Source organism: Clostridium nitrophenolicum, from assembly GCF_055391695.1.
The window spans coordinates 57,672-173,014 of sequence record NZ_AP042469.1; the positions used below are offsets into that span (position 1 = coordinate 57,672).

At 31.8% G+C, this 115,343-nt stretch carries 105 protein-coding genes, 7 tRNA genes, 1 pseudogene, 5 riboswitches and 2 other annotated features (2 of these 120 cut by a window edge); of the genes and pseudogenes, 90 read left to right on the plus strand and 23 right to left on the minus strand.

All coding sequences use genetic code 11. The annotated features are described in order from the left end of the window. From ACZ5N4_RS00310 to mreB, 14 genes are all read left to right on the plus strand, one after another. Positions 1 to 511, plus strand: partial view of a F0F1 ATP synthase subunit A gene (locus ACZ5N4_RS00310; protein ID WP_464206120.1) — the 3' portion only. It extends 170 nt beyond the left edge of the window; the window shows 511 of its 681 coding nt (coding positions 171–681); its start codon lies off the left edge, out of view; the stop codon is at positions 509 to 511. Between the two features lie 71 nt (positions 512 to 582). After that, a complete protein-coding gene (gene atpE, locus ACZ5N4_RS00315) occupies positions 583 to 822 on the plus strand; it encodes an ATP synthase F0 subunit C (protein WP_374119124.1) in 240 nt (79 codons plus the stop codon). A 61-nt stretch (positions 823 to 883) separates the two neighbouring features. Continuing rightward, the gene (locus ACZ5N4_RS00320) at positions 884 to 1,363 is read left to right on the plus strand and encodes a F0F1 ATP synthase subunit B (protein WP_464206122.1); all 480 of its coding nucleotides are present in this window, start codon (positions 884 to 886) and stop codon (positions 1,361 to 1,363) included. A gap of 2 nt (positions 1,364 to 1,365) precedes the next feature. Beyond that, entirely contained in the window at positions 1,366 to 1,905 is a 540-nt protein-coding gene (locus ACZ5N4_RS00325; RefSeq protein ID WP_464206124.1) for a F0F1 ATP synthase subunit delta, read from the plus strand. Between the two features lie 10 nt (positions 1,906 to 1,915). Further along, a complete protein-coding gene (gene atpA / locus ACZ5N4_RS00330) occupies positions 1,916 to 3,430 on the plus strand; it encodes a F0F1 ATP synthase subunit alpha (RefSeq protein ID WP_464206126.1) in 1,515 nt (504 codons plus the stop codon). Between the two features lie 24 nt (positions 3,431 to 3,454). Continuing rightward, a complete protein-coding gene (gene atpG, locus ACZ5N4_RS00335) occupies positions 3,455 to 4,306 on the plus strand; it encodes an ATP synthase F1 subunit gamma (RefSeq protein ID WP_464206128.1) in 852 nt (283 codons plus the stop codon). A gap of 15 nt (positions 4,307 to 4,321) precedes the next feature. Continuing rightward, positions 4,322 to 5,716: a F0F1 ATP synthase subunit beta gene (gene atpD / locus ACZ5N4_RS00340; protein WP_464206130.1), complete on the plus strand. Its 1,395-nt coding sequence runs from the start codon at positions 4,322 to 4,324 to the stop codon at positions 5,714 to 5,716. A gap of 181 nt (positions 5,717 to 5,897) precedes the next feature. Beyond that, positions 5,898 to 6,299, plus strand: a complete 402-nt coding sequence (locus ACZ5N4_RS00345; RefSeq protein WP_464211081.1) for a F0F1 ATP synthase subunit epsilon — start codon at positions 5,898 to 5,900, stop codon at positions 6,297 to 6,299. A 386-nt stretch (positions 6,300 to 6,685) separates the two neighbouring features. After that, entirely contained in the window at positions 6,686 to 7,381 is a 696-nt protein-coding gene (locus ACZ5N4_RS00350) for a YwmB family TATA-box binding protein (RefSeq protein ID WP_464206132.1), read from the plus strand. Positions 7,382 to 7,404: 23 nt separating this feature from the next. Further along, entirely contained in the window at positions 7,405 to 8,664 is a 1,260-nt protein-coding gene (murA, locus tag ACZ5N4_RS00355) for a UDP-N-acetylglucosamine 1-carboxyvinyltransferase (RefSeq protein ID WP_464206134.1), read from the plus strand. Between the two features lie 160 nt (positions 8,665 to 8,824). After that, positions 8,825 to 9,880: a stage II sporulation protein D gene (gene spoIID / locus ACZ5N4_RS00360; RefSeq protein ID WP_464206136.1), complete on the plus strand. Its 1,056-nt coding sequence runs from the start codon at positions 8,825 to 8,827 to the stop codon at positions 9,878 to 9,880. A 177-nt stretch (positions 9,881 to 10,057) separates the two neighbouring features. Beyond that, positions 10,058 to 10,780, plus strand: coding sequence for a peptidoglycan DD-metalloendopeptidase family protein (locus ACZ5N4_RS00365; protein WP_464206138.1), 723 nt, complete (start codon positions 10,058 to 10,060; stop codon positions 10,778 to 10,780). A 108-nt stretch (positions 10,781 to 10,888) separates the two neighbouring features. Then, positions 10,889 to 11,143, plus strand: a complete 255-nt coding sequence (spoIIID, locus tag ACZ5N4_RS00370) for a sporulation transcriptional regulator SpoIIID (protein WP_211143431.1) — start codon at positions 10,889 to 10,891, stop codon at positions 11,141 to 11,143. 98 nt (positions 11,144 to 11,241) lie between these two features. Further along, the gene (gene mreB / locus ACZ5N4_RS00375) at positions 11,242 to 12,273 is read left to right on the plus strand and encodes a rod shape-determining protein (protein WP_211143430.1); all 1,032 of its coding nucleotides are present in this window, start codon (positions 11,242 to 11,244) and stop codon (positions 12,271 to 12,273) included. A 78-nt stretch (positions 12,274 to 12,351) separates the two neighbouring features. Here the strand turns inward: mreB and yyaC are convergent, their stop codons facing one another. After that, on the minus strand, positions 12,352 to 12,888 hold the full coding sequence (gene yyaC / locus ACZ5N4_RS00380) for a spore protease YyaC (protein ID WP_464206142.1): 537 nt from the start codon (positions 12,886 to 12,888) through the stop codon (positions 12,352 to 12,354). A gap of 114 nt (positions 12,889 to 13,002) precedes the next feature. Here yyaC and ACZ5N4_RS00385 point away from each other — a divergent pair, with 114 nt between their 5' ends. The 13 genes from ACZ5N4_RS00385 to prfB all read left to right on the plus strand — a co-directional run bounded on the left by ACZ5N4_RS00385 (position 13,003) and on the right by prfB (position 24,988). Then, complete coding sequence (locus ACZ5N4_RS00385; RefSeq protein WP_464206144.1) at positions 13,003 to 13,701, plus strand: hypothetical protein; 699 nt, start codon at positions 13,003 to 13,005, stop codon at positions 13,699 to 13,701. Between the two features lie 212 nt (positions 13,702 to 13,913). Beyond that, positions 13,914 to 13,989 (plus strand) — tRNA-Thr (locus ACZ5N4_RS00390). A gap of 5 nt (positions 13,990 to 13,994) precedes the next feature. After that, positions 13,995 to 14,079: transfer RNA gene (locus ACZ5N4_RS00395), tRNA-Tyr, on the plus strand. Positions 14,080 to 14,085: 6 nt separating this feature from the next. Next, positions 14,086 to 14,161, plus strand: a tRNA-Val gene (locus ACZ5N4_RS00400). A gap of 15 nt (positions 14,162 to 14,176) precedes the next feature. After that, positions 14,177 to 14,252 (plus strand) — tRNA-Thr (locus ACZ5N4_RS00405). A gap of 5 nt (positions 14,253 to 14,257) precedes the next feature. Next, positions 14,258 to 14,342 (plus strand) — tRNA-Tyr (locus ACZ5N4_RS00410). A 217-nt stretch (positions 14,343 to 14,559) separates the two neighbouring features. Then, positions 14,560 to 14,659, plus strand: a riboswitch (SAM riboswitch). Between the two features lie 70 nt (positions 14,660 to 14,729). Continuing rightward, positions 14,730 to 15,905: a methionine adenosyltransferase gene (gene metK / locus ACZ5N4_RS00415; protein WP_464206146.1), complete on the plus strand. Its 1,176-nt coding sequence runs from the start codon at positions 14,730 to 14,732 to the stop codon at positions 15,903 to 15,905. Positions 15,906 to 16,018: 113 nt separating this feature from the next. Further along, positions 16,019 to 18,271, plus strand: coding sequence for an SF1B family DNA helicase RecD2 (gene recD2, locus ACZ5N4_RS00420; RefSeq protein ID WP_464206148.1), 2,253 nt, complete (start codon positions 16,019 to 16,021; stop codon positions 18,269 to 18,271). Then, positions 18,240 to 19,265: a hypothetical protein gene (locus ACZ5N4_RS00425; RefSeq protein WP_464206150.1), complete on the plus strand. Its 1,026-nt coding sequence runs from the start codon at positions 18,240 to 18,242 to the stop codon at positions 19,263 to 19,265. Before recD2 ends, ACZ5N4_RS00425 begins: the two co-directional genes overlap by 32 nt. Beyond that, the gene (locus tag ACZ5N4_RS00430) at positions 19,238 to 19,918 is read left to right on the plus strand and encodes a ComF family protein (protein ID WP_464206152.1); all 681 of its coding nucleotides are present in this window, start codon (positions 19,238 to 19,240) and stop codon (positions 19,916 to 19,918) included. The genes ACZ5N4_RS00425 and ACZ5N4_RS00430 overlap by 28 nt, the downstream gene beginning before the upstream one ends. 494 nt (positions 19,919 to 20,412) lie before the next feature. After that, entirely contained in the window at positions 20,413 to 20,943 is a 531-nt protein-coding gene (gene hpf, locus ACZ5N4_RS00435) for a ribosome hibernation-promoting factor, HPF/YfiA family (RefSeq protein ID WP_464206154.1), read from the plus strand. Positions 20,944 to 21,218: 275 nt separating this feature from the next. Continuing rightward, positions 21,219 to 23,729 (plus strand): preprotein translocase subunit SecA, encoded by a 2,511-nt coding sequence (gene secA / locus ACZ5N4_RS00440; protein ID WP_464206156.1) that lies wholly within the window; start codon positions 21,219 to 21,221, stop codon positions 23,727 to 23,729. Positions 23,730 to 23,880: 151 nt separating this feature from the next. Further along, positions 23,881 to 24,988, plus strand: a protein-coding gene (gene prfB / locus ACZ5N4_RS00445; RefSeq protein ID WP_464206158.1) for a peptide chain release factor 2 whose coding sequence is annotated in 2 segments (ribosomal slippage) — positions 23,881 to 23,958 and positions 23,960 to 24,988 — 1,107 coding nt in all. Because the reading frame shifts where the segments join, the coding sequence is not laid out codon by codon here. Between the two features lie 68 nt (positions 24,989 to 25,056). On the opposite strand, the gene ACZ5N4_RS00450 is transcribed toward prfB, so the two are convergent. Next, positions 25,057 to 26,406, minus strand: coding sequence for a M28 family metallopeptidase (locus ACZ5N4_RS00450; protein WP_464206160.1), 1,350 nt, complete (start codon positions 26,404 to 26,406; stop codon positions 25,057 to 25,059). Between the two features lie 132 nt (positions 26,407 to 26,538). Here ACZ5N4_RS00450 and ACZ5N4_RS00455 point away from each other — a divergent pair, with 132 nt between their 5' ends. From ACZ5N4_RS00455 to ACZ5N4_RS00485, 7 genes are all read left to right on the plus strand, one after another. Further along, positions 26,539 to 28,695 (plus strand): Tex family protein, encoded by a 2,157-nt coding sequence (locus tag ACZ5N4_RS00455; RefSeq protein WP_464206162.1) that lies wholly within the window; start codon positions 26,539 to 26,541, stop codon positions 28,693 to 28,695. Between the two features lie 70 nt (positions 28,696 to 28,765). Then, positions 28,766 to 28,882: riboswitch (FMN riboswitch) on the plus strand. Positions 28,883 to 28,998: 116 nt separating this feature from the next. Continuing rightward, positions 28,999 to 29,622, plus strand: coding sequence for an ECF transporter S component (locus ACZ5N4_RS00460; protein WP_464206164.1), 624 nt, complete (start codon positions 28,999 to 29,001; stop codon positions 29,620 to 29,622). A 135-nt stretch (positions 29,623 to 29,757) separates the two neighbouring features. Next, positions 29,758 to 31,374, plus strand: a complete 1,617-nt coding sequence (locus tag ACZ5N4_RS00465; RefSeq protein ID WP_464206166.1) for a hypothetical protein — start codon at positions 29,758 to 29,760, stop codon at positions 31,372 to 31,374. 98 nt (positions 31,375 to 31,472) lie between these two features. After that, on the plus strand, positions 31,473 to 31,736 hold the full coding sequence (locus ACZ5N4_RS00470; RefSeq protein ID WP_178909471.1) for an EscU/YscU/HrcU family type III secretion system export apparatus switch protein: 264 nt from the start codon (positions 31,473 to 31,475) through the stop codon (positions 31,734 to 31,736). 11 nt (positions 31,737 to 31,747) lie between these two features. Further along, positions 31,748 to 32,434 carry a metallophosphoesterase gene (locus ACZ5N4_RS00475; protein WP_464206168.1) on the plus strand — a complete coding sequence of 229 codons (687 nt, stop codon included), beginning with the start codon at positions 31,748 to 31,750 and terminating at the stop codon, positions 32,432 to 32,434. Positions 32,435 to 32,567: 133 nt separating this feature from the next. Next, entirely contained in the window at positions 32,568 to 32,858 is a 291-nt protein-coding gene (locus tag ACZ5N4_RS00480) for an ArsR/SmtB family transcription factor (protein ID WP_464206170.1), read from the plus strand. Positions 32,859 to 32,897: 39 nt separating this feature from the next. Then, positions 32,898 to 35,420 carry a DsrE/DsrF/DrsH-like family protein gene (locus ACZ5N4_RS00485; protein WP_464206172.1) on the plus strand — a complete coding sequence of 841 codons (2,523 nt, stop codon included), beginning with the start codon at positions 32,898 to 32,900 and terminating at the stop codon, positions 35,418 to 35,420. A 28-nt stretch (positions 35,421 to 35,448) separates the two neighbouring features. Here the strand turns inward: ACZ5N4_RS00485 and ACZ5N4_RS00490 are convergent, their stop codons facing one another. Continuing rightward, entirely contained in the window at positions 35,449 to 36,255 is an 807-nt protein-coding gene (locus ACZ5N4_RS00490) for a DUF2225 domain-containing protein (protein WP_464210777.1), read from the minus strand. A 243-nt stretch (positions 36,256 to 36,498) separates the two neighbouring features. Here ACZ5N4_RS00490 and yjbM point away from each other — a divergent pair, with 243 nt between their 5' ends. Further along, positions 36,499 to 37,287, plus strand: a complete 789-nt coding sequence (gene yjbM, locus ACZ5N4_RS00495; RefSeq protein ID WP_464206174.1) for a GTP diphosphokinase — start codon at positions 36,499 to 36,501, stop codon at positions 37,285 to 37,287. Between the two features lie 21 nt (positions 37,288 to 37,308). Here the strand turns inward: yjbM and leuS are convergent, their stop codons facing one another. The 6 genes from leuS to ACZ5N4_RS00525 all read right to left on the minus strand — a co-directional run bounded on the left by leuS (position 37,309) and on the right by ACZ5N4_RS00525 (position 42,974). Further along, the gene (gene leuS / locus ACZ5N4_RS00500) at positions 37,309 to 39,747 is read right to left on the minus strand and encodes a leucine--tRNA ligase (protein ID WP_464206176.1); all 2,439 of its coding nucleotides are present in this window, start codon (positions 39,745 to 39,747) and stop codon (positions 37,309 to 37,311) included. Between the two features lie 134 nt (positions 39,748 to 39,881). Further along, positions 39,882 to 40,091: a binding site (T-box leader), on the minus strand. Between the two features lie 102 nt (positions 40,092 to 40,193). Further along, positions 40,194 to 40,268, minus strand: a tRNA-Gln gene (locus tag ACZ5N4_RS00505). A 113-nt stretch (positions 40,269 to 40,381) separates the two neighbouring features. Then, positions 40,382 to 40,900, minus strand: a complete 519-nt coding sequence (locus ACZ5N4_RS00510; RefSeq protein ID WP_464206178.1) for a hypothetical protein — start codon at positions 40,898 to 40,900, stop codon at positions 40,382 to 40,384. A gap of 18 nt (positions 40,901 to 40,918) precedes the next feature. Then, the gene (locus ACZ5N4_RS00515; protein ID WP_464206180.1) at positions 40,919 to 41,518 is read right to left on the minus strand and encodes a J domain-containing protein; all 600 of its coding nucleotides are present in this window, start codon (positions 41,516 to 41,518) and stop codon (positions 40,919 to 40,921) included. Further along, positions 41,502 to 42,380, minus strand: a complete 879-nt coding sequence (locus tag ACZ5N4_RS00520; RefSeq protein ID WP_464206182.1) for a DUF5685 family protein — start codon at positions 42,378 to 42,380, stop codon at positions 41,502 to 41,504. Before ACZ5N4_RS00520 ends, ACZ5N4_RS00515 begins: the two co-directional genes overlap by 17 nt. A gap of 33 nt (positions 42,381 to 42,413) precedes the next feature. Further along, entirely contained in the window at positions 42,414 to 42,974 is a 561-nt protein-coding gene (locus tag ACZ5N4_RS00525) for a class IV adenylate cyclase (protein WP_464206184.1), read from the minus strand. A gap of 228 nt (positions 42,975 to 43,202) precedes the next feature. On the opposite strand from ACZ5N4_RS00525, the gene ACZ5N4_RS00530 reads away from it, so the two are divergent. Together ACZ5N4_RS00530 and ACZ5N4_RS00535 are read left to right on the plus strand one after the other, a co-directional pair. After that, positions 43,203 to 43,940 carry a LytR/AlgR family response regulator transcription factor gene (locus ACZ5N4_RS00530; protein ID WP_464206186.1) on the plus strand — a complete coding sequence of 246 codons (738 nt, stop codon included), beginning with the start codon at positions 43,203 to 43,205 and terminating at the stop codon, positions 43,938 to 43,940. 49 nt (positions 43,941 to 43,989) lie between these two features. Further along, positions 43,990 to 45,246, plus strand: coding sequence for a sensor histidine kinase (locus ACZ5N4_RS00535; protein ID WP_464206188.1), 1,257 nt, complete (start codon positions 43,990 to 43,992; stop codon positions 45,244 to 45,246). Here the strand turns inward: ACZ5N4_RS00535 and ACZ5N4_RS00540 are convergent. Together ACZ5N4_RS00540 and ACZ5N4_RS00545 are read right to left on the minus strand one after the other, a co-directional pair. After that, positions 45,238 to 45,378, minus strand: coding sequence for an AgrD family cyclic lactone autoinducer peptide (locus ACZ5N4_RS00540; RefSeq protein ID WP_464206190.1), 141 nt, complete (start codon positions 45,376 to 45,378; stop codon positions 45,238 to 45,240). The genes ACZ5N4_RS00535 and ACZ5N4_RS00540 overlap by 9 nt on opposite strands. Continuing rightward, positions 45,375 to 45,947, minus strand: coding sequence for an accessory gene regulator ArgB-like protein (locus ACZ5N4_RS00545; protein ID WP_464206192.1), 573 nt, complete (start codon positions 45,945 to 45,947; stop codon positions 45,375 to 45,377). The genes ACZ5N4_RS00540 and ACZ5N4_RS00545 overlap by 4 nt, the downstream gene beginning before the upstream one ends. Positions 45,948 to 46,194: 247 nt before the next feature. On the opposite strand from ACZ5N4_RS00545, the gene ACZ5N4_RS00550 reads away from it, so the two are divergent. From ACZ5N4_RS00550 to ACZ5N4_RS00595, 10 genes are all read left to right on the plus strand, one after another. Next, positions 46,195 to 46,566: a hypothetical protein gene (locus ACZ5N4_RS00550; RefSeq protein ID WP_464206193.1), complete on the plus strand. Its 372-nt coding sequence runs from the start codon at positions 46,195 to 46,197 to the stop codon at positions 46,564 to 46,566. A gap of 56 nt (positions 46,567 to 46,622) precedes the next feature. Then, on the plus strand, positions 46,623 to 47,678 hold the full coding sequence (locus ACZ5N4_RS00555) for an FtsX-like permease family protein (protein ID WP_464206195.1): 1,056 nt from the start codon (positions 46,623 to 46,625) through the stop codon (positions 47,676 to 47,678). Between the two features lie 4 nt (positions 47,679 to 47,682). Then, on the plus strand, positions 47,683 to 48,987 hold the full coding sequence (locus ACZ5N4_RS00560; protein WP_464206197.1) for an FtsX-like permease family protein: 1,305 nt from the start codon (positions 47,683 to 47,685) through the stop codon (positions 48,985 to 48,987). A gap of 6 nt (positions 48,988 to 48,993) precedes the next feature. Beyond that, the gene (locus ACZ5N4_RS00565; protein WP_464206199.1) at positions 48,994 to 49,662 is read left to right on the plus strand and encodes an ABC transporter ATP-binding protein; all 669 of its coding nucleotides are present in this window, start codon (positions 48,994 to 48,996) and stop codon (positions 49,660 to 49,662) included. Positions 49,663 to 49,761: 99 nt separating this feature from the next. Beyond that, complete coding sequence (locus ACZ5N4_RS00570; protein WP_464206201.1) at positions 49,762 to 49,992, plus strand: hypothetical protein; 231 nt, start codon at positions 49,762 to 49,764, stop codon at positions 49,990 to 49,992. 261 nt (positions 49,993 to 50,253) lie between these two features. Next, entirely contained in the window at positions 50,254 to 50,640 is a 387-nt protein-coding gene (locus ACZ5N4_RS00575) for a hypothetical protein (protein ID WP_464206203.1), read from the plus strand. A gap of 170 nt (positions 50,641 to 50,810) precedes the next feature. Continuing rightward, the gene (locus ACZ5N4_RS00580) at positions 50,811 to 51,635 is read left to right on the plus strand and encodes a hypothetical protein (protein WP_464206205.1); all 825 of its coding nucleotides are present in this window, start codon (positions 50,811 to 50,813) and stop codon (positions 51,633 to 51,635) included. Beyond that, on the plus strand, positions 51,625 to 52,494 hold the full coding sequence (locus tag ACZ5N4_RS00585) for a hypothetical protein (RefSeq protein WP_464206207.1): 870 nt from the start codon (positions 51,625 to 51,627) through the stop codon (positions 52,492 to 52,494). The genes ACZ5N4_RS00580 and ACZ5N4_RS00585 overlap by 11 nt, the downstream gene beginning before the upstream one ends. Beyond that, positions 52,487 to 53,317: a hypothetical protein gene (locus ACZ5N4_RS00590; protein WP_464206209.1), complete on the plus strand. Its 831-nt coding sequence runs from the start codon at positions 52,487 to 52,489 to the stop codon at positions 53,315 to 53,317. Before ACZ5N4_RS00585 ends, ACZ5N4_RS00590 begins: the two co-directional genes overlap by 8 nt. An 18-nt stretch (positions 53,318 to 53,335) precedes the next feature. Next, positions 53,336 to 53,989: an ABC transporter ATP-binding protein gene (locus ACZ5N4_RS00595; RefSeq protein WP_464206211.1), complete on the plus strand. Its 654-nt coding sequence runs from the start codon at positions 53,336 to 53,338 to the stop codon at positions 53,987 to 53,989. Here the strand turns inward: ACZ5N4_RS00595 and ACZ5N4_RS00600 are convergent. Next, a complete protein-coding gene (locus ACZ5N4_RS00600) occupies positions 53,986 to 54,219 on the minus strand; it encodes a hypothetical protein (protein ID WP_464206213.1) in 234 nt (77 codons plus the stop codon). The two genes, ACZ5N4_RS00595 and ACZ5N4_RS00600, sit on opposite strands and share 4 nt — an antisense overlap. Before the next feature lie 666 nt (positions 54,220 to 54,885). Between ACZ5N4_RS00600 and ACZ5N4_RS00605 the strand changes: the two genes are divergently transcribed. Beyond that, positions 54,886 to 55,923: a nucleoid-associated protein gene (locus ACZ5N4_RS00605; protein WP_464206215.1), complete on the plus strand. Its 1,038-nt coding sequence runs from the start codon at positions 54,886 to 54,888 to the stop codon at positions 55,921 to 55,923. A gap of 29 nt (positions 55,924 to 55,952) precedes the next feature. Here ACZ5N4_RS00605 and fba read toward each other — a convergent pair whose 3' ends face one another. The 3 genes from fba to ACZ5N4_RS00620 form a co-directional block, all read right to left on the minus strand. After that, entirely contained in the window at positions 55,953 to 56,885 is a 933-nt protein-coding gene (fba, locus tag ACZ5N4_RS00610) for a class II fructose-1,6-bisphosphate aldolase (protein ID WP_464206216.1), read from the minus strand. Positions 56,886 to 57,073: 188 nt separating this feature from the next. Further along, positions 57,074 to 57,454, minus strand: a complete 381-nt coding sequence (locus ACZ5N4_RS00615) for a DUF4363 family protein (RefSeq protein WP_464206218.1) — start codon at positions 57,452 to 57,454, stop codon at positions 57,074 to 57,076. 15 nt (positions 57,455 to 57,469) lie between these two features. Further along, positions 57,470 to 58,156, minus strand: coding sequence for a DUF421 domain-containing protein (locus tag ACZ5N4_RS00620; protein WP_464206220.1), 687 nt, complete (start codon positions 58,154 to 58,156; stop codon positions 57,470 to 57,472). A gap of 142 nt (positions 58,157 to 58,298) precedes the next feature. Here ACZ5N4_RS00620 and ACZ5N4_RS00625 point away from each other — a divergent pair, with 142 nt between their 5' ends. The 7 genes from ACZ5N4_RS00625 (at position 58,299) to ACZ5N4_RS00655 (ending at position 64,904) form a co-directional block, all read left to right on the plus strand. Next, positions 58,299 to 59,954 carry a nucleoside kinase gene (locus ACZ5N4_RS00625; RefSeq protein ID WP_464206222.1) on the plus strand — a complete coding sequence of 552 codons (1,656 nt, stop codon included), beginning with the start codon at positions 58,299 to 58,301 and terminating at the stop codon, positions 59,952 to 59,954. 545 nt (positions 59,955 to 60,499) lie between these two features. Then, complete coding sequence (sdaAB, locus tag ACZ5N4_RS00630; protein WP_464206224.1) at positions 60,500 to 61,183, plus strand: L-serine ammonia-lyase, iron-sulfur-dependent subunit beta; 684 nt, start codon at positions 60,500 to 60,502, stop codon at positions 61,181 to 61,183. 3 nt (positions 61,184 to 61,186) lie between these two features. Beyond that, the gene (sdaAA, locus tag ACZ5N4_RS00635) at positions 61,187 to 62,059 is read left to right on the plus strand and encodes an L-serine ammonia-lyase, iron-sulfur-dependent, subunit alpha (RefSeq protein WP_464206226.1); all 873 of its coding nucleotides are present in this window, start codon (positions 61,187 to 61,189) and stop codon (positions 62,057 to 62,059) included. A 619-nt stretch (positions 62,060 to 62,678) separates the two neighbouring features. Further along, on the plus strand, positions 62,679 to 63,218 hold the full coding sequence (gene rbr / locus ACZ5N4_RS00640; RefSeq protein WP_464206228.1) for a rubrerythrin: 540 nt from the start codon (positions 62,679 to 62,681) through the stop codon (positions 63,216 to 63,218). A 12-nt stretch (positions 63,219 to 63,230) separates the two neighbouring features. After that, positions 63,231 to 63,419 carry a hypothetical protein gene (locus ACZ5N4_RS00645; protein WP_464206230.1) on the plus strand — a complete coding sequence of 63 codons (189 nt, stop codon included), beginning with the start codon at positions 63,231 to 63,233 and terminating at the stop codon, positions 63,417 to 63,419. 37 nt (positions 63,420 to 63,456) lie between these two features. Then, complete coding sequence (gene cax / locus ACZ5N4_RS00650) at positions 63,457 to 64,506, plus strand: calcium/proton exchanger (protein WP_464206232.1); 1,050 nt, start codon at positions 63,457 to 63,459, stop codon at positions 64,504 to 64,506. A 56-nt stretch (positions 64,507 to 64,562) separates the two neighbouring features. Continuing rightward, positions 64,563 to 64,904: a hypothetical protein gene (locus ACZ5N4_RS00655; RefSeq protein WP_464206234.1), complete on the plus strand. Its 342-nt coding sequence runs from the start codon at positions 64,563 to 64,565 to the stop codon at positions 64,902 to 64,904. Between the two features lie 23 nt (positions 64,905 to 64,927). On the opposite strand, the gene pssA is transcribed toward ACZ5N4_RS00655, so the two are convergent. Beyond that, positions 64,928 to 65,449, minus strand: coding sequence for a CDP-diacylglycerol--serine O-phosphatidyltransferase (pssA, locus tag ACZ5N4_RS00660; protein ID WP_464206236.1), 522 nt, complete (start codon positions 65,447 to 65,449; stop codon positions 64,928 to 64,930). 199 nt (positions 65,450 to 65,648) lie between these two features. Between pssA and ACZ5N4_RS00665 the strand changes: the two genes are divergently transcribed. From ACZ5N4_RS00665 to ACZ5N4_RS00680, 4 genes are all read left to right on the plus strand, one after another. Then, entirely contained in the window at positions 65,649 to 66,311 is a 663-nt protein-coding gene (locus ACZ5N4_RS00665; protein ID WP_464206238.1) for a TVP38/TMEM64 family protein, read from the plus strand. 68 nt (positions 66,312 to 66,379) lie between these two features. After that, complete coding sequence (locus tag ACZ5N4_RS00670) at positions 66,380 to 66,808, plus strand: CBS domain-containing protein (protein ID WP_464206240.1); 429 nt, start codon at positions 66,380 to 66,382, stop codon at positions 66,806 to 66,808. Positions 66,809 to 66,938: 130 nt separating this feature from the next. Then, positions 66,939 to 67,829 (plus strand): YegS/Rv2252/BmrU family lipid kinase, encoded by an 891-nt coding sequence (locus ACZ5N4_RS00675; RefSeq protein WP_464206242.1) that lies wholly within the window; start codon positions 66,939 to 66,941, stop codon positions 67,827 to 67,829. Between the two features lie 101 nt (positions 67,830 to 67,930). Next, positions 67,931 to 68,593: a hypothetical protein gene (locus ACZ5N4_RS00680; RefSeq protein ID WP_464206244.1), complete on the plus strand. Its 663-nt coding sequence runs from the start codon at positions 67,931 to 67,933 to the stop codon at positions 68,591 to 68,593. Positions 68,594 to 68,646: 53 nt separating this feature from the next. Here the strand turns inward: ACZ5N4_RS00680 and ACZ5N4_RS00685 are convergent, their stop codons facing one another. Continuing rightward, complete coding sequence (locus tag ACZ5N4_RS00685) at positions 68,647 to 70,527, minus strand: YgiQ family radical SAM protein (RefSeq protein WP_464210779.1); 1,881 nt, start codon at positions 70,525 to 70,527, stop codon at positions 68,647 to 68,649. 358 nt (positions 70,528 to 70,885) lie between these two features. Further along, positions 70,886 to 71,053: riboswitch (M-box (ykoK) riboswitch) on the plus strand. 237 nt (positions 71,054 to 71,290) lie between these two features. Here ACZ5N4_RS00685 and ACZ5N4_RS00690 point away from each other — a divergent pair. The 8 genes from ACZ5N4_RS00690 (at position 71,291) to nth (ending at position 79,283) form a co-directional block, all read left to right on the plus strand. Beyond that, a complete protein-coding gene (locus ACZ5N4_RS00690; RefSeq protein ID WP_464206246.1) occupies positions 71,291 to 72,553 on the plus strand; it encodes a magnesium transporter in 1,263 nt (420 codons plus the stop codon). A gap of 16 nt (positions 72,554 to 72,569) precedes the next feature. Next, positions 72,570 to 73,793, plus strand: a complete 1,224-nt coding sequence (locus ACZ5N4_RS00695) for an NRAMP family divalent metal transporter (protein WP_464206248.1) — start codon at positions 72,570 to 72,572, stop codon at positions 73,791 to 73,793. Positions 73,794 to 73,990: 197 nt separating this feature from the next. After that, the gene (gene sleB, locus ACZ5N4_RS00700) at positions 73,991 to 74,710 is read left to right on the plus strand and encodes a spore cortex-lytic enzyme (RefSeq protein ID WP_464206250.1); all 720 of its coding nucleotides are present in this window, start codon (positions 73,991 to 73,993) and stop codon (positions 74,708 to 74,710) included. Between the two features lie 162 nt (positions 74,711 to 74,872). Then, positions 74,873 to 75,114 (plus strand) — a binding site (T-box leader). A 108-nt stretch (positions 75,115 to 75,222) separates the two neighbouring features. Continuing rightward, positions 75,223 to 76,134, plus strand: coding sequence for a cysteine synthase A (gene cysK, locus ACZ5N4_RS00705; protein ID WP_464206252.1), 912 nt, complete (start codon positions 75,223 to 75,225; stop codon positions 76,132 to 76,134). A 24-nt stretch (positions 76,135 to 76,158) separates the two neighbouring features. Next, positions 76,159 to 76,764, plus strand: a complete 606-nt coding sequence (gene epsC, locus ACZ5N4_RS00710) for a serine O-acetyltransferase EpsC (RefSeq protein WP_464206254.1) — start codon at positions 76,159 to 76,161, stop codon at positions 76,762 to 76,764. Positions 76,765 to 76,790: 26 nt separating this feature from the next. Continuing rightward, complete coding sequence (queG, locus tag ACZ5N4_RS00715) at positions 76,791 to 77,762, plus strand: tRNA epoxyqueuosine(34) reductase QueG (protein ID WP_464206256.1); 972 nt, start codon at positions 76,791 to 76,793, stop codon at positions 77,760 to 77,762. 96 nt (positions 77,763 to 77,858) lie between these two features. Then, a complete protein-coding gene (locus ACZ5N4_RS00720) occupies positions 77,859 to 78,557 on the plus strand; it encodes a lysophospholipid acyltransferase family protein (protein WP_464206258.1) in 699 nt (232 codons plus the stop codon). Between the two features lie 81 nt (positions 78,558 to 78,638). Beyond that, entirely contained in the window at positions 78,639 to 79,283 is a 645-nt protein-coding gene (gene nth / locus ACZ5N4_RS00725; protein WP_464206260.1) for an endonuclease III, read from the plus strand. On the opposite strand, the gene ACZ5N4_RS00730 is transcribed toward nth, so the two are convergent. Both ACZ5N4_RS00730 and ACZ5N4_RS00735 read right to left on the minus strand, forming a co-directional pair. Beyond that, entirely contained in the window at positions 79,280 to 80,524 is a 1,245-nt protein-coding gene (locus ACZ5N4_RS00730) for a competence/damage-inducible protein A (RefSeq protein ID WP_464206262.1), read from the minus strand. The two genes, nth and ACZ5N4_RS00730, sit on opposite strands and share 4 nt — an antisense overlap. 28 nt (positions 80,525 to 80,552) lie before the next feature. Further along, the gene (locus tag ACZ5N4_RS00735) at positions 80,553 to 81,587 is read right to left on the minus strand and encodes a M42 family metallopeptidase (protein WP_464206264.1); all 1,035 of its coding nucleotides are present in this window, start codon (positions 81,585 to 81,587) and stop codon (positions 80,553 to 80,555) included. A 169-nt stretch (positions 81,588 to 81,756) separates the two neighbouring features. Here ACZ5N4_RS00735 and ACZ5N4_RS00740 point away from each other — a divergent pair, with 169 nt between their 5' ends. From ACZ5N4_RS00740 to gpmI, 20 genes are all read left to right on the plus strand, one after another. Continuing rightward, positions 81,757 to 83,262 carry a VanW family protein gene (locus ACZ5N4_RS00740; protein ID WP_464206266.1) on the plus strand — a complete coding sequence of 502 codons (1,506 nt, stop codon included), beginning with the start codon at positions 81,757 to 81,759 and terminating at the stop codon, positions 83,260 to 83,262. 152 nt (positions 83,263 to 83,414) lie between these two features. Continuing rightward, positions 83,415 to 83,498 (plus strand) — tRNA-Leu (locus ACZ5N4_RS00745). Positions 83,499 to 83,895: 397 nt separating this feature from the next. Then, entirely contained in the window at positions 83,896 to 84,567 is a 672-nt protein-coding gene (locus tag ACZ5N4_RS00750; protein WP_464206268.1) for an N-acetylmuramoyl-L-alanine amidase family protein, read from the plus strand. 683 nt (positions 84,568 to 85,250) lie between these two features. Next, positions 85,251 to 85,718: a tRNA (cytidine(34)-2'-O)-methyltransferase gene (locus ACZ5N4_RS00755; protein ID WP_464206270.1), complete on the plus strand. Its 468-nt coding sequence runs from the start codon at positions 85,251 to 85,253 to the stop codon at positions 85,716 to 85,718. A 15-nt stretch (positions 85,719 to 85,733) separates the two neighbouring features. Further along, positions 85,734 to 86,573: a DegV family protein gene (locus tag ACZ5N4_RS00760; RefSeq protein WP_464206272.1), complete on the plus strand. Its 840-nt coding sequence runs from the start codon at positions 85,734 to 85,736 to the stop codon at positions 86,571 to 86,573. A 345-nt stretch (positions 86,574 to 86,918) separates the two neighbouring features. Then, a riboswitch (glycine riboswitch) is annotated at positions 86,919 to 87,098 on the plus strand. Then, positions 87,099 to 87,163: riboswitch (glycine riboswitch) on the plus strand. A gap of 143 nt (positions 87,164 to 87,306) precedes the next feature. After that, complete coding sequence (locus ACZ5N4_RS00765; protein WP_464206274.1) at positions 87,307 to 87,684, plus strand: GrdX family protein; 378 nt, start codon at positions 87,307 to 87,309, stop codon at positions 87,682 to 87,684. A 271-nt stretch (positions 87,685 to 87,955) separates the two neighbouring features. After that, positions 87,956 to 88,876, plus strand: a complete 921-nt coding sequence (trxB, locus tag ACZ5N4_RS00770) for a thioredoxin-disulfide reductase (protein ID WP_464206276.1) — start codon at positions 87,956 to 87,958, stop codon at positions 88,874 to 88,876. Positions 88,877 to 88,891: 15 nt separating this feature from the next. Beyond that, a complete protein-coding gene (trxA, locus tag ACZ5N4_RS00775) occupies positions 88,892 to 89,224 on the plus strand; it encodes a thioredoxin TrxA (protein WP_464206277.1) in 333 nt (110 codons plus the stop codon). 146 nt (positions 89,225 to 89,370) lie between these two features. Next, the gene (locus ACZ5N4_RS00780; RefSeq protein WP_464206279.1) at positions 89,371 to 90,657 is read left to right on the plus strand and encodes a glycine/sarcosine/betaine reductase component B subunit; all 1,287 of its coding nucleotides are present in this window, start codon (positions 89,371 to 89,373) and stop codon (positions 90,655 to 90,657) included. Positions 90,658 to 90,775: 118 nt separating this feature from the next. Then, a complete protein-coding gene (gene grdA / locus ACZ5N4_RS00785; RefSeq protein ID WP_464206281.1) occupies positions 90,776 to 91,240 on the plus strand; it encodes a glycine/sarcosine/betaine reductase complex selenoprotein A in 465 nt (154 codons plus the stop codon). Positions 91,241 to 91,284: 44 nt separating this feature from the next. Further along, the gene (grdB, locus tag ACZ5N4_RS00790; protein WP_464206283.1) at positions 91,285 to 92,592 is read left to right on the plus strand and encodes a glycine reductase complex selenoprotein B; all 1,308 of its coding nucleotides are present in this window, start codon (positions 91,285 to 91,287) and stop codon (positions 92,590 to 92,592) included. Positions 92,593 to 92,766: 174 nt separating this feature from the next. Next, positions 92,767 to 94,299, plus strand: coding sequence for a glycine/sarcosine/betaine reductase complex component C subunit beta (grdC, locus tag ACZ5N4_RS00795; protein WP_464206285.1), 1,533 nt, complete (start codon positions 92,767 to 92,769; stop codon positions 94,297 to 94,299). 17 nt (positions 94,300 to 94,316) lie between these two features. After that, a complete protein-coding gene (grdD, locus tag ACZ5N4_RS00800; RefSeq protein ID WP_464206287.1) occupies positions 94,317 to 95,468 on the plus strand; it encodes a glycine/sarcosine/betaine reductase complex component C subunit alpha in 1,152 nt (383 codons plus the stop codon). Positions 95,469 to 95,824: 356 nt separating this feature from the next. Further along, the gene (locus ACZ5N4_RS00805; RefSeq protein WP_464206289.1) at positions 95,825 to 96,931 is read left to right on the plus strand and encodes a BMP family lipoprotein; all 1,107 of its coding nucleotides are present in this window, start codon (positions 95,825 to 95,827) and stop codon (positions 96,929 to 96,931) included. A 174-nt stretch (positions 96,932 to 97,105) separates the two neighbouring features. Further along, positions 97,106 to 98,467, plus strand: a complete 1,362-nt coding sequence (rpoN, locus tag ACZ5N4_RS00810; protein ID WP_464210781.1) for an RNA polymerase factor sigma-54 — start codon at positions 97,106 to 97,108, stop codon at positions 98,465 to 98,467. A 137-nt stretch (positions 98,468 to 98,604) separates the two neighbouring features. Next, positions 98,605 to 99,630, plus strand: coding sequence for a sugar-binding transcriptional regulator (locus ACZ5N4_RS00815; protein ID WP_464206291.1), 1,026 nt, complete (start codon positions 98,605 to 98,607; stop codon positions 99,628 to 99,630). Between the two features lie 51 nt (positions 99,631 to 99,681). Further along, complete coding sequence (gene gap / locus ACZ5N4_RS00820) at positions 99,682 to 100,680, plus strand: type I glyceraldehyde-3-phosphate dehydrogenase (RefSeq protein WP_464206292.1); 999 nt, start codon at positions 99,682 to 99,684, stop codon at positions 100,678 to 100,680. A 273-nt stretch (positions 100,681 to 100,953) separates the two neighbouring features. Then, positions 100,954 to 102,147, plus strand: coding sequence for a phosphoglycerate kinase (locus ACZ5N4_RS00825; RefSeq protein WP_464206293.1), 1,194 nt, complete (start codon positions 100,954 to 100,956; stop codon positions 102,145 to 102,147). A gap of 371 nt (positions 102,148 to 102,518) precedes the next feature. After that, entirely contained in the window at positions 102,519 to 103,265 is a 747-nt protein-coding gene (gene tpiA / locus ACZ5N4_RS00830) for a triose-phosphate isomerase (protein WP_464206295.1), read from the plus strand. Positions 103,266 to 103,581: 316 nt separating this feature from the next. Next, positions 103,582 to 105,111 carry a 2,3-bisphosphoglycerate-independent phosphoglycerate mutase gene (gene gpmI, locus ACZ5N4_RS00835; protein ID WP_464206297.1) on the plus strand — a complete coding sequence of 510 codons (1,530 nt, stop codon included), beginning with the start codon at positions 103,582 to 103,584 and terminating at the stop codon, positions 105,109 to 105,111. 539 nt (positions 105,112 to 105,650) lie between these two features. Here the strand turns inward: gpmI and ACZ5N4_RS00840 are convergent. The 4 genes from ACZ5N4_RS00840 to ACZ5N4_RS00855 all read right to left on the minus strand — a co-directional run bounded on the left by ACZ5N4_RS00840 (position 105,651) and on the right by ACZ5N4_RS00855 (position 112,873). Further along, positions 105,651 to 109,259, minus strand: a complete 3,609-nt coding sequence (locus ACZ5N4_RS00840) for an FAD-dependent oxidoreductase (RefSeq protein ID WP_464206299.1) — start codon at positions 109,257 to 109,259, stop codon at positions 105,651 to 105,653. Positions 109,260 to 109,276: 17 nt separating this feature from the next. Next, positions 109,277 to 111,031: an NADH-ubiquinone oxidoreductase-F iron-sulfur binding region domain-containing protein gene (locus ACZ5N4_RS00845; RefSeq protein WP_464206301.1), complete on the minus strand. Its 1,755-nt coding sequence runs from the start codon at positions 111,029 to 111,031 to the stop codon at positions 109,277 to 109,279. Next, entirely contained in the window at positions 111,032 to 111,559 is a 528-nt protein-coding gene (gene nuoE, locus ACZ5N4_RS00850) for an NADH-quinone oxidoreductase subunit NuoE (RefSeq protein WP_464206303.1), read from the minus strand. A gap of 465 nt (positions 111,560 to 112,024) precedes the next feature. Then, the gene (locus tag ACZ5N4_RS00855; protein WP_464206304.1) at positions 112,025 to 112,873 is read right to left on the minus strand and encodes a sulfide/dihydroorotate dehydrogenase-like FAD/NAD-binding protein; all 849 of its coding nucleotides are present in this window, start codon (positions 112,871 to 112,873) and stop codon (positions 112,025 to 112,027) included. A gap of 369 nt (positions 112,874 to 113,242) precedes the next feature. Between ACZ5N4_RS00855 and eno the strand changes: the two genes are divergently transcribed. The 3 genes and pseudogenes from eno to rnr all read left to right on the plus strand — a co-directional run. After that, positions 113,243 to 114,538 (plus strand): phosphopyruvate hydratase, encoded by a 1,296-nt coding sequence (eno, locus tag ACZ5N4_RS00860; RefSeq protein ID WP_464206306.1) that lies wholly within the window; start codon positions 113,243 to 113,245, stop codon positions 114,536 to 114,538. Positions 114,539 to 114,717: 179 nt separating this feature from the next. Next, positions 114,718 to 114,951, plus strand: coding sequence for a preprotein translocase subunit SecG (gene secG, locus ACZ5N4_RS00865; RefSeq protein ID WP_464206308.1), 234 nt, complete (start codon positions 114,718 to 114,720; stop codon positions 114,949 to 114,951). 245 nt (positions 114,952 to 115,196) lie between these two features. Next, positions 115,197 to 115,343 (plus strand): annotated as a pseudogene (rnr, locus tag ACZ5N4_RS00870) (ribonuclease R) (its annotated part continues 1,995 nt past the right edge of the window); the annotation flags it as partial.

The following is a 115,343-nucleotide window of genomic DNA, read 5'->3' on the forward strand; positions in this document are numbered from 1 at the left end:
TGTCGTAGAAACATTTAATTCACTTGTCAGGGAAAACATGGGTGAAGGTTATTCAGCTTTTGTTCCATATATAGGAACCCTAGCGATTTTTCTTTTATCTATGAATTTATTAGGCTTATTCGGTCTTAAGCCGCCTACACTAGATTTTAGTGTAGTTGCAGGACTCGCACTAATATCATTTGTGGTTGTACAAGTGAATGCTATTAAAAAAATAGGTGTGGGACATTACTTTGGAGGGTATTTCAAACCATTCGCAGCATTGCTTCCATTAAACCTTGTAGAAAGATTTATGCTTCCTATATCACTTACACTGAGACTTTTTGGTAACATGACAGCAGCTTTTGTTGTTATGGAGATGGTTTATGGAGCATTAGGACATCTAGGATGGATAGCACAAATTGGTATACCAGTACCTCTTCATGCATATTTTGATGTGTTTGATGGTACAATTCAAATGGTTATATTCATGATGTTAACAATGGTTAACATAAAGATTATAGCAGATCACTAATTTATAGTTATCAATTTAATTTAATATAACATAATTTAAACAATTTTTAAGGAGGAAGAAAAATGGGTAATATTGATCCAAAAGCATTTATATCAGGAATGGCAGCTATAGGTGCAGGATTAGCTGCAATAGGTTGTTTAGGTGGAGGAATTGGAACAGGTAATGCTGCCGGAAAAGCAGTTGAAGGTGTTTCAAGACAACCAGAAGCAAGTGGAAAAATAATTAGTACAATGGTTATAGGTGCTGCATTCTCAGAAGCAACATCTATCTATGCGTTGCTAGTTGCACTATTATTAATATTTAAATCATAATAATAAATAGTGCTCAAGGCACTATTTAAATCTATGCCTGAAGGGAGGCTTTTATAATAGTATGGAGATACATATTCCTCAACTTATTGCTACTATAATAAATTTTGCAATACTATTTTTTATCCTAAGGCATTTTCTATTTAATAAAGTTAACGACACTATCAATAGCAGACAAAATGAGATAGTTAATAAGATAAACAAAACTGAAGAAGACATGAAAAAAGCCGAAGAATTAAAAATAGAAAATGAAACTAACTTAAAACAAGCTAGAGAACAGGGTAAGACTATAGTAGAAGAATATAAAATAAAAGCCGAAAAAGTTTCCTCAGAATTACTAAATGAAGCTCGTGAAGAAGCTGGAACTATAATTGAGAGAGCAAGAACGGAAGCAGGTAGAGAAAAAGAAAAAGCTGCTGACGAGATAAAGGGTCAGGTTGTAGACTTAGCTGTTTTAATATCTTCAAAAGCTTTAGAACAATCTATTGATGAAGAACAACACAGGAGACTTATAAAGGATTTTATAGCTAAGGTAGGTATCTAACTATGCATGAATATTTAGATAGGAGATACGCTCTTGCACTTTACAAAGTTGCAGAGGAAAAAGGAAAAGTAGAGCAGTATTTAGAAGAATTAAAAAATATTGTAGTTCTTATGAATAATGATGAAGACTTCATGAAGCTCATCAGACATCCTCAGGTTAGTACTTCAAGCAAAAAGAAACTATTTACTGATATATTTAAAAGTAAAATAGATGAGGATTTACTATCTTTTTTACTTGTATTAATAGATAAAGGCAGAATCTTAGAGCTCGAAGGCAAACTTAGGGAAATGGAGAAAATAAATCTTGAGAGAAATAATACTGTTATAGCTAAGGTTAAAACAGTTGTTTCATTACAAGATGATGAGAAGAATAGTCTAATCAAAAAACTTGAAAAAAAATTCGATAAGAAGATTTTACTGGAAGAAGAGTTAGATCCAAGTATACTTGGAGGCGTCTATGTTCAAGTTAACAATGAAGTAATAGATGGAACAGTAAAATCCAAGATTGATGAAATGAAAAAATTAATGCTTAAGAGAGAATAGAGGTGAGCCTATGAACATAAAACCTGAAGAAATAACTTCAATTATTAAACAAGAAATTCAAAAGTATGAAAAGAAAATCGAGACAGTTGATTCAGGTACAATAATTCAAGTAGGTGATGGTATAGCCAGAGTTTATGGTCTTAGTGAATGTATGGCAGGAGAACTCTTGGAGTTCCCAAATGATGTTTATGGTATGGCTCTAAACCTTGAACAGGACAACGTTGGTTGCGTTCTTTTGGGTTCTGAAAAAGGTATAAAAGAAGGAGATATAGTTAAGAGAACTGGAAAAGTTGTTGAAGTACCAGTTGGGGATGCCATTATTGGTAGGGTTGTAAACGCATTAGGACAGCCTATAGATGGTAAAGGACCAATAAAGACAACAGCAACAAGACCAGTTGAACTTATAGCTCCTGGAGTTATAACAAGACAGTCTGTTAAACAGCCATTACAAACAGGTTTAAAAGCTATAGACTCAATGATACCAATTGGAAAAGGTCAAAGAGAACTTATAATAGGAGACAGACAGACAGGTAAAACTGCAATAGCTACAGATACAATAATAAACCAAAAAGGTAAAGACGTTATATGTATATATGTTGCTATAGGACAAAAACAGTCAACTGTTGCACATATAGTTAATAACCTTACAGAAATGGGCGCTATGGACTATACAATAGTTGTATCAGCTACAGCATCAGAATCAGCTCCATTGCAATATCTTTCACCATATGCTGGTTGTACAATGGGTGAACATTTCATGGGCCAAGGAAAAGATGTACTTATAGTATATGATGATTTGTCTAAGCACGCTGTTGCTTATAGAACAATGTCATTATTACTTCGTAGACCACCAGGAAGAGAAGCATATCCTGGAGACGTATTCTATGTACACTCAAGACTTCTTGAAAGAGCAGCAAAGCTTTCAGATAAGCTTGGTGGAGGATCGCTTACAGCGCTTCCTATAATAGAAACTCTTGCAGGAGACGTTACAGCATATATACCAACTAACGTTATTTCTATAACAGATGGACAGATATTCCTTGAGTCCGAGTTATTCTACGCAGGACAGAGACCAGCTGTTAATGCTGGTATATCCGTATCCAGAGTTGGTGGTAACGCTCAAATAAAAGCTATGAAACAGGTTGCAGGATCATTAAGACTTGACCTTGCACAATATAGAGAACTTGCTGCTTTTGCTCAGTTTGGTTCAGACCTTGATAGAGAATCAAAGAGAAGACTTGAAAAAGGTAAAAGGCTTACAGAAATATTAAAACAACCACAATACAAGCCTGTACCGGTAGAAAAGCAAATAATGATTCTTTACGCAGGTGTTAAAGAACACCTAATGGATGTTCCAGTTGATAAAATTGGCGAATTTGAAAAAGGCTTTATAGAATATATGGATACACATTACAAAGAAATAGGTCAGGAAATAGTAGAAAAGAAAGTTCTATCTGATGACTTAAGCAAAAGACTTAGTGATGCTATAGAAGAATATAAAAAAATATTTTTAGCAGAGGTATAATTTTTCCTTTGCGGGAGGTGAAGTATGGCAGGGGCAGGACTTGTTGCAATTAAGAGAAGAATTAAATCAATAACCAGTACCCAAAAAATAACAAAAGCCATGGGACTTATTGCCACCTCTAAACTCAGAAAGGTTAGAAATAAACTTGAGTTAAATGATAAATACTCTCAATCCTTTAGCGCTGTTATTAGTCAGTTTGTAAACGGGGCTGAGGAAAGTAGTATTTATATACATGGTAATAAAGGTAGAAAGAAGCTTTACATTACACTAAATTCAGACACAGGACTTTGCGGCGGATTTAATGCCAATGTTGTAAATAAAGCAGCAGAAATAATAGCAAAAGATAAAGAAAACTCTTTATTACTTTCAGTAGGTCAAAAGGGAAGAATGTACTTCAATAGGTTGAACTTTAAAACTACCGCAGAGTATGTTGATATACCGGATGTTCCTACACTACAAGAGGCAAGTGCTATTACATATAAAGTGTTAGATATGTATCGCAATTCTGAAGTTGGAGAGGTTTATGTAATATATACAAAGTTTCATTCTACTGTAAAACAGGTGGTTACTGTAGAGAAAATACTTCCTTTAGAAAATAAAGAATCAGAAGTAAAAAAGCGTTTTGTTAAGTTTGAACCATCTATTGATGAAATGATAGATGAAGTAATAGTTATGCAATTAAAACAACAAATATTAAACTTTATGCTTCACTCAAAAGCAAGTGAGCAAGGCTCAAGAATGAGTGCAATGGATGGAGCAACAAAGAATGCTAATGAGTTATTAGATGCACTTAACCTTAAATACAATAGAGAAAGACAAAGTGCTATAACTCAAGAAATATCCGAAATAGTCGGAGGAGCAGAGGCTCAAAAGTAAGGAGGGACACTACTAATGCCAAACGTAGGCAAAGTTGTTCAGGTTATAGGACCTGTAGTAGATATAAAGTTTAGCACAGAAAACCTTCCTAACATATATAACTCCATAGAGATAAATGTAGGCGATAAAAAACTTATAGCAGAAGTAGCTCAGCATGTTGGAGACGATATCGTTAGAACAATATCTATGGAAGCAACAGATGGTTTAAAGAGGGATATGGAGGCTGTTGATACAGGAGCACCTATATCTGTACCAGTTGGAGAACCAGTTTTAGGAAGACTTTTCAACTTATTAGGACAGCCAATTGATGAAGCGGGAGAAGTTGTTGCGAATACATTTTATCCTATTCATAGACCAGCACCAAGTTTCGAAGATCAATCTGTAGAACCAGAGATGTTTGAAACTGGTATTAAGGTTATAGATCTTCTTGCACCATACCAAAGAGGTGGAAAAATAGGACTATTTGGTGGTGCGGGAGTTGGTAAAACAGTTCTTATTCAGGAATTAATAAATAACATAGCAAAACAACACGGTGGTCTATCAGTATTCACAGGTGTTGGAGAAAGAACAAGAGAAGGTAATGACCTTTATTATGAAATGAAGGAATCTGGAGTTATCGACAAAACTGCATTGGTATTTGGTCAGATGAATGAGCCGCCTGGAGCTAGAATGAGAGTTGCTCTAACAGGTCTTACTATGGCTGAATATTTCAGAGATCAAGGTCAGGATGTGCTTCTATTTATAGATAACATATTCAGATTTACACAAGCTGGTTCAGAGGTTTCAGCGCTACTTGGAAGAATACCAAGTGCCGTTGGATATCAGCCAACACTTGCAACTGAAATGGGTGCTCTTCAAGAAAGAATAACTTCAACAAAGCAAGGTTCTATTACATCTGTTCAGGCTGTATATGTACCTGCCGATGACTTAACTGACCCAGCACCAGCAACTACATTCTCTCACCTTGATGCTACAACAGTTCTTTCAAGAGCTATATCTGAACTTGGAATATACCCTGCAGTTGACCCACTAGAGTCAAGTTCAAGAATTCTTGATCCAAGAATAGTTGGAGATGAACATTATGCTGTAGCTTCGGATGTTAAGCATATACTTCAAAGATATAGAGAATTACAAGATATAATAGCAATCCTTGGTGTAGATGAACTTTCAGAAACAGATAGATTAGTAGTTATAAGAGCTAGAAGAATTCAAAGATTCTTATCACAACCATTTACTGTTGCTGAGCAGTTTACAGGAATGAAGGGTGCATATGTTCCTATAAAAGAAACTGTAAGAGGATTTAGAGAAATACTTGATGGTAAATATGATAATTTACCAGAAGCAGCATTCTTATTTGCAGGAACTGTAGAAGAAGTAGCAGAAAAAGCAAAGGCTATGATGGAAAGTTAATATTTAATTATAAAGTTAGACAGTATATACTGTCTAACTTTATGTATATGTATAGTAGGGTAGGAACTGCCCGAATTGAAGCCTGTGGAGAATAATATAGTTTTGTTTTATATGTATGTTCTTAGAAACAGGAAGCTCCAGTTTTGGAGTTGTTCACATTACTTGTGAGAAGGAGATTAATATGGCAGATGCTTTAAAGTTAAATATCCTTACTCCTGAAAAGGAATTTTATACTGGTGAAGTTACAGAAATAATAACAGACAGCACTCAAGGCCGTGTAGGGATACTTGTTGATCACATGCCTTTAGTAACAACATTAAGACCTGGTATGACAGAAATTACTGAAAAAGGTGGAAAACAAATTAAAGTATTCACTTCAACTGGAATTATGGAAGTAAAAGATAATGAAGTCAGAATTCTATGTGATGTATGCGAATGGCCTGAGGAAATTGACTTTAAAAGAGCTGAAGAAGCTAGAAAAAGAGCAGAAGAAAGATTAAAAAATAAAAACCATGATAATCTTGATATAAGAAGAGCTGAGTTAGCTTTATCAAGAGCTCTTGCTAGATTAAAGTTACAATAGGATAACTACTTAAACAACACGAAACTAATGTTTCGTGTTGTTTTTTTGCCATAAAGTATTTTTAATTTTTGCACATTTTTTCATGGAATTCTATATATTGATAATATATTAAAATAAGACAAACTTTAGGAATGGTTTTAAGGATTAATATAAACTTCTTCAATTCACAATTTAAAAAAATGCGAAGCAATTTTTCTTGAATTATTAATTCTACACTCTAAGCCCTTAACTATAATGATTTTGTGAACCATAGATAAATTTGTTTCATTTTATGTAAAAATTGTTAATAATTAAATATAATTGAATAACCCTCTAGTTAGTTGTACATAATTTAGGTATAACACAAAAGGGGGGTGCGCTCTATAGGTCCTATCCTAAGAGCAAATATGATGAGAAAGAAGATTATTTTAATAATCATACTTACAATAGTAGGAGTCATATTTTCTTCTATTGATTTTCCAATGGCAAGCAAAAATACTAATCTATTTGAAGAGTCTTTAATAAAGGTCAACGGCAAAACTGTAGAGTATGGTATAACTTCAAATTTTACAACAGAGGAAAATGGTGAGGAAATCTCAGATTATATATTAAGGAGCTTAAACTTCTATGATGGATGGAATAAAAGCATATTGAAAAACGGAAAGGTTTACTGTGTAGAGTTTGAAAAAAATGATGTAAGCGGGTACATAGAAACTACTGCATATGAAAATTATAATTTTGTAACAGTAAATATTGTAAAAAAAGATAGTAAAAATGATTTAGAGGATTTAAAAAATAAAATTCACAACTGTCTTAAGGGTAAGCAAATTCATGCTAAATATTTTCAGTATTTAAAAGCAAAAATTCCCAATGATGACATAGCAGATGCAAATAAAGAAATATTAATGCTTTTAAAAAAATATAGGGCATCTAACATCAATACTATTGAATTAGAAAATGGATATAGTACAACAGCATATACAAGAAATTATGATTCTACACAAAGTGATGGCAAACCAATAGATTTTAATTATGCTGTCTGTAAATACTCTTCAGGTAGCTATATAATTATTGGAACACCGGAAATAATTGTAACATATTAGCAATTGTAGAATGGAGGATAGTTATGGATAAGATAATAGTTAGAGGAGGAAAAAGGCTAGAGGGTGAGGTAAACATAAGTACTGCTAAAAATTCTGTATTACCAATTATAGCAGCTAGTATACTAAGTGGTGATAAGTGTATAATAGAATCAGCTCCAATGCTTGAGGATGTTTTTGTTATTAGCGATGTGCTTAGAACTATTTCAACGGAAATAGATATAGATAGTAAAACAAATAGAATCTTAATCGATTCATCGAATATTAAAGATTGCGAAGCTTCTAGTGAGCTGGTAAAGAAAATGAGAGCATCTTTTTTGATTATGGGAGCTATGATTTCAAGGTTTGGTAAATTTAGATTATCGCTTCCAGGAGGTTGTAATATAGGAACTAGGCCTATAGATTTGCACTTAAAAGGATTCAGTGCGTTAGGTGCAGAAGTGAGTGTTGGGCATGGTTATGTTGAAGCTCAAGCTAGAAAACTTATAGGAAACAAAATTTACTTGGATTTTCCTTCAGTAGGGGCCACTGAGAACATTATGATGGCAGCAGTAATGGCAGAAGGTGAAACTACTATAGAAAACGCCGCTGAGGAGCCAGAAATTGAGGATTTAGCAAAGTTTTTGAACAGTATGGGAGCAAATATTATTGGAGCAGGATCAGGTACTATCCATATTATTGGAGTAAAAAATTTAAAAGGAACAACACATAAACCAATATACGATAGAATAGAAGCTGGAACATTTATGACTGCGGCTGCAATAACTAGAAGTAAAATTAAAATAAATGGGGTAGATGAAGGACATTTAAAGCCTGTAATTGCTAAGTTAACAGAAGCAGGAGTTAATATTAAAATAGAGGGAAATAGCATGGTAATAGACGGAAATAGGGAGCTGAAGCCGATCGATATTAAGACCATGCCTTATCCGGGATTTCCAACGGATATGCAGTCACAACTTTCAGGGCTTTTATGTACAGTACATGGAACTAGCATTATAACAGAAACAATTTTTGAAAATAGATTTATGCATGCGTCAGAAATGAAAAGAATGGGAGCTAATATTAAAATTGATGGTAGAAGTGCCGTTATAGAAGGCGTTGACAGATTAACTGGTGCAGAAGTTAGAGCAACAGATTTAAGAGCAGGTGCAGCTCTAGTACTTTGTGGATTAGCTGCAGAAGGAGAAACAGAAGTTACAGATATATACCATGTAGATAGAGGGTATGTTAAAATAGAGAAAAAACTGCAGGGGTTAGGTGCTGATATTGAGAGAGCAAAGATGTAAATCCCCACGGTATTAATATATGGGATAAAAGAGAAGATTAGAACAAATATCTTCTCTTTTTTTATTACAGATATTTAAGATGATGAGATATAGTAATAATTTTCAAATGTAAGTAATAAAAATATAATGTTATATTTTACAAAAGTAAGGAGATACATATATGAGAAGAGGCATGAGTATTCCAATACATTTGAAAAGATTTTTTTTGCTAATATTAATAAGTACAAGTTTTATCATAATTCTTTCATTAGCATTAGTAGGATTCGGAGAGGGAAGCAGCAATGTAGTGAAATCTATTATACCTAGATTTTTAATGAAATCTAATGACATATCATTTAACGAGAATAATGTGGGAGTACCAAAGATAAAGGTATATATAGCTAAAGAGAATAGAGTAGTTGAAATGTATCTTGAAGAATATGTTAGAGGTGTTGTTGCTGCAGAAGTGCCTGTTGAATTTGGAATTGAGGCACTAAAGGCACAAGCTGTAGCCGCTAGAACCTTCGCACTAGCACATATGGAAGAGTATGGAGGCAAAAAATACAAAAGTAATACAGGTGCTAATGTATGCGATACAGTGCAGTGCCAAGTATTTATAAACAAAGATGATAGGTTAAAAACATGGCCTGCAAGTAAGAGAGAAGAATACTGGAATAAGATAACTGAAGCTGTAAAGGATACTTCAGGAGAGGCTTTGGCATACGATGGAAAGATTATAGATGAGCCTCTTTTCTTTGCAGTAAGTGGGGGCAAAACAGAAAATGCATTAGATGTTTTTAAGGATAACAAGCCTTATTTAAAAAGTGTAGAAAGCCCTGGAGAAGAAATTGCGCCAAAGTTTAAAAGTGTTGTAAAAATGTCTTATTTAGAATTCATAAAAAAAATTAATGCCGAGTATTCTAACTCTGATATAAGCTTATTAAATGTTAGAAATCAAATAGAAATAAAAAGCAGGAACGAAAGTGGATCTGTAAAAGAAATCAGACTCGGTAAAACAACAATATCAGGGGTGAAGTTCAGAACTATTATGGGACTAAATTCTACTAACTTTAAAATTAAGTTTAACTCCAGCAATGTGGAGATAAGTTGCACTGGATATGGACACGGAGTAGGAATGAGTCAGTGGGGAGCTAATGCAATGGCAAAACAAGGCAAAAATTATAGAGAAATATTACAACACTATTATAGCGGTGTGGAAATTACAAAAATGAAATAATACTTATAAATAATGCTATTAAAAAGCAGATTAGAGTTAATAACGATTCTAATCTGCTTTATTTCTTTTTTGTTTTGAAAAAAATGTAAAAAAATATAGAAAATAATAGAAAAAATTTTATGAAAAATATGTATTTTTTTCTATTGTCTGGACAAACTACAAAAAGGAGGTGTTCGTATGGATAAAAAATTTTTCAACAAAACATTAAACTTTTTAAAGAAAGAGGGCTTTTACGTAATACTATTTGTTTGTTTGTGTATTGTCGCTACAGTAGCTGCTTTAACAGCTAGAAATAATAAACATACAGATAATACACCAGCACAGCAAAGCAATTCAGTACAACAAAAACAAAGTAAGGAAACAGCTAAGGCTGGAAATGAGCCTTCTTTAAATTACGATAATGCTCTACAGGTAAAGAAAGAGACTAAGCCAGAAATAGTTGTACCTAAGAATGATACTAAATCACAAGGAGTTTCTAATTCAGTGAATGTAGCATTCCAAAAACCAGTAGAAGGAAGTTTAGCAAGAGCTTATTCTGAAGATCCTGTATTTTGGGATTCTACAGGAAGTTATAGACCTAACCTTGGGTATGATATAAAAGCAGAATTAGGAAAACCGGTTCTTGCTGTTGCTGATGGAAAAGTAGAGCAAGTTAACAGTGCAACACAAGATGGAGTGGAAGTTATCATAAACCATCAAAATGGTATAAAAACTGTCTATTCAAATTTAGATCCAAAAGTAAAGGTTACTAAAGGACAGACGGTAACAAAAGGTACAGCTATAGGTGTAGTTGGTAAGAGTACACTAAGAGCAGCTTACGAAAAATATGGTGATCACTTACACTTTGCAGTTTTAAAAGGAAAAGATTTTGTTGATCCAAGTAAATATTTAAAGTATTAACATTCTAGCCATTTTCCGAGAAGTTTATCGGAAAATGGCCCATACAATGAATTTAAAAATGTAAGTTAGCATATTTATAAATATAGAAGGGTTAAGGAGGTACCATCTTTGAAAGATTACATTGAAGAAAGAGTTTTAGAAGTTGCAAGGTATATTATAGGGTCAAAAGCTACAATAAGAAAAACAGCTAAAGTCTTTGGAGTAAGTAAAAGTACAATACACAAAGACATGACGGAAAGGTTACCTAAAATAAATCCTCAAATTGCTGAAGAGGCTAAAATTATATTAGACTATAATAAAGCCGAAAGACATATAAGAGGCGGAAAAGCTACTAAAATGAAATATAAAGCTATTGAAGGTTAAAAACATTCCGATTATAATTAATATGAAGATATAATAAAATAGACAAATTTGTCATTAAAATGATAAATTTACGGGGAAGAGTAGGAGTGAATTAAGGAATGTTTTTTAGTATAGGAACCGATATGGGAATTGATTTAGGTACGGCTACGGTGCTCGTTTATATTAAAGGAAGAGGAGTAATATTAAAAGAACCTTCAGTAGTTGCTATAGATAAAAGCAAAAATAAAGTTTTAGCAGTAGGCGAGGAAGCGTGGCAAATGATAGGTAGAACGCCAGGGAATATCGTGGCGATTCGTCCATTGAGGGATGGGGTTATATCAGATTATGATATAACTGAAAAAATGTTAAAATATTTTATAACTAAAGCTTGTGGAAAAAAAAGAATGTCAGCACCAAGAGTAGTAGTTTGTGTTCCTTGTGAAGCTACAGAAGTAGAAAAAAGGGCTGTAATTGATGCAGCTAAAAATGCAGGTGCTAAAAAGGTATTTTTAATAGAAGAGCCTTTAGCAGCTGCAATCGGTGCAGGCCTTGATATAACTAAGGCAAGTGGAAACATGGTTATAGATATAGGTGGAGGTACAACTGACGTAGCGGTTATTTCTTTAGGCGGAATTGTTGTAAGGGCTTCAATTAAGGTTGCAGGAGACAAGTTCGATGAGGCAATAATGAGATACATAAGAAAAGAGCACAAGCTTATGATTGGAGAAAGAACTGCAGAAGATTTAAAGATAAATATAGGATCTGCATTTGAGAGAGAAGAAAAAGTTACTATGGAGATAAGAGGAAGAGATTTAATTACTGGACTTCCTAAAAATATAGCTGTATCCTCAGATGAAATGAGGGAAGCATTAAGAGAAACTGTAAATGCAATAGCAGAAACAACTCACTCAGTGTTAGAGAAAACTCCTCCAGAATTAGCAGCAGATATAGCTGATAAAGGAATAGTTATGACTGGTGGAGGAGCATTATTAAATGGTCTCAGTAGCTTAATACAGGAAGTAACTAAAGTTCCAGTATATGTTGCGGAAGAGGCTGTTTCTTGTGTGGCTCTAGGAACAGGTAAAGTATTAGAATACTTAGATAAAATGGAAGTTACCTTTACTGGTGATGACATAACATTAATAGATTAGCGAAGAAAATTATTCTAAATGAATATAAATATAATAGTATAAAATAAAAAGCAAAATCTCTAGATTTTGCTTTTTATTTTATACTATTATTTCATTGTTATATAGATAATAAGCGTGGATTAATGAATCTCTTATAACCTTTGCCATACTGAAAATCAAACTTAGCCTTATACTAGTACTATTAAATATTTCATCGTTATCGTTAGAATCAACTATACCTATTATAGAGGTTTCACCTACATTAGGTAGTGACTTACCGACACCTTTCCCAGGATGAACAGGGTAATCCCTTGCTTGAATCTCTCCTATGCTATCAGAATCTCCTAAGCAGGCATCGATACCTATTATATGATTATTAGGATGAAGCTGTTTAATTTCATCTAGTCTATTATCAATATTTAAAGCATGTATTGGCTCTGAGACTGTGCCATATACAGGTAATGGAAAGTTAGACTCTTTAAGTAATGTACCAACTAAAGGACCAAGGCAGTCTCCTATACATCTATCAGTACCAATACATACTATAATTGTATTCTTATCAATATAATCTTTCAAAAAATAAGCAATATCATAGTATGATAGCGGATTTTTATAGTTAGCTTTCACTCTTTTCAATAGCTACACCTCCTTAGTAATTTATATGAAATTATCTTAAGAAATATTAAGAAAAAGGAATAAAAAAAGAAAAAAAAGAGATAATAATATAGGTGCAAGGAGGGCGTATATATTATGAAGAAAACAATATTATCTTTTATAGCGATTTTGTGTACGGCTGTTTGTGTTTTAATAATGGTATTTGCAGATAAAATAGGCACAAAGGGAGAAATATATAAGGATAAAATAGAAGTAATAAACGATAACAATACTTTAAAAGAAAATACCAACATAAAACAAGGTTCCAACATAAAAAAAGAAGCAAGTAAAGATGAGAATAAAGGTAAAAATGAAATCAATCAAGCAAATTCTATTGCAGTAACAGACGCTTATAAAAGTTTCAAAATGAATGAGATAAGTGAAAAAATGCAACAGGATAAAAAAGTATTTTTTGAAGAAAGTGACAAAGCTGTAGAGGCTAAAAAAGTTGCAGATAAAGAAAGCTCTAAAAAGATTAGTTCAGAAGATGCTACCAGTGAAAATGTAAAAAAAGATTCTGCTAATTATTCTAGTGACAGTACTCCAGTATTTAAGGTTTCTAAGTCGAAAATAAAGGATAAGCTTACATTGTCTGATAAGGAAAAACTGCTATCTGTGGCAGCAAAGTTGTCAGCTGTAGATTACGAAAAAATCAATACATATCTTCAAAATGGTAGTGATGAAGATATAAAAAACACTATAAAATTACTTAAAAGTAGGTTATCTGATAAAGACTATGAAAAGGTTAAATTGGTAGCAGAGAAATTCATTAATATGGAAGTTGTAGAGCAGTAAGAAACAAGAGAGTAGAAAGTAATATTTAATTATATATAATTACATGACCAGAATTTATGTTTGAATTATAGAGCAATAAAGAGAAAAACGTAAAAATATAGAGTATTATACTGTTAAATTGATATAAACATCTATAATTGCGTTTGAAAATAACATAATAACAATGTATACTAATCCATGTTGAAGCGGTTAAAAACTTCAAGGAAAGGTATGCTGGTTTAGCTCAGCAGGTAGAGCAACTGACTTGTAATCAGTAGGTCGCGAGTTCGATTCTTGCAACCAGCACCAAATATGGAGGAATTCCCGAGTGGCCAAAGGGGGCAGACTGTAAATCTGTTGTCAGTGACTTCGATGGTTCGAATCCATCTTCCTCCACCATAATGTGGGCGCATAGCTCAGCTGGGAGAGCATCTGCCTTACAAGCAGAGGGTCACAGGTTCGAGCCCTGTTGTGCCCACCATAAAAATAAATATACGCTGGTTTAGCTCAGCAGGTAGAGCAACTGACTTGTAATCAGTAGGTCGCGAGTTCGATTCTTGCAACCAGCACCAAATGCGGAGGAATTCCCGAGTGGCCAAAGGGGGCAGACTGTAAATCTGTTGTCAGTGACTTCGATGGTTCGAATCCATCTTCCTCCACCATAAATAAAACACTCATAGGAGTGTTTTATTTTTATATATTTTTATGATACAATATAGGTAGTGATAGGATATTTTAACAACATTTATCACATAACATTATTTATATAATAAAAATACTTCAAATGTCATAAAATATATAAGCTTTATTATGGATTTTATATTGACAGCATGTTTTAACTATGTTAATATCATAAACGAATGTAATTAAATACATAAACTCTTATCAAGAGAGGTGGAGGGAAAGGGCCCGATGAAACCCGGCAACCGGCTTATAGCTAAGGTGCCAATTCCTGCAGTATGAGTCTGCGAGATAAGAGAGTAGTTAAGTAATTTAACCTCTTCTTATTGAAGAGGTTTTATTTTTTTATAAAACGGAGGGATAAGATTATGAGAAGACTTTTTACGTCCGAATCAGTTACAGAAGGACATCCAGATAAGATATGTGATCAAATTTCCGATGCTATTCTTGATTCAATACTAGAACAAGATCCAAATGGTAGAGTAGCTTGCGAAACTGCGGTTACAACAGGTATGGTTATGGTTATGGGAGAAATATCAACTAATTGTTATGTAGATATTCCTAAACTAGTTAGAAAAACTATAGAAGAGATAGGCTATACACGAGCTAAATTTGGCTTTGACTGTGATACATGTGCAGTAATGACTTCAATAGATGAACAATCATCAGATATAGCTATGGGAGTAGATGAGGCTCTTGAATCTAAGATGGGCCAAATGGATAAGATGGAGGCAATAGGTGCAGGAGACCAAGGAATGATGTTTGGTTTTGCAACAAATGAGACAGCTGAGTATATGCCTATGCCAATAAGCTTATCTCATAAACTTTCAAGAAGATTAGCTGAAGTTAGAAAAAATGGAACATTAGGTTACTTAAGACCAGATGGAAAAACACAGGTTACTGTTGAGTATGAAGATGATAAGCCTGTTAGAGTAGATGCGATTGTAATTTCAACTCAACATGATCCAGAAATAACACGTGAGCAAATAGAAAAAGATATGATTGAACATGTAATAAAGCCTGTTATTCCAGCTAATTTATTAGATGAAGCTACTAAGTACTTTATAAACCCAACAGGAAGATTCGTTGTGGGAGGACCACAAGGAGACTCAGGCTTAACAGGAAGAAAGATCATTGTTGATACTTATGGTGGATATGGAAGACATGGTGGTGGTGCTTTCTCAGGAAAGGATCCAACTAAGGTTGATAGATCTGCTGCATATGCTGCTAGATGGGTTGCTAAAAACCTTGTTGCTGCAGGAGTTGCTGACAAATTAGAGATACAACTTGCTTACGCTATAGGTGTTGCAAAACCTGTATCTATAACAGTCGACACATTTGGAACAGGAAAAATAGCAGAAGATAAGATTGTTGAAATAGTTAACAAGGTATTTGACTTAAGACCTGCTGCTATTATAAGAGATTTAGATTTGAAAAAACCAATGTACAGACAGGTAGCTGCTTATGGACATTTTGGAAGAACTGATGTAAATGTTCCATGGGAAGGTTTAAGTAAAGTTGAAGAAATTAAAAGTTTTATGTAATAAATAATTATTAAAGATAAAAAAGCTCTTATGTTTGCAGCATAGGAGCTTTTTTTATAAAAATTAATATCATGTGCTATAATTATAATAAAAAGCAAATTAGGAGAGGTTTTATGCAAGAAATACAGGGGATTGTAGAAGATATAATTTTTCAAAATGAAGAAAATGGGTATGTAGTTGCAAAGGTTAAAGAAGGAAATGAAAGAATAACCATAGTAGGCTGCATACCCTACATAGCTGAAGGTCAAAATTTGAAAATTATAGGTGAATGGGTTTTACATCCTCAATTTGGTCAACAATTTAAAGTACAGTTATGTGAAGAAATAATGCCAAGCTCAATTGTAGGCATAGAAAGATATTTATCATCAGGAATAATAGCTGGAATAGGACCTGTAACGGCTAAAAAAATTGTAGAGAAGTTTGAGGAAGAAACTTTAAATATATTAGATAATAATATAGAGAGACTTAAAGAAATAGAGGGAATTGGGGAAAAGAAAATAGCATTGATTAATGAATCCTATTCCAAGCAGCATGAAGTAAGAAATATAATGGTTTTTCTGCAGACTTATGGCGTTACTCCTAATCAATGTGTAAAAATACATAAAAGATTTGGTGGAGACTCTATAAAATTTGTAAGAGAAAATCCATATATTTTAACGGAAGAAATATCTGGTATAGGATTTAAAACAGCAGACAAAATAGCAAGAAGTTTGGGGGTAGAAGCAAATTCTCCTTTCAGAATACAAAGTGGAATAAGATATTTGGTAAGTCAATTTTGTAGCTTAGGAAACACATATATGCCTATGGAAAAGTTAATCAAAGAAGGGATAGACACACTTGGTGTCTCAAAAGATGAGCTTGAGGAAAATATATATGAAAGTTCTGTAAATGGAAAAATAAAGTTAGAAAAGATGAAAGATGAAATGTGTGTGTTTTCGTTACCTTACTATTATTGTGAACTTGGTGTTACTAAAAAAATACTTACTTTAGCTCTAAGTAAGTATGATGATATAGGAGTAGAAATAGATAAGGAAATAGAAGAGTTTGAAAGGAATAAGGATATAGAATTTGCGACTTCGCAAAAAGAAGCTATACGTGGGGCTATAAAAAATGGGATAGAGATAATAACAGGAGGCCCAGGTACTGGTAAGACCACTATAATAAACTGCATAACTGAAATATTTGAAAAAGCAAGCTTAAAGGTGTTTATGGGTGCGCCTACAGGAAGGGCAGCAAAAAGAATGGCTGAGGCTACAGGAAGGGAAGCTAAGACTATACATAGGCTTTTAGAAATGGGAGTAAGTGAGGGTGATGATGATTTACTTTTCACAAGAGGTGAGGATGCTCCATTAGAATGTGACGTTATAATTATTGATGAGGCATCTATGATAGATATTACGCTTATGCATAATCTACTAAAAGCTGTATCCCTTGGAACTAGACTTATAATTGTAGGAGATGTTGATCAGCTTCCTTCTGTTGGACCAGGAAATGTACTTAGAGATCTAATAGAAAGTAAATGCATAAAGGTTGTAAGACTTAAAGATATATTTAGGCAATCTCAAGAAAGCATGATAGTTGTAAACGCTCATAAAATTAATGCAGGAGAAACGCCTGCTATTAATAAAAAAGATAAGGACTTTTATTTTATAAAATGCGAAGAACCAAACAAAATTTGTGACACTGTAATAGAGCTTATAGATAAAAGATTACCTAATTTTAATAAAATATGGAATAAAATGCATCATATTCAGATATTATCGCCTATGAGAAAGGGTGTATTAGGAATATCTAACTTAAATAAAAAACTTCAGGATATTTTAAACAAAAAAGATGAAAATAAAAAAGAAAAGGAATTTAAAGATGTAGTATTTAGAGTTGGGGATAAGATAATGCAGACTAAGAATAATTACTCACTAAAATGGGTTAGAGTTGCAGGAGAAGGTGAGAATGAAGGCTTAGGAATATTTAATGGTGATGTTGGTTATATAGATGATATAGATGAAGAAAAAGATACAATAACAGTAGTATTCGATGATGAAAGAAAAGTTATATATGATAGTATATATTTAGACGAGATTGATTTAGCTTATGCTATAACAATACATAAAAGTCAGGGAAGTGAATTTCCAGTGGTTATCATACCTATGTTTATGGGACCACCTTTATTAATGAACAGAAATTTACTTTATACTGCTATCACAAGAGCTAAACAACTTGTTGTTTTAGTAGGAGATATGAAAGCTATGCAATTTATGATAAATAATAATAAAAGTTTTGAAAGATATTCACTATTAAAATTTAGAATAATGGATATAATGGAGAGTGAAGTAAATGTTCTTGTTAAAGAGGAAGAATCTATATGATGAGAAAGAAAAAATTGGGGATTTGATATTGAACTGGAGTAGAGGATATGAACGCTTCTTAAATGTAATATCACTTCCTTACAATTCATCAGAGATATTTCTTAAAACAATACAAGATTATGTTAGAAGAGGGAAAAATGTAATTTATATTACAAATGAAGAGCCAGGAAGCATTAATATATTAGAATTAATAAAAAGACGTACAGATTTTAGGGACTATGCCTATATAAGAAAATCAAAAGCAAGGTTAAATTCAAGATTAAAGGTATGTAATTTTATAAATGCTTCAACTATAGATGAAAAATTTGACTTGATTATTTATGATGATATAAGAAGCTTCCCAACTTATAATAAGTATGAAATACTGAATTTGGTATCTAGAATATCTAAAGAGGATACTAAATTTATAGCTTATTCAATAGAGAGTGTATTAAAAAATGAAAGAGAAATAATTTTACCCGTAAAAGATAATAGAAGTCCAATGGTGGAACCAAGGACGATATTAACAAGAATAAACATAAATAAGGATATACCATTTGTAGTATATGAATACCTAAAATGGTTTCTAGATTGTGATAAAAGAGTTGTTATATGCGTACCTGATGAAGAAAAATTAGAGAATGTGTATTCTTATATAAATAATTATTGTCGAAATCTAAATAGAAATATAATATGTTTTGCAAAAGATAAATCAAATAAAAAATTAATTACAAACCTCTCAAAAATGAAAAAGACGGTGCTTATTACAAATGATTTCGAGCAAACCTTTTGTAACATAAATGATTCAAATGTTATGGTATACTTCGCTAATGATCCTGAGTTTAATTATAAAAGATTAATATATTTTTGTGGAAGCGTAGGACGAGGGGAGAAAGATTCGAAAGGAGAAGTTATATTTTTAGCTAATGAAGAAACAGAAGACATGGAGAGAGCAAAAGATATAACAAGGAATTTCAATAAAGAGGCATGGGAAATGGGATTGTTAAGATTTTAAAGTTTATGTGGGATTGTGTACTTCAAGTAGTATATGATGGTGATGAGAAATGTATTTTATGTGAAAAGGAACTGTACAATTGCAATTACATATGTGCAGACTGTGAAAAGAGAATAAAATTCTGTAATGATCCTTTTGATATAAAATTTAATAATATAAAAATTACAAGTTATAGTGTATCATACTACTCAGGGGCAATGATGGAATTGATCCTAAAACTTAAATATAAAAGTAATTTTAGAGCAGGAGAAACTATAGCTAATTATATGATAGATCTAGTTAAAAGAAAAAACTTAAAATTTGATTTCATAGCATATATTCCTATGAATAAAAGTGCTATGAAAAAGAGAGGATATAATCAAAGTAGATATCTAGCTAAAATAGTAAGTGATAACTTGAATATACCTGTGATTGATTGTTTGAAAAAGATACATCAAACAGAAGACCAAATAGGACTAAATCATGATGAGAGATGGGAAAATATGCAGGAATGTTTTAAGTTTATTGATAAAATTAATATAAAGAATAAAAGAATTTTAATAATTGATGATGTCATAACAACTGGAGCTACAACGTTCTATTGTGCTTATGAACTTATAAAAAATGGAGCGGAAGAAATTACTGTATTGACTGGAGCTAAAAGTAAGGTATAATTATTATATTGAGTTAGGTTTGTGGTTGAAAGTCGATGCCAGTCGCAGGCGAAACGATCCACGTAAGTTGAATAAAAATGTTTAATGAGCATGGTGCGGCTTAGAAGTAAGTCCTGCCGTTAAAAACGAGAGGGTAAGTAGTGAGAGGGTAATTCTGGGTAGCAAAAGCTCCAGCAGGCGAGTGTGGGGTCAAAGACCAGGTCAACTGACTTAATAATAAAGTTCTTAATCTTAATGGATTAAGAACTTTAATTTTTTTTTGACTTTTGAACATAATACTAGTGTAAAGAAAAAATGAAGGATAAGTAATATTAATTAATAATATTAATATTTTGTGTAATATTATGTGAATTCGCAATAATTCTATTGTAATTTTCCTCAAATAGTATTAAAATAGAGTTAACAAAAGTTTAATCTATATCCATAAAAATATATTTTTGGTATAAATTTTAAGCAGTAGAGTTATTCATAAAGATAAGGAAGGGGCTGGAAATATGAGGATAACAGTAAGTGGAAAAAATATTGAGGTAACTGAGGCTTTAAGAAATACAGTGGAGAAAAAGATGTCAAAACTAGAGAAGTATTTCAACCCTGATGTAGAAGCACACGCTACATTAAGCGTAGAAAAAAATAGACAAATCATGGAGGTGACTATCTCTGTTGGAGGAATATTATTCAGAGCAGAGGAAGCACATGATGATATGTATGCATCTATAGATATAGTTGTAGATAAATTAGAAGGGCAAATAAGAAAACAGAAGACAAAACTTCAAAGAAGAAATCATATGGAGTCGCTAAGATTCCAGTATATACCTGATTTTAATCCAGAGGAACCGTCAGAAGAAAGCAAAATAGTAAAGACTAAAAGATTTGCAATTAAGCCTATGTCAGCAGAAGAAGCAGTACTTCAAATGGAGCTTTTAGGACATAACTTTTTCGTATATAAGAATGATGATGATGGAGAAGTGAATGTAGTTTATAAGAGAAAAGATGGAAATTATGGTTTAATAGAACCTGAATTTTAGAAAAGAGGAAGCTAAATGCTTCCTCTTTTAAAGTTAAATTTTTAGTTAGTTTTCCAATAAGATGTTTAAAATGCAGGATATTGTAAATAATTAACTTTGTAAAAATTTTATAATAATTGTAAAATATTATTTGTAACATAGTTAAATTTTAAAAGTTGTAACAAATTTTAAAACTATGATAAAGTATTATCCATAGAAGTTGAATAGCTTTTAATTAGATGATATAATCTATAAAGTGCATTGTTACAAAATTAATATGGTGAGGATGAAAAAATATGGGTATTTTTCAAAAGATATTTGGAACATATAGTGAAAAAGAAGTAAAGAGAATAATTCCTATTGTAAATAAAATAGATTCATTTGACTCTCAAATGCAAAGTCTAAGTGACTCAGAACTTAGGGCTAAAACAGATGAATTTAAAGAAAGATTGGAAAAGGGAGAGACATTAAATTCAATTTTACCTGAAGCTTTCGCAGTAGTTAGGGAAGCTGCATGGAGAACAATAGGACTAAAGCATTATAGAGAACAATTAATCGGAGGAATAGTTCTTCATCAAGGTAGAATATCAGAAATGAAAACTGGAGAAGGTAAAACGCTTGTAGCAACTGCTCCAGCATATTTAAATGCGTTGACAGGCAAAGGAGTTCATATAGTAACTGTTAATGACTACCTTGCAAAAAGAGATAGAGAAACAATGGGACCGGTATATGAGTTCTTAGGACTTAAAGTTGGTGTAATTCTTCATGAATTAGATCAATCACAAAGACAAGAGGCTTATAGATGTGATATAACATATGGAACTAACAGTGAATTTGGATTTGATTATTTAAGAGACAACATGGTTATATATAAAGAGGAAAGAGTTCAAAGAGGACTAAACTTTGCAATTGTAGACGAAGTTGACTCTATATTAATAGATGAAGCTAGAACTCCTCTTATAATTTCTGGTGAAGGTGAAAAATCTACTGAGTTTTATAAAATAGCAGATTACTTTGCCAAAACTTTATCTGAAGAGAAGGACTTCACAAAAGATGAAAAAGCAAATGCTGTAATCCTTACAGATGAAGGTATTAAGAAGGCGGAAGATTTCTTTAAGCTAACAAACTATGCTGATCCTGAGAATATGGAAATACAGCACCACGTAGTTCAGGCGCTAAAGGCTAACTATATGATGAAGAGAGATAAGGATTATATGGTTAGAGATGGCGAAGTTATGATAGTAGATGAATTTACTGGAAGAATGATGGAAGGTAGAAGATATAGTGATGGTCTACATCAAGCTATAGAAGCTAAAGAAGGCGTTAAAGTAGAAAGAGAATCCAAAACTCTTGCTACTATAACATATCAGAACTACTTTAGAATGTTTAACAAGCTATCAGGTATGACAGGTACAGCGTTAACAGAAGAAAACGAATTTAGAGAAATATATGGATTAGACGTAATTGTTGTTCCAACTCACAAACCAATAGCAAGACAAGATATGCCAGATGTAGTATATAAAACTGCTAAAGGTAAATTTAAAGCTATAGTTGAAGACATAGTTGAAACTTACAAGAAAGGGCAACCAGTTTTAGTTGGTACCGTAAGTATAGAAAAATCAGAATTGCTTTCTGATATGCTAAAGAGAAAAGGGGTTCCACATCAAGTTCTTAATGCTAAGTATCATGAACAAGAAGCGGAGATAATAACTGGTGCAGGTGAAAAGGGCACTGTTACAATAGCTACTAACATGGCTGGTCGTGGTACCGATATTAAGCTTGGAGACGGTGTTGTAGAGCTTGACGGACTAAAAATCATAGGTACTGAAAGACATGAATCAAGAAGAATTGACAACCAATTAAGAGGTCGTTCTGGACGTCAAGGAGACCCTGGACTATCAAGATTCTATGTATCATTAGAGGATGATCTAATGAGAATATTCGGCTCAGATAAACTAAAGGATATAGTTGAAAAGCTTGGCCTTGGTGATGATGAAGCTATAGAAAGCAAAATGGTAAGTGGGGCTATAGAAAATGCTCAAAAGAAAGTTGAAGGAAATAACTTTGATATAAGAAAAACATTACTTCAATATGATGATGTTATAAATAAACAAAGAGAAATTATGTACAGACAAAGATCAGAAGTTCTAGAAGGTGAAGACTTAAAGGATCAAATCTATCAAATGCTTGATGATATAGCTTCTTCCGCAGTTGATTCACATATCTCTGGGGTAGAAGAAGAATTTGAAAATGACTTAGCTAAACTAATAGACTTTATGGAAGAGTTATACGTGCCAAAGGATTCAGTTACAGTTGAGGAATTGTCAAACTTACTAAATGATGAGATTAAAGAAAAGTTTGTGGAAATAGGTCAAGGGATTTATTCACAAAAAGAAGAAGAATTCACTCCAGAGCAAATGAGAGAAATAGAAAGAGTTGTTCTTTTAAGAGTAGTTGATACAAAATGGATGGATCACATAGATGATATGGATCACCTTAAGAGAGGAATAGGTTTAAGAGCATATAGACAACAAGACCCTGCTCAAGCCTACCAATTTGAAGGTAGTGAAATGTTTGAAGAAATGATATACAACATTAAGCTTGAGACTATAAAATATTTATTCCATGTTCAAATTCAAAAAGCTCCTGAAAGGGAAAGAGTTGTAAAAGAAACTCATACAAATCAAGCTGATGATGATTCAGTAAAGAAGCAGCCTGTAAAAAAGGAAAAAACTACAGGAAGAAATGATCCATGTCCATGTGGCAGCGGGAAAAAATACAAAAACTGTTGTGGAAGATTTGAATAATGTTTTAATGTCGTTTTGCTTAAGCAAAACGACATTTGTTTACTAGAATTTAATATTAGGCATCTTAAAAAAATAACTAATGAGTATAATATTTTTGTTCGGATGCCTTATTCTAATTATTTATTCTTTATATTAAGAGGAGAGTGATTAAATGCTACTTCAGCTAGAAGAAGCCTTAAATGAAATAGGTGGCTTAAAAGGAGCCATTAACGAAATTAGGGGTTCACTTTGACATAGAAAATAGCAAAAACAAAATAGAAGAACTCCAGAAAAAAATGCAGGAGCCTGATTTTTGGAGTGATGTAAACAAAGCTCAGGAAGTAACTGGGGAAGAAAAGTTCTTAAAAAATAGATTGGATAGATATAAGGAATTAGAGGGAAGAATAGAAGATATTGAAGTTCTTACTACACTAGCAATAGAAGAATCAGATCTAACGACCTCAAAAGAAATATTAAGAGAAGTAAAGGCATTACAGGATGATGTAGATAGATTCAGAATAGAAATATTGCTGTCAGGAGAATATGATAAGAATAATGCCATAATATCTCTTCATGTAGGTGTCGGAGGAACTGATGCCCAGGACTGGACAGAAATGCTTTTAAGAATGTATACAAGATGGGCTGAAGGAAAAGGATTTAAAATAGAGACTATAGATTTGATTCCTGCAGATGATGCTGGAATTAAAAGTGCCGATTTAAGAATAGTGGGAGAATTTGCTTACGGGTATCTAAAGGCAGAAAAAGGAATTCATAGACTAGTGAGAATATCACCTTTTAATGCTAATGGTAAGCGACAAACTTCTTTTGCTTCTGTGGAGGTTTTGCCTGAGCTTACAGCAAATCAAGACATAGAAATAAGACCAGAAGATATTAAAATCGACTCTTATAGAGCAGGGGGCGCCGGAGGACAGCATGTAAATAAGACTGAATCTGCAATTAGAATAACCCACATCCCAACAGGAATAGTAGTTCAGTGCCAAAACCAAAGAAGTCAGCATCATAACAAGGATGAGGCTATGAAAATGTTAAAATCTAAGCTTGTAGAGTTAAAGGAAAGAGCTCATAAGGAGAAAATTGAAGATTTAACTGGCGAGTTAAAAGATATTGGCTGGGGAAGCCAAATAAGGTCCTATGTTTTTCAGCCATACACCTTAGTTAAAGACCACAGAACAGGCATTGAAAATGGAAATATAAATGCTGTTATGGATGGAGAAATAGACGAGTTTATAAATGAATATTTAAAGCAAAATACAAACTAAAAGAAGTAATACAAAAAAACTGCGTGGCAGTTTTTTTGTATTACGAATTGAGTAATCGCTCTATAATTCTATATATTGTTTTTGCGTGTAGGTTTAAATAAAATTACTAAACTTAAAATAGTACACATTAAAGAAACCCAAAATATTTGTTTATAATATAAAATAAATAAGTTATTGTTAAAGCCATATTTGATCACTTCTTTTGATGCTACTTTAAAGCATCTGTCTATGGAATCTGTGTTTATGAAATTAGCTTTGTCATTAGGGGTATGAATTTTAGATGAATCTGCATCGGTTAAAGTTATAGCATCAATATTTTGTTTTCTAAAGTATTCATGATCACTAGCATCTTCAAATAGATAATTAAAACTGATTTTATCCTTTTTACAAATTAGTGAAGCTTCTTTTATAAGAGGACTATCCGTTGTATCCTGCTTTCCTCCCATTATGTGAAGAGGTATAGAATTATTTCCACCTATCATATCAAAATTAAATATTTTAGCACCCTTAAGGTTGTCCTTATATTTATCTGCAAAAGCTTTTGATCCTAGACATCCAAATTCTTCAGCGTTGAAACCGATAAATAATATATTTCTATCAGGTTTTCCTAAAGAACTTATATATTTACTCATTTCCATTACAAAAGCGATTCCTGAAGCATTATCTAGAGCCCCGCTGTAAACTTTCCCAGAAAGATCCGAGCCTATATGATCAAAGTGCGCAGAAAGAACAATTGGAGGAGAATATGGGTCTTTACCTTCTATATATGCAGTAATATTATTTAAAGATGTTTTTTTAGTTTCAAAAGGTATAGAGCAATTTATGTTATAATCTTTGCTTAAGTAGTTTTTTAATTCATTAAAAGTGTCTTTAGTAATCATAATATACATGCTATAAGGAGAAGAACTTATAAAAGAACTTCTAAAGTTAAGCGTGTTATCTTGAGGTACATAAAATAAAAAATAGTCATTATCCTTTTTAACTTGAATATGGCCGTCAAGAATTTCAACTTTATCGTACTTGCTGAAGTTCAAATTATTTTTTCTGAAGTTCAGTAAATCTTCTTTAAAATCTATTCCATAGTTAAATTCTTTAATCAAAAATCCATTTTTATCAGTAATGCTTAAGTAAGGTTTTCCAGAAATTTTATGAGGATAAATTGTATCAAAGCTTTGAAGATAACTACCATTATAGGGCTTTAATCCAGCATCTTTGAAGGAATCCTTTATATATATAATAGATGCTGCATTTTCAATACTTCCAGCAAGTCTGCCTTTAAAGTTATCAGAAGATAGATATTCTATATTTTTTTTAACTGAATTGTGATTAAATACATGTACTTTAGAATAAACATGAAAACTAAAGCCTAGAAAAATAAAAGATATTATTAGGAAAAGATAAGTCATATGTTTTTTCATAGTAACAACCCCTCAAGAAAAATATATCTTTAAAATATATATTAATTTGCAAAATACTATATAACTGTTATAATAATTTTTAGCCAATAATTTCAAAAGTTGTTTTAAAATTTAATGGGCATGGAGGTAAATATGAATAATATAGTTGAAAGATTAATACAAGAATTAAATTTAAATAAAAAGCATGTAGAAACTGTTATTGACCTTTTAGACAGTGGAAATACAGTTCCTTTTATAGCTAGATATAGAAAAGAAATGACTGGAGGGATGAGTGATATAACCCTCAGAGCTCTTTCAGAAAGACTTACATACTTAAGAAATCTAGAAGGAAGAAAAGAAGATGTTATAAGACTTATCGATGAACAGGGAAAGCTTACAGATGAATTAAAGACAACTATAATGCGATGTGACACTTTAACAGAAGTAGAGGATATATATAGACCATATAAGCCTAAAAAAAGAACCAGAGCTATTATTGCAGAAGAAAAAGGATTAAAACCTTTAGCTGAGGTTATTTGGAGTGGTGAGTTTAAGAGTGATATTAAACAATATGCAGCTGAATTTATAAATGAAGAAAAAGAAGTAAAGACAGTAGAGGAAGCTTTGCAAGGAGCGATGGATATTATTAGCGAAATAATATCAGATGAGGCTGAGTATAGAAAATGGATTAGAAATTTTATTCAAAATGAGGGCTTAATAGAAACAAGTGGAGAGAGCGAGGAATCAACTCCTTATGAGATGTATTATGATTATAAAGAAGCTGTAAAAGGCATACCACCACATAGGATTCTCGCAATTAATAGAGGGGAAAAAGAAAAAATACTTTCAGTAAAAATAACTGCGAATATGGATAAAATTATAGAGTACTTAAAGCAAAAGTGTTTAAAAGATAATAAAAATACTGATACATATATAGAAGATAGTATTAAAGATTCTTTAAAAAGATTAATATATCCATCAATAGAAAGAGAAATAAGATCAGATCTTACAGATAAAGGTGAAGAAGGAGCTATAAAAATATTTAAAGCAAACTTAAAAGCGCTGTTGATGCAGGCTCCAATAAAGGGGAAAATAGTATTAGGTTTTGACCCTGGATTTAGAACAGGATGTAAAATAGCTGTGCTTGATGATACAGGAAAGTTATTAGATACTGCAACAGTTTATGCTACCTCATCTCAAAATAGTGTTGAAGAAGCTGTAAAAACCTTAAAAAAACTGATTCATAAGTGTAACGTAGATGTTATATCGCTAGGAAATGGAACTGCTAGTAGAGAATCTGAAGAGGTTATTGAAAGAATTATAAAAGAGGTTAAGACAGAACAAAATAGAGATCTTTATTATGTTGTAGTATCAGAAGCAGGGGCATCTGTGTATTCAGCATCAGAATTAGCTGCAAAAGAATACCCAGATATCAATGTCTCATTAAGAGGAGCTATATCTATTGGAAGGAGACTTCAGGACCCATTAGCAGAGCTTGTAAAAATAGATCCTAAGTCCATAGGGGTTGGACAGTACCAACATGATGTTGCTCCTAAGAAGTTAGATGAATCGCTAAGCGGGGTAGTGGAAGACTGCGTAAATAGTGTAGGCGTGGATTTGAATATAGCAACGCCATCCCTTTTATCATATATATCAGGAATAAACTCAACTATTGCTCAAAATATTGTTGTATATAGAGAAGAGAATGGAAAGTTTAAAAGTAGAAAAGAACTTTTAAAGGTAAAAAGATTAGGAGCAAAGGCATTTGAACAGTGTGCCGGATTCTTGAGAGTAATGGAAAGTAAAGAACCTTTAGATAATACTTCTGTACATCCAGAATCTTATGAAGCAGCAAAAGAGCTATTAACTACTTTAGGATATACTTTAGATGATTTGAAAAACAACAGGCTTATAGATATAGAAGAAAGGGTTAAGGAATCAGGTATAGAGAAATTAGCAGAAAAATTGCTAGTTGGTGTTCCAACTCTTAATGACATAATAAAAGAAATAAAAAAGCCAGGAAGAGATCCAAGAGAAGAATTACCTAAGCCTATATTAAAGACTGGAATTATAGATATAACTCAATTAAAGCCAGGTATGGCATTAATGGGAACTGTAAGAAATGTTGCAGACTTTGGAGCATTTGTTGATATCGGGGTTCATCAAGATGGATTGGTGCATATAAGTCAATTAGCAGATAGATTTATAAAACATCCACTTGATGTAGTGCAGGTTGGAGATATTGTTGAGGTAAAAGTTCTTGAGGTTGATGAAAAAAGAAAAAGAATAGCTTTGACAATGAAAAAGTAATGCTTACTCAATTCAGATATTGAATTTTTAGAAAACTTGTACTATAATTGAAACGTAAACTTAATAAAGTAGTAATCTTCAGGGCGGGGCGAAATTCCCCACCGGCGGTATAGCCCGCGAGCCTTAATTGGCATGATTCGGTTAGATTCCGAAGCCGACAGTAAAGTCTGGATGAAAGAAGGTAAAGTATAATGTAAATTCGCCCTGACTTATAGTCAGGGCTTTTTATTATACTAACACCTTATACCTAAATATGAATATATGCAGAAGATTATGAAACAATTATATTAGGAGGGTGTATATATGAAAGATCAAAAACTCAACAGATTAGTAAAAATATCTATGTTAAGTGTTATAGCATTTATACTTATGTTTATTGAAGTTGCTACCCCATTTTTTCCGCCTTTTTTAAAGTTTGATATAAGTGACTTGCCGGCACTAATTGGGGCTTTTGCGCTTGGTCCCGTAGCTGGAGTAGCAATAGAGTTACTTAAAAATATACTTCATGGTATATTCGTTGGAGGAAGTGCTTTTGTAGGGGAGTTAGCAAATTTCCTTGTTGGTGCAGTAATGGTATATGTATCAGGATATATATATAACAAAAGAAAAAGCAGAGGGACAGCAGTTACTTCACTAATTGCAGGTACTTTAACTATGACTGCAGCAGCTAGTGTTCTCAATTACTTTGTATTCTTACCTTTATATGAAACAGTACTACACTTCCCTATAAATGCCATCGTTGAAATGGGAAACAAAATTAATAGCAGTATAACAGATCTTAATTCCTTTGTAGTATGGGCAATTGCGCCTTTTAATCTAATTAAAGGTATGTTGGTATCAGTATTAACTATGCTAGTGTACAAAAGTGTGTCACCAATACTTCATAAAGAAGAACAAAAAGAAAGGGACCTTGTTAAAAATAACTAGTAGAAATAATCCGGAAAAATCCGGATTATTTTTTATATTCCGGAGTATAAGTTAACTTTCGGCCAAGGAACCCTATATAAATATATAGTTCTATGCGATAATGTATATATAGGCCGGAAAAAAGGAGTGATTTAAGTGGCTGGTATATGGAATATAAATAGTGTTTATGATGTTAATACTAGGACGGTTTCTAGAAAGTTATCTTTTGAAGTTGGCCAAAACTTTTTAGCTAGAATTGTAAATTTAGATAAATTAACTGGAGAGATGCTTTTAAAGCTTCTTGATGGATGGCAATTTTCAGCGAAACTTGAAAATCCTATGGAAAAACTGCCAGAAGGACTTATAAGATTTGTAGTTGAAGGCTTTGAAGATGGAAAACTTCAACTTAAAATATTAAATTCAGATACTAAACAAAAATCATCAGAAAAAGATTCTATTAGTGCGTTTTTAAAAGAGAAAAGCATAAATTTAAGTGATTCGGATTATGATGTTTTGAACAAAATGGTAAAGCATAATATAACTCTTACCAAAGAAAATATTTCAGATGTAAAAACTATTTTAGATTTTATGAATAAGATAAAATCTGATGATACAGAAGAAAGTGCCTTTATTGAAAAGTATATACAAAGCAAAAATATCAGTTTGGAGAGTGCTGAGGGTATTAAAATAAAAAATACTTTAAAGTCATTTTTTAATGAATTAAAAAATTTAGGATCAGATGACTTATTTACATTTTTTGAAAACAATATAGATTTAACGGAAGAAAATATTAAGAGTTTCAATAATGTATTTAAGGAAAACTTAACTATATTTAAAGATGTAAAGCAGGTTGAGGGTGAGCTTAAAGGTGATATTCAGACCGAGAGTGAATTTGCAAGCACAGATAGTAACTTAGAAAGCATTGCACAAAACAGTAAAGAGACATCTAATAACCAAAGTAAAGAAAAAATATATTTAAGTAACACATCAGAAGAGTTAGTAAAATTAAATAAACCAGATAAAAATAATTTAACAGTAGAAACAACAAATTTAAAAGAATTAAATAATGAAAATGAGGAGCTATCTAATAATACAAAAGTCTCAAAAGAAGTAACTAAGGTTTTATCGGAAAAAGATATAGAAATTACTCAAGAGTTAAAGTTAGGTGATAACGTAAAAGACAAAAGCACAGTACCAGTTAAACACCATACTATAGAAGATATATCAAAAGTAATTAAAGAGCAAATAAATGCTAAAACTGAAGAACTGAAAAATACTATAAAAACATTTATGGAGCAAAAAAGTGAACTGGATCCTAAGGTGTATAATAATGTAATGCAGGCACTAGATAAAAATATTAATGATTTTAAAATATTTAATTCTGTATCAAACCAGTATTATTACCTGGACTTGCCTATAAATATAGAAAAGCATGAATATGAGTGTAAACTTATGATAAAAGATGAAAGAAAAAAGGGAAAGAAAATTGACTCTACCAATGTAAAAATAGCGGCATCTGTAAATACTATTAACATGGGAGTTGTAGATGCTTATATAAAAGTTAACAACAACAACATGGATTTAAGTATAAAGTGTGATGAAAAGTGGATTAAAGTTTTAGATAATGAAAAAGAAAAGATAATGATCAAGCTGCATGAAATGGGTTATAATGTTTATGCCAACGTAAGTGAGAGAGAAAAAGAGATGAATATAACAAATTGCTCAGAGTTCTTCGGGGACAGTAATCTAAGTACTATAGATGCAAAGGTATAAGGCACATTAAGTTTGTAAGGTTCTAAGTAATTTACAATATGCTAATAACAACTTATAATTAATTAATAGATGCCCCATTTATATTAAGAGGTGTTATAATGAATAAAAAGAAAAAGGCAGCAGCATTAAAATATGAACATGGATACTCAGCACCAGTGGTGACTGCGGCAGGTATGGGATATGTAGCCGACAAGATAATAGAAAGAGCCGAAGAAAATAATGTTCCTATAGTTTATGATGAAGAACTTTCAAGTCTTTTAAATAATGTAGATGTAGGAGACGCTATACCATTTGAATTATATAATGCAGTAGCCAAAGTAATAGCTTATGTAATGGATGTAGATAAAAATTTAAATAAATAAGAGGTGGTAAGGTGGCTTTATATGCAATATCTGATTTGCACTTAGATTTAAACGGTGATAAGCCAATGGATGTATTTGGGCAGAACTGGTTTCAACATGATAAAAAAATAAAGAATAACTGGGTAAAAAGAGTTAAGGATGAAGATACAGTGCTTATAGCTGGAGATATATCTTGGTCTATGAAAATAGAAGATGGGATGAATGATTTACAATGGATTCACAATCTTCCAGGAAGAAAAATAATGGTTAAGGGTAATCACGATTATTGGTGGGTGAGTATCACTAAACTAAATAATCTTTATGAAGATATGAAATTCATTCAGAACAACTTCTTTGTATATGAGGATTATGCTATATGTGGAACTAGAGGTTGGATTTGTCCAGGGGGCGAGAACTTCAAGGCCCATGATGAAAAGATATATACAAGAGAGCTTTCTAGATTAAGATTGTCATTAGATGCGGCAGTAAAAGAAGGATTTAAAAAATTTATTGTAATGATTCATTATCCTCCTATGAATGAGAAACTCGTAGAATCTGGTTTTGTAGAAATTTTTAAAGAGTATAATATTGAGAAAGTAGTTTATGGACACTTACATGGACCGTCACTGACAAAAGCTTTAAATGGTGAAAAAGATGGCATAGAGTATATACTTACTTCAGGTGATTATCTGGATTTTAATCCCATAAAAATTTTATAAGTTTTTATGGGATAATTTATTGACAATTATATTTATATATCGTAATATATAAATATAGTGATGGATAAATATATTAAATATAATAGTGAAAAATATTTACTGAAAATTATTCTAAAAAATTAAGAGGTATGAGATGGATAATAATTTTGAAAAATTTAATGAAACAGCAGAATTTCTTAAAGTGTTAGCACATCCAGTTAGATTGTGTATAGTTAGAGGTCTATTGGAAAAGGGAAGATGCAATGTAAGTCATATGCAAAACTGTTTGGATATGCCTCAATCTACTATATCACAACATCTACAAAAACTAAGGACTGCCGGAATAATTGAAGGTGAAAGAAATGGATTGGAAATAAACTACAGAATTTGTGATGAGAGAGTTAAAAGATTAATAGAAACTTTGTTTGACAAAGAAGATCAATAACTATGTAAAAGTATGTGATAATTAAGAGGAGGACTTAAAATGGGGAAAAAGGTTTTAATTGTTGGTGGAGTTGCAGGTGGAGCATCTGCTGCAGCTAGACTTAGAAGACTTGATGAGGACGCAGAAATAGTGATGTTTGAAAAAGGAGAGTATATATCTTTTGCTAATTGTGGATTGCCTTATTATATAGGTGAAACTATTAAGGAAAGAGAAAAACTGTTAGTACAAACTCCTGAGGCTATGAATGAGAGATTTAAAATAGATGTAAGGGTTAATAGCGAAGTAATTGATGTAGATACAAAAAACAAAAAAGTAAAGGTTAACAGCAAAGACAAAGGTGAATATGAAGAAAGCTATGATTACCTAATTTTATCACCAGGTGCAATGCCTATTAAGCCGCCAATAGAAGGTATAAATAGTGATAAGATATTTACATTGAGAAATGTGCCTGATACAGACAAAATAAAAGCTTATGTAGATAATAGAAATATCAAAAATGCAGTAGTTATAGGTGGAGGTTTTATAGGGGTTGAAATGGCTGAAAACCTTAAAGAAAGAGGATTAAATGTTGCATTAGTTGAAGCAGCCCCTCATATATTGGCACCATTTGACTCTGATATGGTAACATTTGCGGAAAAGGAACTTGAAGATAACGGAGTTGGAATTGTTTTAAATGATGGTGTAAAGGCATTTAAGGAAGAAGGCAGTGGAATAAATATTATTTTAAATAGTGGAAAATGTCTATATGCAGATATAGTTATACTTGCTATAGGTGTAAAGCCGGATGTAGCCTTTTTAAAGGACTCAGGAATAGAGTTTGGACCAAGAGGTCACATAATAGTAAACAATAAGATGGAGACAAATATAGAAGGCGTATATGCAGCTGGTGATGCTATAGAAGTAGTTGATTTTGTAAATGGAAGTAAGACAGCTATAGCCCTTGCCGGACCTGCTAATAAGCAGGGAAGAATTGCAGCAGATAACATATGTGGATTAGATTCAAAATACAAAGGAACTATGGGAACAGCTATTATAAAGGTATTTGGATTAACTGGCGCAAGTACAGGAAATAATGAAAGAACATTAAAATCAAAAGGTATATCATATAGAGTTATCTATGTGCACCCTAACTCAAGCGCAGGATACTATCCAGGTGGAGCTCCAATGTCAATAAAGCTTATTTTCAATGATAAAGGGAAAATACTTGGAGCTCAAGCTTTGGGTTATGTTGGAGTAGATAAGAGGATGGACGATATAGCAGTTACAATGAGGCTTGGTGGAACAGTATATGATTTGGCTGAATTAGAGCTTGCTTATGCACCACCTTACTCTTCAGCTAAGGATCCTGTTAACATGGCTGGTTTTGTTGCTGAAAATGTTCTAACTGGAAGACATGAAGTAATACTTCCAGAAGATATAGACAATAGAGATAAAGAAAAAACTCAACTTATAGATGTAAGAACTGAAATAGAATACAAAAATGGTAATATAGAAGGTTCATTAAATATACCAGTAGATGATTTGAGAAATAGAATGAATGAATTAGATAAAGATAAGGAAATATTACTCCATTGTCAGGTAGGACTTAGAGGATATATTGCTGCAAGAATTTTAATGGCACGTGGATTTAAAGTGAAGAACCTAACTGGTGGTTATAAGACGTATACTATGAGTAAGTTTAAGCCTAAAGATGTAGTAATGAACAAAGGCAGTGAAGGCGGCTCTATAGACTTAAGAGGAAAAGAAGCTAGTATCAGCTTAGAAAGTACTGTCAATGAGTATAAAGAGGCAGAGCTTGAGTATAAGAAGGGAAGCTTTGATAAGACGCTTGATGCTTGTGGACTATGCTGTCCAGGACCACTAATGCAGGTTAACGCAAGTGTTCAGGATATGAAGGATGGAGAGATATTAAAGGTTACAGCGTCAGATCAAGGATTTTTCGAAGATATAAAGTCTTGGTGTGAAAGAACTGATAACGAGCTATTAGAGAGAGAAAAAGATAAGGGAAACATTATAGCTTTTATAAAAAAGGGTAAAAAAAAACAAATAATGCTAGATAACAGTAGCTGTAATGCTGGCGCAATTGCTCAAAAGGACAATAAAACATTAGTAGTGTTCAGCGGAGATTTAGATAAAGCAATAGCATCCTTTATAATAGCTAATGGCGCAGCTTCCATGGGTAAAAAGGTTACAATGTTTTTTACCTTCTGGGGACTAAACATACTAAGGAAACATGAAAAAGTTAGTGTTTCAAAAGCCTTTATGGATAAGATGTTTGGATTTATGATGCCAAGAGGAAGCAAAAGATTAAAATTATCTAATATGAATATGCTTGGAATGGGACCTAAAATGATTAGAATGGTAATGAAAAATAAAAATGTTACATCACTTGAAGAACTAATACAAGCTGCTATAGACAGTGGAATAGAAATAGTGGCCTGTCAAATGTCTATGGATGTTATGGGACTTAAAAAGGATGAGCTAATTGATGGCGTAAAAATAGGTGGTGTAGGTTACTATCTAGGAGAAGCAGAGGACTCCAATGTAAATTTATTTATATAAACCTAAAGAAGGCCCTAATGGGTCTTCTTTATTTGAAAAATCTAGAGAAGAATCCCTTTTTATCTTTCTTATTCTCATCGTCGAAAGAAATTCCTTCTGTCAAATCTTCGTTACTCGCAGATTCTTTTTTTAGGCTTTCTTCTATTAAGTCCTTCTGGTCTCGAGTTTTATCTTTAAGCCTTTGAGGAGCACTAGGCGCAGTTATAATTTTACTAAACCAAACTAAAGCTTCCTCAGGTTTTCCAGCTCTTCTATTAAGTTCACCAATTAAATACATAATAGTGAACTTGTTCATTTCGTATATAGGAAAATCTTCATTGTAATAAGCATCACTAAATCCATCTAGGGCTTGTTTCAAAAACGTTATCTCATTATCAGCATCTTCCTTGAGACGGTACATCCATGCAAGCTTTAAGCAGTTCATAGCCTTTTTGCTTGATTTTGCTTCCGTTACAACATAGTTTAAAAGAGCAAGTTTATATCTTTCTATAGCTATATCTATGTTATATACGTCAGGGTAGCTCTTTCCGCGCCACCTAGAAGTGATTTTTTGTTTTACTGAATCTATTTGGAAACTTCTAATTTTATGAAAATCATTTTTCATAGCAGAATACCCACAGCTATTGCATACCCATGCATCATAGAAATAGGGATTTATAACACCATATCTAATAAAGCTGTCGGAATCCTTTTTTAAAATTCTGGATGCTGAAGTTTTAACAGCACGAACTTTAAAATTAACATCACATACTGGGCAAGTAACTTGCATATCATACAGTAGTGATCTTTGCTTCTCTTCTTCACTTTGTCCTATTTTTTCTTCGTCCTGATTCATCTTATCATCTTCTTTTTTATACAAATTTACATTATCAATATCTTCGAATCCTAAATTTTCTAAACCAGAAAATATATCCTTTGACATTAAAGCATCACCTTCAATATTAATAGTTTCTTGAATAATCCTATTATATCAAAAATTACAATAAAATTATATTATTTATTTATAAATAATATACTATAATAAAAGTGTAGTATAATATAAATGACAGCATATACTAATATGTAGGGGTGAATGGTTATGGCAATAGGAGAATGGAAAACATTTCTGATACCTTATGAACAAGCAGTTGAAGAATTGAAAATAAAATTTAGAAGCATAAGAAAAGAATATAGAAGAAAAAATGAATATTCACCTATTGAGTTTGTTACAGGTAGGGTGAAGGAAATATCTAGTATATTAGAAAAGGCAAATAAGTTTAATATACCTCTAGATAGAATTAGTTATGAAATGGAGGATATTGCTGGACTAAGAATCATGTGCCAGTTTGTTGATGATGTTGAGAAAGTCGTTGAGATAGTTAGAGGAAGAAAAGATATGAAGATTCTCTATGAGAAGGACTATGTCACTAATGTTAAGGGCAGCGGATATAGAAGTTATCATATGGTTATCAAGTATCCAGTAAATATGGCAGATGGGGAAAAGGAGATATTAGCTGAATTTCAAATAAGAACCTTAGCAATGAATTTCTGGGCTACTATAGAGCATTCGCTAAATTATAAATATAAACATGAAATACCTGATAATATAAAGTTGAAACTAAAATCCGCAGCGGATGCAGCCTTTCAGCTAGATCAGCAGATGCTTGAGATTAAGGATGAAATTAAGGATGCTCAAAAATTATTTGAAGTGAAATCCAGTTTAGTATCAGACATAATGAATAATATATTAACTTTGTCTTCAATGGGAAAACTTGCAGAATCTACAAGACTTCAAATACAGTTGAATAAGCTCATTGAAGAGGGTGAGGTAAATGAACTTGCTAGTCTTTTAAAATCCACAGAAAAGATATTAGAGATGTATAGGTAAGGGGCCATAAGGCCCCAAATTTTATTTTACAACAATATTTACAAGTCTACCTTTGACAACTATAACTTTTTTAACTTCTTTTCCTTCTATAGAGGCTTTTATATCGTCATTATCAAGTGCAGCTTCTTTTATTTGATCTTCAGTTAATCCTGTAGCTATATTTACTTTAGCCTTTATTTTTCCATTAACCTGAATCGCTATTTCAACTTCATCTTTTATTAAAGCCGTAGAGTCAAATGTAGGCCAATTTTCATTAAATACTGAGTAAGACATTCCAGAAAGTTCCCATTGCTCCTCTGCAAAGTGAGGTGCAAATGGTGCTATAAGTTTTATAAAGTCAAGTATAGTCTCTTTTAAGAAAGAAGAATTTTTAATATCTTCTCCAGCATATTTTGAAAGAGCATTTGTAAATTCCATTAATCTTGCTATAGAAGTGTTAAATTGGAACTTAGCAGTGTCCTCGCTTACAGCTTTAATAGCATGATGTCTCATATAGTTAAGCTCTTTCTCTGCTTTATCTAAAGTAGTTTTATTATTTTTAGGATCATTTATTTCTTCTCTGCAGGAATCTAAGATTCTCTCTATTCTGTCTACAAATCTTCCAATGGATTTAACACCATCATCACTCCATGCTCCACCTTCAGTGTAGTCAAATCCGAACATTAGATACATTCTAAATACATCAGATCCAAATTCCTTTATATAATCGTCAGGAGATATAGTATTTCCTTTAGATTTACTCATCTTTAGACCATCAGGACCAAGAATTAACCCTTGATGTCTCAATGATAAGAATGGCTCATCAAAGTTTAAATAACCCATATCTCTTAAGGCTTTAGTAAAGAATCTTGCATATAAAAGATGCATACATGCATGTTCCGGTCCACCTACATACATATCTACTGGAAGCATCTTATTTATTGTTTCACTATCAAAAGCTTTATCGCTATTTTTGTTATCAGGATATCTTAAGTAATACCATGATGAACATACAAAGGTATCTAAAGTATCCATATCTCTTTTAGCAGGTGCACCACATACAGGGCAAGTTGTGTTTATAAAATCTTCAGATTTTGATAATGGAGATTTTCCATCTGGTGAAAATTCCACATCGTATGGAAGCATTACAGGAAGATCCTTTTCAGAAACAGGAACGGTTCCACACTTATCGCAATGAATTATTGGAATAGGAGCTCCCCAGTATCTCTGTCTTGAAACTAACCAATCTCTTAATCTATAGTTTACTTTTCCTTTTCCAAGTGTCATAGTTTCAAGCTTTTTAACAACAGCAGCCTTAGCTTCATCGCCAGAAAGTCCGTCAAACTCACCACTGTTCATCATCTTTCCATACTCAACATAAGGAAGAGAATCTCCACCTTCAATTACTCTCTCTATTGGAAGATTGTATTTTGTTGCAAATGCAAAGTCTCTTTCATCATGAGCAGGAACGGCCATAACACAACCAGTACCATAAGTGTTTAATACGTAATCACCTACCCAGATAGGCACTTTTCTTCCGTTTATAGGATTTATAGCATATGCTCCAGTAAATACACCAGTCTTTTCTCTAGTTATTGACTGTCTTTCTATATCAGATTGCTTTTTAGCTTCTTCTTTATATTCATCTACTAATGTTTTAAACTCATTTGTAGTAATTTTGTCTACAATTTCATTTTCAGGTGCTATAACTACATAAGTAACTCCAAATAGAGTATCAACTCTTGTAGTAAATACATTGAATTCTAAATCAGAGTCTGCAACTTTAAAAGTTACTTCAGCACCAATAGATTTACCAATCCAGTGTTTTTGCATAGCTTTTGTTTTTTCTGGCCAGTCTAAATCATCTGATTTTTCAAGCAGTTGTTCTGCATAGTCTGTAATCTTAAAGAACCATTGAGTTAGATCTTTTTTAGTAACTTCAGTGCTGCATCTTTCACAAGCACCATCTAGAACCTGCTCATTTGCAAGAACTGTATTACAGCTAGGGCACCAGTTAACAGGTGCATTTTTTCTATAGGCTAAGCCGTTTTCAAATAACTTTACAAATATCCATTGAGTCCATTTGTAATACTCTGGGCTACAAGTAACTACCTCATTTTCCCAGTTAAACATTGTACCCATGGCCTTAAGCTGTTGCTCCATGGTTTCAATATTTTTTTCTGTTGAATCTTTAGGATGAATTCCTGTCTTAATAGCAAAGTTTTCTGCAGGAAGACCAAAAGCATCGAATCCCATTGGTTGGAATACATTATACCCCTGCATTCTTTTCATTCTTGCCCAAGAATCAACTGGTCCATAGTTAAACCAATGACCTGCATGAAGCTTACTTCCTGATGGATAAGGGAACATTTCAAGCACATATAGCTTGTTATCTAAATTATTCTCATCAAATTTATAAAGATTAGAATCTTCCCATTTTTTTTGCCACTTTTCATCAATCTTAGTATTGTAAAAGCTCATATTATCGCTCCTTTACTTTGTTTTATTATATAGTTGTTATTATTGCAAAAACTACATTAAATAATCAATTGCAGGTATTCTGCAATAATATTACAATAGTTTTAGCTAATAAAAAAAGCCTTTTCATCTCTTTACAAAGAGACGAAAAGGCTGTATTCCGCGGTACCACTCTTATTAAACTAAAGTACACTTTAGTTTCACTCAATAAAATAACGGTTTTATCCGTATCTGCTTTTCTGCAGATAAGCTCCAAGGCGAGTTCATAGATTATCAACGCTGTTTTTCACCTGCCAACAGCTCTCTTAAGAGGATAAAATATTACTATTCCTTTTCAAAGCGTATTATTAACTTTATTGTAAATTTTATAATATCAATAATTCTTTGTCAAGGGTTACATTAAAGTTTGTGTGAAATAAAAAAGACTCTTACAACTAAGAGCCTTTCTATGGCTGCCCATGAAGGATTCGAACCTCCGAATACCTGAGTCAGAGTCAGGTGCCTTACCGCTTGGCGAATGGGCAATATTGTAACACGAACAACATAAAATCTACACCAATTATTATATCATAATAGCATTTTAGTTCAACACTCTTAGTTAAAGAAGAGTTTTTGTTTTAAAATAGATATAAATTTATCAATTAAATTTTCTTATAAAGCGTCTATTCATATAGCTTATAAATAGAGATAATGCATAATCATATATCAAAAATACTATTTCAGAACCAGCTACGAGTATATATAAAGGCATATTTATATTAATGATGCCTGGGAAAAAAGCTTTATAAGCATAAAATATTATAAGCACAACAACATTAAAGAAAGCTAATTTCAATATAAACTCAATGTATATTTTTCTTATTCTTTCAATATAATATTTTATTATTCCATATAATCCGAAAAATATTATATAGGATATAACTGTAATTTTTGAGCCGGAAATAAACAAACAAATTACAGATGTAGCAAAGTAAACTATTAGCGTATTTTTTATATTAGTGGTAACAACGGATAAAGGAATAATACTTGATGCTATACCTAGTAAATAAAGCTTATTTACAGGTACTATACTGCTTAGGTATACAAAAATAACACCGAGTGCAGTAAATAGGCCGCCTTTAGATAAGTTTGAAGTTTTGTTAGTTCCTCTATCCAATATTAAACACCTCCATTTTTAGCAGCAGCTAATGAAGTCTCCGCCACCACATTCACAACAGCAGTCCAAGCAATACAAAGTAGTACAAATATTACACAAATCAGGATCTCTTCTTCTATTATTATAATAAGGTTCCCTATAAGATTGATTCATATTATTTAGCCTATTGAAAGCTTCTCGATATTTTCCATTTTGTGGTTCTATGTTACATGCTACGCTTAAATTATTGTAAGCTTCATTATACCAGCCTTTTCTTAGATTAAGCAGCCCCATAAGATAATTCCACTCGGCATCTCTAGTTGTAATTCTGCTTAGATTTTCTTCTGCATATCTGAGATTACCATTTTGTATAGCCATTTCAATAGAGCGATACATATCAGAGCTATTTTGATTATTATTCCCATAGCTAGAAGTAGAATAGGAATCATTAGAAGAATTTTTCATTAGATAATCATAAGCTTCATTAAGTTCTTTCATCTTATCTTCAGCTAACTCCCTTAATGGGTTGTTACCATATTGATCTGGATGATATTTTTTAGCCAATTCTCTATAGGCTCTTTTTATCTCATCTTTTGAAGCATTTTTACTTACTTCAAGTACTTCATACGGATTTCTCATTGTCGCAAACACTCCTTTTAAATACTTTATCCATTTTTTCCAAAAGACCATATTGTAGAATATTATACAATAGTTCTTTATTCTTTTTCAAAGGCAACTTACTTAAAAAATATGCACATTGTGAAGCACAAGTACCTAGTATAAAGTCTATTCTGTTTTCTACTTTCTTTGAAAACTCTTCGAAAGAAAGATTATCTTCATTGAAGCAAGAATTTATAACATTAAATTTATTATTTAACATATCTTTTTTTAAATCATCCCAAGCATCAATTATATATATCCATTTTCCAAGATTGTAGCCAAGCCAATATAAGGAATCTTTATTTTCACCATTTTTATAGGAAGATATAATAAAACCAGTAAGCTCAGCAAAGGGATGTGAGATGTTATCAATTGATTTACCTTTAGGATTTTTTTCTATGCTATATAGTGTATTTAACATGTTTTCTATATATATAAGGTGTCCTCTTAAGTTAACAGGAATCTTTTTTAAATATCTTTTAAAGAATAAAGAAAAAAGTCTACTCTTAACAGAGTTATCATCATTTACATTATCTAAAAGCTTATAGTAACTTAAAATTACATTACAAAATGCAGCATAGCTTAAATAATCATTATCTTTAAGAATAATTTTTTTCTTAAGTGGATGTATAGCACATCTTTGTTTTGTATAAGTTGATTTGCTGCTGTCTAGCGAATCTAGTAGTATAGCAAGGAAAGTCATATCGTAATTAAGAGCTGCTCTAGGAATGTTTCCTATATTTATTTTTATAGATTTACACAAACCGCAATAGTAAGACTTAAATTTTTCATAGTCTTTAATTTTCAGCTCCATTTTACAGGGTGTAACGTAACCAAACATATAAATTCTCCATTTCTAATAAAGAAGCATTAGCTAAAGTCCAGGCTCACAATTAGTTGAATAATTACCTTCTTTTAATATCTCAAATATGGTTTTAGAGGTAGTATCGCTCATAGTATATCCTAGTAAGTTAACTATCTCTTCAAGTTCAGTATCGTCACTAGTTTCAAATTCTATGTAAGGAAAAGGGCAAAAGGATTTTTCGTTTATATCAATTTCAATTAATGTATTTTTGTATTTATAGCTTTCTCTATATTTTTTTACAGATTGTACAAGACTTAAGCCTAATGATTTAAATATGTTTTCTCCAGCTTTAGAATCTAGTATTTCTGTTTCATTTTCTTCCATAACTTTATATCTATCTTGACTTAGCAATTTTTTTGTAGTCATATAATAGTGATTTCGGCTATTAATTAAATCTTCTACTATTCTTATTCGGGCATATCCCTTACTATTTAATAATCTTTTATCTTGAAAATCATATATGTTGTTAATCTGATTTTCTTGCTTCACTTTAATCGCATTTATTTGCATAAGCTTATCTCTTATTTGATCTACATTGATGTTAATTATTCTTGTTTCAAATTCTTTCAAGGTAACACCTCTTTTGTTTGGAGTATATCATTAATTTGAATTATATCATAAGTCATTTGGGATATGTATAAATTTCTCAATGGAAATTGTTCATTTAACTACTGCTTTATAGAAAAAAGTATCTAAAGTAAATATACTTCTTACTTTTTTAATTGTAAAACCTTTGTTGAATATTTAAAAAAAACCAAGTAAAATGTATATATATTGGTAATGTAGGTGATATTTGTTATGATTAATATATTAATAGTTGAGGATGATGGTAAGCAGAGAGAAAATATTGTAAAAATGATACAGGGAATAGATGAAAATTTAAATGTATATGAAGCAGAATCTAAAGAGGAAGCTATAAAAACTTTAGAGGAAACTTTTATAGATTTCTTTTATATTGATATTTCATTAAAAAACTCTTCTGGTCTAGAGCTAGCCTTTGAAATTAGAAAAATTGAAAAATATAAATTTAATTGGATAATTTTTATAACCACTAATATTCAATATATGCTTCAAGCCTTTAAAGAAATTCACTGTTATGATTATATAATAAAGCCTTATGATAAAGATGAAGTAATAAAAATGACTAAAGAACTTATTGAGGGAAGCCATATACATAGGAAAGAAAAAAATAAAGACAAGCATGTAATTTTTAACTTGAAAAATGGTATTAGCATTAAGTTAAATGTTGATGAAATCATTTTTGTTGAGGTAAATTTCAGAATAATGACTGTATATACTAAAAATGGCAGCTATGAAGTGAAAAAGCTTTCATTAAACAAAGCCTTAGAAATGATTAGCTGTAACAACATAGTTCAAAGTCATAAATCTTTTATAGTGAATACGAATTATATTAATAAAGTTGAGAATATTTCAAGCAAGGTATGGGAGCTTAATTTTAGATATCGTAAAGAAAAAGCTTTTTTAAGTTATAAGTTTAAGGATGTTGTAATGAAAAAGTTTGAACAACATATCTAAAGTTAATATATTCTTTGAATTACGATTAAGCTTTAATGAGGGGAGATATATGGAAATAGCTAAGGATTTTATTAATACATTTATTGAGTTGAACGCCTTTATGATTTTGTGGTGTAAGTTTAATTTAAAAACAAAGGATATGTTATTTAAAAATATAGCTATAGCAGTTATTTCTTCATTTGTAATGTCTATAACGTATCCTATTCATAGTAATTACACTATAATTTTAAGCTATATTACCACAGTAGGTCTAATCTCATTTTTTTATAAAGAAAAATTTCTAAAATCATTATTAGGATTTTGCATAACATTGATATTAATAATGATTCTACAATTAATTTTAATATATGTACTTGACTTTTTCGTTTCAGGTAAATATGTAGGTTCATTTATTTTTGATATTAGTATACAATCAATTATATTTTTATTTTCTATAATAATATATTATTTTGTTCCAAATAAGAAGATATATAGTATAGTTGAAATAAACTTTAAAATAGTATTTTATATCATAATAAATTTTATTGTATACATATTAGCTTATAAAATAGTTTGGGAGTATAATAAAAATTTAATTTTAAATAATATGATTATGTTTACTAGCATGCTTATAATAATTTTCACATTAAATTTAATTCTTTGTTATAATATTGTAAAAATAAATGAAGAGAAAAAACTAATAGAGATACATAATAAATATAGCCCTATTATTGAAAATATCATAGAAGAAACTAGGAGAAAACAGCACGACTTTAAAAATCACTTAAATACTATTAATGGAATTGTACAAGTAGCCAAAGAAGAAGAGCTGAAAGAGAGTTTGACAACATATATAAAATCTTTGAATTATTTCACTAAAAATATTGAAGATATAATATATGTTGATAATTTAATACTAAGAGCAATAATTTACAGCAAGTTATGTGAGGCTGAAAAAAAACATATAAGTTTTTCGTATTTTGTGAGTAATAACTTATTAAGATGGAGAATAAAGGATTATGAGTTATCTGATATAGTGACTAATCTCCTAAATAATGCATTTGAAGCAGTGGAAAATAATTCAGAAAAAACTGTTGTATTAAATATATTTAAAGATGGAAACAAAAATATAATAGAATTGAAAAACAGTAGAAGCTCAATAAATCCAGAAAATATCAAGTATATATTTAATAGAGGTTTTTCAACTAAGAGTGGAAAAAACAGGGGTTACGGATTGTATAATGTAAAAAAGATAGTTGAATCTAACGGTGGCGCAATTCAACTATCCTTTGATGACTCTTATATATGTTTTAGGATATTACTCTAGGAGGCTTTTAGGTGGTTCTGGTTCACCTATTAATCCATAGCAGGCAGTTGTTTTAACTATCATGGTTGAAAATACAATTAAGCATAATCCTATTTTGTTAAAAAATAATTTTGAAGGCTTTTTAAGTTTCATACCGACACTCCTTTCTTCATAGGTATTAATTGAAATATTTGTAACAAAATTGTTAGAAAACCGCAATTTAGATATCTTGTATCGTTTGTAATAAATAATAAAATAGTTACCCAAAGTGTTATAAAGAAGGTGGAGATTAGCTTTAAATGCCATCTTCTTTTCTTATTTTTAATTGGTCGTTTGCTATTGGGGTAAGGACTTCTAATGTAGATTATTATAATACTCAAAAAAGATATAGTATTATAAATTAAAATATTTAGTTTAGGTAGCATAGGAGCTATCAGTGAAGTAATTAAGAAAAATAAAGTTGTCCATAACAAACACTTTATTGTGGTATCCGCATGATAGCCGCCTGAGAAAATTCTTATAGAAAATAAAATTATCATTGAAAAGAAGAAGTAATTTATTTTTCCAAGTAATAAAAATAGTATTGTTAACACTATTATCTTAAAGACTTCATTTAAGATAGCCTGAAGAGAATAGTTTATTTTTTCTAAGTCATCATTACTTTTAATATCACTATTATTTTCTATATAAGATGTTAGTTTGTATGATAGGCTTTTTAACATGTTTAATCCACCTTACTTTGTAGCTTTCTAGTACGAAAAATATCACATAAATGTAGAAATGTAAATATAAATGACGCAAGAGGGAAAAAAATGAGCATGAAAGGAATTTATACACGAAAATATTCTTTTTATGCTCATTTTTTTCCGTGTTGCGCATTTTGTATTGAGTTTACTTTTTTAGGATGTAAAATGGAGATTGTAAAGTTCAACAAATGAAATATATTAAAAAATAAGGAGGAATATTCACATGAATATTAGAAAAAAAAGTAAAGTATTTGCATTGACTTTAGCAGCTTTTGCATTATCATCATCAATGGTTGTTAATGCAGCTTCATCATTTGTGTATGGACCTGTATCAGGATCTTCGACTACTTCAACTAATTATAGTACATCATATTGTGCAGCAGCCACTCAGTCAAGTGATAGTAGTGTAGCAATTTATGCAGGAGCTCATTTTAGTAATAATGAAGGTGCCACATCGAAATCTAGTCTAACATATGGGTATGCTCACGCATCAACATCTGTTTCGGGTGATTCAAGAGCTTACGCTTATGGTGAGCATGGTTATCTTTATAATGGTCCTAGAGTTACAAATACAACTGCAGCATATGCATATTAAAAATAGAAAAGAGTGGCAAGTTCACTCTTTTCTCATTATTTTGGAAGGAAAATAATATGTTGAAATATATTAAAAAATTTAATTTTTCAATCCTTGTATTTATATCTATAAGTTTATTTTTTTCTTTAGAAATAAGCAAAATAGAAGTTGTTAGAATGAATAGTCTTGAAGAAAATAACTTTTTTTCAAGTGATTCAATTATATTTCATCTAAAATCAAGTATTATTAGCACGAAGGACTTTTTTAAGATAATTAGCAGTGAAAAGAATTTAATGATTCAAAAAAGTTACATTGAAGATGGTGGATTAAGAGGTCAAGCATTATATTTATCAGATGATCCTAAAAATTCTCCTAATATATTAGAGGGTAGGTATTTTAAAAAGGAGGATTTTGTGAGTAATACTCCGGTAGCTGTAATAGGTAAAGATATAGCAAATAGAACTATTAAAGAAAATGGAAAAGAGTTTTTAATGATAAATAACTTGAAATATCGTGTTATAGGTATTATGGGTGGAGAGGACTCATTGTCTAATAACAAATTTATAGTTAACCTAAATTCATATCTGTTAAACTATGAGAAAGTTATAGATATGAATGATTTTTATCAAGTTGAATGGATAAATTATAGCACAGAAGTAAAGTTTTCAGAGTTAAAAGAAAAGATTAAAAATATAGACAGTAATGGAATTTTGATTGAAGATAATTCAAGAACCATTAAAAATCCAATAATGAACTACATTAAATATAGGGCTATTTATATAATTATAATAGTAGCAGTATTCCTACTAAATATAATATCTATTACAGCCTATTATATTAATAAAAATGAAAAGAAAACTGGTGTACTTAAAGCTTTAGGAATAACAAACAGGATTATAATAAGAAAAATAGTTCTTGAATATGAATTAGTTTCTTTAATTTCCTTTATTATAGGTATAGCTATTCATTTTATTATATATGAATTATTTTATATAAATCATATTTATTATAAGATACATTTAGAAAACGTACTTGTACTAATAATGTGTTCAATAATTATAGGTCTAATAGCATCTATATGCCCTACCTTAAGATTGTTGAAAATTGAACCAAATGAAATAATGAAAAGGTGATTTTATGTTTTTAAATATTAAATATGCTTATTATGGATTAATAAAAAGAAGTAAAAGTTCTCTATTAGCCATAATTCAGCTTAGTATTTGTTTAGCATTTTTTTATTTTATAATTAAAAGTAATACTAATATTGGAAATGAAGTCGAACGTATTACTTCTATATTTAAAGGAAGATACATATATGCCGTTAGTGTACATGATGATCAAAGTATTCTAAACAATAGTGACAAATTGAAAAATTCAGAAGCATTTTGTAAGTATTTAAAAGAAAGTTCTAGACTTACACATGTAACTTATACTTGTAGTAATATTAATTTGCAAAATTTTAATGGCGTAAATAAATTTATATCACCTGGTGGAAGAGGTGAATCTTATTCATGGGTAAGATCTATAGACGTATCCGAAAATTTTATGAAAAATTTTGCGTTTGAAATAGAGCAAGGAAGAAATTTTAGTGATAACGATTTTAGAAAAGATATAAAGGATGCGATACCGGTAATATTAGGACCAGACTACAAAAATTTTTTTAATATTAATGATGAAATTAAGTATAACAATATGTATGGTGGTGGAATTAGAAAACTAAAAGTGATTGGTTTTTTAAAGAAAAACTACTATTTTCTCTCTAATAGCGAGCTTAATCCTAGATTTGATACTATTAATCTAGATAGTTATGTTATTTTCCCAATTCAACCTATTGAAAATACTATGAGCTTAAAAGAATATGATAAAGGTTATAGTTATATGAAAAATGTTTTAGAATTTAGAAACTTGCTTAACTCGCTAATAATTATTAATACAAATAGTAAGACTGAAAAAGATAAGATAATTTATGAGATTAATAATGAAGTCAAAAAGCTTAATTTACAAACGGATATAACTATAGAAGATTTAACAAATAAAAGTGATACTTTAATTAACAGATTTAATAATTCTGTTAGAGAATCTGAATCTGTAGCATATATGACTATATTATTTACATCTATAGGAATAATTTGTACTAGCTTAAATAGTATAAAGAAAAGATATGAAGAGTTCGGTGTACATATAGCTTATGGGTGTACAATTAAAGACATATCTATAAGGATATTCCATGAAATCTTTATGATTACAACTGCATCATTAATTTTAGCATGTTTTTTTATTGTTATAATTAATAAAAAATTTAGATTACCAAATGAAGCAATTATTAGTTGGATATGTTTAATTAAATTAATACTATTTTCAATAATGTTATCTCTAATCATATCAATTTTGCCTATATTAAAAATACTAAAAAGTAAACCAACAGACTTGATAAAGAGGTGAAAAATAATGAGTTTAATAAAATTGGTAAATATAAAGAAAATTTATGGTAAGAATGATTCTGCGTTTTGTGCAGTAAATGGTATATCAACAACTATTAATAGAGGTGATATGATTGCTATTATGGGAACATCAGGATCAGGAAAGTCTACGTTATTAAATATAATTGGTTGCCTTGATAAAAGTACTGACGGAGAGTATATTTTAAATGATAAGAATATAAACAGCTATAGCAATAATGAATTAGCACTACTGCGAAACAAGACATTTGGATTTATAGTTCAGTATTTCGCATTAATTGATGATTACTCAGTTTTAGAAAATGTGATAATCCCACTTGAATATTCGAAAGCTAGTAAAAAAGAAAAGAGGGAAACTGTGGTTGAATTCTTAAAAGTATTAGGAATTGAAGATAAAATAGATAGATTGCCAAGGGAGCTATCTGGCGGACAAAACCAACGAGTAGCTATAGCTAGAGCAATAGTAAATAATCCAGAAATAATATTAGCAGACGAACCAACTGGAGCTTTAGATAGAAAAACTTCACAAGAAATAATGTCAATATTAAAGAAGCTTAATGAAATTGGGAAAACAATAATTATAGTGACCCATGATGAAAATATTGCTAATCAATGCAACAGAATATTAAAAATAGAAGACGGCAAAATTATAAATTAGTAGATTTTGTTATCATTGAAAAGAGGAAGGAATTTATTTTTTCTAAGCCATCGTTACTTTTAATACCACTATTATTTTCTTTATAGGAGGTTAATTTGTATGATAGGCTTTTTAACATGTTTAAATCACCTTACTTTGTATATTCTAATACGAAAAATATCACATAAAAGTAGAAATGTAAATATAAATGACGCAAGAGGGAAAAAAATGAGCATGAAAGGAATTTATACACGAAAATATTCTTTTTATGCTCATATTTTTCCGTGTTGCGCATTTTGTATTGAATATATTTTTTTAGTAGATAAAATGAGCATTGAAAAGATTAGTTAATCTTAAATTTGATTAAATAATCTTTAATAATATTGTAGATCTACAATAAAAGCATCAGTTTACAAGTAATTTAAAGTCACCAGAAAATTATATTGATTTATTAGGAATTCTATCTAGTACTAGAATATCTAAAGTGAAAAATTAATAAAGAAACTTTGCAGACAATTAGTTCCTTAATGTATTTAGATGAAGTTAGATAGTTTTCTTGTAAAGTGGTGTTAATGAAAAATAAAAATTTTAAGCTATAGGAGAGTGAAAAAAATGAAAAAAGCATTAATAATGTCAGTTTTATGTGCAACAATTATGATTTCTAGTAGTGTAAGTAAGGTTTATGCAAAAGATTGGGGAATATCATTGCCTCAATATTGTATAAGTAAAAGTGAAGGAAATTGGGATTATCGTCATGATGGTGTTCAGGCAAGAATTAGCTTGACGCAAATAGTTGGTGGCCCTTCTTATTATGTTAGAGCATGGGGTGTGAACTCAAATGGTCAGGACAGGAGTACCGTGGCATTATGTAAACAAGGTGGAGGTTTTGTAAATGTTACGCCTAAGGGTATGATGGAAGGGTATGAATACTATGTACAAGCTAAAAATGATTATTTTGAAAGTGAATGTAGGTGGGCATATGGAGAATTTGAATGGTAATGGTTATTTAAGAAATGAAGAATATATAGGACTTAAGCTTTGTATCAATTAAAATAAATGATGTTTAATTGATATTAAAAATATTTTTTCTAGATAATCTTACAAAATAGAGTAATATTGAATTAATACTAATTCAATATTACTCTATTCTATAAAAGGAGGGATCATATATGTTAGTAAATGAATTAAAAAGAGCTCTTAAAAGTAAAACCTTCTTTATTATTATTCTAATTGGATTAATAGTTCACTCCTTGAGCTTTTTTGTAGAATTTAAACAATACTTATTTTTTGATTTTAATGCTCCAGATCTTAAAAGTCCATTGGCACAAGAGCAAGTAAGGGATATGGTATCAAAGGCATTTAATATATATGCAGTTTGGTTTAGTATTTTGAGGCTGTATATAGTTGCGATGCCTATAATTTCGGCACTGTCATTTTCTTTATCATACTTAGAAGATAAAAATTACGGGATTATTAAATACGTTGATGTGAGAACCAATCATAAGAGATATTTATTAACAAAGATTTTTGCAAACGGCATTTCAGGCGGTATAGCTATTTCATTACCTACTATTATTATAACAATATTTATTTTTATTTTTTTTCAAGGAAGTATAAATGATTTTTATGGGAAAAATGTGTATGGTGGAGTATTAGCTTCATTGGTAACATATAATTTCCCTTTATATGTTGCTTTCCATATTTTTACTGAGTTCGTTTTTGGATTTGCTTATGCTAATATTGCGTTAGCAGTATCTTCAGTTATTAATAATAAAATTGCAATAGTACTTTCACCATTTTTATTTTGGATAGGTGGTAGTATGTTATTTTCAGCATTAGGAATACAGTATTTTTCAACAGAGAGAATCAATCAGTTTTACCTAAATTCAGCAATAACTCTTCAAGAAGTATTTCTTGAGCTTACATTTATAACGGTCTTATCAGGAGTGATATTTATTCTAAATGCAGGAAAGAGGAAAGTTTATGAAGGTTAAGTTTGAAAAGGACAAACTCTTTAATTTAATTAAACTTAATTTAAAAATGTTTAATCTTTCAAAAAAGATAGGGATTAGTTTAGTTTTATTTTCATTTATAGTTTATATAGTAATGGAAAAATTAAACTATAATAGTTTGGCCTATAATTTAGATGTGAATTTTTGGGATGGAGTCTTCAAAGTTTTATGTTATCCTATACTTTTTCTAGGGTTATATTTTCCTTTTGTGCTAGTTATGACAACATTATTTGATGTAAAAAATAAGTATGGTAAATTTATAATGATAAGAACTAATGAAAAATATCTTTGGATAATTAGTAGATTGGTTTCTAATTTTTTTATAAGTTTATTGTTTACAGTCACACTTTTTATAGTGATTTTTATTTTCAGTTATATCTATTTTAGATTCGAAAACAGTTGGAGTGCAGTTATTTTTAACAAAGATAGTTTAAAGCTCGTCAGTGTACTTTATATGAATAACTTTGTTTTTAGTTTTACACCTATGGAGGCTTGTGTAATTTCATTTCTAGAAATATACATATGTACATGCATAATAATAAATTTGAGTAATGTAGTTACTAATTATATATCCAAAAACTACATTAGTAATATAATCATAAGCATGTATGTTTTTATCAATATAGTTTCTTTTGCATATAAGCTAAATGGTGGAAAATATAATTTGCTGAGTTATATTGGATTAGATACAATGTCGCTTATATGGAAACATAATTTTACTAATTTTAGCTATTATAATCTTACAATATCACAGTCACTTTTTATAAGCTTGTTGATTTTAATTATTTTAGTATTTATTAATTTAATATTAAACAGAAAGCTTGTAATTGATTATGATTAGAAGACTTATAAAAATAAATCTAAAAGGAAGCATTAAAAGAATACATATAGTTGTTTTGGTGATTATATCCATTATATTAACCTCTATGAAATTAAATAGGTTAAGCGTAACTAATACAAAGTTTTTTTACATGGGTGATGTACTGATTGAAGTTTTTGGTGGTCTTTCTCCAAATTTTAATATAACAGAAAATCTTTTAGAATTTATTTTTTGGGTAATTTCAAATATAGTAATTATTTATTTAGTAGATATTTGTGTTATTCATAAATTTAGAGAAAGCACTTCGTTAATACTTCCTAGGGCTAAAAGCAAATTAAAGTGGTTTATTGCTTTTAATTTAACTATCATAATTACAACTATTAAACTTTATTTAATATTATTTAGCTCGAGTCTATTTTTAATTTTTATAAAAAGGGGTATTAGTGTTTTTAAAAATGTAAGCATTTTAATTAATAATTTTCATTATTTAAACTCACCTATAAATCAATATGTAGTACTTTTTTATATTTTTATATTGAATGTTCTTACCATGGTAGCACTATTGTTTTTCATAAATAATTTATATTATATTTTCTATAGTTCAAATGAAGCGAGTATAATTGGTATTTTGATATGTTTAGTTTCAGTAAATATCACACAAGTTCAACCTTTAAATAAATATATTCTTATGAATTATGGAATGTTAAAAAGATACAATATATTTAAATTGGGATATTCAGATTTTAATCTAAATTTTTCAATTTATAATTTATGCGTTTTTTTAGTAGTTAACTTGATTATAGGCATAGTAATAATTAGAAAAAGAGATCTTCGAGATATTTAATTATAAGGAGTGATTTTTATGGATTATAAAAACAATGTAATTGAGATTGTCAATTTCACAAAAGAATACAAAAATCAAATTGTTTTGAAAGATATAAATTTAAGTGTAAAAAAAGGGAAATGTTATGGTTTTGTAGGTACAAACGGATCTGGAAAAACTTTATTATTTAAGGCTATTTGTGGATTTATTAAGCCAACTTCAGGCTATATAGCTGTTGAAGGAAAGAAGATTGGATCTGAAGTTGATTTTCCAGAGAATGTTGGTGTTTTAATTGAGCAACCAGGTTTTCTGCCTAATTATAGTGCTTTTGAAAATCTAAAATTTTTAGCTAGTATATGCAATAAGATAGGTGATTTAGAAATAGAAAATGCATTAAAGTCTGTTAATTTAGCTCCTTATGAAAGGAAGAAGTTAAAGAATTATTCATTAGGGATGAAGCAGCGATTAGGTATTGCTCAAGCTATTATGGAAGACTCCGAAATACTAATTCTGGACGAACCATTCAATGGGCTTGATAAAAATGGAGTTTTAATAATTAAGAATAAATTATTAGAACTTAAAAAAAGTGGTAAAACAATATTACTAACAAGTCATATTACTCAAGGAATTGATGAACTAAGTGATTATATTTATGAAATTGATAATGGAAAGTTGAGTTTAAGTGTAAATTAAATATTGTAGCTATAATAGCATCCATAGTTATCATAATAACCTCCCGTATTTTGTAAAGTTGATATATATTGGACTAATACCAATTCGTACAGTACGTCTAGTTTGTTTGATTTTTCAAATCTTGACATGATAGTGTCATATAAAAGTAAAAATGTAAATGCAAGTTGTACAAAACGAAAAAAATGAGCATGAAAAGAATCTATACACGAAAATATTCTTTTTATGCTCATTTTTTTCCCTCTTGTGCATTTTATATTGAATTTACTTTTTAAGTATGTAAAATAGTTATTATAAGTTTCATTTAATCCCAAATTCGACTATGATATTTTTAGGGTTTTGATTCGTATTTAAATCCTAGACAAAAAGCACAAGTTGTATTCAATACCACTTGTGCTTTTTGTCTCGCAGAAAGACAATATTATTGACGAACAAAACTTGATTTTTAATTTATTAAATTAATTTGAAAAGGAGTTAAATGCTATGGCTTTTTATATAGTAGTTATTATTTTAATCATATTTATACCAAGTAGTTTAATAGGTCTTTATTATTTTTCAAAACAAGAATACGATAATTTTTTTGTAAGTTTATTATTAAATGAAAATAAGCTAAAATTACTTAAATCAAAGAAGATAAATCAAAAAAATCATAAAAAAATCAAGTTTATATTAAATACCCAAACTACATTAATAATATTATTATCAATAATATTTATTTGTATTTTCAAATCATATAATTTTACTATTAGATACATTATAATTATTTTTATGTTTATAATTAAAATAATTTCTAAGAAGCTTATTGAAAAAATACTATAAGTAAATAAGGTTGTTTGATAAATAGAATACAGGTTATAATTATATCTAAGGTTTACTATAGATGAAGGAGAGAGTAGAACTTGGAATACATAAAAGAAATATATATAAACGAAGCTATAGTTCATATATTAGATAATAATGCTGATGAGCCTGTTCTAAATGAATACACGCTTCAGCTTAATGAAGAAATATACGGGTTTTTATTAAAACACATAGAACGATGTTTAAAAGACGAAGAGTTAAAATATGCAATCTTCAATGAAGAAAGAAATATAGTAAAAGAGATATCGCAAGAGCACTTAAATGGAGCGAATAGCCTTGTAGAAGTGTCAAAGGAACTAGCAAGGCAGATGTTTATTCTAATGAAAGCTGATAGCAATATACCTTGCTGCGATCTAGTTATAGTATCTATATCTACAGAATATGGGCCTATGTTAGCGATATTAAAGATGGATTACATAAAAAACTATACTCATTCCGTAGACTTCATAGACAATAAAATAGGTATAAATATAGTACCAGAGTTGACGGGCCTTCCTGTAAGCGCTCAAAAGATACAAAAATGTGCATTTATAAAACCTATAAGAGAAGATCAAGGATTTAATTTAATGGTCATAGATAAACAAAGTAAGAGTAAGGACAATGAAGAGTATGGATCAAATTACTTTATAGGAAAATATCTTGGATGTACAGTTATAGATAACGAGAGAGATATTACTAAAACCTTTGTTAAGGCTACTGAAGAATGGACCAGAACAAGCTTTGAGGAAAATGCTGATACTGCAGAAATGATCAGAAGTTCTATAAAAAGAAAATTAAAAGAAGAGGATAAAATAGATATACAATCTCTGTCAGAGGATATGTTTGGAGATAACGCTGAAATACAACAAAGCTTTAAGGAATACATATCTTCAAAAGGGGTAGGCGACCAGATAGATATAGATAAACAATGGGTAGAAAAAAAGCTTAAGAGAGTCAGGCTTAAAATAGATAAGGATATTGATGTTTATATAAATGAAGAAGCATATCATGATAATAGTAAGTTTGAAATACAAAGAGTTGGAGATGGAAGCATTAACATTGTTATAAAGCATGTTAAAAATTATATTGAAAAGTAAAAAATGTGGCATTAAAAGCCACATTTTTTCTATTGCATAGAGTTAGCTGAACCAAGAACGTTATCTATTTTACCTTCAACAACCTTTTGAACAGCATCTCTTCCTGCTCCACAGTATTTTCTTGGGTCGAATTCCTTTGGATTGTCTCCAAAAGTTTTTCTTATAGCAGCAGTCATAGCTAATCTTAAGTCAGTATCCATGTTTATTTTACATACAGCCATTGATGAAGCTTTTCTTAACATATCTACTGGAATACCTTTAGCACCAGCTATGTTTCCGCCGTACTTGTTACAAGTTTCAATTGCTTCTGGGTCAACAGCAGAAGCTCCATGAAGAACTATTGGGAATCCAGGTAATTTATTTTGAATTTCTTCTAATATATCAAATCTTAATTGTGGTTTGAAATCTAATGGGAACTTAAATGCTCCGTGTGAAGTTCCTATAGCTATAGCTAATGAATCAATACCAGTTCTGTTAACGAAATCTACAGCTTGAGCTGGATCAGTGTATATGTGCTCAGCAGCAACAACGTCATCTTCAACTCCAGCTAAAACTCCAAGTTCAGCTTCAACAACTACTCCACGAGCGTGTGCATATTCAACAACTTCTTTTGTTTTTGCTACGTTTTCTTCGTAGTCAAAGTGTGAACCATCGAACATAACTGAAGTAAAGCCAGCATCGATAGCTTCTTTAACTGCTTCAAAACTTGGACCGTGGTCTAAGTGAAGAGCTACATCAACTCCTGTTTCCTCTATAGCAGCATCAACCATAGCTTTTAAGTATTTTGCACCAGCATACTTTAATGCTCCTGTTGAACATTGAAGAATAACAGCTGAGTTTTTAGCCTTTGCTCCTCTGATAACACCTTGAATTATTTCCATATTGTTGATATTGAAAGCTCCTATAGCGTATTTGCCTTCATAAGCTTTTTTAAACATTTCCTTAGTAGTAACTAATGCCATTGTGTATTCCACCTTCCACATTAAAATATTTTAAATTATAAACAGTAATACTGATTATAACAAGACAATCATTTAAATCTGCATAGGGACTTTTTTGAGCCCGCTGGGACAAAAATAATTACAACTATATTATAATTGATTAAGTTTATATTTTCTATAGTTTAATTATAAAATATTTTTAGAGTTTTTTAAAATATATTTTGGGGATTAACTTTCTCCATTTCAACTATATGCTTTAGAAGGAACTTTATTACATGAGCAGAGGCTAAAGATTCATCTTTATTTTTTTCCTTCGTATATTGAGTAAGCTTCCAAAGTTCATTATTAATATTATCTATTTCTGCATGATGTGTAAATACAGAAACTTTTTTCGAATATTTATCCCATTCATTTAAGAACTTTAATGAATTATCATATGCCTTATTCCACTCATCACTTTGTACATTATTCTCTATCTGCATGCTTAAACCCTCTAATTTTATGCAAACACTATTTAAATATCTTATTGAAAATAGTGCGCCTAACATTACTACAATAAAAATAGCAAAAGAAATTATAATATTCTTCATTCCACCACACTCCATCTATTTTTCATCATTATTTTCATAGCATTGATAATAAAACTTACCTTTAGAATCCATAAGTGCTAGGAATACATCCGTTATAGATGAAATTTTATTTTTCTTTAATTGTTCCTTAATCCAGTTTTCATCCTTATTTATTATTTTTAAATTCTCCTTATTTATTCTCCCGTTTAAGATTAGAGTTATAGGAAGAGAGTCTTGAGTAACTGTAAGTTTTAAATCAGACTTCGTAACATTGGAAAGTTCTGTTTTAGGTATGACAGAAAGCTGTCCGCTAGTTTCTAGTATAGCGTATTCAATATCCTCTAAATTATAATAACCTTGAAGTCTCAGCTCCTCCATTAAATCGTTTATATTAAATTTCTCTTTTTTAAGTTCAAGGATATCTATCTTACCTGATTTAACTAAAACACTTGGCTTTCCACTTAGAATAGCTCTCATTTTTTCGCTTTTTAGCTGAATTAATGCTAATATTGTTTGAAGAACTAATAAGGTTACTATGGGAATAACACCATGCATTATAGGTATTCGAGTATCCTGCATAGGAAGTGAGGCAAGCTCAGAAATCATTATAGCTATTGCAAGTTCAAAAGGTTCTAATTGGCCTATTTGTTTTTTACCCATTAAGCGCATTGATAAGATTACTAATAAATATAAAATAACTGTTCTAATCAGTACAATAAACATAAGTCACCTCATAAAAAATTAATATTATATATCCTCTCAATATATTTTTACATTAATAAAAAAAAATATAAGTAAAATTTGAACATTTTTAGTAAATTTGACGTATAATAATAGTACACAAAAAATTCGGGGAGTGTTTAGAGTGAATAAACTAAAACTTAAAGTAGGAAATAAAGAACTAGATATAGAAAAAGGCACAACTCTGTATAAGATAATTAAGGATAATAATCTGGAAGGAAATATTCCAGTAGTACTCGCTAATGTAAATGGAGTTTATTACGAACTTACACATAAATTACAGGAAGAGGGATACCTGGCAGTCGTTGATATAACAAATAATTTAGGAAGTAGGACTTATGTAAGAACTCTCCAATTTGTACTTATAAAATCTGTTTTGGACTTATTTCCAAATGCTAAAATAACCATAGAGCACTCTTTGGGGAAGGGCTTATTCGGAGAAATCCATAAAGATACATCCTTAAGCGAAGATGACATATTAAAAATTAAGGCTAGAATGACGGAATTAATAAATAAAGATATCCCTATTAAAAAAGTATGTATGAAAAGAGAAGATGCAATAAAAATTTTCTCAGATTACAACATGGATGATAAAGTTCGATTATTAAAACATGTAAGTAGTGATATCGTTAAATTGTATGAATTGGATGGTAGGTACGATTACTTTTACGGTTCCATGGCGTATTCTACAGGTATATTAAAAATTTTCGATCTTTGCTATAGAGAACCTGGATTTGTACTTAGGTACCCTTTAGAATCAGATCCATCTAAGTTACCTAACTTTATAGAACATAAAAAGCTTAGAAAAATATTTTATGAAACAGAACAATGGGGGAATATACTTGGTGTAGGTGATGTTGGATCCTTAAATGATAAGGTAGAAAGTGGTGAAATTGTAGATATAATCAGAGTAGCGGAGGCATTACATGAGAAAAAAATAGCTTATATAGCTGACATGATAAGTGAGAGAAAAGATACAAAGATAATTCTTATAGCCGGACCGTCTTCCTCTGGAAAAACAACTTTTGCAAGGAGACTTGGAATTCAGCTAAGGGTAAATGGGCTAATTCCAATACCAATATCGCTAGATGATTATTTTGTAAATAGAGAAAACACACCTAAAGATGAGAATGGGAATTATGATTTTGAATCTATATATGCATTGGACCTAGAACTATTCAACCAAAATTTAGAGTCCATATTAAAAGGTGAGGATGTAGAGATTCCAACTTTTAATTTTAAAACTGGAAGTAGAGAATGGTTAGGGCAAAAAATTAAGCTTCCTCAAAACGGAATACTTATAGTTGAAGGAATTCATGGATTAAATGAGATGTTAACATCAGCTATACCAATAGAAAACAAGTTTAAAATATATATTAGTGCTCTTACACAATTAAATGTAGATGATCATAATAGAATAGCTACTACAGATGTCAGAATAATAAGAAGAGCGGTTAGAGACTATCTTTCAAGAGGGTATGGCAGTGAAGATACGTTAAAAATGTGGCCTTCTATAAAAAGAGGAGAAGAGAAAAATATATTTGTATTTCAAGAAAATGCAGATGTTATGTTTAACTCTACCTTAGTATATGAACTCTGTGTACTGAAAAAATATGCGTTAAAAGAATTGGAAAAGATAAACGAGCAAAGTCCAGTATATTATGAAGCTTTAAGACTTAAAAGCTTTCTACACTTTTTTAAAGATGTAGATGTAAGCTTAGTACCAGATAACTCAATATTAAGAGAATTTATAGGGGGAAGCTGCTTCTATAAATACTAAGAAAATAGTAAGGTACTACCTTGGGGTGGTACCTTAATTTTATTTTAAACATTATATAGGGAAAACAACTAGAAAGTTAATTTATACAAAGGGATATGTTTTCGAAGCTGAAGGTAGATTTAAAAACTTTGTGTCAGTCTTAGTGAAGTGTTTTAAGACAACCTTAGAACCTTAGATGTGTTTGAGCATAGCGAGTTTATCGAAGGTTCTTAGGTCGTCTAAAACATAAGCTTTAGACTGACTAAAAGTTTTTAACGGACTGAAGCTTGAAAACATAGCCCGGGGTATAAGTTAACTTTCGGCCTTTGAAGCTCTAAATAATGTAAAAATAAAGAATTAAGCATGATTTTATTCAATATAAAAAAAAATGCAAGATTACAAGAAATTATTAAAAGCAATAATTATAATTTTAAACAAAAAACTTTCAAAAAAAAAGTGACAATTTATTTAAATTTATTGTATAATAAAATCGATATTAAGAGTCTTACAATACAATATGTAATGAATTGTATTAATATAGAAAAAAGGAAGGTTGGTGCACCAATATGAGAGAATACAGTGCATTTGATATTCTCGGCCCTATAATGATAGGACCATCAAGTTCACACACAGCAGGAGCGGCAAGATTAGGTAAAATTGCAAGAACTATAGCAGGTGATGGAATTAGAAAAGTGAAATTTTTCCTTCATGGTTCTTTTGCTACAACTTATAAGGGACATGGTACAGATAAGGCATTAGTTGCAGGAATATTAGGAATGAACCCATGGGATGAAAACCTAAAGAATTCTATGGAATTAGCTAGAGAAAAGGACATAGAAGTAGAATTCATTCCAACTGATCTTGGAGATGTACATCCTAATACAGTTAAAACAGTAATAACTAAGCCTGATGGAAATGTTGTTGAAGTAACTGGTGCTTCAATAGGCGGAGGAAATATAGTTGTTACAGAAGTAGATGGAGATAAAATAGAGTTTACTGGAGCATATCCAACTATATTAATAAATCATATTGATGTACCAGGAATGGTTGCAAAAGTATGTGCAATACTATATGAGTATGGAATAAACATTGCATTTATGAGGGTATATAGAACAAGTGGTAAGGGATCAGCAGCAGCAATGGTATTTGAGGTAGATGATATTATTTCAGAAGAAATAATAAATGCAATAGGTGAAATACCTAATATACACAAAGCTAGAGCAATAAACCCTGTAAGAGAGGAGGCATAAAAAATGGTTAATCACGGATATGAACTTTTAGAAGTATGTAAAGAAAGAAATATAAGTATATGGGAATATACTTTAGAAGAAGAAGCAAAAGCAACAGGACTTACTACTGAACAAGTTTTTGAAAAGATGAGAAAAAACTTACAAGTAATGCAAGCTGCTGCGGAACGTGGATTAAACAATAAAATATCATCAGTAAGTGGTTTAATAGGTGGAGATGCTTACAGATTAAATGAATATGCGAAAAATGGGAAAACGTTAACAGGTAGCTTTATGGTTATGGCTATGGCGAGAGCTCTTTCTTCATCAGAAGTAAATGCTGCTATGGGTAAAATAGTGGCAGCTCCTACAGCAGGTTCTTGTGGTATAATGCCAGCAGTAATAATAAGTGCTGGAGAAAAGTTAAACTCAACAGAAGATGAAATGATAAAAGGATTATTTACAGCTACTGGTGTGGGTATAATAATAGCTAAGAATGCTACAATGGCAGGTGCAGAAGGTGGATGTCAAGCTGAATGTGGTTCAGCAGCAGCTATGGCATCAGCTGGTGTAGTAGAAATGATGGGAGGAACACCAGAACAGGCTCTAAATGCAGCTGCTATAGTATTTAAAAATATATTAGGATTAGTATGCGATCCGATAGCAGGACTTGTTGAAGTTCCTTGTGCTAAGAGAAATGCAGCAGGTGCAGTTAGTGCATTAACTACAGCAGATATGGTTATGGCAGGTGTAATGAGTAAAATTCCTTTTGATGATACAGTTGAAGCAATGTACAAGATAGGAAAGCAAATGCCAGCAGAGCTTAGAGAAACAGCTCTTGGTGGATTAGCTGTTACAGAAACAGGACTTAAATTACAAAGACAAGTTTTTGGAGAATAATTAGATAAATGAGCTATATGTAAATACGTATAGCTCATTTTTTATATAAGTTTAATACATAAGATAATAATTATGTGACATAAGACCCCATATAGGGCATTAGTCTGAAAGTTAGCTTATACGCCGGTATATGTTTCCAAGCTTCAGCACGTTAAAAACTTTTAGCCAGTCTAAAGCTTGTGTTTCAAGACAACCTAAGAACTTTCGAGAACTCGCTGTGCTCAGTTCGGACCAACATATCAATTACCATTGATACGTTGCTCGTGGAAAGCCATTTAGGCTTTTCACCAACTTAAAGTTCTAAGGTTCTCTTAAAACCCTTCACTAAGACTAGCACAAAGTTTTTAAATCTACTTCAGCTTTGGAAACATATGCCTCTGTATAATCTAACTTTCTAGTTACTTTTCTGATAGATATCTAACTTTGATAATTGACTTAACTAAGGTACCCCTATGAATACCGCTAATAAGTCAAATACTTAGGTTGAATATCTATAAAAAACTGCGTCGCAGTTTTTTTATTTTACGAATCGCGGTTTAAACAATAAAATGCCTTTGTAACAAATAAATCCAAACATGAATAAACTGACTAAAGGAGAATAACTTTTGGAGGTTTGCGAATGGAATTAAAAGGAAGTGAAACTGAAAAAAATCTTTTAAAAACTTTTGCTGGTGAATCAAGAGCTAGAAATAAATATGATTTTTACGCAGAAAAAGCTAGAAGAGAAGGGTATGAGTATATAGCAAGTATATTTGAAGAAACTGCACATAATGAAAAAGCCCATGCAAGAGAGGCCTTTGGTAGATACTTAGAGATGATAAAGAGTACTGAACACAATTTAAAAGATGCAGCTGAGGGTGAGGCTTTAGAAAGCTCAAAGCTTTATAAGGAATTTGAAAGAGCAGCAAGAGAAGAGGGATTTGTACAAATTGCAGATTTTTATAAGGAACTTGCAGAGGTTGAAGAAAATCACATGAAGAGGTTTATAGCCATACTTAAAAATTTAGAGAATGGCATGGAGTTTAAAAGAAATGAAGAAGTAAAATGGCAGTGTATGAATTGTGGATATATTCATATAGGAAAAGAAGCTCCTAATGTATGTCCTCTGTGCAAATATCCAAGAGCCTATTTTAAAATTGCCTGTGAAGATTATAAATAGGAGGGAGTAATTATGTTTGTAGTATATTCAAATCGCCAAATGCTCCCTATAGTAAGAGAGGTGGAATATGACAGTAGTTTTCCATATAGAGGATTTCAAGAAGATATCGATATAAGGAAGACTAAAAGTAATGAAGATTACTATACTAAAGTTTTTGAAGAAATAGATGAAGAATATATAAGAGAGCGCACATCAGACTAATATTTTAAAATAAATTATAAGGAATGATGGTGTTGCAATGAATAAGAAATATATTTACTTAATTGTAGCTATATCACTAATATTTTTTCAGACCACTTATCCATTAGTAAATACCGTCCTTTACTCCGTTGTTATAGTCCCTTTAGCTATTACACTAGGGGAACTTACATCTATAATATCAGAGTATATAGGAGAAAAAAAAGGAGGATTATTAACTGCAGCAATAGGGAATATACCAGAGCTTACAATGGGAATTTGGTCAATACAATTTGGAATGATCCCTATGGTCAAGGCATCTTTGATAGGTTCTATAATTAGTAATATGCTATTGGTACTTGGGATATCAATTTTTATAGGTGGTATTAAATATAAAGAACAAAAGTTTAATAGGATAGTTGCGAGAACAAATTTTAGTATGCTTCTTTTGGCCATGTCTACCATTATAATAGTTGCATCTCTAAAACAATATAATGAATCACTATCAAAAGTTGTACTTACATCTATAAGCATAAAGGTCGCTGTTGTGTTAGTAATTGTATATGTGCTGGGGCTTATATTTTCACTTTATACTCACGGCAATTTATTTATTGTAAGTGAGCAAAGTATTGAAAATAGATCTATTAAAAATAAAAAATATGTGAGAATAATCCTTGAATTAATTGTAATATCCATTATATTGTATTTCATAAGTGAAAGGCTAATATTTAATATAAAAGAAACGGTAGAGAACTATGGGCTTTCACAAGAATTTTTAGGTATAATATTGATACCTATACTAGGAAATGCCGGTGAAAACTTTTCAGCTATTGTATGTGCAACAAAGAATAAGGTGAACTTAAGCCTAGAGATAGCTATAGGCTCAAGTATTCAAATCGCTCTTTTTGTTACACCTATTTTAATGGTACTTGCTTACTTTATAGGTGTGGAAATGACTTTGCTTTTTACTGGTTTTCAAATAATAATGGCTTTAATTGCAATAGTTATGGCTTTTATAGTTTTTCAAGATGGTAAAACCTATTGGTTTGAAGGCGCAATTTTGATAGCCATTTATATAATAGTTACATTGGCTTATTACTATGTGGTATGAATTTATAAGAATAATAATATAAATAAATATGATATCAAGATTATAAGGTGATAAACATGCCGCATAGAAAGTTAGTTGAGGAATATTACGCTGATATAAATAATGTAGCAGATTTACTAAATAAACTTGTTAACGCCTATAGACTTTTAATTGGTGGGGCAGGAGAATTGAACACCATTGCTTTAGCACATAAAAAAGATGTTAAACATGCTCTAAAAAGAGTGAATGAATTAGGAGATGTAATAGATGACCTAATAGATGTTTTAGACAAATCTAGCTATATATATATGGATTACTGCAAAATAAAGTCTCAAATCATGGAATATCAGATTCAGGCCCAATATATTCAAACTGAAATAGATAATGAGCTAGAATTAAAAAATGATAAAAAAGAATAGGTGTGAATAATCACACCTATTTTTTAAAACTTCTTAAATCTATGCTTACAAACCATAAGATAAGATAAAGCAATTAGTATAATTACAGTAACTCCTTGAGGAGCAAGGTAATTCATAGTAATAAAACAATATAGAGCCATAAACATACCTGCAAAAGTTATAGGAATACCGAAAAATTCTCCATCAAATTGAGTAACATTAAATCTAGCTAATCTATAAGCCCCAGCTATAGGGAATAACATAACTAACAGATATCCTAAAAGTCCTAAGTTTGAGAATCCGTAAAGATTAAATGCAAGAATAGATGGAGCTACTCCAAAGGAAACTAAATCTGCAAGAGAATCCAGTTCCTTTCCTAAGTCACTAGATACATTTAAAAATCTAGCTACTCTTCCATCATACCTGTCAGCTAGGCATGCAAGTAAAATAAAGATAGCTGCCCACTTGTAATTTTCTTGAAAAGTCATCATTAAAGACATAACACCGCATCCTAAATTAGCAAATGTAAAAACATTAGGTACAGCGCTTCTAGCTATTTTAGCCATTAAAATCACTCCTAGTAATAATTATTATTATATAAGTACATAATTGTATAAAAAAATATAGAATATCATAAGCATATTATAACTCATTTTAGAAAATTATTTAAGTAGTTATTATGCTTTTTTTATGGAAAAATTATAAATTTTTTGTTAAAATAGACTTGCTGCGTTATAAGAAAAAGTATAGAAAGTTGAGTGAGATATGAAGAAAGATAAAATAAAGTGGTTAAAGTGGTTAGTTGCTATAATTTTTGGTGCAGTATTTTTATATATTATGATTAGATATGGTAAAAGACTCTCACATTTAAGATTAGGTAAAATTAAAAGATTTATTTTAAGTTACGGTAGTTTTTCATCAGTTATTTTTTTAATATTATATACATTAAAACCTATAGTTTTATTTATACCAGTTTGGCCTTTATCGGTTATTGCTGGTAACATTTTTGGACCTTATAAAGCACTTATGTTAAGTATGGCAGGTTGCTTTCTTTCTGGGACACTAGCTTTCTTCTTAGCTAAATTCTTAGGTAGGTCTTTTGTTGACAAGCTACTGAAGGGAAAAGCGATGACTTTGGATTCTAACATTGAAAAGCACGGATTAAAAATTATGGCTATAATGAGGCTGACCTTCGTTTTTCCATATGATCCACTGAGTTATGCAGCAGGTCTTACTAAGATGAAATATAGAGACTTTATTATAGGAACTATGATTGGAGTGTTTCCGGAAATGGTTTCCTATTCATTCGTTGGAAAAAATTTGGAGCATCCACTTTCGTTTAAATTTGCTATTCCAATAATATTAATAATAGTTATAGCTGCATGTGCCATTTATATATATAAATCATCAGAAAATGCTAAAAATTAACAAGTAATAACTGCTCTATTAAGGGAATAATACTCTTAGGACTTAAATTTAAAGGAGGAGTATTGTTAATGAAGGTAAAGGATATAATGACAGGAGCAGTAGTTAGTTTAGATTCAAAGGATTCAGTAGAGAAAGCGGCTGAACTTATGAAAGAACATAATATAGGTGCAGTGCCTGTGTGTGAAGGAGATAAAGTTATAGGAATAATTACTGATAGAGACATAGCGTTAAGATCTGTAGCATCAGGAAAGGATTCAAAGAGTCAAAGTGTAAGAGAAATAATGTCATCAAATCCTGTAACAGGAACACCAGATATGGATATTCAAGATGCTTCTAGGGTAATGAGTGAAAGACAAATAAGAAGACTTCCTATAGTAGATAGTGAAAACTTAGTAGGAATGGTATCCTTAGGTGATATAGCTGTGAGCCCTAAATTGAATGAAGAAGCAGAGCAGGCGTTAAGCAGCATATCAGAACCAAGTACACCTGAGTTTTAGAACTTAATAGCTATAAATAAATCCACAAGAGTTTTTATGAATCTTGTGGATTTGCTATATAAGGTGTTATAATATAGTAGTGAAATTTACATATGGAGGTAAATTTTATTCTAGGTTAGGAGAGTTATATATGGATAAGGTAAGATTTATTTATAATCCATATTCTGGTGAAAACACTATAATAACTGATATTGATAGGGTTATTATGATACATCAGAAGTATGGTTACGAAGTGGTACCTTATAGGATTAGCTTTGAATTCGATATGAGTAAGGCTTTTGAAGGATTAGACGAAACCTATAAATATATACTAGTTGCAGGTGGAGATGGCACTATAGATACCGCCGTAAACCACATGAAAACGCTAGGTATAGATCTTCCTATAGCGATACTTCCTGTAGGTACAGCCAATGACTTTGCTAAATTCATAGGTATTCCTGAGGATGTAGAAGCTGCTTGTGAGCAAATACTAAATAGTGTTCCGAAAAAGGTTGATATAGGAAAAATAAATGATAAGTATTTTATAAATGTTGCTAGCACAGGTCTTTTTACAGATGTATCCCAAAAAACGGATGTAAACCTAAAAAATACCATGGGAAAGCTGGCTTACTATGTAAAAGGATTAGAACAGCTTCCAAGCTTTAGAAAATTAAAAATAAAAGTAAAATCTGAGAATGCCTATTTTGATGGACATATGTACTTAATGTTAGTATTTAATGGACAGACTGCAGGTAATTTAAAGTTTGCATATAAAGCTGAAGTTGACGATGGAATGCTAGATGTAATCATAATTAAGGCCGGAATGATAAAAGATATGATAGCTCTATTTATAAAAATGCTAAGAGGTGACCACTTGGAAGATGCAGCAGGGCTTGTATATTTTAAAGCCAATAAAATAGAAGTAGAATGCTATGAAGATATTGTGACTGATATTGATGGTGAAAGAGGTCCGGATTTTCCACTTGTTATAGAGTGTATAAAGGAAGGTATCGAGGTTCTTGGATTAATCGCTAAAAAATAAGATGCTAGTAAGCATCTTTTTTTTATTATCCATGTAAAATAGTAATATTAAATAAATTTCAGTAATAAATATAAGTAGTATCAATATAAGGTGAGGGGAGTATGTTAGGTTTTTACGGTTATATTCTTATAGTATTTATTATATTTATCCTTATGATAGAAGCACTATACATAAGTGAATTTTCGCCTAATAAAATTAAAGCTGCTGCTATTATTGTAATTACGACAATACTTTTAAGGGATATTTCATTGCTTATTTTATCCTTGTCTCATAATATAAAACATCTTTATTTACTTAAGCCAATTTTCTTTTTGAATTTCATAAGTATACCACTATTAGCGCTAATTGCACTTTATATTTTTATAAGAAAAGACAATATAAATTTTTCGTATATATTTATAATAGCTGCCATATTGGTTGGATTATATGGAATAATGATATATAAGTGTCCGGCATTAGTACAAACGAATGAAATTTATGGATATACCATGATTTTAACAGAAGATTTATATCCATACTGGATTTACGTAATCCTAAATACTATAATACTATTCCTAACTATAGCTTTATCCAGTAATAAAAATATAAATAAGTTAGGAATTAGTATGATAATTTTTGCAGCTCTTATAACGATAATTGAATTTATATTATGGATTATAGGAATAAGAATCTTAGCTGAAAATGTAATAGGGGACATGCTATGGTCTATAACCATAGTATATGCATTAAGTAAAGTGAGGAAAAAAACGAGGAGTTCTATATAGGGAAATCGACATTACAATTCATTATTTTAAACAAATGAAAAAGGTAGCTGCAGCTACCTTTTAAATTTCTTTAATGTATTTTTTTGGTTTTTAGACTCAGTTTTGTGTGCTTTATTTTTGGAATACCTTGGTTTATGTGGTGCTGAAGAAATTAAGCACTTCTTTTCTGTTCCTATTAAGTCTTCTCGACCAGCCTTAATTAAAGCTTCCTTTACAAGCTTATGATTCTCAGGTACAGTGAATTGCATTAGAGCCCTTTGCATATTTTTTTCTTTCTGTTCTCGTGGCACATATACCTTTTCACCAGTTAGAGGATGTATGCCCGTGTAATATATAGTAGTAGATAAACTTCCAGGTGTAGGATAAAAATCTTGCACTTGTTCTGGAGTATATCCCATACTCTTAATGTACTGAGCAAGCTCTACAGCTGCATTCAAATCACTGCCGGGATGACTTGACATGAGATAAGGAACAAGAAATTGATTCTTTTTTATTTTTTTGTTTATTTCAAAGTATTTTTTAGAAAATTTATCATAAACTTCTTTTTTAGGCTTACCCATCTGTTTAAGAACCTTATCACTTATATGTTCTGGAGCAACTTTAAGTTGACCGCTTATATGATGTTTACAAAGCTCTTCGAAAAAATCTGTATTTTTATCGTAAACAAGGTAATCATATCGTATTCCGGAGCGAATAAATACCTTTTTAATCCCAGGTATTTTTCTTATTTGTCGGAGCAAACTCAAATATTCCTTGTGATCTACTATAAGATTTTTACAAGGTGTTGGCGATAGACACTGTCTGTTTTTGCATACCCCAGCAGTTTCTTGGATTTTGCAAGCCTTGTGTCTAAAGTTTGCAGTAGGGCCTCCTACGTCATGTATATATCCTTTAAAATCATCTAAAGATGTTAAAAGGGTAGCTTCATCTATAATAGACTTTTGGCTTCTGTTTTGAATTGTCCTTCCCTGATGAAAAGTAAGAGCACAGAATGAACAACCGCCAAAGCAGCCTCTATGACTTGTTATAGAGAATTTAACTTCTTTTATAGCAGGAATTCCACCTTTAGCCTCATATATAGGATGATAATTTCTAGTGTAGGGTAAGTTGTAAACTACATCCATTTCCTCTTCTGTTAGTGGGAATTGAGGAGGATTTTGAACGATATATTTATCAGAATGCTTTTGAACTACAGTTTTGCCCCTGATAGCATCTTGTTCAAAGTATTCTAATTTATAGCTTTCAGCATAAGCATTTTTATTTGTAGAAACCTCTTCAAAGGACGGAACTTCCACAAAGTCTCTTAATTGGGATAAGCTATTAGAAAGATATACAGTTCCTCTTACATCAGTAACTTTTTGAATAGACATCCCATATTTCAAAAGGTTAGCTATTTGCACTACAGTTTTTTCGCCCATACCATATATTAAAAGATCTGCTTTAGAATCCAAAAGGATACTTCTCCTTACTTTATTATCCCAATAATCATAATGCGCGAATCTTCTTAAACTAGCTTCTATCCCACCGATTATAACTGGAACATCCTTATAAGCTTCTCTAACTCTGTTAGAGTATACAATAACAGCTCTATCTGGTCTATGGCCTGATTCACCACCAGGTGAATATAAATCATCATGTCGCCTTTTTCTAGCTACAGTATAGTGATTCACCATGGAGTCAATATTGCCTGAATTAACTAAAAAGCCTAATTTAGGTTTTCCGAGCTTTTTAAAGTCATCTGCGTTATTCCAGTTAGGTTGGGCAATTATACCTACAGTAAAACCTTCATTTTCAAGTACTCTAGATATTATGGCAGTACCAAAGGAGGGGTGATCCACGTAGGCATCGCCTGTAACTATAATAAAATCTAATTGATCTATGCCTTTTGCTTTTAAATCATTTTTACTTACAGGTAAAAATTTATTATTTAGTATCATTGATATTCTCCGTTCTTAAAAATTATATTATTGACTTTCTGGCGAAGATGATAATGTCATATACATAAAAATCATTAATATATTAACACAATGATAAAAAAATATGAATAAATAATTTAGCATAATAGTTAAACTAAATAAAAACATTTTGAATAAATTTACAAAAATTACAATAAAAGATTTTGATGAAAATTAAGAAAATAGGCAAAATCTTGCATGAATACTAGTAATATTGAAAAAAACAAAAATAATATAATATAACAAGCGAATTTAAATAAATTTTATATTTATGGTTGCATTTTAAGGAATTTGTACTATAATAAATAATGAAAGAAAGTTAATAATAAAAGATATGTTTTACTTATGTTAGGTGAGGCTCCTATATAGATACACGCTACTGCCCGGAAACATCGAGAGATGCCAATGGGTCAACAGGTATTACCGAATCAAGGTTTTACTTAATGTAGCTGAACGATTTAAGTTCAAAGCTATATAGTGCTAAAACTCGGACTATAAAGTTTTAGTTTGCATGGAGCCTATAATTTTTATAGGCTCCTTTATTTTATTTTTTAGGTGGTGTTTTTAAATGGAGGTTGGCCCTTATAGTGGTCGATTTAGGTCAAAACAAAATTTAATATTGAATGTACAGAGGAACATTTACATTAACCGATAAAGAAATTTACTTCTAACGCTTAGGCATTTCTATGAATTCCTTATCAGTTTTGTAAGTATTCCTCTGTGTATGAAGGGAGGAATATTTATGAAAAAGCTATCTAATTTCTTCTTAAGTAAGGTTCTTTACAAAAAAATCTATGATGAGTTTAATGAACCCGTAGGCAAATTATGTGATATCTATGTAACTACTGAGGATGGACTCCCAAGAGCTATAGGCTATATGGTAAAGAAAGACGGCGAAATTTTTAATTGTGAATTTAAACGTATTTCCTTTTATGAAGAAGATGACAGGATACGTATTAAAGGTGAAGGAATGAGGGAAATCATTCTTCAAAAGTACTCTTATCTTTTATCGAAACATTTATTAGACAGACAAATTGTTGATATAAATGGGAAAAAGCTTGTAAGAGTTAATGATCTAAGAATTACAGAAATAGCAGGAGAGTATAGGGTAGTGGCTGTTGACTCAGGTGTACTTGCTCTTGGAAGAAGACTTGGATTAGAGGGCTTAGTTAAAAGCTGTTACAAGATGTTTGATAAAAAACCATCTGATAGTTTAATAGTATGGGATAATGTTGAATCACTTGAGATGGTGAATAATAATTTGAAACTATCTGTAACCTACAAAAAGCTTTCAAAATTACATCCTGCAGATTTAGCGGATATTTTAGAGGATATGGATATAAACTATAGGAAAAGAGTATTTGAAAGTCTTGAACGAGATCTTGCTGCGGATACTTTAGAGGAAATTGAGCCAGACATCCAAGCTGATATATTGGAAAACTTAAGTCAATCTAAAAGAGATGAAGTTCTAGATAATATGCCCAACGATGAAATTGCAGATATTTTAGAAGAAATAGATGAAGAAACAGCAGAAGATATTCTTCTCAGCATGGAAAAAGAGGATGCTGACGAAGTAAGGGCTTTAATGAGATATAGTGAAGAAGCGGTTGGAAGCATAATGAATAAGGATTTTATATCCTTCAATATAAATATAACTGTTGAAGAAACCATTGAACTTCTAAGAGAGATTAATCCAGATGATGAAGTTTCGCATTATATATATATTACCGATGAACAGGAAAGGCTTCAAGGTGTAGTTTCATTAAAAAGCCTAATATTATCTGAACCACAAGAAAAGTTAAAGGAAATAATGCTTAGCGATATGACTAAAATAGAAGACCATGAAAATATAGATGAAGCTATAGAGCTTTGTGTTAAATACGACCTTCTTTCTCTTCCAGTAATAAATAGTCATCAGAAACTATGTGGTGTAGTAATTATGAGTGACATAGTGGAAGATATATTAGTTCCAACATGGAGAAGAAGACTTAAAAAGGTAGGTTAGAAAGAGGTAGATAAACATGAAGAGTAAAAATAGATTTCTAATGATATTAAGTATAATTGGGCCAGGAATTATAACAGCTAATGCGGGAAATGATGCCGGTGGAGTTACTACCTACTCCGTTGTTGGCGCCCATTATGGATATTCAATGTTGTGGGGAATGTTTGCTATAGCTATAGGCCTTGCAGTAGTTCAAGAGATGAATGCAAGAATGGCAGTTGTCACAGGTAAAGGTCTTTCAGACCTGATTAGAGAAAGATTTGGTGTTAAATGGGCTTTTTTTGCTATGCTTGTACTTCTTGTAGCAAATCTTGGTGTATGCATAGGTGATTTTGCCGGTATAGCTGCCAGCTTAGAGTTATTTCATATAAGCAAATATATTTCTATACCAATACTTACAGCACTTATTTGGTTTATATTGACAAGAGGAAATTATTCAAAGGCAGAAAAAATATTTTTGTTTTTAACAATCACATTCTTTGGTTATTTTATAACAGCTTTTCTTGTAAAACCAAATTGGAGTCATGTTTTTGTAAGTATAGTAAAACCACAAGCAAAGTTTGACAAAAATTATTTTTTAGTTCTCATAGGAATGGTAGGTACAACAATAACTCCTTATATGCAATTTTATTTACAGTCCTCAGTTGTAGATAAAGGTATATCTATTAAAGAGTACAAATATGAAAAAGCTGATGTATATCTTGGAACGATTTGGGCTATATTAACCGCTTTAGTTATCACAGTTTGTACTGCTGAAACATTATATAAGGCTGGTATAAATATAGATACAGCACAAGATGCGGCCTCAGCACTAGGACCATTAGCAGGAAATTATTCATTTTTATTATTTGCAGTAGGGCTCTTCGGAGCATCGTTTTTAGCATGCTGTGTTATACCTTTATGTACTGCTTATGCTGTATGTGAAGCCTTTGGTTTTGAAAGTGGATTAGACAATAAGATAAAGGATGCACCTGTATTCTTTGGATTATTTTTATTTATGATTTTAGTAAGTGCCATAATTATACTTATACCAAATGTATCATTGATTAATATAATTCTGGTCACTCAGCAGCTGGCAGGTGTATTATGTCCTGTAGTACTAATATTCATGATAATACTTGTAAATGATGTTGAAGTTATGGGCAGCTATGTTAATACAACACTTCAAAATCTCATAGCTAAAGGAACAGTTTTATTAATAATTGTACTTACGATTTTAGCTTTCAGTGCAAATTTCATATAATTTTAAACTTAAGCTCTAGTTTTTGACTAGGGCTTTTTTATTTTTTATTTTGGGTAATCTTTACAACCCTTCTTTTAGCTTAAAAATGTATTTTTTATAACATTGTGTATAAACTAAATTATATCGTAAGACCTAAAATATACCGATATTACTAGCTTTATTGAATATTTAGTTTATAGCAAGGAGTGAGCCTATGTATGTCTAAAAAAATTATGAAATTCAAAAAGGAAATAGCTTGTGCCCTTATCGTTATATTTACATACATTACTACTTCAATTTGTATGATTCCTTATGCAAGTGCAGTTAGAGCAATAGCTTATTCTTATGGTTCAACAGGGGATGTAGTTTCACAAATACAAAGAAGACTTAAAGATTGGGGATATTATACTGGAGGTGTAGATGGAATATACGGCTATCTAACTTTTACTGCAGTAAAAAGTTTTCAAGCTAAAAATGGTTTATCTGTAGATGGAATTGCAGGTAATAATACACTTAATGCTATTGGAATTAATGTTGCAGGACTCGAAGCTGGTGCTTCTGGTGGCAATAATAGTTCAACTACAACCAATCAGGACTTAATGCTCCTAGCAAGGCTTATTAATGGAGAGGCAAGAGGAGAGCCATATGAAGGGCAGGTAGCTGTTGGCGCAGTAGTGTTAAATAGAACAAGAGACCCAAGATTTCCCTCATCCATAGCTGGAGTTATATATCAACCAGGAGCATTTACTGCTATAGACGATGGTCAGATAAATGCAAACATGGTTCAGACTTCTATAAATGCTGCACAAGACGCTTTAAATGGATGGGATCCATCAGGCGGCGCTGTTTACTACTTTAATCCGGCAACAGCTACAAGCGCATGGATATGGTCAAGACCATTAATCAAAATAATAGGTAAGCATAGATTCTGTAGTTAATGTGAATTTTATATACTAATTCGGTAGAACTTAATTTCTTATCTGGCATAAGATATACTATAATCTTTGGTTTATTATTTATTTTTATGTGTATAAAAAAGATATTGACAAAGAGAAAAATAGTTGTATAATAAGAAATATACAATTCGTATCAAAATACTCGGAAATACTTTGAAAAAGGAAAGTAGTTTAAATTTAGTTTTACAGAGAAGGAACTATATGCTGAGAAGTTTCTGAATAAGGTTTAAGTGAAGTGCCCTTTGGAGTTATACACCGAATTAAGTAGGCTGTATCGGATCCACCCGTTATAGTGGTAGAGCATAGCGCTGTGCTTGAACTAAAGCTGAAGTCTTTAATTAAAGACTTAAGTAGAGTGGAACCGCGGATTTGACTCCGTCTCTATCATATATAGAGACGGAGTTTTTTGATATTTAAAATAGAAATACACTCAAATTAGGAAAATTATTTAATTAATTGATGTAATTTTTAAACAAAAAAGGGAGGAATTTAAAATGATATTTAATAATGTTATTGACATGATAGGTAATACACCTTTATTTAAATTAAGCAATATAATAGGAGAAGACATGGCTGATATTTATGTGAAGCTTGAAAAACTTAATCCTGGTGGAAGCATTAAAGATAGAGCTGCACTAGGCATGATAGAAAAGGCTGAAAGAGAAGGAATTATAAAGCCAGGATATACCATAGTTGAACCGACAAGTGGAAACACAGGAATAGCACTTGCTATGATAGGAAAGTTAAAAGGATATAAAGTAATAATTGTAATGCCAGATACAATGAGTATAGAGAGAAGAAACATGATGAAGGCTTATGGGGCAGAACTTGTATTAACAGAAGGTACAAAGGGAATGAAGGGTGCTATAGAAAAGGCAGTAGAAATAGCAGAAGGTAAGGAAGGATACTATATACCACAGCAATTTATAAATGAAGCAAACCCAGAGAAACATTATGAAACTACAGCAGATGAAATTATTAAGGATTTAAATGAATTTGATGCATTTGTAGCAGGTGTTGGTACAGGAGGAACTATAGCAGGTGTTGGTAAAAAACTTAAACAGCATAATAGCAATATAAAGGTTGTAGCAGTAGAACCTGCAAAATCTCCGGTTATATCAGGCGGACAGGCAGGAGCTCATAAAATACAGGGAATAGGAGCTGGCTTTATACCAGATATATATAATAAAGAAATAGTAGATGAGGTTATGACTATAACTGATGAAGAAGCTTTTGAATATGCAAGACTTATGGGAAAAGAAGAAGGTGTACTAGTAGGAATATCTTCTGGTGCTAATTTAGCTGCAGCAGTGAAGATAGCAAAACAACTAGGAAAAGGGAAAAAAGTTGTAACTGTAGCACCAGACGGTGGAGAAAAATATTTATCTATGGGATTATATGATTAATATTAATTAGAGAGGTATAGAGAGATGAGAAATCCATTTAAATCACTAGTTTATGATATAAAAAGTGCTATGAAGAATGATCCGGCGGCAAGAAATCCATTAGAAGTGTTTCTTTTATATCCTTGTATCCATGCACAAATTCATCATAGAATATCTCACTTTTTTTATAAAAAGAAATTTTTCTTTACAGCAAGGTCAATATCACAACTATCGAGATTCTTTACAGGAATAGAAATACATCCAGGGGCTACAATAGGTAAAGGACTCTTTATTGATCACGGTATGGGAGTAGTTATAGGAGAAACAGCAGAAATCGGAGATAACGTAACACTGTATCACGGAGTAACTTTAGGTGGTACGGGAAAAGATAAAGGAAAAAGACACCCTACTGTAGGAAACAATGTTATAATAGGATGTGGAACAAAGGTTTTAGGTCCTATAACAATTGGAGATAATGTAAAAGTAGGAGCTAATTCTGTTGTTTTAGAAGATATGCCATCAGATTGTACAGCTGTAGGAATACCAGCAAAAATTGTTCGAAGAAAGCAAGCAGCAACACAAGCGGCAATAATAGAAATAGAGGATTTTAAGGGAAGAAGAAGAAAGATATACAACGAAATGGTTATTTAAATTAGCGCACTAAAGAAGGTGATTAATTGGATTACAAAAGCAGTATATTAGAGTATTGCAACAAGTTGGGTTTAGATACGGTTGGCTTTTCAGAATGTAGGGTTTTTGATGAATTGAGGCAATACTTTGAAAGCAGAAAAGATAAAGGGCTAGAAAATGAATTTGAAGAGAAATGTATAGAGAAGAGGATAAATCCTTTTCTCTATATGGAAGATGGGAAAACAATAATTTCTATTGCTTTCCCTTATTTATTTAACTTAAATTATAAAAATACTATAGGATTTTCAAGTTATACTCATGGGAGAGACTATCATGCTGTAGTAGCTCACTATTTAAAAAGTATATGTGATTATATAGAGTGTTTAGGAGGTAAGGCTATATATTTTGTAGATAGCAATTCCCTTCCTGAAAGATATATTGCACTGAAGAGTGGAATAGGATTTATAGGAAAAAACAATACTCTGATTACAGAAAGATATGGTTCTTATGTATTTTTAGGAGAAATAATAACTAATCTGCTTATAGAAAAAGATAAGCCTTTAGGGGATAAATGTGGAAACTGTAATATATGCCAAAACGCATGTCCAACAGGTGCAATAAAAAATGAGAATAATCCTAACATATGTCTTTCGTATATAACTCAAAAAAAGGAAATAGATGATGAATGGTTTGACAAATTAAATGGTAGAATATTTGGATGCGATACATGTCAAAAGGTCTGTCCATATAACAAAGGTGCTGAAATATCAAAAATAGAAGAATTTAGGCCTTATGACTTTATGGAAAGGGCAAGTTTAGATGAATTAATAAGTTTAGATAAAGCAACATTTAAAGAGAAGTATAGCCAAACATCTTGTGGCTGGAGAGGTAAAAACGTACTTCAAAGAAATGTTCTAATTAATGTGATGTGTCTAGAGAAAAGTAGAAAACCTGTAAAGTTTAGTTCACCATATGTACAAAATTATTATAATAGACTTCTAAAATATTTGAAACTATAATTTAATTATATGATATAATATTTAGGAAGTAATTTTTATTTGTATAGCTTATATAATTTTTATTTTAAACCATGTAAATGAAAGGTGGACTATATTATGATTTCTCCTGGAGCAGCTAGGATAATAGGCTATCTTCCTAAAGATGTAGTTCGATTTTTTTCTGGAAAACTGATTAAGAAGTATCTAAAAACCTATGCAGATATAGAAGTTAAGGGAATGGAGAACTTAAAAGACGTAAAAAAGCCTATACTTTTTGTATGTAACCATTTAAGTAATTCTGATGGATTGGTAATAAATAATATACTAAGAGATCAGGATATAACCTTTGTAGCAGGAGCAAAACTATCTGACAATCCGTTGACTAGTTTGGGTGTATACATTACTAAAACTATAACTATTAAGCCAAATACTCCTGATAAAGAAGCTATATCAGGAATAGTAAAGACATTAAAAGAAGGAAAAAATATTCTCATATTCCCAGAAGGTACAAGAAGCAGAACTGGAAGTATGATTAAGGCTAAAAAAGGAATTATATTGATTCAAAGATTGACAAAAGCCTCAGTTATACCACTCGGTATCTATGGTAGTGAGAAACTTCTTCCTATTAATGAGAATGATATGGGACAAGAAAAGTTTTATCATGCAAAGGTTACACTATCTATAGGTAAAGAGGTACAAATACCTGCTAAAGATCGTGAGGAAGACAAACGTGAATATGAAGAAAGAGCCATGAATTTCCTAATGAGAAAAATTGCAGAGCTCTTACCTGAACAATATAGAGGAGAATATAAGTAATACCCATTATTTTGAATGGGTATTTTTTTCTATTGAATATATAATATTAATATGTAAGAAAAGTAAAAGTAGGTGAACATTTTGAAAAAAGAAAATATAGAAAAAACATTAAAAGTATTAAGTGAGACTTACCCTAATGCTAAATGTGCGCTGGAGTTTAAATCACCTTATGAACTATTAGTTTCAACAATACTATCCGCACAATGTACTGATGTAAGAGTTAACCAGGTTACGGAGGAATTATACAAAGAATATAATACACCGGAAAAAATGATAAGCTTGACAGAGGAAGAGCTAGGAGAAAAGATCAGAAGCTGTGGATTTTATAAAAACAAAAGCAAAAATATATTAGGAGCTACAAGAGATATAATACAAAAACATGGTGGTGAGGTACCAAAAACAATGGAAGAACTAATAGAACTCCCGGGAGTAGGAAGAAAAACTGCCAATGTAGTTTTATCTAATGCTTTTGGAGTTCCAGCTATTGCAGTAGATACTCATGTATTTAGGGTATCAAATAGGCTTGGAATTTCGAAAGGTGATACTCCAGATCAAGTAGAAAAAGGTCTTATGGAAAATGTTCCAAGAGAAATGTGGAGCGATACTCACCATTATCTTATATGGCATGGAAGACAGATTTGTAAAGCTAGAAAACCACAATGTGAAATATGCCCACTAGCGCCTTACTGTGAGTATTTTAATGAAGAAGTGAAGACCGAAAATTAACTTTCGGTCTTTAAAAGCTCTCTTCTTACCCAGTCTAGTGCAGTTATAGTAGTTCTTCTTCTTATCATTTCTCTACTGCCTGTAAATTCACATTTTTTAACTTTAGTTTTTCCGTTAATATAAAGACCAATATAGACTAAGCCTACAGGTTTTTCGGCAGTACCACCACCTGGCCCTGCAATACCAGTGGTTGATAGTCCTATGTTTGTTTCGGATGTTTTAGCAATACCTTCTGCCATTTCCTTTGCAGTTTCTTCACTTACAGCACCAAATAGTTCTAAAGTTTCTTCCTTTACACCTAGACGCTTGATTTTCGCATCATTACTGTAGGTAACAGCGCCCTCCATAAATACTGAGGAGACGCCTGGATAATCTACAAGCTTTGAAGCGATAAGCCCTCCTGTGCAGGATTCAGCAGTAGATATAGTTAAGTTATTTTTTATTAGCAATTCAGCTAAGACTGCTTCGAGAGAAGTTTCACCTTCGCCATATATATGTTTACCAAGTCTACTACGAATTTCATTTTCTACAGGAATAATAAGCATCTTTGCATTCTCTTCTGTATCTGATTTTGCAGTGATTCTTAGAGTTACTTCCCAGTCTTTGGCATAAGGTGCTACAGTAGGGTTTGTGCTGTTATTTATGATATCAGATATTTGTTCTGCCATAATACCTTCACCTATGCCGCAAATTCTTAGAACCTTCGATTGTAGTATCTCGCTACTATATTTCTTTAATAAAGGAACTACAGAGTTTTCAAACATAGGCTTCATCTCTCTAGGTGGCCCAGGCAAAACAATAAGTAATTTACCGTCTTCCTCTATAGCACAACCTGGTGCAGTACCATAGTCATTAGGTAGAACTAATGAGTCCTTTGGAAAATATGCTTGTTTTATATTATTTCCCTTTAACTCTCCTTTTGATGTGTTAATAAAATGTGATTTTAATTTGCTTAATGTATCCTCGTGCAGAACCATTTCTTTATTAAAATATTCTGCACCAGTTTCTTTTGTTAAATCATCTGGTGTAGGACCAAGTCCACCGGTAGTTATTACTATATCAGCTCTATTAAAAGATTCTTCAAATTCTTTTTTTAATCTTTCACTGTTATCCCCAACTACAGATTGATGATATACAGAGATACCTAGATCCGCTAATCTTTTTGATAAATATTGAGCATTCGTATTCACTATATCGCCAAGTAAAAGTTCTGTTCCTACACAGAGTATCTCAGCTTTCATTTTGACAACCTCCCCGGTCTATATTATTTTAATTCTGGCAGTATTTTAAAAGTAAGTCTAGAGTAGCCATTACCCCATCCATGTGAGTTCTCTCATATGCATGAGAAGCAAAGACGCCAGTTCCAATTAGAGCTGTCTTTACATCCCAGCCTGCTTTTTGTGCGGCAGAAGCATCAGACCCATAATTAGGATATATATCAATTTTATAAGAAATGTTATTCTCTTTACACATATCAATAAGATTTTTTCGAAGTTCTAAGTCATAAGGACCAGAGGAATCTTTGGCACATATACATACACTGTATTCAGATGAATTTTGTCCAGGGCCAGGAGCTCCCATATCTATAGATAAAAATTCTTTTGTTTTCTCAGGTATAAAAGATGCACCATGACCTACTTCTTCATAATTACTTATTAAGAAATTTATAGTGTAAGGAAGAGAAATTTTATTTTCTACTATATATTTGATTGCATATAAAATTATGCCGGCACTTGCTTTGTCATCTAGATGTCTGCTTTTTATAAAACCGTTATCTGTAAAAATAGTTCTGCTATCAAAGCATATAAAATCACCTATATTTATTCCTAAATTCTCAACATCCTCTTTTGAAAATACCTTTTCATCTATAATAACTTCCATATTCTCTGGAACTCTTTTTAGTTCACGAGCCTCATTTCCATGTATGTGTACGGAAGGTTTTATAGTTTGAATAGTTCCTGTGTAAATTTTGTCATCTAAAGTGTGTATCGTACAGTTTTCACCATCTATAGAATTCATCATGAAGCCACCTACAGGGGCCAATACTAAAGCCCCATTAGATTTAATCTCTTTTACCATAGCACCTAATGTGTCTATGTGGGCTGAAATGGTCTTTTGATATTCAGAATTTTCACCATCTAAAGTTACTATAAGGCATCCTTTATTAGTAGTTGTATAGGGTACTTTTAGCAGGTCTAGCTCATATTTCATGTAATTCATAACTTTATTTGTGAATCCACTAGGACTTGGAGTTATCAATAGATTCCTAATATAATGCTTTACTTTTTCTTTGTCATAGTTCATTTAGATACACCTCACCTTAAATCATTTTGTAAGAAGATACATAATTGTATAATTAATTCTATACCTTATGATTTTTTAGTTCAATAAATATTTGATTGTATGAAGAAAACAATTTAAATAAAATTGCTTTTATAGTATAATGATTAGGGAAAATAAAGAGGTGATACCTGTGGGGAGAAAAAAAAGAAGTACTAAAAAAAAGCTTTCAATTAGAGTACTTATTGCTATAGCTTTTCTAACAATAGGTACTGCAGGATTTGGAATATTCCAGTATAATGCTGTTAAAGCTTGGTCAAATGTAATATATCCAGGGGTAAGTGTATCAGGGGAAGACTTATCTGGGAAAACAAAAGATCAAGCAAAGAAAATTTTAGAACAAAAATATACTAATTCAGTAGAAAAGGGAAAAGTAAATATAATAACTCCTGATAGAACTTATACATTAGATTATTCAAAGCTAAATCCTAAATATAATATAGACGAAGCCGTAAACCAAGCATTTTTATATGGTAAGGATTCTAATGCCTTTAAAAAGTATAAAATAGTGAAAGGTTTCGAGAAAAAACAATTTTCTCTAGGGCTTACTTATGACAAAAATCCAGTAAATGAACTTATAGACAGTATTGAAAAAGATATAAACAAAGATCCTGTAGATGCGACACTAAAAATAAGCGGAGGAAATATTACAGTAGTACCAGAAGAAAGTGGAAGAAAGCTTCAAAAAGATAAATTACAAAAAGAAGCTTCATCAAAAATTAATGAGTCAGTAGGAACTGATGTAAACATTAAGGCGCCTATAGAAGCAATTTCTGCTAAAATTACTGCGGATAAAATATCTTCTATTAACGCAAAAATATCAACTTTTACTACAGAGTATGGCTCTATATCTTCAAGAGAAAGGGCTAATAATATAAGTCTATCTACAAATATTATAAATGGTAAAATACTTATGCCTGGAGATACTTTCAGTTTTAATGATGTGGTAGGAGAAAGAACTGCGGAAAAGGGATATCAAGCAGCCCCAGTTATTATTGGAAACCAAATAGACTCAGGACTTGGTGGCGGAATATGCCAGGTATCCACAACATTATACAATGCAGTACTTAGAGCTAATATAAAATCTGTTGAAAGAGCTCATCATACACTACCATCGCACTATGTGCCACTTGGAATGGATGCTACCGTTGACTATGGTAATTTAGACTATAAATTTAAAAATACTTTTGATTATCCAATATATATTGAAGGAGATGCTTCTGGAGGAAATGTTACATTCAATGTATATACGAATTCTTCTTTAAGTGATGTAGTAACTGAGGTGAAATCAGAAGTTTATGAGACTATACAACCGGGAGTAAAGTATGTAGATGATCCAACATTACCAGATGGACAAACTCAACAAGTTCAAGCTCCTTATACAGGCTACAAGGTAAAAGTTACAAAAAGAACTACAAAGAATGGCAGTTTGATAAGTGAAGATGTTATAGCATATGATTTTTATCAGCCAGTGGATGGAGTTATAAAAAGAGGTACTAAAAAGCCGGTTGAACCGCCAAAAACGATTGAACCGCCAAAAGCAAATGAACCACCCAAAACAAGTGAACCGCCAAAAACAAGTGAACCATCAAAAACAAGTGAACAGCCCAAAACAAGTGGAACAACTCCAAAAAGTTAGGCAAAGTTTAATTAAGCAACATTCAAGGACTAAATCTTGTATTATACAGGACTTAGTCCTTTTAAATTCCTCTTCTAAGTGCCTTTTTTACATAAAAGCATTGTCATAGTGGAATATTATGGTATAATATAATTGTAAATTTATTCAAACTTGCGGATATGGCGGAATTGGCAGACGCGCTAGATTCAGGTTCTAGTGAAGGAGACTTTGTGCAGGTTCAAATCCTGTTATCCGCATCAGGTTATTGTAGAGTAAAATAAACAAGGGCTTCATATATTTTAGAATGAAGTACTTGTTTGTTTTTTTTTATATAATTCAAGGTTTAAGTCAATTTTCGGCCGTGAAGCTCTACACAAGCTTTAGACTGACTAAAAGTTTTTAACGGACGGAAGCTTTGGAAACATAGCCCAAGGTATAAATTAACTGACCGTCTAGTACCCCTGTAGTATGTTTACAAATATGTAACTTATAAATATATTGAGTTATATTGAAAATATTCCAAAATTTGTATATAATATAATTATGTTTTACAATTAATTGAGTTTAGTTATTCTAAAATTTATTAAAAAGGATAGTGAGAATATGAGAATTGGCAACAGGAAAAGGTTTTTATTTTCTTGTATTTTTTTTACTATGATAATGTTATTATTTGGGAAAGCCATAAATCCGGTTTATGAAAAGGTATTAGGTGAGCCGTATTCACCTATGGTTAAAGCTATAGATAAAAGTAATAAATTTAAGAAGCCCAGTAGGGAATATACTATAGTGCTAGATGCTGGACATGGTGGAATTGATAATGGTACGAGCTATAAAGATATGTATGAAAAGTATTTAACCTTTAAGATAGTAAAGTATGCAGAAGCATATTTAAAAGATAAAGGATGTAAAGTAGTTTTAACAAGAAATGAGGACAAGCTTATACCTCTAAAAAAAATAGGAGAGAAAGTTAATGAGGCAAATGCAGATGCATTTATTTCGGTCCATATAAATTCTATTAATGATATCACTTTTAAAGGCATAACTACATATTACTACGATGCAAATGGTTACCAAAAAGATGAAAGAATGAAGCTTGCACAAATTATAGAAAAAGAAGCTATAAAAGATGATGGATGGGAAAATAAAGGTATAAGAAGAGAAAACTTTGCAGTACTTAGGTATAGTAAAATACCTTGCGTCTTGGTTGAATGTGGATTTATAACTAATGAGGAGGATAGAGAAAAGTTGTCAAAAGAAGATGTATTAAAAAGATTAGCTGAAAATATATCAAATGGTACCATAGAATATCTTGAATCGGTAAAATAAAAAAACTGCGACGCAGTTTTTATAGATATTCAACCTAAGTATTTGACTTATTAACGGTATTCATAGGAATACCTCTTCTGTACTGTTAATAATTTTAGTTATCTCTAAGGCTTGCCGCTAAGAACATCAACAATCTTAAATAAACTCGCTATGCTCAAACAGTATTTAAGATTGATGATGTTCTAAAGTAGCTTCGCCAAGAGCTAACATAAAATTATTAAATGTACTGTCAGATGTATTCCTATGAATACCTTAGTTAAGTCAATTATCAAAGTTAGATATCTATCAGAAAAGTAACTAGAAAGTTAGTTTATACAGAGGGATATGTTTCCAAAGCTGAAGTAGATTTAAAAACTTTGTGCCAGTCTTAGTAAAGGGTTTTAAGAGAACCTTAGAACTTTAGAGTTGTTTGAGCACAGCGAGTTCTCGAAAGTTCTTAGGTTGTCTTGAAACACAAGCTTTAGACTGGCTAAAAGTTTTTAACGTGCTGAAGCTTGGAAACATATACCGGCGTATAAGCTAACTTTCAGCCTAATCCCTATATATGATCTTATATCACATAATTTTTATACTATGAATTACAGATGCTGTATATTGAAGTGCTTTACTGTTATAATATTATGGAGTAATATATATGGAGTAATAGAATGTCTATAACAACATACTGATTGGAGGAGAATAAATTGAATTTAAATATAGTATTATTTGAACCAGAAATACCACAAAATACAGGGAATATAGCTAGAACTTGTGTGCTTACAGGTTGTAAATTGCATTTAATAAAGCCATTAGGATTTAGCTTAGATGAAAAACATCTTAAAAGAGCTGGGCTGGATTATTGGAAAGATTTAGACTTAACCATATATGATTCCTATGATGAGCTTAGAGAGAAGTATAAGGATTCGACTTTTTATTTCTCAACCACCCATGCTAAAAACTCATACCATGAAGTAAACTTTAAGCCTGGCGATTTCATCGTGTTTGGAAAAGAATCGGCAGGATTACCTGATAGAATAAGAGAAAGTGATCCTGAAAGGGACATAAGAGTTCCGATGATAAATACAACTACCCGTTCTTTAAATCTGTCAAATACTGTTGCTATAATTGCATATGAGGCATTAAGGCAGATGGATTTTCCAAGTATGAAATAGGAAGGTATAAGCTTGATGGAAAAAATAAAGATAATAACGGATAGTACATCTGATTTACCTGAAGAAATAGTAAAAGAATATGATATAGAAGTGCTTCCGCTATTAATTAATTTTGGAGAAACAACCTATAAGGATAGAATAGATATAAACTTACAGGAACTCCTATTAAAAATGGAGCAAAGCGATGAATTCCCTGGAACAACACAGGTTAATCCTCAAAGATTCCTAGAATGCTATAGGAGTTATAGCGAAAAAGGATACAAGATAGTTTCTATACATATTTCTTCTAAAATGAGTGGAACGTATCAGTCTGCATGTATTGCTAAGGAAATGCTAGGAACGGATGATATAGTGGTAATAGATAGTTTAAATGTTACATCAGGTCTTGGACTTTTGGTGCTTAAGGCGGCTAGGTTAAAAGAAGCAGGATTAGGAATTAAAGAGATAGAAAGCGAAATCAAAACTTTAATTCCACATGTAAAGAGTGTACTTGCTTTTGAAGCTTTAGACAATCTAGTTAAGGGTGGAAGATTATCTAAAACCGCAGGGGTTATAGGCAATATATTAGGTATTAAACCAATTCTAGCAGTAGAAAATGGTGAGATGGTAGTTATTGATAAGTTAAGAGGCAACAAGAAATCTATAAAATATATTTTAGATTATATAGATAAGAAAGGAATAAAAGAGGGAGAAGCCTCTATACTTTTACATGTCGAAAATAAGGAGATATTAGATGCTTTAAGGGAATCTTTAAAGTCAATAGATAAGGAATTTATAGAATGTGAAGTAGGATGTGTTGTAGGTATACACTCAGGACCTAGGGCTGGTGGTGTATTTTTTATAGAGAATCATTAATAAATCGGATATATTGTTAAAAAAATATCTATAATTTATTAACAATATGGAATTAAAAAGACTTTGTTTGACAAATGTAATCTTGCAAACAAAGTTTTTTTGTTGTATATTTAATTTTATTGAATGAAAATTAAGAAATATATCAAGGGTTATTGAGGATTTTAGCGAATAAATTGTAAATATATTGAAATATAACCAAAATATTCGCGAAAAATGGTATTGAAAAAGCAGATAGATCTTATAATAAAATTGAATAATTAATATGTTCTAAATGTATAGAATTTTTTGTTTGACTATTATATAATTAAGTTGTCAATGAAAACGTTAAAAAATTAATAAAGTTGGATGAAATTTTCGGGAGATTAAGTAGAAAACTTAACAAATTTTGCGTTGATAATCTACTTACTATATATTAGAGCGTATAAGGTTCTAATATATGGTATCCTTAAATGGATAGCCGAAGGAATAAGTATTATTTTGCTTAAATAATATGAAGCTCTCAGGCAAAAGGACCGAAAATGGACAAGTCTCTGGAAAGCGATAAGCACCGAAGGAGTAAAACTCTCAGGTTAATAGACAGAGGTAGAAAAGCGAATGCTTTCTGCCTCTGTTTTTTGTTAGATCAAAATGTCGAAATATATTTTGAATAGAAAATGTTTAAAATATTAATTGAATGCAATCTGATATACGATATAGTTGGTGTTAAAGTTTCGTTTTGAAAAGGAGAATAAAAATGATAGAGCCAGTAATTATTGTAACTAATAATCCAATGAGCAGAGAAAAATTAAGCAGTAGTCATGAAACCGATTACGTGAATGGCAATACAATGGATGTATTTAAAAAGGTAAGAGATTACATACATAAAGGACATAAATTACTCACACATCCTTTAATGAGTAGTATAAAACCTAATGAAACTCCTTACAGAACAGTTGTTATATCAAAAGGCAAAAGTGAATCCGTAGATATACAATCTTTAAATTATATAGAGGAAGGTATATATGCTACTGAGAAATTTACTCAAAAGTTTGGCATCCCAAAATGGAGTAAGCAAGTGCTAGAAGACTTTCAACTTATAGATTATGATTTAATCTATCATGCATTTAATTAAGCAGAGAACTCAAATCTCTGATTTGGAGTGAGTCGCTTACTCATTCGACAATAGGAGAAGGAGTTTCATAAGCAGGCATCCAAAATCTTTGATTTTGAGATGATCGCTTACTCATTCGACAGTATGGAGAAGGAGTTTCATAATAATGAATAATAGCATAAATGTATGCTTAAAATAGTACCATTGCAATTATATTTAGTAGTGCGTACTTAATATATAGATATTGAATCTAAAAAGTAATTAATATATTAAAAAGCGGGAGGGAACAAAAATGTCACAGATTTATGACACAATAATAATCGGTGGTGGTCCAGCAGGACTGTCAGCAGGCCTTTATGCTGCAAGATCAAGAATGAAAACTTTACTTATTGAGAGAGCGAAATACGGTGGTCAGGCAACAACTACAGATGAGCTTGAAAACTATCCTGGATCTATTGAAGATTGCACAGGTTCAACACTAAGTGAAAGAATGAGAAAACAAGCAGAAGAATTCGGAACTGAGTTTGCTAAAGATGAAATAGTAGAAGTTGAATTGTCAGGAGACATAAAGGTAGTTAAAGGAAGAAAAGAAACATATCAAGCAAAAACAATAATAGTAGCTACTGGTGCTACTCCAAGACTTTCAGGATTCAAGAATGAATTAGAATTAAGAGGAAAAGGAGTTTCCTACTGTGCAACTTGTGATGCAGACTTCTTTACAGATCTAGATATAGCTGTTATAGGGGGAGGAGACTCAGCTATAACTGAGGCTATATACCTTACAAAGTTTGCTGAGCATGTAACTGTAATACATAGAAGAGATGCATTAAGAGCAGCGAAATCACTACAAGAAAAAGCATTTGCAAATCCAAAAATAGACTTTATATGGAACTCAACTGTTGAAGAAGCATTGGGAGATGAAATATTAGAAGGTCTTGTTTTAAAAAATAGAGAAACTGGAGAAACTAGCGAATTAAAGGTTGATGGATGCTTCGTATTCGTTGGATATGATCCAATATCTAAGTTATTTGAAGGACAAATAGAAATGGAAAATCAATATATTGTAACTGATGATGACATGAAAACAAATATTCCAGGAGTATTTGCTGCTGGAGATATAAGAAAGAAACTATTAAGACAGGTTATAACAGCTGCAGCAGACGGAGCCATAGCTGCAACAGCTGCTGAACACTATATAGAAAATCACAAATAAAAGGAGGTTTTATCAATGATAGAATTAACTAAGGAAAATTTTGATGCTGAAATAGTAAATTATACTGAAAAACCAGTATTCGTAGATTTCTGGGGAGATAAGTGTGAAATATGTAAACAACTTATGCCAGGAGTTCATGAACTTGAACATAAGTATGGTGATAAAATTAAATTCACTAGCTTAAATACAAGTTCAGCAAGAAGACTTGCTATATCACAAAAAGTTTTAGGATTACCAACAATGATAATCTATAAGAATGGTGAAAAAGTAAGCTCAATTACTGCTGATAAAATAGCAACATTAGATGATATAGAAAACTTTATAAAAACTTACTACGAAACACTATAATTATTTGAAATAAAAAGTTCAAAACTTTTTATAAATAAATAAATAAATAATTAACCACTCAAATCCCATTTTAGTATTAATTAATAATCGAATGAGAGTTGAATGTAAGTTCAACTCTCATCGAAATAAATTTGGAGGTGACTACTTTGCGTTTAGAAATTGGAAAAATTTATATTAAGGACGTTCAATTTGGAGCTGCAACAAAGGTGGAAAATGGAGTTCTTTATGTAAACAAAGAAGAGTTATTACAAGCAGTTGGTGGCGATGAAAGAGTTAAAAGTATAGAATTCGATATCGCAAAGCCAGGTGAAGAGACAAGAATAATTCCAGTAAAAGACGTTATTGAACCAAGAGTAAAAGTTGAGGGAAAAGGTGGAATATTCCCAGGCTTTATAAGCAAGGTTGACACAGTTGGTTCAGGAAGAACTCACGTGTTAAAGGGAGCTGCAGTAGTTACTACTGGTAAAATAGTTGGATTCCAAGAAGGAATTATAGACATGAGCGGAGAGGGAGCTAGATATACTCCATTCTCAAAGACAAATAACCTTGTAGTTATTTGTGAGCCAAAAGAAGGCGTTAAACAACATGAGCATGAAGAAGCTGTAAGAACAATTGGATTCAAAGCAGCAACATACCTTGGAGAAGCAGCTAGAAATGTTGAGCCAGATGAAGTGAAAACTTTTGAAACTCTACCATTACTAGAGCAAGTTAAACAATATCCAGACCTACCAAAGGTTGTATATGTATATATGCTTCAAACTCAAGGATTACTACATGATACATACGTATACGGCGTAGATGCTAAGAAAATTATACCAACATTTATATATCCAACAGAAGTATTTGATGGAGCTATCGTTAGTGGAAACTGCGTATCAGCTTGCGATAAGAACCCAAGCTATGTTCATATGAATCATCCAGTTATTGAAGATTTATATGAAAGACATGGTAAGGACATCAACTTCTTAGGTTGCGTAATCACAAATGAAAACGTATATCTTGCAGATAAAGAAAGATCATCAAACTACACTGCTAAGCTAGTTCACTTCTTAGGAGCAGATGCAGTTATAATTTCAGAAGAAGGCTTTGGTAACCCAGATGCTGACTTAGTTATGAACTGCAACAAGATAACTGATTTAGGAATAAAAACTGTATTAATTACAGACGAGTATGCAGGCCAAGATGGAAGCTCACAATCACTTGCTGACTCTACACCAAAAGGTGATGCAGTAGTAACTGGTGGAAATGCTAACGAAGTTGTAATATTACCAGCAATGAAGAAGATAATAGGACATCCTGAAGCTGCTGATGTAATAGCAGGTGGACACGTAGGAAGCTTAAGAGCGGATGGATCAATAGAGGCTGAGATTCAGGTTATAACTGGAGCTACAAGCGAAGTTGGATTCAACACTTTAACAGCAAAAGGATATTAATAGCTTAAATAAAATAGACTGAATCCTTAAATAATATTAGCAGATTTTATAAAATAGCTGATATTAAAAAATAAAAATTATAAATGTAATATTAAATTTGAAAGAGAGGATGATATAGATGTTACAAGGAAAAAAAGTAATAGCTGTAGGAGATAGAGACGGAATACCAGGACCAGCGATAGAAGCTTGCGTTAAGTCAGCTGGAGCAGAAATAATTTTTGCATCAACAGAATGCTTTGTTTGAACAGCCGCAGGAGCTATGGATCTGGAGATCCAACAAAGAGTAAAAGATTTAACTGAAAAACATGGTGCAGAAAATGTAGTTGTAGTAATCGGAGGAGCAGAAGCAGAAGCTTCAGGACTTTCAGCAGAAACAGTATGTGCTGGAGACCCAACTTTTGCAGGTCCACTTGCTGGAATAGCATTAGGTCTTGCAGTTTATCATGTTGTTGAGCCAGAAATAAAGGACGAATGTGATGCAGCTGTTTACGATGAACAGTGCGGAATGATGGAAATGGTTCTAGACGTAGATGCTATTATTGAAGAAGTTAAGAATGTTAGAACTCAATACTCAAAATACTAATTCTAAAATGTGTTTAAATTCCTAGGAAAAGGGGGAATTCTGAAATGATTAAAGTTGTTCATTATATAAACCAATTCTACGCTGGTATAGGCGGAGAAGAAAAAGCTGATATAAAACCAGAAGTTAGAGAAGGATTTGTTGGTCCTGGTATGGGATTAAACGGATTGTTAAAAAATGGTGGTGCTGAAATAGTTGCTACAGTTATTTGTGGAGATTCCTACTTCAATGAGAATCTTGAAGAAGCAAAAGCTGAAGTTATTGAAATGGTGAAAAAATATAGCCCAGACTTATTTATAGCAGGACCTGCTTTCAATGCTGGAAGATATGGTGTAGCTTGTGGAACTATAGCAAAGGAAGTTGAAGAAAAGTTAGGAATACCTGTACTTTCAGCTATGTATGTTGAAAACCCAGGAGTAGACTTATTCAAGAAACAGCTTTACATTGTAGAAACTAAAAACAGTGCAGTAGGTATGAAAGATGCTCTTCCAAAGATTGCATCCTTAGCATTAAAGCTTGCTAAGAAAGAAGAAATAGGATCACCAGCAGAAGAGTCATACATCGAAAGAGGTATAAGAAAGAACTACTTTGCAGCTGAAAGAGGTTCAAAAAGAGCTGTTGATATGCTTGTTAAAAAGATTAAGGGTGAAGAATTCGTTACAGAGTTTAAAATGCCTGTATTCGATAGAGTAGATCCAAATCCAGCAGTAAAAGGTATATCAAAAGCTAAGATAGCATTAGTTACATCAGGTGGTATAGTTCCAAAAGGAAACCCAGACCACATTGAATCATCCAATGCTTCTAAGTTCGGAAAATATGATATAGAAGGCGTAATGGATTTAACAGCAGAAACTTATGAAACAGCACACGGTGGATATGATCCAACATATGCTAACACAGATTCAGATAGAGTACTTCCAGTTGACGTATTAAGACAAATGGAGAAGGAAGGAAAAATTGGATCACTTCATAGATATTTCTATACAACAGTTGGTAACGGAACAGCAGTTGCTTCCTCAAAGAAATTTGGTGAGCAAATTGTTAAAGAGTTAATTGCAGATGGAGTAGATGCAGTTATACTAACTTCCACCTGAGGAACTTGTACACGTTGCGGTGCAACACTTGTAAAAGAAATTGAACGTGGAGGTCTTCCAGTAGTTCATATGTGTACAGTAGTTCCAATATCATTAACAGTTGGTGCTAACAGAATAGTACCTACAATAGCAATACCTCATCCACTTGGAAACCCATCATTAGAAGCTAAGGATGAGTACGAATTAAGATATCACTTAGTAGAAAAAGCATTAGGCGCTCTTTCAACTGAAGTAGAGGGACAAAAAGTATTTGAAGAATAATTAATAGTAAGGGAATTGAAAATTGAAAATTATTTAATTTTCAATTCCCTGTTTTTATAAATTTTTCGTTAAATATAGTAAGAGATACATATAAATTGAGAACTGAGAATTGAGATATTGAAGGTTCTCAATTCCTAATTCTCAATTCTCAATTAGATTAAGGGAGGTTTTACAATGAGTTTTCCAGTAATAAAAAAGGCTTCTTATATTTTAGTTAATGCACCTGATATGGTAATACATAATGGTACTACTCAAACTTTAGAAAGAGAAACAAATCCAGATTCAGCTTACTTAAAGGAATTAAAAAATCACTTAAGACCTTTTGATGAAGTTGTAGCTTACGCACCAAATCAAACTTATATAGGTAATATGACTCCAGATGAATTAGGAGAATTACCAAGACCATGGTTTAATTCAAAGGTTGAAGGTGCTAATAGATTTGGTAATTTCGGAGAAATAATGCCACAAGATGAGTTTTATGGCTTATTAAAGATTTCAGATGTATTTGATTTAGTTATTCTTGAAAAGGATTTTACTGCATTAGTAAAAGAAAAGCTTAGCAGCCATCCTCTTTTAAAAGAAAAAGTAGAGGCGTTAAAAGAAGGAGAAGAGTTATCTGTAATCCAAAATTTAGTAGAAAATGGAGTAGCAGAAGGACTATATGAAGATGGAAAATTAGTTGGATGTATTAAAAGAGCACATGAATTTGACTTAAACTTATCATCACACATAATGGTAGAAAATCTTGTTGTTAAGGCATCAGGAGTTTTAGCACTAATGCACTTAATAAAGAGCTCAGGAATAGATGTAAATGAAGTTGACTATTTAATAGAGTGTTCAGAAGAAGCTATAGGCGATATGAATCAAAGAGGCGGCGGAAATACTGCTAAAGCTTGTGGAGAGATAGCAGGTATTAAAGGTGCTACTGGAATGGACGTAAGGGGCTTCTGCGCAGGTCCAACTCACGCACTAGTTACAGCATCTGCTCTTGTTAAATCAGGAATACATAGAAATGTAATAATATTTGCAGGTGGAAGTACTGCGAAGCTAGGCATGAATGGAAGAGACCATGTTAAGAAGGGATTGCCAGCTTTAGAAGACTGTGTAGGAGGTTTTGCTATACTAGTATCAGAAAATGATGGAGTAAGTCCAGTACTAAGAACTGATATAATAGGAAGACACACAATAGGACATGGAGCAGCACCACAAGCAGTTATAGAAGCTTTAGTACTAGAGCCTTTAACTAAAAATGGAATGAAAATTACTGATGTAGATAAATACGCTCCAGAAATGCAAACTCCAGATATTACTGAACCAGCAGGCGCTGGAGATGTTCCAACTCAAAACTACAAAATGATAGGTGCATTAGCAGTTAAGAGCGGACAATTAGACAGAAAAGAGTTACCTAATTTTGTAAAAGATCATGGATATCCAGGATTTGCACCAACACAAGGACATATACCATCAGGAGTTCCAATAGTAGGTCATGGAATAGAGAATATAATGAGCGGAAAATTAAATAACTTCATGGTAGTAGGTAAAGGAAGTCTTTTCCTAGGAAGAATGACAAATTTATTTGATGGTATTTCTATACTAGTTGAGAAAAACACTGGTGCAGCTGAAGAATCACTAGGTGTTTCAAAGGACGAAATAAAGAATATGATAGCTGAAGGAATGAAGAAATTCGCTGAAGAGCTTTTAAAATAGTTAGGAGGTGATTTTACGTGGATGCAACTAAAAAAATAGTAGCGGAAGTTTTCAATGAAATAGCAGAAGGCATAAAAAGTGGAAGCTTCGGAAAAAAAGTTAGAATAGGCCTCACTACCTTTGGCTCAGAGCATGGCGTTAAAGAGATGGTAAAAGCAGCTGAAATGGCTAAAGGTAAATATGGTGATTTTGATATAGTTTTAATAGGACCAAAAGTTGAAGGTGACTTTGAAGTAGTGGAAGTGAAAGATGCAGAAGAAGGACACAAGAAAATGGTAGAGCTTTTGGAGAAAAAAGAGCTTGATGGATGTGTAACTCAGCATTTTGATTTCCCAATCGGTGTATCAACTGTTGGAAGAATAGTAACACCAGGTAAGGGAAAAGAATTAATTATTGCTACTACAACAGGAACTACATCTACTAACAGAGTAGAAGGTATGATTAAAAATGCTATATCTGGTATCTCTGTAGCAAAAGCAGTAGGAATAAAAAATCCAACAGTAGGTATCCTAAATCTTGATGGAGCTAGAGGAGTAGAGCGTGCACTAAAAGATTTACAAGCTAATGGATATGACTTTAGATTTGCTGATTCATTAAGAGCTGATGGCGGCGCTGTAATGAGAGGAAATGACATTCTAGCAGGTACTCCAGATGTAATGGTTTGTGATTCATTAACTGGAAACCTATTAATTAAAATATTTGCATCCTTCACAACTGGTGGAGACTATGAAACAGTTGGTTATGGATATGGACCAGGTATTGGTGAAGACTATGATAAGTTAGTTAACATAGTATCTCGTGCTTCAGGAGCTCCGTTAATATGCGAGGCTTTAAGATATTGTTCACTATGTGCTAAAAATGATGTACTATCAAAAGCTAAGGGTGAATTCGGAAAAGCAAGAGAAGCTGGCTTAAATGATATAATAGGAAAATTGTTAGCTAAAGAAAAGCCAGTAGTAGAGGAAGAAGTAAAAATGCCTCCAAAGAAAGTAGTTACCTTCTCAATACCAGGAGTTGATATATTAGAACTTGAAAATGCTTGTAGAGCATTATGGAAAGAAGGTATATACTCAGAAAGTGGTATGGGTTGTACAGGACCTATTATACTTGTACCTGATGATGAAGGCGAAAAGTCAATAGAAGTGCTTGTAAAAGCAGGATACAAATAACAAAAGGGAGATTTATGCTCCCTTTTATATATTATGGAATAAATATCCTGTTTAATATATGAAATTAATCATAAAATAATAAAAGCATCATAATATAAACCATATGACTAAATATTTTTTACTAGAGTAATTGAGGATTAGATGTAAGAAAAAAATCTTGTTTACATCAATTCTCAATTATCGGACTTTTATATTTTATAATAAAACTTTTAACAGGATTTAAAGTCCAAATCAATAAGAATTTGTAAAATTTTATTTAACTTTTGGGAGGAAAATTGAACCTGTTGTAGAATATTTTTATGTACACTATGAAAAATACTAGTAATAAAATTAACTTTTTTAGGAGGGAATTATTAATGAATAAGAAGAGAGTGGTAGCTATTCTTGCTACTGCGATAATGACAGTATCATTATTTGCTGGATGCGGACAAAAACAACAAAACAAACCAGCAGGGGAAGGCACTCAGCAGGGAGCTAAGGTTAAAATAGGCCTTTCAACAGATGAAGGTGGATTAAATGATAAGTCATTTAATCAATCAGCAGACACTGGAATAAAGAGAGCTATAAAAGAGTTTGGAGTTGAGTATAAGCCAGTAGAATCAGCTAAAAAAGAAGACTATGAATCAAATCTGGACGCATTAGTTAATGCTGGATCAAACTTAACATTTGGAATTGGATTCCAAATGGAGCAGGCTATGAAAAATGTAGCTGGGAAATATAAAGATAAAAATTTTGCTATAATAGATACAGTTGTTGATGCACCAAACGTTCAATCAATAACTTTCAAAGAGCAAGAAGGTTCTTTCTTAATGGGAGTTATAGCTGGTAAAATGACTAAAACTAACAAAGTTGGTTTCATAGGCGGTAAGGACTTTGCAACAATAAATAAATTTGAAGTAGGTTTTGCTGCAGGTGTTAAGGCTGTAAACCCAGAAGCAGCTAAAGGATTAATAAGTTCAGATGGTAAGAGCCCAGGAACAATGGTTAAGTATGCTGATAGCTTTGGTGATACAAACAAAGGTTATGAATTAGCTAAATCATTATATGGTGCTGGCTGTGATATTATTTATCACGCAGCAGGTGGTGTTGGTATAGGAATGTTTAAAGCTACTAAAGAACTTAAAGATTCAGGAAAGCAAGTTTGGGCTATAGGAGTTGATATGGACCAGGCAGTTACAGTTCCTGAATATGCAAGCGTAATCCTTTCAAGTATGGTTAAAAAAGTTGACGTTGCTACATATGGTGCAGTAAAAGATGTAGTTAACGGAAAGTTCCAAGGTGGAAAACATATAGAGTATGGATTAAAAGAGGATGGTGTAGGTATAGCTGGAACATCAGATAAGAATACTCCAAAAGATGTTTTAGATTTAGTTAACAAATATACAGAAGCTATAAAAGCTGGTAAGTTTGTTGTACCTGCTACAAGAGAAGAAGCAGTTAAGTTTGCTGCTCCATCTATATAAATAATATAGCATTTTAAGCTAGGTGTATATTAAACGCCTAGCTTTTTTTATCCACTGGAAAAATGCTCTGCATTTTTTCTATTTTGTGAATTTTAAATTTATACAAAATATCTTTTCATGGTATAATAAAATGAGTAAATTTAAATAGTGCAAAGCGGGGTGAAAAAAATGAGTATGGATTTTGGCCTAAGTTTAACTCAGGAACAGAAATTAGTAATGACTCAAGAGATGCAGTTATCGGTTAAAATTCTTCAGATGTCAAGCTTTGAATTGCAAGAACATGTAGAAAAGGAATTACAAGAAAATCCCGTACTTGATGCTAAAAGTATTGATGCAAACAATGAAGAAAAAAATAAAGTAGACTATAAAGAATTAATTAAGTACTTTGAATTTGATAACTACAGCCATCATAGCTATGAAAAAAATGAAGATGATGATGTGTCTCCTTTTAATTTTATTTCTGAAAAAAAATCATTAAAAGAGTATTTAAGAGAGCAAATAAGGGACCTAGATGAAAAAGGATATATAAAAGCTATATGTTTATATATCATTGAAAACTTGGATGAAAGAGGATATCTAGCAGTAAAAGATAAAGATATAAGTGATGAGTTAAAAATATCACTAGAGCTTACTGAATATTGTATACAAATAATACAATCTCTTGAGCCAGACGGAATAGGAGCAAGAGATTTAAAGGAATGCCTAAAAATACAAATATATAAGAAAGCGTTGGAAGACGATAATATATATACTATAATAGACAAATATTTAGAAGCATTAGCTGAAAATAAATACACTTTCATTGCAAAGGAATTAAATATAGATGTTAAACAAGCACAGGAGTATGGAGATATAATAAAATCTCTTTATCCTAAACCATCAAGAGGCTTTTATACTGGAGAAGAGGTCAAGTATATTACTCCAGATGCATATATAAAGAAAATAGATGATGAGTATTATATAATAATGAATGATGATATCCTTCCTAAACTAAGTATTAATGAAATTTATAAGGAAATAATAAGAAATGAAGATGATAAAAATGCTGTAGATTATGTGAAAGAAAAACTAAATAGTGCTTTATTTTTAATCAAAAGTATACAGCATAGAAAAAGTACTATATATAGAGTTCTGGAGAATATTTTAGAACTACAAAGAGATTACTTTGATTATGGTGAAGAATACTTAAAACCTATGACACTTAGAGAAGTAGCAGAAAGCTTGGAGATGCATGAGTCTACTATAAGTAGAGCCATTAGAGATAAATACATATATACAAGTAGAGGTACAGTAAAAATAAAAGATCTATTTACTACTGCTATATCATCCTCCGGAACTGGCGAAGATGTTTCTGTAAGAATAATTAAAAAGGCTATAAAAGATCTGATAGATAAAGAAGATAAAAAGAAGCCTCTTTCAGATCAGGTTATATGCGATTTACTTAATAAAGAAGGCATGAATATTTCAAGAAGAACTGTAGCAAAATATAGAGAGGAAATGGGGATAAAGTCATCTAAGGGAAGAAAACGATTTTAATCCCCTTCCCTTATTGTTCACAATTTATTCATATTTTTTTTGAAAATACTATTTAAAAAATATAATATTTGTCTTATAATATAAGTGGGACACAAAAGTTAGTAGTGGGACTATAAATGTCCAAAGAGGTGTTTTGTTTGGAAGAGGTTTTAAAATTACAACAGAAGATAGTTCCTGAAATAGTGGAATTATTTGAGAAAAGATATAATATATTAAGAACTATATACTATAATCAACCAATAGGAAGAAGGGTACTTGCTAATAATTTAGGAATTGGTGAGAGAATAGTAAGAACAGAAATAAACTTTTTAAAGAGTCAAAACTTTATAGAGATAAGTACTCCAGGTATGACAATAACAGATGAGGGAGAAGAGATAATTGATAAGCTTAAAGATTTTATCCATCATCTAAGGGGCTTATCAGAAATAGAAAAATTCTTAAAAGAGAGTTTAAAACTGAGAAATGTAATAATTGTTCCTGGAGATTTAAATGAAGACAGCACGGTTATTAACGAGTTAGGTAGAGCTGCATCAAATTATTTAAAAAGTGTAGTGAAAGACAATAGTATTATTGCTATAACAGGAGGTTCCACCGTAAAAGAAGTTATTGACAATATGCCAAGAGTAGCAGGCTTGAAAGATATACTAGTAGTACCTGCCAGAGGTGGAATGGGGAAAAACGTAGAAACTCAAGCAAATACCCTAGCTGCTAAACTTGCAAATAAGGTAGAAGGAAACTACAAATTACTACATGTTCCAGACAACTTAAGTGACAAGGCTATGAGCACCATAATAAAAGAAACAGATATCCAGGATATATTAAGCAACATATATAATGCAAATATATTAATTTATGGTGTAGGAAGAGCTGAGTTAATGGCTGAGCGAAGAGGACTTTCAGAAGAAGAAATAGATGAGCTAAAGGATAAAGGTGCTGTTGGAGAAGCCTTCGGGTATTATTTCAACAAAGAAGGAAAAATAGTTCATTCTACACCAAGTATAGGAATAAGAAATGAAGAGATTGGAAAAATAGAAACATTGATAGCTGTAGCAGGAGGAAAAAGTAAAGCAAAGGCAATTATTGCTACACAATTGAACAATCCTAATGGAGTGTTAATTACAGATGAAGGCGCAGCTAGAGAATTAATAAATCTTTTTAAGTAGACAGTAAATTTAAAATCTATATATAAAAATATATTTTTAGGAGGAATTACAATGGTTAAAGTAGCTATTAATGGTTTTGGAAGAATAGGAAGATTGGCATTAAGACTGATGATCAACAACCCAGAATTTGAAGTTGTTGCAATAAATGACTTAACAGATGCTAAAACATTAGCACATTTATTCAAATATGATTCAGCTCAAGGAAGATTTGATGGAGAAATCAAAGTTGAAGAAGGAGCTTTCGTAGTTAACGGAAAAGAAATAAAAGTAACTGCTGAAAGAAACCCAGCAAACTTACCATGGGGAGAATTAGGAGTAGACGTAGTATTAGAATGTACTGGTTTCTTCACTTCAAAGGAAAAAGCAGAAGCTCACATACAAGCTGGTGCAAAGAAGGTTGTTATATCAGCACCTGCAACAGGAGACCTAAAGACAGTTGTATTCAACGTAAACCAAAATGTATTAGATGGAACAGAAACAGTTATATCTGGTGCATCATGTACAACAAACTGCTTAGCTCCAATGGCTAAAGTATTACAAGATAAATTTGGTTTAACAAAAGGATTTATGACTACAATCCATGCTTATACAAATGATCAAAACACTTTAGACGCTCCACACGGAAAAGGTGACTTAAGAAGAGCAAGAGCAGCAGCTGCAAACATCGTTCCAAACTCAACTGGTGCAGCTAAAGCTATCGGTCTAGTTATACCTGAATTAAAAGGAAAATTAGATGGAGGAGCTCAAAGAGTTCCAGTTATAACTGGTTCATTAACTGAATTAGTTTGTACTTTAGAAAAGAAAGTAACAGCTGATGAAATAAACGTAGCAATGAAAGCTGCTGCTAACGAGTCATTCGGATACACTGAAGAACCATTAGTATCTTCAGATATAATCGGAATCAGCTTCGGTTCATTATTTGATGGAACTCAAACTAAGGTTATGGAAGTAAATGGTGAGCAATTAGTTAAAGTTGCTTCATGGTATGACAATGAAATGTCATATACTTCACAATTAATCAGAACTTTAAAATATTTTGTTACTAAATAGTTAAAGTCTTAAAACGTAAATGTATCATATAGGTCTGGTTTTGTAGTTTTGGCTATAAGGCCAGACTTTTTTCAAATAACTTGATTCCTGTATTCAGTCAACTGGGAATTAGATTAAAGAAAAACAACAATTAAAAAATATTGTGATAAAAATATGGAAAATATTAAGTAATGGTATATAATATAGAATTGAGAGAGTGGGTTGTTTTTGCTCCAGTGTTAAAAAAGCAAGCTGCGCTCCAAGTTTTCTAATTAAAAAAGAGGGGTGTTTTTAATGGCTTTTAATAAAAAGACAATAGAAGATGTAGAAGTAAGAGGAAAAAGAGTTTTAGTAAGATGTGATTTTAACGTGCCACTAGCAGAAGGAAGAATAACTGATGAAAACAGATTGGTTGGAGCTATGCCAACTATAAAATACTTAATAGAAAATGGAGCAAAAGTTATACTTTGCTCACACCTTGGAAAAGCTAAAGGACCAGATGCAACAAAGACTTTAGCTCCAGTTGCTAAGAGATTATCAGAAATGTTAGGAAAAGAAGTAGTTTTTGCTGCTGATGACGTTGTTGTTGGAGAAAACGCTAAAGCTGCCGTAGCTAACATGAAAGAAGGAGATGTAGTTCTTCTTGAAAACACAAGATTTAGACCAGAAGAAGGAAAGAACGAAGAGTCATTCTCAAAAGATTTAGCTTCACTTGCTGATATATTTGTAAATGATGCATTCGGAACAGCTCACAGAGCTCATTGTTCAACTGTTGGGGTTACTCAGTTTGTGCCAGTATCAGTATGCGGATACTTAATTCAAAAAGAATTAAAGTTCTTAGGAGAAGCTGTTGAAAATCCAGTAAAACCATTTGTTGCAATACTTGGCGGAGCTAAAGTATCAGACAAAATCAATGTTATAAATAACTTACTAGAAAAAGTTGATACTCTAATAATCGGTGGAGGAATGGCTTATACATTCTTAAAAGCACAAGGATTCTCAATAGGAACATCACTTCTTGAAGCTGATAAAGTTGATTACGCAAAAGAAATGATGGATAAAGCAGAAGCTAAGGGAGTTAAATTATTACTTCCAGTAGATAACGTAGTTGGAGATAAGTTTGCTGCAGATGCAACTCCGGTTGTAACTGAAGATCAAAACATTCCAGAAGGACACATGGGTCTTGATATCGGACCAAAGACTGCTGAACTTTATGATAATGCTGTTAAGGAAGCTAAAACAGTTATTTGGAACGGACCAATGGGAGTATTTGAATTCGAAAACTTTGCAAAAGGTACTATTACAGTAGCAAAAGCTATGGCTGATTCAGATGCTACAACTGTTATTGGTGGAGGAGATAGCGCAGCTGCTGTTAACATATTAGGATTCGGAGATAAGATGACTCACATATCAACTGGTGGTGGAGCATCACTTGAATTCTTAGAAGGAAAAGCATTACCAGGAATAGAAGCATTAAACGATAAGTAATAAGAAATATGCGACATAAAACCTTGTAGATAGAAAAGACCGAAAGTTGACTTATACTCCGGTCTATGTTTCCAAGCTTCAGTACGTTAAAAACTTTTAGTCAGTCTAAAGCTCAAATTTGAGAAAACCTAAGAACCTTCGATAAACTCGCTATGCTCAGACAATCGAATAATCTAAGGTTTTCTCAAATTCTCCGCTAAGACTGACACAAAGTTTTTAAAATGTACATTCAGCTTTGGAAACATATCCCTCTGTATAAGTCAACTTTCCAGCTAATTCATCTATAAAAATTATGTAGCAAAATTCTTAAATTACGAATTACAATAAGATTATTAAGTGTTTAAAATAAAAGAGAATCGAGGTAATTAATAATGAGAAAATCAATAATAGCTGGAAACTGGAAAATGAATAATACTATAGAAGAAGGACTAAAACTAGTTGAGGAACTAAAAGCTTTAGTAAAAGAAGCAAAGTGTGATGTAGTTGTATGCCCACCATTTGTAGCTTTAGATGCGGTGTTAAAAGCTGTTAAAGGAACAAATATAAAAGTTGGAGCTCAAAATATGCACTTTGAAGAAAAAGGAGCATATACTGGAGAGGTTGCACCAGCAATGCTTACAGCTATGGGTGTTGAATATGTAATAATTGGACATAGTGAAAGAAGACAATATTTTAACGAAACTGACGAAACTGTAAATAAGAAGACTAAAAAGGCTTTTGAGCACAACTTAACTCCAATAGTTTGCTGTGGAGAAAGTTTAGAAGAAAGAGAAGCAAATATAACTGAAGAAGTTTTAGGAAGACAAATAAAATTAGATTTAGCGGGATTAACAAATGAGCAAGTTGAAAAGTTAGTTGTAGCTTATGAACCAATTTGGGCTATAGGAACTGGCAAGACAGCTACTGATGAGCAAGCTAATGAAACAATAGCTTATATTAGAAACGTAATAGCTGGAATGTATGGAAAAGAAACTGCTGAAAAAACAAGAATTCAATATGGTGGTTCTGTAAAACCAAGCACAATAAAGGCTCAAATGGCACAATCAGATATAGATGGTGCATTAGTTGGAGGAGCTAGTCTAAAAGCAGAAGATTTTGCTGCAATAGTAAATTATTAATTAAGGTATGGGAGCTAGGCTGAAAGTTAACTTATGCTTCGGTCTATGTTTCCAAGCTTCAGTACGTTAAAAACTTTTAGTCAGTCTAAAGCTTGTGTTTTAGACGACCTAAGACTTAGATAAACTCGCTATGCTCAAACAGTATCTAAGTTCTAAGGTTGTCTTAAAACCCTTCGCTAAGACTGACACAAAGTTTTTAAATCTACCTTCAGCTTTGGAAACATAGCCCTTCGCATAAGTTAACTTTCTAGTTAGTTTTCCTATATATAGATAAATAAGAATATCTATAGAACCTAAAAACTTTTGGAGGGTAAAGATGAGTAAAAAACCAGTAATGCTAATGGTACTTGATGGATTCGGACTTTCAGATAGAGAAGATGGAAATGCAATTAGAGCAGCGCACAAACCTAACTATGATAGATATTGGAATAACTATCCTCATACTCAAATAAAAGCAAGTGGATTAAGTGTTGGGCTTCCAGAAGGACAAATGGGGAACTCAGAAGTTGGACACCTAAATATTGGTGCTGGAAGAATAGTGTATCAAGCTCTTACAAGAATAACAAAATCTATTAATGACGGTGATTTTTTTGAAAATGAGGCACTAAATAATGCTGTAAACAATGCACAACAGAATAACTCAGCTCTTCATTTAATGGGACTTCTATCAGATGGAGGAGTTCATTCACATATAGACCATTTAAAGGGACTTCTAAGATTAGCTAAACAAAAAGGAGTAAACAAGGTATATCTTCATGCATTTACAGATGGAAGGGATGTTCCGCCTTCATCAGCAATACAGTTTATTGAAGATATTGAAAACTTCATGAGAGAGCTAGGGGTTGGAGAGATAGCCACTGTATCAGGAAGATACTATGCTATGGACAGAGATAAGAGATGGGAAAGAGTAAACTTGGCTTATAACGCTATGGTACTTGGAAAAGGTGAAGAATCACTAAGTGCAGTAGAAGCCATAAAAAAATCATACAATGATAACAAAACAGATGAATTTGTAATTCCAACAGTAGTAGTTAAGGACGGAAGACCAACATCTACAATAAATAGTAAAGACTCAGTGATATTCTTTAATTTCAGACCGGATAGAGCAAGAGAAATAACAAGGGCAATAAATGATAGAGTATTTGACGGATTTTCAAGAGAACCGCTAAACCTTGTATTTGTAACTATGACAGAGTATGATGCTACACTTGAAAATGTGCAAATAGCATTTGGAGCTGAAAGCTACACAAATACTCTTGGTGAATATGTAAGCAAACTAGGTAAAAATCAACTAAGAATAGCTGAAACTGAAAAATATGCTCATGTAACCTTTTTCTTTAATGGAGGAGTAGAAGAGCCTAATGAAAATGAAGATAGAGCCTTAATACCTTCACCAAAGGTTGCAACCTACGATCTTCAACCAGAAATGAGTGCATATAAGGTTACAGAAGAGCTTATAAATAGAATAGATGAAGACAAATATGATTTAATCATATTAAACTATGCGAATCCAGATATGGTTGGACATACAGGCGTGTTTGAAGCTGCCCAAAAAGCAATAGAAGTTGTGGATGAATGTTTAGGTAGGGTTGTTGATAAGATATTAGAAAAGAATGGAGCAGTGTTTATAACTGCAGATCACGGAAATGCAGAACAAATGATAGACTACTCAACAGGAGCGCCAATGACAGCGCATACAACAGACGATGTTCCATTTATATATGTATCAGAAAAGGCTAGTGAGTTAAGAGAAGGTGGAGTACTAGCAGATATAGCACCAACTATGCTTCAAGCTATGGGACTTGAAAAGCCTAAAGAAATGACTGGAAGCAGCCTTATAAAGTAGAGCATAGAGGTATTCAACCTAAGTGTTTGACTCATCAGCGGTATTCATAGGGGTACCTCTTCTGTACTGTTAATAATTTTAGTTATCTCTAAGGCTCACTGCTAAGAACCTTAACAATCTTAAATAAACTCGCTACGCTCAAACAGTATTTAAGATTGTTAAGGTTCTAAAGCAGCTTCGCCAAGAGCTAACATAAAACCATTAAATGTACTGCCAGATGTACCCCTATGAATACCTATGATCAAGTCAATTATCAAGGTTGTTTATCTATATAGGGAAACTAACCAGAAAGTTAATTTATATAAAGGGATATGTTTCTAAAGCTGAAGGTAGATTTAAAAACTTTGTGTCAGTCTCAGCGAAGGGTTTTAAGACAACCTTAGAACTTAGATACTGTTTGAGCATGGCGAGTTTATCTAAGTCTTAGGTCGTCTAAAACACGAGCCTTAGACTGGCTAAAAGTTTTTAACGGACTGAAGATTTGGAAACATAGCCCGGGGTATAAATTAACTTTCGGTCTAGTACCTCTATATAATTTACTATCTAGTTAATCCTTTTTCCTTTAAATAAGAATCAAATTTCATTTGAATAGAGTCGTAAACTTTTTTATCTTTAAACATTTTGTCATCGTCAGGTAAAGCTAAAACAGCCTTTTTGGATTCCTTGTTAAAGCCATCTGTACAAAGAACCTGTGAACCATAGGTATTTGTTCTGCTGTTTGGTACGTAGATATCCTCATTTTGTATATCTACTTCATATAATCCGCTGTATGCTTCTATCTCAGAGGATAACATTTCTACTGCCTGACTTAAGGTTACAATGTTTATATCTAAATATTGAGCAATCTTTGATAAGTTGTTAAATAATGTATTAACATTTGCAGCACTTATTGCTGAAGTAATTTTTTGTACTTTTCTATCTGATCTAGTCAATGTACCCTCGGATTCAGCAAAGCTTCCAATTGGGACAACGACATTTGAAATTAATGCTGTGTCAGTCATAAAGGTATCAAGAGTAACTAAGAACTCAAGATTCTTTAAAATCTCAGATGTATCTGTATCATCACCTACAGGATCTTCTCCTATGATAACAGCTGCCTTAATTTTTCCTTCTTTTATTTGTTCAAGTATCTCCATACCCTTGGCTTTTATACCAATGTCTATAAAGCCTTGAGCATTACTGCTGGAGCGTATAATTATAATTCCACTATGTGGTTTTCCTATCTTGCCTGTTATTACTGCAGCGTCTGCAAGTAATTTATAAGTATCTTCAGTTACTATATCATCATCAATGACGATTATTGCTTTTTTAGCTTCTCCATACATCTTAGCAAGCTTAGCGGCATCAGTGCAATCCTTAGCATCTTTTACATAGTTCTTTAGGCTATCCAGGTTTTCAGCTTTGCTTGAAACTTCATTTTCATTTACATATCCACCATCAAATAACGATTTAATGAAGGATTTTAGGAATTCAATATTGTTATAAGGGTTAAATGAAATGTTTGCATAATCCTCCATTCTTGTTTTGTTGCTGCTTATAGATACTAGTTTAGCTTTTTCTCTAGCAGCGTACTTCATCTTTACTGCCATAACAGGATGATTCTCATCTACATTTCCTATTGATACTATTAAATCAGTGCTGTATAACTCGCCATAACTATTTGTAGAAGCATTATATCCAAGAACACTTTCCATTCCTGAAGCCTCACTGCTAGTCATTGAGCCTATAAGACTTGTACTTAGTCTATCTGCAATCTTTTTAATAATAAATGCCTCTTCATTAGTAAATCTTGGTGAAGCAAGGATTGCCACACTGTTATCTCCATATTGACCTTTTACTAGTTGAAGATTTTTAGAGATAAGAGTTAGAGCTTCTTCTAAATCAACCTCAATACTTCCTCCCTTTCTTCTTACAACAGATGTTTTAATTCTATTTTCATCATTAATGAAGTTTATGCCAAATCTACCTTTAACACATAGTAGGCCTTCATCTTTACTTCTATTTGGAATAGATTTGTACACAAGATTGCCTTTAGACTGAAGTACTAAATTACATCCTACACCACAATAGTTGCATACAGAATTTATGTTATCAAAGTCCACAGGAACTTGTTTCTTAACAGCCTCTTTTTCTATGCATGCTCCAGTTGGGCAGACATCTACGCATTGACCACAAGATATGCATGAGCTTTCTTGAAGAGGCAAATTAAACTCAGGAATTACCTTGGAGTCAAAGCCTCTCTTTTCAAGTCCTATAGCTGTAACTCCTATAAATTCCTCGCAGGCTCTAACACACTGACCGCACAGTATACACTTATCAGCATTTCTTGTTATGAAAGGATGATTTTGTTCTTCTTGTCTCTTATGCTTTTCTCCACATATTCTCTCAGTATCTATATCATATTTTTCAATATATTTTATAAGTCTACATTCAAAATAATCATGACATCCACACTCAAGACATCTTGAAGCCTCTCTTAAAGCTACTTCTTCAGTAAAGGTTTCAGAGATTGGGCTAAAGCTGAGTTTTCTTTTTTCTGCAGGGACTACTACTTGAGGCTCTCTATTTTGTTTTTCTACATGTTCAAAGTCCTTTTTACATAAATCATTTTGAACTATATAGTTTGGATTAGCAACTGGAATTATAACACCATTTAAATAGCTATGGATAACTCTTGCAGCATTTTTCCCTTGAGCTATTGCCTCTATAGCTATCTTAGGTCCAGTTGAAGCTTCACCTCCTGCAAATACGCCTTCAATATTTGTTTCAAAGGTATTTTCATTAACTGAAATAGTGCCTTTTCTTGTTGTTGTAAGTTCATTGACACAATCTGCATTTACTCTCTGTCCAATTGCTGAAACAATAAGATCTGCTTCAAAAGTAATTTCTTCACCCTCTATAGGTTCAGGTTTTCTTCTTCCAGATGCATCTGCTTCTCCAAGCCTCATTTTTTGGCATCTTATAGCAGTAGCCCTTGTACCATTACCTGTGATTTCTACAGGTGCTACAAGGAAATTAAATTCTACCCCTTCTTCTTCTGCTTCATCTATTTCAATTTTTTCTGCAGGCATTTCGTCTCTTGTTCTTCTGTATAGAAGTTTAACGCTTTCTGCTCCAAGTCTTACAGCAGTTCTAGTAACGTCCATAGCAGTGTTTCCACCGCCAATAACTATAACTTTGTTACCCATATATATTGGCTCTGATTGTGTAGCCATTCTTAAGAAGTCTATGCCACCAAGAACACCTTCCATATCTTGACCTTTACATCCAATGTCTGAACTTGCCCAAGCACCTATTGCTATGAAGACAGCATCATATGCTTTTTTAAGATATGATAGACTGACATCTACTCCAAGTTTAACGTTATATTTAATCTCTACGCCCATTTTTCTTAAAGTATCTATTTCAGCATCTAATATTTCCTTCGGAAGACGATATTGTGGTATACCGTATCTGAGCATTCCACCAGGTTTAGGCATACTTTCATAGATTACAACTTCATGACCTTCCATTGCAAGGAAGTATGCACAGGATATACCTGCTGGGCCAGCGCCAATTACTGCAACCTTTTTATTAGTTTTCTCCTTAACATCTGGCACAAATGTACCATTGTTTACATCTATATCTCCAAGGAATCTTTTAAGCTCAGCAATCGCTATTGGATCATCAGAATTCTGACGTCTACAAGCTGTTTCACATGGGTGAGGACAAACTCTTCCTATACTTGCAGGTAGTGCTACAACATCTTTAACAAGCTTTATTGCTTCTTCATATTGTCCGTTAGCAATTAAACCAACATATCCTTGACAATCTGTATGTGCAGGACATGCATTTACGCATGGAGGTCTACAATCTCCTCTATGATCTGATGCTAAAAGCTCAAAAGCAGCCTTTCTCGCAGATATAGTTCTTGCTGTATCTGTTTTTATTACCATACCATCTGATGCTATTGTTGAACATGCTCTTTGAAGCTTTGGATTTCCTTCTATTTCAACAACACATACGCCGCATGCACCATATGGTTTCATTCTGCTGTCATAACAAAGATTTGAAATGTCTATTCCATTATCAAGAGCTATTTTTAATATTGTAGTTCCTTCTTGTGCAGCCAACTCTCTATTATTTATATTCACTCTAATTGTTCCCATATATACCACCTCTCCTTCTACTCCACATTAATAGCATTAAATCTACATACTGTTATACAATTGCCGCATCTTATGCACTTTTCTTGATCTATTTCATGGACCTCTTTTAACTGGCCCTTAATAGCCTCAGATGGACATTTTTTTGCACATAGGGTGCAGCCCTTACAAGCATCAGCAGAAATTCCATAGGTTAAAAGGCTCTTACATTGTTTAGCTGGACACTTTTTGGTTTCTATATGGGATAAATATTCATCTTTAAAATATCTTATTGTTGTAAGTACAGGGTTAGGTGCAGTTTGGCCAAGCCCACATAAAGATCCATCCTTAATACTTACACATAATTCTTCCAATGTTTTAATGTCCTCATCTTTGCCATTCCCTGAGCATATCCTTTCGAGCATCTCAAGCATTCTTTTTGTCCCTATTCTACAATATATACATTTTCCGCAGGACTCTTTGCAGGTAAAATCAAGAAAGAACCTTGCCATATCCACCATACATGTATTTTCATCCATTACGATCATACCACCAGATCCCATGATGGCGCCGGTTTTGCTAATTGATTCATAGTCAACAGGAGTATCCAGCAATTCCTTTGGTATGCATCCACCAGAAGGGCCGCCCATTTGAACTGCCTTAAAATCTTTGTCTTGTTTTATTCCTCCGCCTATTCCATAGATAACATCTCTGATTTTCATTCCCATAGGAACTTCTACTAGCCCGCCATTTTTAACCTTACCTGCAAGAGCGAATACTTTTGTACCTTTGCTCTTTTCAGTACCATAAGCAGCGAAGGATTGTCCGCCATTTACTAATATCCATGGAACGTTAGCATAGGTTTCTACATTATTTATATTTGTTGGTTTTGCAAAATATCCAGATTGAGCAGGGAATGGAGGTTTCAATCTTGGCATACCTCTTTCGCCCTCAAGCGATGCGATTAATGCAGTTTCTTCACCACATACAAATGCTCCAGCACCTGTCTTGATTAATATATCAAATTCGAAGTTAGAGCCCAGTATATTTTTACCTAAATAATTTCTCTCTCTTGCTTGATTAATTGCTATTTTAAGTCTTTCTATAGCAAGGGGGTATTCAGCACGACAGTATATGAAACCCTTCTTCGCTCCCATTGCATAACCTGCTATTGCCATACCCTCAAGAACCGCATGTGGATCTCCTTCAAGTACACTTCTATCCATAAATGCACCTGGGTCTCCTTCATCAGCATTACATACTACATACTTATCCTGACCCTTAGATTTTTTAGCAGCATCCCATTTGAACCAAGTTGGAAAACCTGCGCCACCTCTACCCCTTAATCCGGATATCTTTATTTCTTCAATAACCTCTTCACGAGTCATTTCATTAACAACTCTACTAAGTGCTTTATATCCATTGGTTTCAATATATTCATCAATTTTCTCAGGATTAATTATTCCGCAATTTTTAAGTACAATTCTAACTTGATTCTTTAACTGAGGGTATGGTTCCTTATCAGTAGATACTATATACTGATTAAGTGGTTCTCCATTAATAATATGGTTATGAATTATCTCTTCAATTAGGCTTGGTGTAACATTGGCATATGTAAACACAGCATCGCCATCAATAATATCAACTATCGGCTCATAAAAACACATACCTATGCAGCCAGTGATTGAAAGGTCAATATTTAAGTCCTTTTCATTAATCAGTTCGCTTAATCTATCTTTAACTTTTTTAGCTCCTGCAGCTATACCACAGCTGCCAAATCCTATTCTAATCTTCATTTAAACAGCTTCCTCCTTTTCTTTAGCATATATATCCTTAATAATTTTTCTTGCACCATCAGGAGTTAAATTTCCATATGCCTCTCCATTAATCATAATTACAGGCGCAAGACTGCAGCAGCCAAGACATGCTACATCTTCAAGTGAGAACATTCCATCACTGCTTGTCTCTCCTGGTTTAATCCCAAGTTCATCACAAATAGCATTTCCTACTGCTTCTGAACCGTTTACGTGACAAGCTGTTCCCTGACATTGAAGCATAATATACTTACCGATAGGATTTAATCTAAATTGAGAATAGAATGTAGCAACTCCATATACCTTTGCTCTTTTATTACCTGTCTTATCTGCGATTAATTTTAGAACATCAAGAGGAAGGTATCCATATACACCTTGTGCATCTTGTAATATGCTAATCAAGTTTCCATTTTCCTTGTAATATCTATCAAATACCTTGTCCATTAAGGATAGATCAACCTGATTAGTGCTAAATTTTGACTCTAATTTTTTTTCACAGTCACAAGCCATCCTTTATCACTCCTTTAATATATTAAATAAATTGACAAACAAAATATGCGACATATTTTTATAAGAAAAGTAACTAGAAAGTTAGCTTATACAGAGGGATATGTTTCCAAAGCTGAAGTAGATTTAAGAACTTTGTGCCAGTCTTAGTGAAGGGTTTTAAGAGAATCTTAGAACTTTAAGTTGGTGAAAAGCCTAAATGGCTTTTCACGAGCAACGTATCAATGGTAATTGATATGTTGGTCCGAACTGAGCACAGCGAGTTAATGTTATATGAAACTCCTCTTCCTTACGTCAGAGGAGTAAGCGATTCGCACAAAATCATAGATTTTGGCTCTCTGCTTAACGTGCTGAAGCTTGGAAACATATACTAGCGTATAAGCTAACTTTCAGCCTAATGCCCCTATATAGGGCCTTATGTCACATAATTTTTATTTTACGAATTGTCGACTTATTACTCCAAATTGCCTATAAGTTTAATCCTACACGACACTTATGAGCTTCCTCTTTTTTATACATAGCTTGTCTTCTTATTGCTTCTTCAAAGTCAACTAAATGACCATCGAATTCTGGTCCATCTATACAAGTAAATTTAGTTTCTCCACCCACAGTAACTCTGCAGCCTCCGCATAAGCCTATTCCATCTATCATTATTTGTTTTAAGCTTACTATAGTTTTAATACCGAAATCTTTCGTAAATTCACATATGGATTTCATCATAGTCATTGGAGCTACAGCAACAATATAGTCATAATTTTTTCTTTCTTTTTCAATAAGCTCTCTCAATAGGTCTTCGGCAGAACCTTTATAACCATAGCTTCCATCATTAGTTGCTATATATGAATTAGCAGATATGGTTCTCATTTCTTTTTCAAGCAACAAGTGTTCTTTTGATTCACATCCAACTATTACATCTGCATCAATGGCCTGCTCATAAAGCCATTTAACCTGAGGATATACATGCGCTGCACCGATGCCATCAGCTACAAATACTATGTTTTTATTTCTTAAAATCTCTAAATCTTCATTTACTAAATCAGAAGGGTGTCCTAGTGGACCTACAAAATCTAAAAATGATTCATCAACTTCGTAGGTAGATATCTTACGAGTAGAGATACCAAGTGCTTGGAACACAACAGTCACAGTTCCTCTATTAGTATCATAATCACAGATAGTCAAAGGGATTCTCTCACTTTTTTCGTCACTTCTCACTATAACGAATTGTCCTGGTAAGCAAGATTTAGCAATTCTTGGAGCCTCAATATCCATTAAAAAAGTATTAGGAGCTAACATTTTCTTGTTTGTAATTTTATACATTTCATCCCCTCCATAATATATGATTTATGCTGTTACCATCTTTTTAAGCGCTGATGTATTTTTGTGCAATATTAAAATTAATATTGCTTTATAAAATTTATATTAATGAGAACAGAAAAATATATCATTTTAAATAAAAAAGTATCTATAAAATTTAAAAAATTTTTTCGCAATATTAATAAACTGTTGTTAGGATTACAACAATTTAAGACAAGAAATAACCATAATCTTTGACTTGCTATTTATTTGAATTTGACTTATTCTAAATTTAGAAATATAAATTCATAATTTTCATTTTTTTAGGTATAATTAAAATGTTGAAAGAAAATTCATTTTTGAACTATGGTATTAAAATATGGAGGTGTTTTTATGAAAAATTACATTGAAATTGTAGATGTAGTTGCACGACAAATACTTGACTCAAGAGCTTTCCCAACAGTAGAAGTAGAGGTTGTGCTGGAGGATGGAACTGTTGGAAGGGCCGCTGTACCATCAGGAGCTTCCACAGGTATGTTTGAGGCAGTAGAGTTAAGAGATGATGATAAATCAAAATATAATGGAAAAGGCGTTTTAAAAGCTGTAGATAACGTAAATAATTACATAGCTGAAGAGCTTATCGGAATGAATGTATTTGAGCAGGTTTTAATAGATAAAACTATGATAAAACTTGATGGTACAGAAAACAAAGGAAAGTTTGGTGCTAATGCAATACTTGGAGTATCACTTGCTTGTGCTAAAGCAGCTGCTGAATATTTAGGACTAAGTCTTTATCAGTATATAGGAGGAGTAAATGCGAAAGTTCTTCCTGTACCAATGATGAATATAATAAATGGAGGAAAGCACGCTGACAATAATGTAGATTTACAAGAGTTTATGATTATGCCAGCAGGAGCACCAAGCTTCAGTGAAGCTCTCAGAATGAGTGCAGAAGTTTATCATACATTAAAATCATTATTGAAATCAAAAGGATATGATACTGGAGTTGGTGATGAAGGAGGCTTTGCTCCAAATCTAAGATCAAATGAAGAGGCTATACAAGTAATAGTTGAGGCTATAGAAAAAGCAGGATATACACCAGGAAAAGAAATATTTATAGCCCTAGACCCTGCTTCATCTGAAATATATGAAAATGGTAAATACAATTTAAAAGGTGAAGGAAAAGTATTAAGCTCAGAAGAAATGACTGACTACTATGTGAGCCTCGCTAATAAGTATCCAATAATATCAATAGAAGATGGAATGGCAGAAGAGGATTGGGAAGGATGGAGAATGCTTACTGAAAAGTTAGGTGATAGAGTTCAGCTTGTAGGTGATGATTTATTTGTAACAAATACAAGTAGATTAAAGACTGGTATAGAGAAAAAGGTTGCAAACTCTATACTTATAAAATTAAACCAAATAGGAACTCTTACAGAAACTTTAAATGCTATAGAAATGGCAGAAAGAGCAGGATATACAGCTGTTGTTTCTCATAGATCAGGAGAAACAGAAGACACAACTATAGCAGATTTAGTTGTAGCAGTAAACTCAGGTCAAATAAAAACTGGTGCACCAGCAAGATCAGAAAGAGTAGCAAAATATAACCAGCTTCTTAGAATAGAAGAAGAATTAGACGAAATGGCAGAGTATAGAGGCTTAAATGCTTTCTATAATATAAAGAAATAAGTTCTTATTAATATGATGAAAAAGCTCTAGAAGCTTATTTAACAATAACTCTAGGGCTTTTTTATTATTTTACCTTTTACTGAAATTTAGATGCTAAATCTCTAGTATTATATTATTGTAATAGCTATATTTATATGTTAAAATGTAAGATGTGTTATAATACCAGGAGGTGGAGAAACATGCGTATTGCTTTAACAGTTATCCAGGCTATAGTGGCAGTAATACTAATAACAGTTGTATTAATGCAGCCAAGTAAGACTAATGGATTAAGCGGATTAGTAAGTGGCGGAACTGGAGAGTCATTTTATTCTAAAAACAAGTCAAGAACATCTGAAGCAAGACTATCAAGAATTACAGTTGTATGTTCAATAATATTTGCAGTATTATGTATATTACAAAATATAATAAAGTAATATTTTAGATTTACATATGTAGAGCGGAGTTTTAAGACCGCTCTATTTATTTTTCCTTAAATCAATTGACTGTTGGATAAATTTACTATAATATAAGAATAAAAATTCAGCATTACTTCTAAAATTTAATATTAATGTAAATATTGTTGAATATTTTTCTTTGATTATTATAAAGATAATAATGATTAGTTCTAGATAATATAGACCTACCTTTATTAAAATATAAAATGTACGGGGTGAGAAATATGAATATAAGAGAAGTGCTTTTGAGCTTTATGAGAGAACAAGCGTATAAGCCTATGGATATAATTGAGTTAGAAAGGGTCTTTGATATAAAGAAATCAGAAAGAAAAGATTTTGAAAAAATATTAAATGGTATGGAAAAGGACGGG

Bases quoted from the DNA above. Each gene is read 5' to 3' on its own strand.
- ACZ5N4_RS00320 (WP_464206122.1), top strand. From the start codon at position 884: ATGGAGATACATATTCCTCAACTTATTGCTACTATAATAAATTTTGCA.
- ACZ5N4_RS00325 (WP_464206124.1), top strand. From the start codon at position 1,366: ATGCATGAATATTTAGATAGGAGATACGCTCTTGCACTTTACAAAGTT.
- atpA (WP_464206126.1), top strand. From the start codon at position 1,916: ATGAACATAAAACCTGAAGAAATAACTTCAATTATTAAACAAGAAATT.
- atpG (WP_464206128.1), top strand. From the start codon at position 3,455: ATGGCAGGGGCAGGACTTGTTGCAATTAAGAGAAGAATTAAATCAATA.
- atpD (WP_464206130.1), top strand. From the start codon at position 4,322: ATGCCAAACGTAGGCAAAGTTGTTCAGGTTATAGGACCTGTAGTAGAT.
- ACZ5N4_RS00345 (WP_464211081.1), top strand. From the start codon at position 5,898: ATGGCAGATGCTTTAAAGTTAAATATCCTTACTCCTGAAAAGGAATTT.
- ACZ5N4_RS00350 (WP_464206132.1), top strand. From the start codon at position 6,686: ATGATGAGAAAGAAGATTATTTTAATAATCATACTTACAATAGTAGGA.
- murA (WP_464206134.1), top strand. From the start codon at position 7,405: ATGGATAAGATAATAGTTAGAGGAGGAAAAAGGCTAGAGGGTGAGGTA.
- spoIID (WP_464206136.1), top strand. From the start codon at position 8,825: ATGAGAAGAGGCATGAGTATTCCAATACATTTGAAAAGATTTTTTTTG.
- ACZ5N4_RS00365 (WP_464206138.1), top strand. From the start codon at position 10,058: ATGGATAAAAAATTTTTCAACAAAACATTAAACTTTTTAAAGAAAGAG.
- mreB (WP_211143430.1), top strand. From the start codon at position 11,242: ATGTTTTTTAGTATAGGAACCGATATGGGAATTGATTTAGGTACGGCT.
- ACZ5N4_RS00385 (WP_464206144.1), top strand. From the start codon at position 13,003: ATGAAGAAAACAATATTATCTTTTATAGCGATTTTGTGTACGGCTGTT.
- metK (WP_464206146.1), top strand. From the start codon at position 14,730: ATGAGAAGACTTTTTACGTCCGAATCAGTTACAGAAGGACATCCAGAT.
- recD2 (WP_464206148.1), top strand. From the start codon at position 16,019: ATGCAAGAAATACAGGGGATTGTAGAAGATATAATTTTTCAAAATGAA.
- ACZ5N4_RS00425 (WP_464206150.1), top strand. From the start codon at position 18,240: ATGTTCTTGTTAAAGAGGAAGAATCTATATGATGAGAAAGAAAAAATT.
- ACZ5N4_RS00430 (WP_464206152.1), top strand. From the start codon at position 19,238: ATGGGAAATGGGATTGTTAAGATTTTAAAGTTTATGTGGGATTGTGTA.
- hpf (WP_464206154.1), top strand. From the start codon at position 20,413: ATGAGGATAACAGTAAGTGGAAAAAATATTGAGGTAACTGAGGCTTTA.
- secA (WP_464206156.1), top strand. From the start codon at position 21,219: ATGGGTATTTTTCAAAAGATATTTGGAACATATAGTGAAAAAGAAGTA.
- ACZ5N4_RS00450 (WP_464206160.1), bottom strand. From the start codon at position 26,406: ATGAAAAAACATATGACTTATCTTTTCCTAATAATATCTTTTATTTTT.
- ACZ5N4_RS00455 (WP_464206162.1), top strand. From the start codon at position 26,539: ATGAATAATATAGTTGAAAGATTAATACAAGAATTAAATTTAAATAAA.
- ACZ5N4_RS00460 (WP_464206164.1), top strand. From the start codon at position 28,999: ATGAAAGATCAAAAACTCAACAGATTAGTAAAAATATCTATGTTAAGT.
- ACZ5N4_RS00470 (WP_178909471.1), top strand. From the start codon at position 31,473: ATGAATAAAAAGAAAAAGGCAGCAGCATTAAAATATGAACATGGATAC.
- ACZ5N4_RS00480 (WP_464206170.1), top strand. From the start codon at position 32,568: ATGGATAATAATTTTGAAAAATTTAATGAAACAGCAGAATTTCTTAAA.
- ACZ5N4_RS00485 (WP_464206172.1), top strand. From the start codon at position 32,898: ATGGGGAAAAAGGTTTTAATTGTTGGTGGAGTTGCAGGTGGAGCATCT.
- ACZ5N4_RS00490 (WP_464210777.1), bottom strand. From the start codon at position 36,255: ATGAATCAGGACGAAGAAAAAATAGGACAAAGTGAAGAAGAGAAGCAA.
- yjbM (WP_464206174.1), top strand. From the start codon at position 36,499: ATGGCAATAGGAGAATGGAAAACATTTCTGATACCTTATGAACAAGCA.
- leuS (WP_464206176.1), bottom strand. From the start codon at position 39,747: ATGAGCTTTTACAATACTAAGATTGATGAAAAGTGGCAAAAAAAATGG.
- ACZ5N4_RS00515 (WP_464206180.1), bottom strand. From the start codon at position 41,518: ATGAGAAATCCGTATGAAGTACTTGAAGTAAGTAAAAATGCTTCAAAA.
- ACZ5N4_RS00520 (WP_464206182.1), bottom strand. From the start codon at position 42,380: ATGTTTGGTTACGTTACACCCTGTAAAATGGAGCTGAAAATTAAAGAC.
- ACZ5N4_RS00530 (WP_464206186.1), top strand. From the start codon at position 43,203: ATGATTAATATATTAATAGTTGAGGATGATGGTAAGCAGAGAGAAAAT.
- ACZ5N4_RS00535 (WP_464206188.1), top strand. From the start codon at position 43,990: ATGGAAATAGCTAAGGATTTTATTAATACATTTATTGAGTTGAACGCC.
- ACZ5N4_RS00540 (WP_464206190.1), bottom strand. From the start codon at position 45,378: ATGAAACTTAAAAAGCCTTCAAAATTATTTTTTAACAAAATAGGATTA.
- ACZ5N4_RS00545 (WP_464206192.1), bottom strand. From the start codon at position 45,947: ATGTTAAAAAGCCTATCATACAAACTAACATCTTATATAGAAAATAAT.
- ACZ5N4_RS00550 (WP_464206193.1), top strand. From the start codon at position 46,195: ATGAATATTAGAAAAAAAAGTAAAGTATTTGCATTGACTTTAGCAGCT.
- ACZ5N4_RS00555 (WP_464206195.1), top strand. From the start codon at position 46,623: ATGTTGAAATATATTAAAAAATTTAATTTTTCAATCCTTGTATTTATA.
- ACZ5N4_RS00560 (WP_464206197.1), top strand. From the start codon at position 47,683: ATGTTTTTAAATATTAAATATGCTTATTATGGATTAATAAAAAGAAGT.
- ACZ5N4_RS00565 (WP_464206199.1), top strand. From the start codon at position 48,994: ATGAGTTTAATAAAATTGGTAAATATAAAGAAAATTTATGGTAAGAAT.
- ACZ5N4_RS00570 (WP_464206201.1), top strand. From the start codon at position 49,762: ATGATAGGCTTTTTAACATGTTTAAATCACCTTACTTTGTATATTCTA.
- ACZ5N4_RS00575 (WP_464206203.1), top strand. From the start codon at position 50,254: ATGAAAAAAGCATTAATAATGTCAGTTTTATGTGCAACAATTATGATT.
- ACZ5N4_RS00580 (WP_464206205.1), top strand. From the start codon at position 50,811: ATGTTAGTAAATGAATTAAAAAGAGCTCTTAAAAGTAAAACCTTCTTT.
- ACZ5N4_RS00585 (WP_464206207.1), top strand. From the start codon at position 51,625: ATGAAGGTTAAGTTTGAAAAGGACAAACTCTTTAATTTAATTAAACTT.
- ACZ5N4_RS00590 (WP_464206209.1), top strand. From the start codon at position 52,487: ATGATTAGAAGACTTATAAAAATAAATCTAAAAGGAAGCATTAAAAGA.
- ACZ5N4_RS00595 (WP_464206211.1), top strand. From the start codon at position 53,336: ATGGATTATAAAAACAATGTAATTGAGATTGTCAATTTCACAAAAGAA.
- ACZ5N4_RS00600 (WP_464206213.1), bottom strand. From the start codon at position 54,219: ATGAGCATAAAAAGAATATTTTCGTGTATAGATTCTTTTCATGCTCAT.
- fba (WP_464206216.1), bottom strand. From the start codon at position 56,885: ATGGCATTAGTTACTACTAAGGAAATGTTTAAAAAAGCTTATGAAGGC.
- ACZ5N4_RS00615 (WP_464206218.1), bottom strand. From the start codon at position 57,454: ATGAAGAATATTATAATTTCTTTTGCTATTTTTATTGTAGTAATGTTA.
- ACZ5N4_RS00620 (WP_464206220.1), bottom strand. From the start codon at position 58,156: ATGTTTATTGTACTGATTAGAACAGTTATTTTATATTTATTAGTAATC.
- sdaAB (WP_464206224.1), top strand. From the start codon at position 60,500: ATGAGAGAATACAGTGCATTTGATATTCTCGGCCCTATAATGATAGGA.
- sdaAA (WP_464206226.1), top strand. From the start codon at position 61,187: ATGGTTAATCACGGATATGAACTTTTAGAAGTATGTAAAGAAAGAAAT.
- rbr (WP_464206228.1), top strand. From the start codon at position 62,679: ATGGAATTAAAAGGAAGTGAAACTGAAAAAAATCTTTTAAAAACTTTT.
- ACZ5N4_RS00645 (WP_464206230.1), top strand. From the start codon at position 63,231: ATGTTTGTAGTATATTCAAATCGCCAAATGCTCCCTATAGTAAGAGAG.
- cax (WP_464206232.1), top strand. From the start codon at position 63,457: ATGAATAAGAAATATATTTACTTAATTGTAGCTATATCACTAATATTT.
- ACZ5N4_RS00655 (WP_464206234.1), top strand. From the start codon at position 64,563: ATGCCGCATAGAAAGTTAGTTGAGGAATATTACGCTGATATAAATAAT.
- pssA (WP_464206236.1), bottom strand. From the start codon at position 65,449: ATGGCTAAAATAGCTAGAAGCGCTGTACCTAATGTTTTTACATTTGCT.
- ACZ5N4_RS00665 (WP_464206238.1), top strand. From the start codon at position 65,649: ATGAAGAAAGATAAAATAAAGTGGTTAAAGTGGTTAGTTGCTATAATT.
- ACZ5N4_RS00670 (WP_464206240.1), top strand. From the start codon at position 66,380: ATGAAGGTAAAGGATATAATGACAGGAGCAGTAGTTAGTTTAGATTCA.
- ACZ5N4_RS00675 (WP_464206242.1), top strand. From the start codon at position 66,939: ATGGATAAGGTAAGATTTATTTATAATCCATATTCTGGTGAAAACACT.
- ACZ5N4_RS00680 (WP_464206244.1), top strand. From the start codon at position 67,931: ATGTTAGGTTTTTACGGTTATATTCTTATAGTATTTATTATATTTATC.
- ACZ5N4_RS00690 (WP_464206246.1), top strand. From the start codon at position 71,291: ATGAAAAAGCTATCTAATTTCTTCTTAAGTAAGGTTCTTTACAAAAAA.
- ACZ5N4_RS00695 (WP_464206248.1), top strand. From the start codon at position 72,570: ATGAAGAGTAAAAATAGATTTCTAATGATATTAAGTATAATTGGGCCA.
- sleB (WP_464206250.1), top strand. From the start codon at position 73,991: ATGTCTAAAAAAATTATGAAATTCAAAAAGGAAATAGCTTGTGCCCTT.
- cysK (WP_464206252.1), top strand. From the start codon at position 75,223: ATGATATTTAATAATGTTATTGACATGATAGGTAATACACCTTTATTT.
- epsC (WP_464206254.1), top strand. From the start codon at position 76,159: ATGAGAAATCCATTTAAATCACTAGTTTATGATATAAAAAGTGCTATG.
- ACZ5N4_RS00720 (WP_464206258.1), top strand. From the start codon at position 77,859: ATGATTTCTCCTGGAGCAGCTAGGATAATAGGCTATCTTCCTAAAGAT.
- ACZ5N4_RS00730 (WP_464206262.1), bottom strand. From the start codon at position 80,524: ATGAAAGCTGAGATACTCTGTGTAGGAACAGAACTTTTACTTGGCGAT.
- ACZ5N4_RS00735 (WP_464206264.1), bottom strand. From the start codon at position 81,587: ATGAACTATGACAAAGAAAAAGTAAAGCATTATATTAGGAATCTATTG.
- ACZ5N4_RS00750 (WP_464206268.1), top strand. From the start codon at position 83,896: ATGATAATGTTATTATTTGGGAAAGCCATAAATCCGGTTTATGAAAAG.
- ACZ5N4_RS00760 (WP_464206272.1), top strand. From the start codon at position 85,734: ATGGAAAAAATAAAGATAATAACGGATAGTACATCTGATTTACCTGAA.
- ACZ5N4_RS00765 (WP_464206274.1), top strand. From the start codon at position 87,307: ATGATAGAGCCAGTAATTATTGTAACTAATAATCCAATGAGCAGAGAA.
- trxB (WP_464206276.1), top strand. From the start codon at position 87,956: ATGTCACAGATTTATGACACAATAATAATCGGTGGTGGTCCAGCAGGA.
- trxA (WP_464206277.1), top strand. From the start codon at position 88,892: ATGATAGAATTAACTAAGGAAAATTTTGATGCTGAAATAGTAAATTAT.
- grdC (WP_464206285.1), top strand. From the start codon at position 92,767: ATGAGTTTTCCAGTAATAAAAAAGGCTTCTTATATTTTAGTTAATGCA.
- ACZ5N4_RS00805 (WP_464206289.1), top strand. From the start codon at position 95,825: ATGAATAAGAAGAGAGTGGTAGCTATTCTTGCTACTGCGATAATGACA.
- rpoN (WP_464210781.1), top strand. From the start codon at position 97,106: ATGGATTTTGGCCTAAGTTTAACTCAGGAACAGAAATTAGTAATGACT.
- gap (WP_464206292.1), top strand. From the start codon at position 99,682: ATGGTTAAAGTAGCTATTAATGGTTTTGGAAGAATAGGAAGATTGGCA.
- ACZ5N4_RS00825 (WP_464206293.1), top strand. From the start codon at position 100,954: ATGGCTTTTAATAAAAAGACAATAGAAGATGTAGAAGTAAGAGGAAAA.
- tpiA (WP_464206295.1), top strand. From the start codon at position 102,519: ATGAGAAAATCAATAATAGCTGGAAACTGGAAAATGAATAATACTATA.
- gpmI (WP_464206297.1), top strand. From the start codon at position 103,582: ATGAGTAAAAAACCAGTAATGCTAATGGTACTTGATGGATTCGGACTT.
- ACZ5N4_RS00840 (WP_464206299.1), bottom strand. From the start codon at position 109,259: ATGGGAACAATTAGAGTGAATATAAATAATAGAGAGTTGGCTGCACAA.
- ACZ5N4_RS00845 (WP_464206301.1), bottom strand. From the start codon at position 111,031: ATGAAGATTAGAATAGGATTTGGCAGCTGTGGTATAGCTGCAGGAGCT.
- nuoE (WP_464206303.1), bottom strand. From the start codon at position 111,559: ATGGCTTGTGACTGTGAAAAAAAATTAGAGTCAAAATTTAGCACTAAT.
- ACZ5N4_RS00855 (WP_464206304.1), bottom strand. From the start codon at position 112,873: ATGTATAAAATTACAAACAAGAAAATGTTAGCTCCTAATACTTTTTTA.
- eno (WP_464206306.1), top strand. From the start codon at position 113,243: ATGAAAAATTACATTGAAATTGTAGATGTAGTTGCACGACAAATACTT.
- secG (WP_464206308.1), top strand. From the start codon at position 114,718: ATGCGTATTGCTTTAACAGTTATCCAGGCTATAGTGGCAGTAATACTA.